The organism is Virgibacillus sp. Bac330, from assembly GCF_003667845.1.
Lineage (GTDB): Bacteria > Bacillota > Bacilli > Bacillales > Amphibacillaceae > Virgibacillus > Virgibacillus chiguensis.
Genome location: NZ_CP033048.1, coordinates 1,268,770 through 1,384,112, shown reverse-complemented (window position 1 = coordinate 1,384,112; position 115,343 = coordinate 1,268,770). Strand labels below are relative to the sequence as shown.

At 36.0% G+C, this 115,343-nt stretch carries 115 protein-coding genes, 2 tRNA genes, 5 pseudogenes and 2 other annotated features (2 of these 124 only partly in view); of the genes and pseudogenes, 23 read left to right on the top strand and 99 right to left on the bottom strand.

The features are described 5' to 3' along the window. The 25 genes from tgt to D9780_RS06210 form a co-directional block, all read right to left on the bottom strand. Positions 1-774 carry the 5' portion of a tRNA guanosine(34) transglycosylase Tgt gene (gene tgt, locus D9780_RS06330; protein ID WP_121639642.1) on the bottom strand. Its footprint begins 366 nt before the window's first position, so 774 of the gene's 1,140 nt are visible here — the first part of the coding sequence; it begins with the start codon at positions 772-774; its stop codon lies beyond the left edge, outside the window. A 118-nt stretch (positions 775-892) separates the two neighbouring features. Then, positions 893-1,924, bottom strand: coding sequence for a tRNA preQ1(34) S-adenosylmethionine ribosyltransferase-isomerase QueA (gene queA, locus D9780_RS06325; RefSeq protein WP_073004635.1), 1,032 nt, complete (start codon positions 1,922-1,924; stop codon positions 893-895). Between the two features lie 17 nt (positions 1,925-1,941). Beyond that, positions 1,942-2,139, bottom strand: coding sequence for a DUF2905 domain-containing protein (locus D9780_RS06320; RefSeq protein WP_073004636.1), 198 nt, complete (start codon positions 2,137-2,139; stop codon positions 1,942-1,944). Beyond that, positions 2,126-3,139, bottom strand: coding sequence for a Holliday junction branch migration DNA helicase RuvB (gene ruvB / locus D9780_RS06315; RefSeq protein ID WP_073004638.1), 1,014 nt, complete (start codon positions 3,137-3,139; stop codon positions 2,126-2,128). Before ruvB ends, D9780_RS06320 begins: the two co-directional genes overlap by 14 nt. An 18-nt stretch (positions 3,140-3,157) precedes the next feature. Further along, a complete protein-coding gene (gene ruvA / locus D9780_RS06310; protein WP_116278402.1) occupies positions 3,158-3,757 on the bottom strand; it encodes a Holliday junction branch migration protein RuvA in 600 nt (199 codons plus the stop codon). Between the two features lie 113 nt (positions 3,758-3,870). Beyond that, positions 3,871-4,602: a YebC/PmpR family DNA-binding transcriptional regulator gene (locus D9780_RS06305; protein WP_116278403.1), complete on the bottom strand. Its 732-nt coding sequence runs from the start codon at positions 4,600-4,602 to the stop codon at positions 3,871-3,873. Positions 4,603-4,926: 324 nt separating this feature from the next. Beyond that, on the bottom strand, positions 4,927-5,484 hold the full coding sequence (locus D9780_RS06300) for a YhcN/YlaJ family sporulation lipoprotein (protein WP_116278404.1): 558 nt from the start codon (positions 5,482-5,484) through the stop codon (positions 4,927-4,929). Positions 5,485-5,551: 67 nt separating this feature from the next. After that, positions 5,552-6,295 carry an NAD(+) synthase gene (nadE, locus tag D9780_RS06295; protein ID WP_116278405.1) on the bottom strand — a complete coding sequence of 248 codons (744 nt, stop codon included), beginning with the start codon at positions 6,293-6,295 and terminating at the stop codon, positions 5,552-5,554. Between the two features lie 326 nt (positions 6,296-6,621). Next, on the bottom strand, positions 6,622-7,590 hold the full coding sequence (safA, locus tag D9780_RS06290; RefSeq protein ID WP_121639641.1) for a SafA/ExsA family spore coat assembly protein: 969 nt from the start codon (positions 7,588-7,590) through the stop codon (positions 6,622-6,624). A gap of 147 nt (positions 7,591-7,737) precedes the next feature. Next, complete coding sequence (pheA, locus tag D9780_RS06285; protein WP_073004649.1) at positions 7,738-8,598, bottom strand: prephenate dehydratase; 861 nt, start codon at positions 8,596-8,598, stop codon at positions 7,738-7,740. Between the two features lie 158 nt (positions 8,599-8,756). Further along, positions 8,757-10,043 (bottom strand): GTPase ObgE, encoded by a 1,287-nt coding sequence (gene obgE / locus D9780_RS06280; RefSeq protein ID WP_121639640.1) that lies wholly within the window; start codon positions 10,041-10,043, stop codon positions 8,757-8,759. Between the two features lie 13 nt (positions 10,044-10,056). Then, entirely contained in the window at positions 10,057-10,587 is a 531-nt protein-coding gene (locus D9780_RS06275) for a Spo0B domain-containing protein (RefSeq protein WP_162985813.1), read from the bottom strand. Positions 10,588-10,773: 186 nt separating this feature from the next. Then, entirely contained in the window at positions 10,774-11,064 is a 291-nt protein-coding gene (rpmA, locus tag D9780_RS06270; protein WP_077703434.1) for a 50S ribosomal protein L27, read from the bottom strand. Between the two features lie 13 nt (positions 11,065-11,077). After that, positions 11,078-11,407, bottom strand: coding sequence for a ribosomal-processing cysteine protease Prp (locus D9780_RS06265; RefSeq protein ID WP_121639638.1), 330 nt, complete (start codon positions 11,405-11,407; stop codon positions 11,078-11,080). Positions 11,408-11,416: 9 nt separating this feature from the next. Further along, positions 11,417-11,725 (bottom strand): 50S ribosomal protein L21, encoded by a 309-nt coding sequence (gene rplU / locus D9780_RS06260; RefSeq protein WP_073004659.1) that lies wholly within the window; start codon positions 11,723-11,725, stop codon positions 11,417-11,419. 14 nt (positions 11,726-11,739) lie between these two features. Then, positions 11,740-11,812 (bottom strand) — a sequence feature (ribosomal protein L21 leader region). Between the two features lie 200 nt (positions 11,813-12,012). Next, the gene (locus D9780_RS06255; protein ID WP_121639637.1) at positions 12,013-12,885 is read right to left on the bottom strand and encodes a M50 family metallopeptidase; all 873 of its coding nucleotides are present in this window, start codon (positions 12,883-12,885) and stop codon (positions 12,013-12,015) included. Beyond that, positions 12,875-13,645, bottom strand: coding sequence for a M23 family metallopeptidase (locus tag D9780_RS06250; RefSeq protein ID WP_121639636.1), 771 nt, complete (start codon positions 13,643-13,645; stop codon positions 12,875-12,877). The genes D9780_RS06255 and D9780_RS06250 overlap by 11 nt, the downstream gene beginning before the upstream one ends. 491 nt (positions 13,646-14,136) lie before the next feature. Next, positions 14,137-14,937 carry a septum site-determining protein MinD gene (gene minD / locus D9780_RS06245; RefSeq protein WP_121639635.1) on the bottom strand — a complete coding sequence of 267 codons (801 nt, stop codon included), beginning with the start codon at positions 14,935-14,937 and terminating at the stop codon, positions 14,137-14,139. Next, entirely contained in the window at positions 14,930-15,619 is a 690-nt protein-coding gene (gene minC, locus D9780_RS06240; protein ID WP_116278410.1) for a septum site-determining protein MinC, read from the bottom strand. Before minC ends, minD begins: the two co-directional genes overlap by 8 nt. A gap of 358 nt (positions 15,620-15,977) precedes the next feature. Next, positions 15,978-16,517, bottom strand: a complete 540-nt coding sequence (gene mreD / locus D9780_RS06235; protein WP_121639634.1) for a rod shape-determining protein MreD — start codon at positions 16,515-16,517, stop codon at positions 15,978-15,980. After that, positions 16,517-17,404 (bottom strand): rod shape-determining protein MreC, encoded by an 888-nt coding sequence (gene mreC, locus D9780_RS06230; protein WP_121639633.1) that lies wholly within the window; start codon positions 17,402-17,404, stop codon positions 16,517-16,519. Before mreC ends, mreD begins: the two co-directional genes overlap by 1 nt. A 12-nt stretch (positions 17,405-17,416) precedes the next feature. Continuing rightward, the gene (locus tag D9780_RS06225; RefSeq protein WP_073004669.1) at positions 17,417-18,457 is read right to left on the bottom strand and encodes a rod shape-determining protein; all 1,041 of its coding nucleotides are present in this window, start codon (positions 18,455-18,457) and stop codon (positions 17,417-17,419) included. A 652-nt stretch (positions 18,458-19,109) separates the two neighbouring features. Beyond that, a complete protein-coding gene (gene radC / locus D9780_RS06220; protein ID WP_073004858.1) occupies positions 19,110-19,790 on the bottom strand; it encodes a RadC family protein in 681 nt (226 codons plus the stop codon). Positions 19,791-20,134: 344 nt separating this feature from the next. Next, positions 20,135-21,025, bottom strand: coding sequence for a hypothetical protein (locus D9780_RS06215; RefSeq protein WP_121639632.1), 891 nt, complete (start codon positions 21,023-21,025; stop codon positions 20,135-20,137). Positions 21,026-21,164: 139 nt separating this feature from the next. Further along, positions 21,165-22,430, bottom strand: a complete 1,266-nt coding sequence (locus D9780_RS06210) for a bifunctional folylpolyglutamate synthase/dihydrofolate synthase (protein WP_121641444.1) — start codon at positions 22,428-22,430, stop codon at positions 21,165-21,167. Positions 22,431-22,961: 531 nt separating this feature from the next. Here D9780_RS06210 and D9780_RS06205 point away from each other — a divergent pair. Further along, entirely contained in the window at positions 22,962-23,870 is a 909-nt protein-coding gene (locus D9780_RS06205) for an ATP-grasp domain-containing protein (RefSeq protein ID WP_121639631.1), read from the top strand. After that, on the top strand, positions 23,863-24,720 hold the full coding sequence (locus D9780_RS06200) for an ATP-grasp domain-containing protein (RefSeq protein ID WP_121639630.1): 858 nt from the start codon (positions 23,863-23,865) through the stop codon (positions 24,718-24,720). Before D9780_RS06205 ends, D9780_RS06200 begins: the two co-directional genes overlap by 8 nt. An 81-nt stretch (positions 24,721-24,801) precedes the next feature. Here the strand turns inward: D9780_RS06200 and D9780_RS06195 are convergent, their stop codons facing one another. Continuing rightward, on the bottom strand, positions 24,802-27,450 hold the full coding sequence (locus tag D9780_RS06195) for a valine--tRNA ligase (protein ID WP_121639629.1): 2,649 nt from the start codon (positions 27,448-27,450) through the stop codon (positions 24,802-24,804). A gap of 98 nt (positions 27,451-27,548) precedes the next feature. Then, positions 27,549-27,819: a binding site (T-box leader), on the bottom strand. Between the two features lie 278 nt (positions 27,820-28,097). Between D9780_RS06195 and D9780_RS06190 the strand changes: the two genes are divergently transcribed. Beyond that, positions 28,098-28,286, top strand: a complete 189-nt coding sequence (locus D9780_RS06190; protein ID WP_073004679.1) for a hypothetical protein — start codon at positions 28,098-28,100, stop codon at positions 28,284-28,286. Here the strand turns inward: D9780_RS06190 and D9780_RS06185 are convergent. From D9780_RS06185 to hemA, 8 genes are all read right to left on the bottom strand, one after another. Next, positions 28,283-29,311: a phosphotransferase gene (locus tag D9780_RS06185; protein ID WP_121639628.1), complete on the bottom strand. Its 1,029-nt coding sequence runs from the start codon at positions 29,309-29,311 to the stop codon at positions 28,283-28,285. The genes D9780_RS06190 and D9780_RS06185 overlap by 4 nt on opposite strands. A 450-nt stretch (positions 29,312-29,761) precedes the next feature. Further along, positions 29,762-31,156 carry a LysM peptidoglycan-binding domain-containing protein gene (locus D9780_RS06180; RefSeq protein WP_162985812.1) on the bottom strand — a complete coding sequence of 465 codons (1,395 nt, stop codon included), beginning with the start codon at positions 31,154-31,156 and terminating at the stop codon, positions 29,762-29,764. Positions 31,157-31,606: 450 nt separating this feature from the next. Further along, complete coding sequence (gene hemL, locus D9780_RS06175; protein WP_121639626.1) at positions 31,607-32,890, bottom strand: glutamate-1-semialdehyde 2,1-aminomutase; 1,284 nt, start codon at positions 32,888-32,890, stop codon at positions 31,607-31,609. 14 nt (positions 32,891-32,904) lie between these two features. Next, entirely contained in the window at positions 32,905-33,894 is a 990-nt protein-coding gene (hemB, locus tag D9780_RS06170) for a porphobilinogen synthase (RefSeq protein ID WP_121639625.1), read from the bottom strand. Then, positions 33,872-34,666, bottom strand: coding sequence for a uroporphyrinogen-III synthase (locus D9780_RS06165; protein ID WP_121639624.1), 795 nt, complete (start codon positions 34,664-34,666; stop codon positions 33,872-33,874). The genes hemB and D9780_RS06165 overlap by 23 nt, the downstream gene beginning before the upstream one ends. Continuing rightward, a complete protein-coding gene (gene hemC / locus D9780_RS06160) occupies positions 34,666-35,595 on the bottom strand; it encodes a hydroxymethylbilane synthase (RefSeq protein WP_121639623.1) in 930 nt (309 codons plus the stop codon). The genes D9780_RS06165 and hemC overlap by 1 nt, the downstream gene beginning before the upstream one ends. A 19-nt stretch (positions 35,596-35,614) precedes the next feature. Then, a complete protein-coding gene (gene ccsA / locus D9780_RS06155) occupies positions 35,615-36,433 on the bottom strand; it encodes a cytochrome c biogenesis protein CcsA (RefSeq protein WP_121639622.1) in 819 nt (272 codons plus the stop codon). A 16-nt stretch (positions 36,434-36,449) separates the two neighbouring features. Further along, complete coding sequence (gene hemA, locus D9780_RS06150; RefSeq protein WP_121641443.1) at positions 36,450-37,820, bottom strand: glutamyl-tRNA reductase; 1,371 nt, start codon at positions 37,818-37,820, stop codon at positions 36,450-36,452. 323 nt (positions 37,821-38,143) lie between these two features. On the opposite strand from hemA, the gene D9780_RS06145 reads away from it, so the two are divergent. Beyond that, positions 38,144-38,626 carry a LiaI-LiaF-like domain-containing protein gene (locus D9780_RS06145; RefSeq protein ID WP_121639621.1) on the top strand — a complete coding sequence of 161 codons (483 nt, stop codon included), beginning with the start codon at positions 38,144-38,146 and terminating at the stop codon, positions 38,624-38,626. Between the two features lie 69 nt (positions 38,627-38,695). Here D9780_RS06145 and yihA read toward each other — a convergent pair whose 3' ends face one another. The 5 genes from yihA to D9780_RS06120 all read right to left on the bottom strand — a co-directional run bounded on the left by yihA (position 38,696) and on the right by D9780_RS06120 (position 46,449). Beyond that, positions 38,696-39,283 (bottom strand): ribosome biogenesis GTP-binding protein YihA/YsxC, encoded by a 588-nt coding sequence (yihA, locus tag D9780_RS06140; RefSeq protein ID WP_073004697.1) that lies wholly within the window; start codon positions 39,281-39,283, stop codon positions 38,696-38,698. Beyond that, positions 39,264-41,600, bottom strand: a complete 2,337-nt coding sequence (gene lon / locus D9780_RS06135; protein WP_121639620.1) for an endopeptidase La — start codon at positions 41,598-41,600, stop codon at positions 39,264-39,266. Before lon ends, yihA begins: the two co-directional genes overlap by 20 nt. Before the next feature lie 555 nt (positions 41,601-42,155). Further along, complete coding sequence (gene clpX, locus D9780_RS06130; protein WP_073004700.1) at positions 42,156-43,433, bottom strand: ATP-dependent protease ATP-binding subunit ClpX; 1,278 nt, start codon at positions 43,431-43,433, stop codon at positions 42,156-42,158. A 624-nt stretch (positions 43,434-44,057) separates the two neighbouring features. Next, complete coding sequence (tig, locus tag D9780_RS06125) at positions 44,058-45,344, bottom strand: trigger factor (RefSeq protein WP_121639619.1); 1,287 nt, start codon at positions 45,342-45,344, stop codon at positions 44,058-44,060. A 127-nt stretch (positions 45,345-45,471) separates the two neighbouring features. After that, on the bottom strand, positions 45,472-46,449 hold the full coding sequence (locus D9780_RS06120) for a tetratricopeptide repeat protein (protein ID WP_073004704.1): 978 nt from the start codon (positions 46,447-46,449) through the stop codon (positions 45,472-45,474). 225 nt (positions 46,450-46,674) lie between these two features. On the opposite strand from D9780_RS06120, the gene D9780_RS06115 reads away from it, so the two are divergent. The 3 genes from D9780_RS06115 (at position 46,675) to D9780_RS06105 (ending at position 47,992) form a co-directional block, all read left to right on the top strand. Further along, the gene (locus D9780_RS06115; RefSeq protein WP_116278424.1) at positions 46,675-47,280 is read left to right on the top strand and encodes an HD domain-containing protein; all 606 of its coding nucleotides are present in this window, start codon (positions 46,675-46,677) and stop codon (positions 47,278-47,280) included. 554 nt (positions 47,281-47,834) lie between these two features. Then, a tRNA-Gly gene (locus D9780_RS06110) sits at positions 47,835-47,908 on the top strand. A 10-nt stretch (positions 47,909-47,918) separates the two neighbouring features. After that, a tRNA-Arg gene (locus D9780_RS06105) sits at positions 47,919-47,992 on the top strand. Between the two features lie 147 nt (positions 47,993-48,139). On the opposite strand, the gene D9780_RS06100 is transcribed toward D9780_RS06105, so the two are convergent. From D9780_RS06100 to D9780_RS06070, 7 genes are all read right to left on the bottom strand, one after another. Beyond that, positions 48,140-48,649 carry a metallophosphoesterase family protein gene (locus D9780_RS06100; protein WP_073004708.1) on the bottom strand — a complete coding sequence of 170 codons (510 nt, stop codon included), beginning with the start codon at positions 48,647-48,649 and terminating at the stop codon, positions 48,140-48,142. Between the two features lie 10 nt (positions 48,650-48,659). Next, positions 48,660-49,268 (bottom strand): XTP/dITP diphosphatase, encoded by a 609-nt coding sequence (locus D9780_RS06095; RefSeq protein WP_121639618.1) that lies wholly within the window; start codon positions 49,266-49,268, stop codon positions 48,660-48,662. A gap of 4 nt (positions 49,269-49,272) precedes the next feature. Next, the gene (gene rph, locus D9780_RS06090) at positions 49,273-50,037 is read right to left on the bottom strand and encodes a ribonuclease PH (protein ID WP_073004712.1); all 765 of its coding nucleotides are present in this window, start codon (positions 50,035-50,037) and stop codon (positions 49,273-49,275) included. A gap of 281 nt (positions 50,038-50,318) precedes the next feature. Beyond that, the gene (locus D9780_RS06085; protein ID WP_121639617.1) at positions 50,319-51,383 is read right to left on the bottom strand and encodes a GerMN domain-containing protein; all 1,065 of its coding nucleotides are present in this window, start codon (positions 51,381-51,383) and stop codon (positions 50,319-50,321) included. Between the two features lie 88 nt (positions 51,384-51,471). Continuing rightward, complete coding sequence (racE, locus tag D9780_RS06080) at positions 51,472-52,299, bottom strand: glutamate racemase (protein ID WP_073004716.1); 828 nt, start codon at positions 52,297-52,299, stop codon at positions 51,472-51,474. A 21-nt stretch (positions 52,300-52,320) separates the two neighbouring features. Beyond that, complete coding sequence (locus D9780_RS06075) at positions 52,321-52,725, bottom strand: MarR family winged helix-turn-helix transcriptional regulator (protein WP_116278433.1); 405 nt, start codon at positions 52,723-52,725, stop codon at positions 52,321-52,323. An 886-nt stretch (positions 52,726-53,611) separates the two neighbouring features. Beyond that, the gene (locus D9780_RS06070; protein WP_073004720.1) at positions 53,612-53,848 is read right to left on the bottom strand and encodes a glutaredoxin family protein; all 237 of its coding nucleotides are present in this window, start codon (positions 53,846-53,848) and stop codon (positions 53,612-53,614) included. 351 nt (positions 53,849-54,199) lie between these two features. On the opposite strand from D9780_RS06070, the gene D9780_RS06065 reads away from it, so the two are divergent. The 3 genes from D9780_RS06065 (at position 54,200) to D9780_RS06055 (ending at position 56,965) form a co-directional block, all read left to right on the top strand. After that, a complete protein-coding gene (locus D9780_RS06065; RefSeq protein WP_240458789.1) occupies positions 54,200-55,588 on the top strand; it encodes a metallophosphoesterase family protein in 1,389 nt (462 codons plus the stop codon). Positions 55,589-55,695: 107 nt separating this feature from the next. Further along, positions 55,696-55,875 carry a twin-arginine translocase TatA/TatE family subunit gene (locus D9780_RS06060; RefSeq protein ID WP_121639615.1) on the top strand — a complete coding sequence of 60 codons (180 nt, stop codon included), beginning with the start codon at positions 55,696-55,698 and terminating at the stop codon, positions 55,873-55,875. A 259-nt stretch (positions 55,876-56,134) separates the two neighbouring features. After that, the gene (locus D9780_RS06055) at positions 56,135-56,965 is read left to right on the top strand and encodes a YitT family protein (protein WP_121639614.1); all 831 of its coding nucleotides are present in this window, start codon (positions 56,135-56,137) and stop codon (positions 56,963-56,965) included. 220 nt (positions 56,966-57,185) lie between these two features. On the opposite strand, the gene catA is transcribed toward D9780_RS06055, so the two are convergent. The 6 genes from catA to D9780_RS06025 all read right to left on the bottom strand — a co-directional run bounded on the left by catA (position 57,186) and on the right by D9780_RS06025 (position 61,886). Next, the gene (gene catA / locus D9780_RS06050; protein WP_116278429.1) at positions 57,186-57,839 is read right to left on the bottom strand and encodes a type A chloramphenicol O-acetyltransferase; all 654 of its coding nucleotides are present in this window, start codon (positions 57,837-57,839) and stop codon (positions 57,186-57,188) included. Between the two features lie 217 nt (positions 57,840-58,056). Then, positions 58,057-58,494: a Dps family protein gene (locus tag D9780_RS06045; protein WP_073004731.1), complete on the bottom strand. Its 438-nt coding sequence runs from the start codon at positions 58,492-58,494 to the stop codon at positions 58,057-58,059. A gap of 147 nt (positions 58,495-58,641) precedes the next feature. Then, entirely contained in the window at positions 58,642-59,079 is a 438-nt protein-coding gene (locus D9780_RS06040; protein WP_121639613.1) for a molybdenum cofactor biosynthesis protein MoaE, read from the bottom strand. After that, complete coding sequence (mobB, locus tag D9780_RS06035) at positions 59,073-59,585, bottom strand: molybdopterin-guanine dinucleotide biosynthesis protein B (protein ID WP_121639612.1); 513 nt, start codon at positions 59,583-59,585, stop codon at positions 59,073-59,075. Before mobB ends, D9780_RS06040 begins: the two co-directional genes overlap by 7 nt. After that, on the bottom strand, positions 59,582-60,838 hold the full coding sequence (gene glp, locus D9780_RS06030; protein WP_121639611.1) for a molybdopterin molybdotransferase MoeA: 1,257 nt from the start codon (positions 60,836-60,838) through the stop codon (positions 59,582-59,584). The genes mobB and glp overlap by 4 nt, the downstream gene beginning before the upstream one ends. Positions 60,839-60,866: 28 nt before the next feature. Next, the gene (locus tag D9780_RS06025) at positions 60,867-61,886 is read right to left on the bottom strand and encodes a ThiF family adenylyltransferase (RefSeq protein WP_073004748.1); all 1,020 of its coding nucleotides are present in this window, start codon (positions 61,884-61,886) and stop codon (positions 60,867-60,869) included. A gap of 571 nt (positions 61,887-62,457) precedes the next feature. Here D9780_RS06025 and D9780_RS06020 point away from each other — a divergent pair. After that, positions 62,458-63,162, top strand: a complete 705-nt coding sequence (locus tag D9780_RS06020; protein WP_121639610.1) for a Crp/Fnr family transcriptional regulator — start codon at positions 62,458-62,460, stop codon at positions 63,160-63,162. Positions 63,163-63,403: 241 nt separating this feature from the next. On the opposite strand, the gene D9780_RS06015 is transcribed toward D9780_RS06020, so the two are convergent. The 18 genes from D9780_RS06015 to D9780_RS05935 form a co-directional block, all read right to left on the bottom strand. Beyond that, positions 63,404-63,583, bottom strand: coding sequence for a twin-arginine translocase TatA/TatE family subunit (locus D9780_RS06015; RefSeq protein WP_121639609.1), 180 nt, complete (start codon positions 63,581-63,583; stop codon positions 63,404-63,406). A gap of 65 nt (positions 63,584-63,648) precedes the next feature. Then, positions 63,649-64,239, bottom strand: coding sequence for a molecular chaperone TorD family protein (locus D9780_RS06010; protein ID WP_162985811.1), 591 nt, complete (start codon positions 64,237-64,239; stop codon positions 63,649-63,651). Between the two features lie 25 nt (positions 64,240-64,264). Then, positions 64,265-67,366, bottom strand: a complete 3,102-nt coding sequence (locus D9780_RS06005) for a molybdopterin-dependent oxidoreductase (protein ID WP_121639607.1) — start codon at positions 67,364-67,366, stop codon at positions 64,265-64,267. Beyond that, positions 67,356-68,648, bottom strand: a complete 1,293-nt coding sequence (nrfD, locus tag D9780_RS06000) for an NrfD/PsrC family molybdoenzyme membrane anchor subunit (RefSeq protein ID WP_121639606.1) — start codon at positions 68,646-68,648, stop codon at positions 67,356-67,358. The genes D9780_RS06005 and nrfD overlap by 11 nt, the downstream gene beginning before the upstream one ends. A 12-nt stretch (positions 68,649-68,660) precedes the next feature. After that, positions 68,661-69,542: a sulfate reduction electron transfer complex DsrMKJOP subunit DsrO gene (gene dsrO, locus D9780_RS05995; protein WP_121639605.1), complete on the bottom strand. Its 882-nt coding sequence runs from the start codon at positions 69,540-69,542 to the stop codon at positions 68,661-68,663. A 632-nt stretch (positions 69,543-70,174) separates the two neighbouring features. Continuing rightward, complete coding sequence (locus D9780_RS05990; RefSeq protein WP_116279453.1) at positions 70,175-70,756, bottom strand: hypothetical protein; 582 nt, start codon at positions 70,754-70,756, stop codon at positions 70,175-70,177. A gap of 78 nt (positions 70,757-70,834) precedes the next feature. Next, complete coding sequence (locus D9780_RS05985; RefSeq protein WP_121639604.1) at positions 70,835-71,242, bottom strand: MarR family winged helix-turn-helix transcriptional regulator; 408 nt, start codon at positions 71,240-71,242, stop codon at positions 70,835-70,837. A gap of 153 nt (positions 71,243-71,395) precedes the next feature. Then, positions 71,396-71,953, bottom strand: a complete 558-nt coding sequence (locus D9780_RS05980) for an apurinic/apyrimidinic endonuclease family protein (protein WP_240458788.1) — start codon at positions 71,951-71,953, stop codon at positions 71,396-71,398. Positions 71,954-71,958: 5 nt separating this feature from the next. After that, on the bottom strand, positions 71,959-72,225 hold the full coding sequence (locus tag D9780_RS21385; protein ID WP_240458787.1) for a hypothetical protein: 267 nt from the start codon (positions 72,223-72,225) through the stop codon (positions 71,959-71,961). A 146-nt stretch (positions 72,226-72,371) separates the two neighbouring features. Beyond that, the gene (locus D9780_RS05975) at positions 72,372-72,785 is read right to left on the bottom strand and encodes a DUF4064 domain-containing protein (RefSeq protein WP_073004765.1); all 414 of its coding nucleotides are present in this window, start codon (positions 72,783-72,785) and stop codon (positions 72,372-72,374) included. 299 nt (positions 72,786-73,084) lie between these two features. Continuing rightward, positions 73,085-73,423 (bottom strand): ABC-2 transporter permease, encoded by a 339-nt coding sequence (locus D9780_RS05970; RefSeq protein WP_162985810.1) that lies wholly within the window; start codon positions 73,421-73,423, stop codon positions 73,085-73,087. Positions 73,424-73,713: 290 nt separating this feature from the next. After that, the gene (adhP, locus tag D9780_RS05965) at positions 73,714-74,736 is read right to left on the bottom strand and encodes an alcohol dehydrogenase AdhP (protein ID WP_073004769.1); all 1,023 of its coding nucleotides are present in this window, start codon (positions 74,734-74,736) and stop codon (positions 73,714-73,716) included. A gap of 870 nt (positions 74,737-75,606) precedes the next feature. Then, positions 75,607-76,167, bottom strand: coding sequence for a hypothetical protein (locus D9780_RS05960; RefSeq protein ID WP_162985809.1), 561 nt, complete (start codon positions 76,165-76,167; stop codon positions 75,607-75,609). 296 nt (positions 76,168-76,463) lie between these two features. Next, complete coding sequence (locus D9780_RS05955) at positions 76,464-77,213, bottom strand: ABC transporter ATP-binding protein (RefSeq protein ID WP_121639601.1); 750 nt, start codon at positions 77,211-77,213, stop codon at positions 76,464-76,466. Continuing rightward, the gene (locus D9780_RS05950; protein WP_121639600.1) at positions 77,194-78,018 is read right to left on the bottom strand and encodes an ATP-binding cassette domain-containing protein; all 825 of its coding nucleotides are present in this window, start codon (positions 78,016-78,018) and stop codon (positions 77,194-77,196) included. The genes D9780_RS05955 and D9780_RS05950 overlap by 20 nt, the downstream gene beginning before the upstream one ends. Then, a complete protein-coding gene (locus tag D9780_RS05945; protein ID WP_121639599.1) occupies positions 78,011-78,799 on the bottom strand; it encodes an ABC transporter permease in 789 nt (262 codons plus the stop codon). Before D9780_RS05945 ends, D9780_RS05950 begins: the two co-directional genes overlap by 8 nt. Continuing rightward, positions 78,793-79,740 (bottom strand): ABC transporter permease, encoded by a 948-nt coding sequence (locus D9780_RS05940; RefSeq protein WP_073004778.1) that lies wholly within the window; start codon positions 79,738-79,740, stop codon positions 78,793-78,795. Before D9780_RS05940 ends, D9780_RS05945 begins: the two co-directional genes overlap by 7 nt. A gap of 3 nt (positions 79,741-79,743) precedes the next feature. Then, on the bottom strand, positions 79,744-81,318 hold the full coding sequence (locus tag D9780_RS05935; RefSeq protein WP_121639598.1) for an ABC transporter substrate-binding protein: 1,575 nt from the start codon (positions 81,316-81,318) through the stop codon (positions 79,744-79,746). Between the two features lie 878 nt (positions 81,319-82,196). Here D9780_RS05935 and D9780_RS21625 point away from each other — a divergent pair. Further along, positions 82,197-82,538, top strand: a complete 342-nt coding sequence (locus D9780_RS21625) for an IclR family transcriptional regulator domain-containing protein (protein WP_121639597.1) — start codon at positions 82,197-82,199, stop codon at positions 82,536-82,538. Between the two features lie 694 nt (positions 82,539-83,232). Here the strand turns inward: D9780_RS21625 and D9780_RS05925 are convergent. Next, positions 83,233-84,426 (bottom strand): IS256 family transposase, encoded by a 1,194-nt coding sequence (locus D9780_RS05925; RefSeq protein ID WP_121639596.1) that lies wholly within the window; start codon positions 84,424-84,426, stop codon positions 83,233-83,235. A 411-nt stretch (positions 84,427-84,837) separates the two neighbouring features. Here D9780_RS05925 and D9780_RS05920 point away from each other — a divergent pair, with 411 nt between their 5' ends. Beyond that, positions 84,838-85,047, top strand: a complete 210-nt coding sequence (locus D9780_RS05920) for a DUF3955 domain-containing protein (protein ID WP_121639595.1) — start codon at positions 84,838-84,840, stop codon at positions 85,045-85,047. Between the two features lie 330 nt (positions 85,048-85,377). Here D9780_RS05920 and D9780_RS21620 read toward each other — a convergent pair. From D9780_RS21620 to D9780_RS05870, 8 genes and pseudogenes are all read right to left on the bottom strand, one after another. Next, positions 85,378-85,671, bottom strand: a pseudogene (locus tag D9780_RS21620) (restriction endonuclease); the annotation flags it as partial. 848 nt (positions 85,672-86,519) lie between these two features. Next, on the bottom strand, positions 86,520-86,918 hold the full coding sequence (gene mobL, locus D9780_RS05900; RefSeq protein WP_256359890.1) for a relaxase MobL: 399 nt from the start codon (positions 86,916-86,918) through the stop codon (positions 86,520-86,522). A 243-nt stretch (positions 86,919-87,161) separates the two neighbouring features. Then, a pseudogene (locus tag D9780_RS05895) lies at positions 87,162-87,251 on the bottom strand (helix-turn-helix transcriptional regulator); the annotation flags it as partial. 429 nt (positions 87,252-87,680) lie between these two features. Then, positions 87,681-87,899: an integrase core domain-containing protein gene (locus D9780_RS05890; RefSeq protein WP_162985808.1), complete on the bottom strand. Its 219-nt coding sequence runs from the start codon at positions 87,897-87,899 to the stop codon at positions 87,681-87,683. Between the two features lie 32 nt (positions 87,900-87,931). After that, on the bottom strand, positions 87,932-88,555 hold the full coding sequence (locus D9780_RS05885; RefSeq protein WP_162985807.1) for an IS3 family transposase: 624 nt from the start codon (positions 88,553-88,555) through the stop codon (positions 87,932-87,934). Positions 88,556-88,590: 35 nt separating this feature from the next. After that, positions 88,591-88,902 carry a transposase gene (locus tag D9780_RS05880; protein ID WP_077299814.1) on the bottom strand — a complete coding sequence of 104 codons (312 nt, stop codon included), beginning with the start codon at positions 88,900-88,902 and terminating at the stop codon, positions 88,591-88,593. Positions 88,903-89,139: 237 nt separating this feature from the next. Further along, positions 89,140-89,418, bottom strand: coding sequence for a rhodanese-like domain-containing protein (locus D9780_RS05875; protein WP_205601120.1), 279 nt, complete (start codon positions 89,416-89,418; stop codon positions 89,140-89,142). Between the two features lie 64 nt (positions 89,419-89,482). Then, complete coding sequence (locus D9780_RS05870; protein ID WP_121639589.1) at positions 89,483-90,454, bottom strand: IS30 family transposase; 972 nt, start codon at positions 90,452-90,454, stop codon at positions 89,483-89,485. Positions 90,455-90,889: 435 nt separating this feature from the next. Between D9780_RS05870 and D9780_RS05865 the strand changes: the two genes are divergently transcribed. Continuing rightward, positions 90,890-91,747: a transposase gene (locus D9780_RS05865; protein ID WP_121639588.1), complete on the top strand. Its 858-nt coding sequence runs from the start codon at positions 90,890-90,892 to the stop codon at positions 91,745-91,747. Here the strand turns inward: D9780_RS05865 and D9780_RS05860 are convergent. The 7 genes and pseudogenes from D9780_RS05860 to D9780_RS05830 all read right to left on the bottom strand — a co-directional run. After that, positions 91,740-92,651 (bottom strand): annotated as a pseudogene (locus tag D9780_RS05860) (IS66 family transposase); the annotation flags it as partial. The gene D9780_RS05865 and the pseudogene D9780_RS05860 overlap by 8 nt on opposite strands. Positions 92,652-92,704: 53 nt before the next feature. After that, entirely contained in the window at positions 92,705-94,282 is a 1,578-nt protein-coding gene (locus D9780_RS05855) for an IS66 family transposase (RefSeq protein WP_121639575.1), read from the bottom strand. Positions 94,283-94,349: 67 nt separating this feature from the next. Further along, complete coding sequence (gene tnpB, locus D9780_RS05850; RefSeq protein ID WP_162985804.1) at positions 94,350-94,700, bottom strand: IS66 family insertion sequence element accessory protein TnpB; 351 nt, start codon at positions 94,698-94,700, stop codon at positions 94,350-94,352. 8 nt (positions 94,701-94,708) lie between these two features. Continuing rightward, the gene (locus D9780_RS05845) at positions 94,709-95,044 is read right to left on the bottom strand and encodes an IS66 family insertion sequence element accessory protein TnpA (protein ID WP_121639576.1); all 336 of its coding nucleotides are present in this window, start codon (positions 95,042-95,044) and stop codon (positions 94,709-94,711) included. A gap of 82 nt (positions 95,045-95,126) precedes the next feature. Continuing rightward, positions 95,127-95,801, bottom strand: a pseudogene (locus D9780_RS05840) (IS66 family transposase zinc-finger binding domain-containing protein); the annotation flags it as partial. Between the two features lie 67 nt (positions 95,802-95,868). Next, complete coding sequence (tnpB, locus tag D9780_RS05835) at positions 95,869-96,219, bottom strand: IS66 family insertion sequence element accessory protein TnpB (protein ID WP_162985804.1); 351 nt, start codon at positions 96,217-96,219, stop codon at positions 95,869-95,871. Positions 96,220-96,227: 8 nt separating this feature from the next. Continuing rightward, on the bottom strand, positions 96,228-96,563 hold the full coding sequence (locus D9780_RS05830; RefSeq protein WP_121639576.1) for an IS66 family insertion sequence element accessory protein TnpA: 336 nt from the start codon (positions 96,561-96,563) through the stop codon (positions 96,228-96,230). Between the two features lie 43 nt (positions 96,564-96,606). On the opposite strand from D9780_RS05830, the gene D9780_RS21615 reads away from it, so the two are divergent. Further along, positions 96,607-96,795, top strand: coding sequence for a transposase (locus D9780_RS21615; RefSeq protein WP_121639587.1), 189 nt, complete (start codon positions 96,607-96,609; stop codon positions 96,793-96,795). Positions 96,796-96,866: 71 nt separating this feature from the next. Here D9780_RS21615 and D9780_RS05820 read toward each other — a convergent pair whose 3' ends face one another. From D9780_RS05820 to D9780_RS05795, 6 genes are read right to left on the bottom strand one after another with little or no spacing between them, the layout of a single operon-like run. After that, positions 96,867-98,444: an NHL repeat-containing protein gene (locus tag D9780_RS05820; protein WP_121639586.1), complete on the bottom strand. Its 1,578-nt coding sequence runs from the start codon at positions 98,442-98,444 to the stop codon at positions 96,867-96,869. Between the two features lies 1 nt (position 98,445). Beyond that, positions 98,446-99,063 carry a nucleoside/nucleotide kinase family protein gene (locus tag D9780_RS05815; protein WP_121639585.1) on the bottom strand — a complete coding sequence of 206 codons (618 nt, stop codon included), beginning with the start codon at positions 99,061-99,063 and terminating at the stop codon, positions 98,446-98,448. Beyond that, on the bottom strand, positions 99,060-100,034 hold the full coding sequence (locus D9780_RS05810; RefSeq protein ID WP_121639584.1) for a polysaccharide biosynthesis protein: 975 nt from the start codon (positions 100,032-100,034) through the stop codon (positions 99,060-99,062). Before D9780_RS05810 ends, D9780_RS05815 begins: the two co-directional genes overlap by 4 nt. Before the next feature lie 26 nt (positions 100,035-100,060). Further along, positions 100,061-100,771, bottom strand: coding sequence for an SDR family oxidoreductase (locus tag D9780_RS05805; RefSeq protein ID WP_121639583.1), 711 nt, complete (start codon positions 100,769-100,771; stop codon positions 100,061-100,063). A gap of 22 nt (positions 100,772-100,793) precedes the next feature. Continuing rightward, positions 100,794-101,408: an NUDIX hydrolase N-terminal domain-containing protein gene (locus tag D9780_RS05800; protein WP_121639582.1), complete on the bottom strand. Its 615-nt coding sequence runs from the start codon at positions 101,406-101,408 to the stop codon at positions 100,794-100,796. A gap of 6 nt (positions 101,409-101,414) precedes the next feature. Next, the gene (locus D9780_RS05795; RefSeq protein ID WP_121639581.1) at positions 101,415-102,437 is read right to left on the bottom strand and encodes a phosphotransferase enzyme family protein; all 1,023 of its coding nucleotides are present in this window, start codon (positions 102,435-102,437) and stop codon (positions 101,415-101,417) included. A 177-nt stretch (positions 102,438-102,614) separates the two neighbouring features. Here D9780_RS05795 and D9780_RS05790 point away from each other — a divergent pair, with 177 nt between their 5' ends. The 4 genes from D9780_RS05790 (at position 102,615) to D9780_RS05780 (ending at position 105,887) form a co-directional block, all read left to right on the top strand. Continuing rightward, complete coding sequence (locus tag D9780_RS05790; RefSeq protein WP_240458821.1) at positions 102,615-103,862, top strand: MFS transporter; 1,248 nt, start codon at positions 102,615-102,617, stop codon at positions 103,860-103,862. Between the two features lie 366 nt (positions 103,863-104,228). Next, a complete protein-coding gene (locus D9780_RS05785; protein ID WP_121639579.1) occupies positions 104,229-105,179 on the top strand; it encodes a nucleotidyltransferase family protein in 951 nt (316 codons plus the stop codon). Positions 105,180-105,240: 61 nt separating this feature from the next. Continuing rightward, a complete protein-coding gene (locus D9780_RS21610; protein ID WP_371413708.1) occupies positions 105,241-105,450 on the top strand; it encodes an HAD hydrolase-like protein in 210 nt (69 codons plus the stop codon). Continuing rightward, positions 105,447-105,887 (top strand): HAD family hydrolase, encoded by a 441-nt coding sequence (locus D9780_RS05780; protein ID WP_371413733.1) that lies wholly within the window; start codon positions 105,447-105,449, stop codon positions 105,885-105,887. The genes D9780_RS21610 and D9780_RS05780 overlap by 4 nt, the downstream gene beginning before the upstream one ends. Positions 105,888-106,826: 939 nt before the next feature. Here D9780_RS05780 and D9780_RS21605 read toward each other — a convergent pair. From D9780_RS21605 to D9780_RS05760, 6 genes are all read right to left on the bottom strand, one after another. Beyond that, positions 106,827-106,982: an IS66 family transposase gene (locus D9780_RS21605; RefSeq protein WP_371413707.1), complete on the bottom strand. Its 156-nt coding sequence runs from the start codon at positions 106,980-106,982 to the stop codon at positions 106,827-106,829. Between the two features lie 81 nt (positions 106,983-107,063). Next, positions 107,064-107,237, bottom strand: a complete 174-nt coding sequence (locus D9780_RS21040) for a hypothetical protein (RefSeq protein WP_162985805.1) — start codon at positions 107,235-107,237, stop codon at positions 107,064-107,066. 74 nt (positions 107,238-107,311) lie between these two features. After that, positions 107,312-108,889 (bottom strand): IS66 family transposase, encoded by a 1,578-nt coding sequence (locus D9780_RS05775; RefSeq protein ID WP_121639575.1) that lies wholly within the window; start codon positions 108,887-108,889, stop codon positions 107,312-107,314. A 67-nt stretch (positions 108,890-108,956) separates the two neighbouring features. After that, positions 108,957-109,307, bottom strand: coding sequence for an IS66 family insertion sequence element accessory protein TnpB (gene tnpB, locus D9780_RS05770; RefSeq protein WP_162985804.1), 351 nt, complete (start codon positions 109,305-109,307; stop codon positions 108,957-108,959). A gap of 8 nt (positions 109,308-109,315) precedes the next feature. Then, positions 109,316-109,651: an IS66 family insertion sequence element accessory protein TnpA gene (locus D9780_RS05765; RefSeq protein ID WP_121639576.1), complete on the bottom strand. Its 336-nt coding sequence runs from the start codon at positions 109,649-109,651 to the stop codon at positions 109,316-109,318. A 322-nt stretch (positions 109,652-109,973) separates the two neighbouring features. Continuing rightward, the gene (locus D9780_RS05760; protein ID WP_121639578.1) at positions 109,974-111,497 is read right to left on the bottom strand and encodes a recombinase family protein; all 1,524 of its coding nucleotides are present in this window, start codon (positions 111,495-111,497) and stop codon (positions 109,974-109,976) included. A gap of 574 nt (positions 111,498-112,071) precedes the next feature. Between D9780_RS05760 and D9780_RS05755 the strand changes: the two genes are divergently transcribed. After that, positions 112,072-112,596 carry a tubby C-terminal domain-like protein gene (locus tag D9780_RS05755; RefSeq protein ID WP_121639577.1) on the top strand — a complete coding sequence of 175 codons (525 nt, stop codon included), beginning with the start codon at positions 112,072-112,074 and terminating at the stop codon, positions 112,594-112,596. A 197-nt stretch (positions 112,597-112,793) separates the two neighbouring features. Here D9780_RS05755 and D9780_RS21375 read toward each other — a convergent pair. Continuing rightward, positions 112,794-112,982, bottom strand: a pseudogene (locus D9780_RS21375) (hypothetical protein); the annotation flags it as partial. 82 nt (positions 112,983-113,064) lie between these two features. Between D9780_RS21375 and D9780_RS05745 the strand changes: the two are divergent. The 3 genes from D9780_RS05745 to D9780_RS05735 all read left to right on the top strand — a co-directional run. Further along, positions 113,065-113,400 carry an IS66 family insertion sequence element accessory protein TnpA gene (locus D9780_RS05745; protein ID WP_121639576.1) on the top strand — a complete coding sequence of 112 codons (336 nt, stop codon included), beginning with the start codon at positions 113,065-113,067 and terminating at the stop codon, positions 113,398-113,400. 8 nt (positions 113,401-113,408) lie between these two features. Next, positions 113,409-113,759, top strand: a complete 351-nt coding sequence (gene tnpB, locus D9780_RS05740; RefSeq protein ID WP_162985804.1) for an IS66 family insertion sequence element accessory protein TnpB — start codon at positions 113,409-113,411, stop codon at positions 113,757-113,759. Positions 113,760-113,826: 67 nt separating this feature from the next. Further along, a protein-coding gene (locus D9780_RS05735; protein WP_121639575.1) for an IS66 family transposase crosses the window boundary here: on the top strand, positions 113,827-115,343 show its 5' portion. It continues 61 nt past the right edge of the window; only the first 1,517 of its 1,578 coding nucleotides appear in the window; it begins with the start codon at positions 113,827-113,829; the stop codon falls past the right edge of the window.

The following is a 115,343-nucleotide window of genomic DNA, read 5'->3' as shown; positions in this document are numbered from 1 at the left end:
ATCGATCAAAGAATCTGGCGAACCGACGCCCATTAAGTATCTCGGTTTATTGCTAGGCATGAGAGGTGTCGTAAATTCAAGTACACGGTTCATGACGTCTTTTGGTTCCCCAACAGATAATCCGCCAATAGCATAACCAGGAAAGTCAAGAGAAATTAAATTACGCGCGCTTTGCTTTCTTAATGCTTCATATTCACCACCTTGGATAATGCCAAACAATCCTTGCTCATCCGTTCGTTCATGTGCTTTTAAGCATCTTTCAGCCCAACGTGATGTTCGTTCTACAGAGCTTTTCATATAGTCATACTCTGCAGGATATGGCGGGCATTCATCTAACGCCATCATAATGTCAGAGCCTAAAGCATTTTGTATCTGAATAGCTTTCTCCGGAGATAAAAATAGCTTTTCTCCGTTTAAATGACTACGAAAATGAACGCCTTCTTCCGTAATATGCCTATTTTCACTCAAACTGAACACTTGAAATCCTCCCGAATCGGTCAAGATTGCTCCATCCCAATTCATAAACTGATGTAAACCTCCAGCTTCTTTAATAATATCTTCACCCGGTCGCAACCATAAATGATAGGTGTTGGATAAAATAATATTGGCATTGATCTCTGTTAATTCTTCTGGGCTCATTGTCTTTACGGTTGCTAATGTTCCCACTGGCATAAAGGTTGGGGTATCAAACGAGCCGTGCGGAGTATGTACACGCCCTAATCTAGCGCCAGTTTGTTTACATGTTTTCTTTAATTCATAAGTAATTGGTGTCATGATTTACTCTTCCTTTATCAATAAAGTCGTTCTCTTCATAGTCGAGTGATTCCAGTCTGTTAAGGCAAGTACATTAAAAGATTTTGCAAATTCCAAGTACTACTGGTTATGTGTATATTTAAGCATATATAAACATGGCATCTCCAAAACTAAAGAAACGATATTGCTCTTGTACAGCTTCACGGTATGCTTCCATTACAGCATCTTTACCAGCAAATGCGCTAATTAACATCAATAAGGTAGATTTAGGTAAATGAAAGTTAGTAATTAAGCCATCAACTGCTTGAAACTGATAAGGGGGGTAAATAAAAATATCTGTCCAACCACTAGCTTGCTTAAAAGCCCCTTGATTATCCCTAGCAATAGTCTCTAAAGTACGTGTAGATGTAGTACCTACTGAAATAATTCGACCGTCAGATTGTTTAACGGCATTAAGCAAATCCGCTGTATCTTGATCCATGTGATAAAATTCTGCATGCATCTCATGCTCTTCCACTGTCTCTACACTTACCGGGCGAAAAGTACCTAGTCCTACATGTAATGTGATAAAAGCAATGCGTACCCCCATTTGCTCTAATTCATTTAATAGTTTCTTGGTAAAATGAAGTCCAGCAGTAGGAGCTGCCGCAGATCCTTCTTCTTTTGCATAGACGGTTTGATAACGCTCCTTTTCAGGGAGTTGTTCTTTAATATAAGGCGGTAATGGCATCTCACCTAATTGATCTAGTACCTCATAAAAGATTCCTGTATAAGCGAAATCCACCACTCGACCGCCGTGCTCTTTCACTTGCGTAACTGTTGCAGTTAAGAGACCATCTCCAAAACGGATTACCGTTCCAAGCTTTACTTTTTTTGCCGGCTTTGCAAGTATTTCCCACGAATCCCCATCTACTTGATGTAACAATAAGATTTCAACATTTGCTCCCGTGTCCTCTTTTATACCATGGAGCCTTGCTGGTAATACTCGGGTATTATTTAAAACAAGACAATCCCCCGGTTTTAAAAATTGCTTTACATCAGAAAAGTGGTGATGAGAAATAACTTTCGTTTGTTTATTTAAAACAAGCAGCCTTGAAGCCGTACGTTCTTTTAACGGCGTCTGAGCAATTAATTCTTTTGGTAAATCAAAGTCAAATTCTTCAATATTCATGATGAAACTCCTTACTTTTATCGAAACTTGCCAAAAATATAAAACAACAAGGTTAGAATCAAGCTAACCACAATAGATGTAACAATAGGAAAATGAAAAACAACATTTCCTTTTTTCCACGTGATATCCCCTGGTAACTTACCAATGAAATTCCAAATAACTCCCATTAGCAAGAAGATAATTCCTAGTACAATAAAGACTTTACCGAGGTTCATTATCTGCTCTACCCTTCCATCCAAAGTGTTCATAGGCCACTGGAGTCACTATTCTTCCCCGTGGTGTTCGCTGAATAAACCCAATCTGCAATAAAAACGGCTCATATACATCTTCAATTGTTTGCGGTTCTTCACCGATCGTTGCTGCGATCGTATCTAAGCCAACAGGACCACCTTGAAAATGATTCATCATTCCCTTTAAAAGTTTGTGATCGATATGATCTAAACCATGTTTATCTACCTGTAGCATTTCTAATGCTTGACCAGTAGTAGATAAACTAATTTTCTGTTCTCCTTTTACTTGGGAAATATCGCGAATTCGTTTTAACAGACGGTTCGCAATTCTTGGCGTACCTCTAGATCGCTCAGCAACCTCCAAAGCTGCCTCTTTTGTAATACTTGTATTAAAAATGTCGGCAGTACGTTCAATAATCATGCATAAATCTTTTGGATCATAAAAATCAAGCCTGCTCAACACCCCGAATCGGTCACGTAATGGAGCAGATAACAAACCAGCTCTTGTTGTTGCCCCAACTAATGTAAACGGTGGTAAGTCTATTCTGACAGATCTTGCACTCGGTCCTGAACCGATCACAATATCAAGAAAAAAATCTTCCATAGCAGGATAAAGAACTTCTTCAACGGTTCTAGGCAGCCGGTGGATTTCATCAATAAATAATACATCCCCTGCTTCTAAAGAAGAAAGAATCGCTGCCAAGTCACCTGCCCGCTCAATAGCAGGGCCTGATGTAGATCGAAATTGAACACCCATTTCATTGGCAATAATAGCTGCTAACGTTGTTTTACCAAGCCCTGGAGGGCCATATAAAAGAACGTGATCTAAAGGCTCCTCACGCATTTTAGCAGCCTGAATAAAGATGCGTAGGTTTTCTTTCACCTTATGCTGTCCAATATATTGTGACAACATCGTCGGGCGCAAACTTAATTCAACAGTTGCATCCTCTTCTTGCAGTTCACCAGTGACCATACGATCTTCCATTTACCTGCCCCTCCTCTATTAATTTTTCATAAGTAATGCTAATGCTTTACGAACTATCATATCCGTTGTTTCAGACCCTGTATATGATAATTTAGATAAAGTAGCTTTTATTTCGTTTTCTGAGTAGCCTAAAGCTTTTAACGCTTCTTTAGCATCTTGAATAGCGGTATTATCAAATGGCTCATCTGTTTTCTGTTGTCCTTCATTTACAGTAGTTGAAATAGTTAATTTTCCTTTTAAATCAAGAATGATTTGCCTTGCTGTCTTTTTCCCGATACCTGGAAAATGAGTTAGAAAAGCTTCATCTTCTCGTTCAATTGCTGCAGCAAACTCTCCTACATGAACGGAACCCATAATAGCGATCGCACCTTTAGGGCCGATGCCTGAGACAGATATAAGCTTTGTAAACAAATATTTTTCATCAAGGTTCTCAAAGCCATATAACAGTTGTGCATCCTCGCGAACATGATGATATGTATATACTTTTATATCTTTATTTTCTAAATCTTGAAAAGCAAATGGATTGGCACAAATAATTTCATAACCAACCCCATGTACATCAACAATAATCGCTTCTTCGTGTATATATGTAAGCTTCCCTTGTATATATGCAATCATTTCTCTACTCCTTTTACCTTATCCATTCATTTTATCATAAGTTGATGGAAATGAATAAACTTCTATTTCTAGCTTGGAGAAATAGAAGTTTAACGTCAAAGTGTGTACAGCGATTATTCCGTTACTTCCAAATTATGATAAATATCTTGTACATCTTCGTTGTCTTCTAATGTTTCAATTAAATTCATCATTTGTGTAGCGGCTTCTTCTGATAAAGTAGTAGTTGTTTGCGGGATAAGTGTTATTTCCGAATCAGCAATGGCGTAACCAGATTCCATCAAGTGATCCACGACTTCTGGAAAGTTCTCTGGATCTGTAAATATTTCAAACGTCCCTTCCTCTACTTGTATATCCTCAGCCCCAGCTTCCAAGGCTTCTAAAGTTAATTCGTCTTCATCTATTTCACCTTGTTCATCGGTAATAACAATGTAACCTTTACGGTCAAACATAAACGACACGCTACCATTTTCACCTAGGTTACCATTGTTTTTTTTGAATGCATGGCGTATGTCTGCTGCCGTTCTATTTTTATTGTCTGTTAGAACATGCACAATGACAGCTACCCCTCCAGGACCATACCCTTCATATGTTAACTCTTCAAAATTGGCACCGTCTAATGACCCGGTTGCTTTTTTGATTGCACGATCTATATTATCGTTTGGCATATTATCAGCTTTTGCTTTATCAACAGCAAGGCGTAGACTCGGGTTTAACGCCATATCACCACCACCTTGCTTAGCAGCTGTATATATATCTTTGGCATGCCGCATGAAGATTTTTCCTTTTTTTGCATCTTGCGCGTTTTTTCTTCGTTGTATATTTTTCCATTTAGAATGACCAGCCATGAGGACATTCTCCTCTCTAGAAATTTCCTTTCTTACTATATCAAAAATAAGCCAATTCTTAAAGAGATACCCATAATACCACTTACTCCAATTTATAAGCCTTTGAGATAGTATGTACTGTTAACCGTGAGCCTCATGTTAACAGAAGTAAAATACGAACGTTATGTACATCTCCTCTACATTCTAGCAGATCTAATCTAAATTAGAATAATAAGGTTGTGGCTTTTTTTAACCCTCAAACCATTCGTCGGGAATAAGAGAGGCTGCAACTTCGTCTCCAATCGAGTGGAAGCGGAAGTTAAAATCACCTTCCACTTCTTTTTCTCATTTTACAAATTGGTTAATAAACTCTGCCATTTCCTTACCATTATCCTTTGCTTCTATCCTTGCTTCTATATTTTTCATTTTCTCCCAATGCGCATCGTCTGTATAAATAATGATTTCTTTATTTGCTTGAGGTAGTAACTGCTTTACTTCTTTTTTAATGTCTTCTCCAACATCATCCGTCACATGCGTATTTAATTTTACTCCTATTAAAATACGGTCTGCTGTAGAAGCCACTTGGGCTTGACTAATTTGTTTATGATCTCGTAATGCTTCTGCGATTAATTTTGATTCTTCATTGGTAAAAGGATCAGAATAACCACTTTTAAAATCGGATCGATTTATGTTGTCTTGCTTGCTTTGTGAATAACCACCTTCTTCTCCAATTGTCTCTTCTCGAATATTTAAACGATCTGCCCTCTCCTTATCTGTTTCATAATGAATAGGCTGCGTACTGTCTTTTTCATGATCTTGATAATCATTTTCGGCTTCTTCATTCGTACAACCTAGTACAATAAAAGCCAAACTGAGTAGTATAATACTTATTTTAAACCACATAAAAAACACCTCCTTACCAATAGTTTGGTTTATGAAGGTGTTTTTACACAGTTAATAATAGGTAAGTCTATTTTTTTCGAGAAAAGAAGGGTAAACTTTCACGCTTATGTGCCGTTCTTTTGTGCATTGTTTCAATTTTTTTACGGTCTGCTTGAGGAATATCTTCGCCTTTGAGATATGCGTCTATCAAGGCATAACGTATGCCCATTTCTTCTTCATCACTCTGTCCTTCCCACAAATCTGCACTAGGCTGTTTGTTTACAACAGCATTAGGAATTCCTAAGTAAACTGCTAATTCCTTCACTTCTCCTTTTGTAAATTCAACAATAGGAAGAATGTCCACTCCCCCATCACCATACTTCGTGAAGTAGCCTGTGTGCCATTCCGCAGCATTATCTGTACCGACAACGAGATAATTATGATTAGTTGCTATCGTATATAGTGTACTCATTCGTAATCGTGCACTTAAATTAGCTTTCGCCAGTTTTTCATTATTGGTATTATACATTTGATTTGCTTGTAGTTCTGATTGAATAGAGTTATACATATTATCCCTCACCTTAGCTAAATCAATTGTTACATGATCTATACCTAATTTATCCACTACAGCTTTCGCATCTCTTACAGAAGTATCACTTGAATGGATTGGCATAATTACCCCTATAGAATTATCTGGACAAGCTTTTTTAATTAATGCTGCCACTACAGCAGAATCAATACCTCCACTAACACCTACAGCTAGTCCCTTAACCCCTGTTTTTTCCACTTGTAATTGTAACCAACTTACAATTTCATCTACTTCTTTTTTCAACTTAAGCCCTCCTTATTTATATTAACAACCATAAAACTGGTTGTCTATTTCCCTTTTTCCTCCCAATTAGACATTTTAATCATATATGTATGTTTTACTTTTCACAAAAACAATTCCTCTATAGCATGTGATTCAATCTCTTACAATCACGTTACACGTAAGGCTACATAGGGAAACTGTATATGGAAACGTACTCTAATTATAATACCATTAATAATAATTTTTTACACTATAGGAATTCACAGAGTTTTGCTCGACACTTTCCAGCACAACTTTCCTATAGAGTATAAAAAAAGAGACGATGGAAATGTCGTCCCTTTTAACGATTATTTATCTTCCTTCTTTTCCCTTTGTTCTTTTTGTGATAATTCATAATACCCAGGAGGCATCGGAAATGGCATTTGATTCATGTTATTTTGAAACGGGGGATACAACGGCACATGTACATCTGATGTATGTTGATCAGGATTTTCTTCTCCCACTTGGCCGCGATACATACCCTGAGACTCATATTGCATTTGATTGTTCCAAGCCGGTTGAGCTCCTCCCCCCATATTTGCCTGCATCTGTGGCATCATTTCATTTCCCATAGTTGGCATATATCCTTGGCTTCCCATTCCCATCATGCTAGCGTGTTGTCCGTGCTCATAAGGCATCGGCATTGATGGCATCGCCATACCATGACAAGCCCAAGGGTTCGGTCCTACCGTCTGAAAAGGTATTTGTGGATAGCACGGATCCATAACGTAACAGCATAGTGGAGCCATTGGAACTTGTGGTTGCATCATTGGCATTGGCTGCTGTTGTGCTTTCACCTGTTTTGGCTCCTCTTTCGGCTTTTCCTTTTTAACAGGCTTTACTTCTTGCTTCGGTTGTGCTGTCATATGTGGAAAGTTAATAGTTGTATAATTTTGAAACTCTTGTTCCATTACTGGCATTTGCATCATTGGTTGGGTATACATTTGTTGCATTGGTGGCATTGGTGGCATAGACGGCATTGGCGGCATTTCCGGCTTCACCATTTTCGGTTTTTCCTTATCATCTTCCTTAATTACAGGGGTTGGCTTTTTCTGTATTTCTTTATATGGTTGCTCTGTCGGAGGTTGCTGCATTTCCTTTATTTGCTTTTGTTTTACTGATTTGGAGTTTCCAGGAATTTTTATTTTCATCCCAGGCATAATCATGTCTGGACTGGAAATTTGACTATTCAATTGCTTTAATTCTTCAAAATCCACACCATATTGTTGAGCTATCTCCCACATCGTATCACCTTTTTGTACAATGTGTATTTTCAAATTCATCAAACTCCTCTCTGTCATATCTGGGCTAATTACTCTATATCAACATATGCAAAGAAAGATTAAATGTTGATAAATTTAAATATAGAATTATCTCTACATAATGGTGTGGATTGGTTGTTGAAAAGAAAGGTTTTCTTATGTTTATAAATGATCCAATTGATATACTGGGTATGTCCCTAAAACGGTCACTTGACAGCCTAATGCTTCTAATTCTGCTTTTACACCTGGGAAGAGAACTTCATCATAAGGTTGATTAACATCAATAATAAAAAAATAATTACCTAGTCCTGTTTTCATAGGACGAGATTCAATTTTAGACAAATTCATTTTTCTCCATGCAAAAGCAGATAATACTTGATGTAATGCTCCTGCAAAATCGCTTGGAAGTGTAATTAATAGCGTTGTTTTCTCTGATTGAACGGGATGTGCTATTTTTACCAATTCCCGTTGTTTACTTAACACAATAAACCTCGTATGATTATTCGGAAAATCATGAATGTTTTTCTGAATTGTATAGAGTCGATATATATTAGCAGCTAATTGATTACCAATTGCAGCTAATGGTTCTCCTTTTCTTTCACTTATTAGTTCAGCTGCTTTACCTGTGGATGAAGTAAAATGAAGCGTTGCATTTGGTAAGTGTTGATGAATATACTGATGACATTGTGCAATAGCATGACTATGAGAGTGCACTTCCTTTATATCAGCCATTTTTCCGGTGAAACTAGCGTGCACCAAAAGATGTTGCTGTATAGGAACAACAATTTCTGCCATAATCGGCAAACGTACTTGATGCACTAAATAGTCAACGGTCAATTGAACTGTGCCTTCTATTGCATTTTCTAATGGTACAACACCTATATTAATCTCCCCATTATTTACTGCATCAATACATGCTGGTATTGTAGAATAACTATGTTTTACCTCGCCATTAAATGTCTTGTCCACTGCTAGTTTTGTAAACGTACCTTTAGGTCCCAAATAGCCAATAGTTGCTGTCACTACGTTATCCCCCTATATTTTCTAATATAAAAATGATTTCTGTTGAAAATAAAGCGAAACTACATTCAATAGAAGCTTTTGCCCCGCCTCTACGAATGTAGCTAGAATGACCATCTTTAACCTTTATGCTTTTTTCGTTTCATAGACGGCACATGTTCTTATTCCATAAATTCAAACTCAAATTCTAATATACGAACCGTATCTCCGTCCTCTGCACCTCGTTTTCTTAAAGCATCATCAACTCCCATTTTTCTTAGCTGACGTGCAAACCGCTGTACAGCTTGATCGTGGTTAAAATCAGTCATTTTAAATAACTTTTCAATGCGATATCCAGATAGTACATAAGCACCATCATCATCTCTCGAAATTTTAAACGGATCTTCTTCTTTGTGATAACGGTAGATAACTTTCTCTTCTTTTGGAACAGCTTCTTCATCCATAGCACTTTTTGGTATCTCTTCTAATTTATCAGCAATCGCAAATAATATATCCCGAACGCCATCTTTTGTAAGTGCAGATATTTCATAAATAGGATGTTTATTTTGTAGTTTCCCCTTAAATACTTCCAAATTTTCTTTGGAACCCGGCATATCCATCTTGTTTGCCGCTATAATTTGTGGTCGTGTCATCAATTTAGAATCATACTGCTCTAGTTCTTGATTAATTTTAACATAGTCATCATAAGGGTCCCGACCTTCTGTTGCAGCCATATCAATGACATGAACAAGTACTCTCGTCCTTTCTACATGACGCAGAAATTGGTAACCTAATCCCACTCCTTCATGTGCTCCTTCAATTAAACCTGGAAGATCAGCCATAACAAAGCTTCTCTGGTCATTTGTATCAACGACACCTAAATTGGGGGCCAATGTAGTAAAATGATAATCTGCAATTTTAGGTCTTGCAGCACTTACTACAGATAAGAAAGTAGATTTTCCGACACTAGGAAAACCGATTAATCCGACATCAGCGATTAGCTTTAGTTCCACCTTTATTTGCCTTTCCTGTCCTGGCTCCCCATTCTCTGCTATATCTGGCGCTGGATTTCTTGGAGTTGCAAAGCGTGAATTCCCTCTACCGCCACGACCTCCTTTTGCAATCACAGCTTCTTGATTATGTTCCGTCAAATCAGCAATTATTTCTCCGGTGCTTTCATCTATCACCGTTGTTCCAGGCGGTACTGGAACAATTAAATGAGGCGCATTTTTTCCATGTTGGTTTTTGCTCATTCCATTTTCGCCACGTTTTCCTTTAAAATGGCGATTATATCGAAAATCCATTAAAGTATTTAATCCTTCATCCACTTTAAATTTAACATCAGCTCCATTACCGCCATCGCCTCCTGCAGGGCCTCCTTTAGGTACATACTTTTCCCTACGATATGCGACAAGACCGTTACCACCATCACCAGCTTTAACATAAACACTTACCTGATCTACAAACATGTCCTCACCTCTTTCAATTACACGGAACAGAAAAAGAGCATTCTACAGTGTCACTATTGTCCATTACAGTTAAAGGAAAATGCGTTTCCAACTGGTGCAGCTGTTCTTTTAACTGTGCATGATTAAAAAATTCACTTACTGAGAAATGCATTGCTATCCTATCCTTCTGTTCCTGCTTAACAACTAAATGAACCGTTATAAATTCATCTTTGAGCTTCAGCCTCTTTATCACAGCGAAAAATTGCTCACATTGCTCCGTTAATATTTGGTCTATACTTTCAATCCGCTTTCCTTCCGTATGTATATCGTACTCTAATTTTACATCCACATACATATAAGCGTGCTTCATCACCCATAAACAAAACTCATTTGCTTGTAAGTGCATTAATTTTCGTTCCATATTATAACAATGAATGATATCAACTATCTTTTCTTCTATCTTTTTAACATTGCCCATTGAAGCATAACCGTGAATTATTTGTAAATGATTCATTAAGTCATGCCGATAATGCTGCATGAAACGAACAGCTTCTTCTGCATTCATATAACATCCTCCCACATGTCCAAAAGTATAGCAGAAAATGCAAAAAAGGTCATTCATTCTCCTAAGTCATTTTTCAATCCTTGTGGGTTCTTTCATTTTCCACGTTTTGTTTTGTCCTTTTTTCTATAGAAAAAAATAATGTTAAACGTTAAAAACTCCAGCCAATTTATTGGCTGGAGTTTTGTATTATGCTTCTTTAGCTACAGGGTATACACTTACTTTTTTACGATTACGCCCATAACGTTCAAACTTTACAACACCATCGATTTTTGAAAAAAGTGTATCATCTCCACCGCGACCAACGTTCTCACCAGGATAAACCTTCGTTCCACGTTGACGGTAAAGAATAGATCCACCTGTTACAAATTGGCCATCAGCACTCTTAGAACCAAGTCGCTTGGATTCGGAATCACGACCGTTTTTTGTACTACCAGCACCTTTTTTCTGTGCGAAAAACTGCAAATCTAGACGTAGCATAAGATACACCTCCTTATTTATCTTGAATAGTAATAAATTGTCCATAATCCTGTTCTATGGACGAAAGTGATACAAGCATACCTTCAAATAATAATTGAACTCGACGCATTTCTTCAGAAGAAATGGAGTCTGGTATTGTTACATGAAGATAACCGCCATTATCACTTTGGTTTATATCAAGATCCACTTCACATAAAGCCAGAACTGCGTTTATAGAACCAACAGATACTGCAGAAACTCCTGCACACACTAAATCATATCCATAAGGACCGCTTTCAGCATGTCCGGAAATTTCAAATGCTCTTATTTGTTCATCTTCACGAAAAACTATTACTTGTATCATAAGTAACCTCTAAGCGTTGATTTTATCAATCACTAATTTAGTGTAAGGTTGACGATGACCTTGCTTACGATGATAATTCTTTTTTGGCTTATATTTAAACACAGTAATTTTCTTTTGACGACCATGTTTAGCAACTTTAGCAGTTACTGATGCACCATTTACATATGGAGCACCAACTTTTACATCATCTCCACCAACAAAAAGAACTTTGTCAAATGTAACCGTCTCGTCTTGATCAGCAGCAACTTTTTCAATGAAGATTTCTTGGCCTTCTTCTACTTTCATTTGCTTGCCGCCAGTTTCAATAATAGCGTACATATACTTTGCACCTCCCATAAACTAAGACTCGCCATACAGGTACTACACATTGAGTTTACAACCTGTTCTGAGCGGTTGTAGCACTGGTGCTACGATGAATAACGTATTAATGTTACCATTACAACACCTTCATTGTCAATGAGTTTATGATGACTTCTTGAAAAAACAACGCTTTCCATCATTTATTACGTTGCCTCTTATCCGCAATTGTAGAAAATCTTGTACTATAAAACCGCTTTACATTATATAATTCAAGGTAATTATTGAACAGCTATAAAATGACAATACTACTTCGTGTTATTAGTCAAATCACCTAAGTCACCAACAGTATCTTTGTACCGTTTAGCCTCAAAATACCAATATAAGCAATCATATTCATTCATAAGCTTTATGGAGCCATTTGGATATATAATGTGAATATTGTGACTCCGCCCACGGTAAAAATGAGAAAAAACTTCTAGTAACGATTTTTCTGCTTTCACTCTAATAGATCTTGTCCGACCAATTGGATTATGTCTTGTTTCAAAACGCTTAAGTAGGAACCTTGTAAATACATAATATCGTTTTTTCCATTCATTTTTATTTTCAAACAGTAAGAAAAGGCACAACAAAAAAGTACTTAATGTGAATGGTTGGACAACTAAAGAAGTGCCAAGCAAAAAGAGACATGCAATCAATGAGAAATAAATCGATCGATAGTATGCCATTTTGTATGGCCATTTTGTTGACATAAGAAGCTGAAGTAATTTCCCTCCATCTAAAGGTAATACAGGTAATAAATTAAAAATAAATATAGTCGTATTATAGTACATAAAAGTATCAAATATGGATGAGGATATGACCCCTGTATCAACTGCCACCAGCGCAATAACGTATAATATAATATGCTGAAATGGTCCGGCGCAAATGACCAGAACCTCTTCTCTCACAGGTCTGGTTCCATGTTCTTCTGTATCCATGACACCGCCAAATACCCAGAGCATAATTTTCTTTATACGCCACTTAAATTGTAATGCCATTATGTAGTGACCTAATTCATGAAAAAACACAATAAACAATAAAATAGCCAATTGCATAAATGTACCCGTAAAAAAAGAGATCAGGAGAAAAAGCAGTAAAATGGGATGGAAGTGAACTTTTGGCAATAAATTATTCCACATCGTCAACTTTTATCACCTGAACGGGGTCTATATACTGATTATCCTTCTCAATAGAAAAATAAACAGCTTGGTTATTTTCAGCTGGAACAAACTGGCCAATAGGTTGATTTTTAGCAACATGTTCGTATAAGTGAACATCAATATTGCTTAATTCACCGTACGTGGTAATACGATCATCTGGATGTTGGATGACAATTGTTTTATTTGTTTGCCGATCGTTTCCAGCAAAAATGACAATGCCCTGTTCCAACGCCATTATATCTGATTTTTCATTAGGGGAAATTTTTACTCCTGTACCGTTCGTTTGAAAAGATTCAGAAACATTACCGGCGACTGGAATTACTGGAGCATTATCGTTTTCAACCTGATCTTTTGAAGCTCCGTCCGGCATGAAAGCAAGTGGACTACCAAATGTTTCTTGATACCATAGATTTACTTTAGCAAATGGGAATTCCTCTATAAGGGCAGTGCTTATAATGGATTTAGCTGTTTGTAGTCGAGTTGATTCCATTTGCCAAATAATTGCAACCGTCAAAAATAAGATAGCGGAAAGAATTGCTTTCCATAAAAGACCTGTTACTATTTTTCCTTGTCGCCCATTACTTGATGTTGCAGTATAGACCGGTTCAAATCCATGCTTTTCCTCCTCTTGCACAAATGGTGTAACGACAGATTTTGATGCACTATTCTGTGAAGTAATGTTACGTGTTTTTTTTCTTTGCTCAATAGATTGACGTACTTGCTTAACCCCTCTACTCATAGTTTCTCATTCCTTCTAATCACATTTGTACAAGTATATGAGGTAAGTTGCAAATATATGTTAGTAAGAGGAAGAGCAAAACATACATTCAAAATTACACAATTGAATACTGCTACCATATTAGAAAACTTGGCTTGTCGCTAAGTCGTATGACGAAAGCTATCATTTATTTTATACTTTCTAGCTTTTCTATAGTGGAACAAAGGCTCGGGGCGCCCGGTTAGCAACGTAACGAGTGGAACGAGTCAACGAAAGTTTTAAGGAATCATGCTCCTGCAACAGGAGTATGCCGGCGCCCTCCGTCAAGCCCGTCTTTAGTCGGCCTTCCTATTTAGAACGAATCGATGATGACTTAACTTAGGGCAATGGAGTGAAGTCGCCTAGTTGCTCGGTGCTGAAGCCGGAAGTGGCTATTTCGTATGCTTTCATATACAAAAAAAGCAGGAAAAGCCTGCTTTTTTTGTATGACTGTATTATATCAATTGCTGCCTTTAAGAACGCATGCCTAAAAATTGCTTAAGCTTTTGCATCATACCTTTTTCTGTATCTAACGATTGCAAAGGGACTGTTTCGCCTAAGATTCTTCTAGCAATATTCCGATAAGCAATAGAGGCTTTAGAACTTGGCTTAAACGCAACTGGTTCACCTTTATTTGAAGCTTTAATCACTTCATCGTCATCTATCACAATACCAATTAGATCTACAGATAAAATTTGTAAAACTTCATCAATATCAAGCATATCTCCATTTTTCATCATATGATTTCGAATGCGGTTAATAATTAAACGTGGGGGGTCAACCATTTCCTCTTTTTCTAATAATCCGATTATACGATCAGCATCTCGCACGCTCGATTTTTCTGGAGTAGTAACCACAATTGCTTTATCAGCACCTGCAATCGCATTTTGAAAGCCTTGCTCGATTCCTGCTGGGCAATCTATAATAATGTAATCATATTCTTGTTTTAGCTCATAAATAATCTGTTGCATTCCTTCACTTGTCACGGAAGTCTTATCACTTGTTTGCGCAGCTGGCAGCAAAGTTAAATAATCAAAGCGTTTGTCTTTAATTAATGCTTGTTTCAGCTTACATCTTCCCTCGATTACATCTACAATGTCATAAATGATACGATTTTCTAATCCCATAATGACATCCAGATTTCTAAGCCCAATATCCGTGTCTATTAAACAAACTTTCTTATCTATTAAAGCTAAAGCTGTACCGATATTTGCAGTAGTTGTCGTTTTTCCGACCCCGCCTTTTCCAGAAGTAATAACTATTGCTTCACCCATTCAGCATTCTCCTTTCGAACCTGTTTATCTCTCTTCGCTTCTGTGAAAGAACTTGGAGTCGATCAATGATTATTTTATCTTTTTCTTCATCGACCAGTCCACACTCCATATACACACCGTCAGATTCATAATCTGGAGCACGACTTATATAATGTGCAATCCTTAGTTGCATCGGATTCATATAAGATGCAACTATAAATGCTTGTTTATCTCCATCAATACCCGCATGTGCAATTCCGCGCAAGTTTCCCATTACAAAGATATTGCCTGTAGCCGTTACCTTTCCACCCGGATTTACATCTCCAATTAATAATAAATCGCCAGTTATATGTAAGACTTGTCCAGAACGAACTATTTGATTCATCGTTTTTATTTCACTATTTTCCTGCCATTTACGAACTTCTTCACGAGGAACAACATCAGATTCGATGATTTGAATGGTAAAGCGATTTTCAGCTGTTATAATTTCTTTTATTCGATTCATCTGATCATGCTTTAAGTATCGATAGCCTAATTTAACTCTTACAGCTACAACCGGCTCCACATGTGCAGGTTTGCTCTCTTTCATTTTATACTGCAATTCCTGCATGGCTTCTTCAAACGAACAGGTATCGTCAATAAATAATGTGAGCCCATCTTTTGTACCTTTCATGGTAATTAATTGCGTTTTGTCCTGTGTCACACGTTCACCTCATTCTATACATTCGGAAACTCGGAAGAATGCTTCAAATCAACAATATTCAAATCATATTTTTCCTTATCTACTTTGGTATGTCAACCTTCATTGAATAGGAGCCTAACAAATATAATTTGTTTGTAATACCAATGTCCCCCACTAGAACAGTATTCGTTTATTTTATAGTTAGAGAGTTGGGGGGGAGAAAACTTAGCCTATCGCCAAAACTTTATGCAACACAGCATCTGCTTATACAATTAACTCTATCTTATTAGCGTAAGACGATGTGGTGAGTCGATAAAACATGTCGGTTACAACTTCATTTTAAATTCATTCAGCAACTCCCCTGCTACCAAATAGTCTCTCAAAATGAGTTTCCTTTCGTTATTTGATCTTTCCCCCAATTTGTCAGTTTTTTTGCAAACAGCGGGTATAAAACGAATAAGAAAATTAAATTTGACCCTATTGTAGGCAATAATCGGTTGGTTAAATACATACTCCACGGTATGTCTGTTAATCCAACTACAGAGTAGATGAGATAAATAATTCCGTCACTCACTATTAATCCAACAGTGCCTAACAAAGCTACGACAAGAATGTTTCCGTGCAGTAATTTTTTTAGACCATAAATCATGTAAATGGTAGAAGCGTACGAAAACATATAAACGCCTAGTGTACTTGTATAAACTATGTCAATTAGCAAACCAAAGATTAACGCGTATAGAACAGAATAGTGGGTACTTTCATTGTCATAGAATACAGCAATAAACACAAGAAATATAAAAACCCAATGGGAAACAATGAGCCAATCTGATCTCAATAAGTTTCCAGGCAGTAAATCCAAAGAAACTCCTTGTAAAACAAGAATAAGTAGAAGGATGAGAGGTAAATAGGCACGCTTCATTACTCCTCCTCCTCTTCTTCACTTTCCTGACCTTCATCAGTCTGTACAGAACGATCGACTACAATTACTTGGTTTAATTCGTACATGTCAGCAGATGGTTTTACTAAAGCAGTTTTCGTTAATCCATATTTGTCAGGAACTACTTCTTGAACTTTTCCAATCGGAAGCCCCGCTGGAAAAACGCCTCCCATTCCAGAGGAAACAATTAATTCATCCTTCTTCACATCTTTTTGAGACTCTTCAATAATTCGGAATATGAGGTGCTTACTTTTTTTATCATACCCTTCAATCATCCCAAAAATATTATCGCCCTTGTCTCGAGAGATTCCCCCAGAAATCCGGTTAAATTGGTCAAAGCCTGTAAGTAGTTGAACGGTAGAAGTATGCTTTGATGGCGTCATTACCTTTCCAACCATTCCTTCTGGTGTAATCACTGCCATGTTCTTTTTAACTCCATTATCTTTTCCTTTATTGATCGTAACTTGTTCTAGCCACCTTTCAGGCGATCTAGAAATTACTGTTGCTTGTATAGGATTATAATTACGTATTGCATCCGATTCTGTCAGTTCAAGGTTTTTTCTTAAATCTTCATTTTCTTCTTTCAATTCTTGAACTTCATAAATAAGTCCTTTATATTCAGCAAGTTTTTGTTTTAGTAATTTATTTTCTTCATACGTATCCTTGAAATCTCCAATATTACGAGTAACGTTTGTTACCCAATTGACTGGAGCATGAACCACGCTTTGTGCCCAACCGACCGTATCATTGACGATTTCTTCTATTATTGTTAGGTCTTCTCGATCCCTTAAAGAGAAACCTATTAAAGCTACAAGCAGTATAAAACCAATTAATAGAATGAACAATCGCTTTTTGCGTAAAAAAGACATCTAAACACCCGCTTAATCTACAGTATGACGTGATGACACATGTGGTTGGGATCGAAAGTGGTGCATGTATTCCAATGATTTACCCGTACCAATCGCTACACTTTCCAGTGGATTTTCCGTAATAAACACAGGCATTTTGGTTTCATCACTTATAACCTGATCAATATTTTTCAGTAAAGCTCCTCCACCAGATAAAACGACTCCCCGATCCATAATATCTGCTGCAAGTTCTGGTGGAGTTTTTTCTAATGTGTTTTTCACAGCTTCCACAATGGAATCTACGGTATCCTTTAACGCTACAGAAATCTCTTCTGCAGTAACAGTAATTGTCTTTGGTAAACCAGTTAAAAGGTCTCTTCCTCGTATATCAATTTCTTCATTCACATCCACTTTCCCTGCTGTACCAATTTCCAACTTAACGGATTCTGCTGTTCGTTCGCCAATCATTAAACTGTAGTGCTTACGAATATATTGAGTAATAGCTTCATCCATGTTATCACCAGCTGTTCGAACAGAACGGCTAGTTACGACACCACCTAATGAGATGACTGCCACTTCCGTTGTGCCACCACCAATATCTATAATCATACTCCCCGTCGGTTCCCAAACAGGAAGGTCTGCTCCAATAGCAGCTGCAAAAGGCTCAGAAATAGGATAAGCTTCCTTTGCGCCCGCTTGTTTCGTTGCATCAATAACTGCTCTTTCTTCAACCATCGTAATGCCAGAAGGAACACATACCATTACATTTGGTTTTTTTGCAAAATAAGATCTATTTTTCATAGCTTTATTAATATAATATTTCATCATGGTAGCTGTTGTATCATAATCAGCAATTACTCCGTCTTTCATTGGTCGAATGACAACAATATTTCCTGGAGTTCGTCCAATCATATTACGCGCTGCGCTTCCTACAGCTTCAATCTCTCCCGTGTTTTTGTTTTTGGCTACCACAGTAGGCTCACTAACAACAACATCTTTGCCCTTAACAAATACAAGCGTGTTGGCTGTACCTAAATCTATTCCTAAATCCTGAGAAAAATTAAATAATCCCAAAAAAATCTCCCTTTCCAGTTTGCATACATATATTTTTATGTAGCTCGTATTATGTTATTTTCAATTATCTCGTTTTCCCGTTAAAAAGTAAAACAATTATCTAGTATAACATGTGCTTAGTATACGTAAATATAAGCGTAACAAGCGCCACTTTCCCCAGTTTTGCTGAAAAATGGCGCTTCCTTCATTCTTTTCTATATAATTATACGAAAAAAAATAAAAAATAGATAGTGTTAATACAAGTTTTTTGTCAAGCATGATCTACATCTATGTTTAAATAGGTTTCATTTTCACAAAACAACTTTATGTTTCAGCTTAGCAGGCGAATGGTTTAACAAGAAGTAATAGGTAGTGCTAAGCGCAGCGTATTTTAAAAATAGGAGCATAAGGATAGCGTCCACTACCGTTATACTAGCATACAACAAATAAATGTCACATGAAGCAATAGGGATTGGGAACTTATAGTTATTGCTGGTCAGGATTTTAATAAAAACATGTTTTCTCACTTCATGTAGATCATTCAAATTATCACAAGGAACGACAACTTTTGAGGTGAAAAGAATAAATAACGCTACAGTGTCATTTTTATAGCACACACTTTAAAATAATTTCTTAACGCATATTTTTAGCCAGACCATTAGATTACACTATATTACAAGTAACCTTTTTCTTTTAAAGAAACAAATTTACGATTGCCTATAATTATATGATCGATCAGTTCAATCCCAATCATTTTTCCAGATTCAACTAATCTCCTTGTTACATGAATATCCTCCTGAGAAGGTGTTGGGTCGCCAGAAGGATGGTTATGGGCAACAATTATGGAAGCGGCAGAACGTTTAACAGCTTCACGAAATACTTCCCTAGGATGAACAATGGAGGCGTTTAGGCTGCCAATAAAGATCGTTTGCCGGTGAATAACTTGATTTTTGGTGTTTAAAAATAGTGCTACAAAATGTTCTTGGTTTAATATTCGCATATCTTCCATGATGTAATCTGCGCCATCTTCCGGAGAGCGAATGACATAACGATCACCTGATTGAAAACCGTTCATTCGCTTTCCCAACTCAATGGCAGCTAAAACAAGGACACCTTTAGCTCTGCCGATTCCTTTTATGGCTATTAACTCTTCTATCGTTGCATCATTTAAAAGTTTTAAACCTTCAAAATGCATCAACAGGCGATTAGATAAAGAAAGTACAGATTCTGATTTTGTCCCACTTCCAAGAATGATAGCCAATAATTCTGCATTTGACACCTGTCCAGGGCCAACCTTTAGTAACCTTTCTCTGGGGCGGTCATCTTTAGGTACATCTTTAATCATAATAGGCATTGAAGTCATTTTCATCCCCCTTTAACTAAGATACTTGTATCTTACAGAGGATTACTTGTTTAAACAAATCAGCAATTCTAAAAAAACAGCTAATTATCTGAGACAAAAAAAGGTTTATATAGGAGAAAAACGGACATATGAATAACTGTTTCTTCTTATAAATTCTATTCTAAGTAGATAAGCAAGTTAAAAACTTGAAGGATAATAAACTGTAAAACAGCATGGGAAATTTTATTCCAACCCATTTGTAGAAGGGTTCAACCCTATTTAAACCAATAAACTTTATACGATATTGTTTTCTTACATTATCCTACTTAGTAGTATAGTATTCTTTTATTCATTCACTATTTTTCACGCTTAAGCTCATGTATTAATTCATACCATAAAGTTAGTAAACTTGCTCCTAAGTCTACAGCCTCATCATTTCGCTCTTCAATCACATGTTGATTTATTGCATTACCTAAACTTTGGAAACGTTTAGGGATAGTTTTTTTGGTTGATTCCCATTGTTCTTTAGATATTTTTTGTTGTTGCATATCTTTCCACCATACATCCGCAAATGTCTGCATCCAGCTTCTTTCTTCTTTCTTTAATCCCTCTTCGTCCACATGAATCCGCCACTTCTTTATATAAATATCCAATTTTGAAGTAATATCCTTTTTTAACTGCTCCGCTTTTTCCTTTGAGGCAACCGCAGATATTAATAAAAAATATTGTTTCTCTTTTTCCCAAATCATTGCAGGTAGCCCTTCCTCTTGAAACTTCTTTTGCCAAGTCTGTGCATTTCCTGCTTCAGAAAAAACGCCTCCCTGCAATACAAAAATATCAAAGCCTTGTAAATTTGCGTGACCATCTAGTTCTTTCCTTTCTTGTTCACGGCTAGTTTCGGTCACGCCAGCGTTGTTTAGTTCACTATTTGCTTGGCGATCTTCATCAATGGTAACAAACATTCGAATCAATGTAATGCCCAGCAATGTCCCTATAATAAAAGCGGAAGCAATGGCAATAATTAAAGGTTTCATAGGCTTTATTTTTTTAAAAAATAGGTGATAAACAGAAAATTTCTTATTAGATAGTCTGCCATATGATGGAACTTCTTCCTCTGTATCTGTTAGTGTTGCAGCTTCTTCATTCTCTGTCTCCCCAGTTGTATCATTATTTTTTGATAAATACATGGACAGCTTCACCTGCTGGCCGTTTTTCCAGACTGTTATTTTACGCTTGTCCTTTTTCACAGTTTTGCCTCCTGTTAGAAGAGTTCTATTTTACTCTAGCAAAAAACATGTGAAAAGTAAGACGAAGTTTGTCCGCTTTTTAAGAAATTGTTCAACATAATGTGATATCTTTTTCGATTACATGGTGCCACTAAAACTATTATTTATCCTTATTGAGTAAAGACGACCTTACCATAGAAATGAAATGAAGCGAACCTGTAATACAATATACAGTGTTTGGGTCACTCATTCTACTGATCGCATTTTTCCACGAATCAATGGTTTCCATTGAAGCTAACGAGTTTTTTTTCATTTCAGATATACTTGCAGCTCTCGGGTGATCAAAAGTGGTTAAGTAAATTGCACTAAATTTATCTCCTAGAGGAATCATCATCTCATCAATCGCTTTATCTTTAAAAGCTGCAAATAATAACTGTCTTTCTTGATATGGAAAGACTTTCTCCAGTGTGTCTATAAATGCACGAATTCCAGCTGGATTATGAGCTCCATCAAGAATTATAGTAGGGTGTTGGGACACCAATTCAAATCTACCTTCTAATTGTACGTCAAAAAAAGCAGTTGGTAGTTTCGCAAACTGGATAATATATCCTTTTTGCTGTATTAAATGTAAAGCCATTAACGCTAATGATGCGTTCGCTAATTGATGTTCTCCATACAATTTAAGTTTAAAAGCAATTCCTTTCGTAAAAGGTAGGCTCCATTCCATATAATTCCATTCTTTAGAAGGTAAACTTTGATAATGGAAATGCAACCCTAATTGATAAGCTGGAGCTTCCTTAGCCTTCGCTTCTTGTATAATCACCTCTTTAGCAGCTGATTGTAATTGTCCAAAAACAACTGGAACCCCTTGTTTAATAATTCCTGCTTTATGCAAAGCAATCTCAGGTATTGTCTGACCAAGAAAAGCCATATGATCTTTACTAACACTAGTAATTATAGATACTAAAGGGATTATACAGTTTGTGGTATCTTCTCTTCCTCCCATTCCAGCTTCTATAACAGCAATGTCAACATTAGTAGCAAAATAAAGGAACGCAACAGCTGTCATTATTTCAAACTCTGTTGGAGATTGATTTTTTTGATCTAATTCCTGAACCACGGGATAAACTTTTTCCCACACTTTTAAAAATGCTTGTTCAGAAATTGGCTCTTCCTCTACATAAATATACCCGCGAATTCCGTGTAAGCTTGGTGAAGTAAACACTCCTACTTGATAGCCACTTTCTTGCAAACCTTGTTTCACAAAAGCGGCAGTAGATCCTTTTCCATTAGTGCCGGCAATATGAACAGCATTTAATCGTTTTTCAGGATGACCAAGTAAAGCAAGTAATTGTTGCATACGTTCCAAACCAGGTTTCACACCTAACTGATGCCGATGATGAAAAAATGCTTCTATTTGCTTCATTGTATGCAATTATGTACAATCCTTTCATGAGTAGTATTTAATTTACAACATAAGGTGAATCTTCAATCCGTGGGTTCTTTCATCCCTGACGGATTGTTAGTAGCCTAAGGGTATGACCTAATAGCCTCTCGGCACAAAGGCGCAAGCGCCCGTTTAGCAACGTAGCGACTGGAACGAATCGACTGAGATAAAGGAATCACGGTGAGGCACGAACCGATGATGACTTATTGTAAGGCGATTCGTGAAGTCGCCTAGTTGCTGGGCGCTGAATCCAGACGTGACTAAATTACTTAGTAAGTTTAGCCACAGCTGCAAAATTTTATAATTTCCTAGACAGCGAAAAAGGAGATGTAGGTGTTGTTATCTCCCATTTAGGCTGGCTCGCTCACATCTTTCATTCTTGAAGCGGGATTTATACAGCACCTTATATCTAGGATACATCTTTTGGTCAAAATTCTAATTAAAAGTGCTTACTTTTAAAATCAAAAAATTATATGAACGATTATTAGTATAGCAGAAAGGAAAGAACCGATGCACGTAACTGGATGGATGATTTATAACGATAGTTTACCAGGTAATAAATTTATTGATTTTGCACAATGGCTAGAAAAAGCAGCCACGCAAAGAGGTAGCAACGTAAAAGTCATATCAAATAGCGAACTTTTATCTTTTTTATCTCAAAACGAATTATCTGTATTAGCCGAAAAGCAACCTAGCGCTTTACCGGACTTTGTCGTGTTTACAGATAAAGATATTTACCTAGCTAAGCAACTCGAATTATTAGGTATAAGCGTGTTTAATTCTTCGGAAGCAATTCGTATTAGTGATGACAAAATATTAACGTATCAACAGCTAGCAACAGCTAAGCTCCCAATACCTAAAACGATTATTTATCCGAAGACATTTACTTCCCAACAGCTAAAACATGGCGTAATGCAATCTGCAATTCACCGTTTGGGTTTTCCGATGATTGTAAAAGAAGCGTTCGGCTCTTTTGGCGAACAAGTGTATCTTATCCATAATAAAGCGGACTTAATTCAGCGAATTAAACATTTGGCAACAAAGCCCTTTGTTTTACAAGCATTTATTTCTACTAGCTATGGAAAAGATTTACGGCTGCATGTTGTAGGTAATAAAGTTGTTGCGGCCATGAAACGACAGTCAGCACATGATTTCAGAGCAAATATTACTGCTGGTGGTACCATGCAGGCGTATGAACCATCGGAAGAAGAACAAAAACTGGCGATTCTAGCTACACAATCCATTGGAGCTGATTTCGCAGGTGTTGATCTATTAATTGGCGAAAATGATTCTCCTATAATTTGCGAGATCAACTCCAATGCTCACATCCGCAATTTGTTTGATGCCACGGGAATAAATGTTGCTACCTTTATAATTGACTATATTTTTAAGAAGATCGAAGGGAACACAAATGCATAACGGCTGGCTTATCTATAGTGATAAAGATATAGAAGTAAATAAAGCTTATATTCATTGGTTTATGGAAGAAGCAGCACTTCAATCCATCCATCTGCAACTTGTACGCAGGGAAGACCTAATGATTGGAATTCAGAAAAATCGGCACGTCCTATTAAATAACCATCAGATAGAGCCTTTACCTGAATTTGCCGTTGTTCGTACCATTGATCCTATGCTTAGTATTCATCTGGAAAGTTGTGGAATTATTGTTTTTAACAACTCTCGTATAGCAACTATTTGCAATAACAAAGCGTTAACGCATCATTATGTACATCAACTTGACGTTCCAATGGTAGACACATATTTCCATAAAGCTTCTTTTTTAAAAGAGTCCCCTCCGCTTTCTTTTCCATTTGTAGTAAAAACAGTTGCAGGGAGAGGTGGAAAAGAGGTTTATATGGTCACTAATGAGTTGGAGTATTTAGCATGTAGGAAGAAAATAAAAGGCAATGACATCATTATGCAAAGTTGTCATGTGCAACAAGGCAAAGACTTGCGCGTTTTCGTTGTAGGGAAAAAAATTATCGCAGCTGTACTTAGAGAAAGTAATTCCGATTTTAGAGCCAACTACAAGCTTGGTGGTAGTGCAATACGGTATACTTTATCCAAAAAAGAAGCAACAAGAATTCAAACGATTATCAATTATTTCGATTTTGGAATGGTAGGAATTGATTTCTTACTAAGTATGGATGGAGAACTATTATTTAATGAAATTGAAGATGTTGTCGGTTCTCGCATACTAAGTGCCGTTAGCAATACAAATATACTACGGTTATATGTGGAGCATATCAAAAAACACATCCAGTCGTAATCTTTTTTATTATGCAATCATGTAAATAAAGGTTACCTACTTCGTACATTTAGTTCGAAGTAGGTAACCCTTAAATTTGTGTTAGTTTTTTAATTCATGTAATCTTGCTTGAACCTTCGCTTGTTTATCCAAGTACTCTTTTTCTTTTTGTTTTTCTGCTTCAATTACTGCCTGAGGTGCTTTATTAATAAACCCTTCGTTTGCGAGTTTTTTCTGTACACGCTCTACTTCTTTTGTCCATTTAGCTAGATCTTTTTCTAAACGAGCAATTTCTTTGTCAAAATCAATTAACCCTTCTAATGGTAAAAATAGTTCTGCTCCTGTCACTACTGCTGACATTGCTTTTTCAGGGACATCGATCTCTTCCATAATGGTTAATTCACTTGTGTTACAAAAACGTTCTAAATAGTGACGCTCTTCTTCTAATTCCTTCACAATAGATTCACTCTCCGCTTGGATGAGTAGTTTAACTTGTTTTGACATTGGTGTATCTACTTCTGCACGAATATTACGGACAGCTTTGATAATCGCCACTAGTCGCTTCATTTCATTTGCTGCCTGTTCATCATGGAATGCACCTCTTGGCTCCGGCCAAGCGGCAACTGTGATAGAATCTCCTTGATGTGGTAACTGTTGCCAAATTTCTTCTGTAATAAACGGCATAAATGGATGCAACATACGCATCGTTTGATCTAAAACATAAACGAGCACAGAACGTGTTGTTTGTTTTTGAGTTTCGTCATCTCCATATAATGGTATTTTTGCCATTTCAATATACCAATCACATAGTTCATCCCAAATAAAGTTGTATAATTGACGACCAGCTTCGCCAAATTCATATTTATTGTTATTTCTAGTTACATGTTCAATTGTTTCATTTAAACGGGTTAATATCCACTTATCTGCCAAAGATTTTTCGCCTGTTAAATCAATATCTTCATACGAAAAATCGGCTAAATTCATTAAAGAAAAACGAGAAGCATTCCACACCTTATTCGCAAAGTTCCATGTTGCTTCTACCTTTTCCCAATGAAAGCGTAAATCTTGACCAGGGGTAGAGCCAGTCAATAGGAAATAGCGTAATGAATCTGCACCATATTTATCAATGACATCCATTGGGTCGACACCGTTGCCTAACGATTTACTCATTTTTCTTCCTTCAGCATCTCGAATCAATCCGTGGATCAAAACATCATCAAACGGCTTTTGATTCGTAAAATGCTTCGATTGAAAAATCATTCGTGAAACCCAGAAGAAAATAATATCATAACCTGTTACGAGAACCCCAGTTGGAAAATATCGCTTGTAATCTTCTGCTTCTACATCCGGCCACCCCATGGTTGAAAAAGGCCATAAAGCAGATGAAAACCAAGTGTCTAATACATCTTCATCTTGTTCCCAATTTTCTATATCGTCGGGAGCTTCCTTGCCGACATAAATTTCTTTTGTTTCTTTATGATGCCAAGCTGGTATGCGGTGCCCCCACCATAGTTGGCGAGAAATACACCAATCACGAATATTTTCCATCCAATTTAAATAAGTTCTTTCAAAACGCTGTGGAACAAAATTAACTTTGTCACTTCCTGCTTGTAGCTCGATTGCAGCATCTGCTAATGGTTTCATTTTTACAAACCATTGCGTAGATAAATATGGCTCTACGACAGCGCCACTTCGTTCGGAGTGACCAACTTGGTGTACATGGTCTTCAATCTTAAACAGTACACCTTGTTCTTTCAAATCATGAACAATTTGTTTTCTGCACACAAATCGGTCCATTCCTTCATAAATACCAGCATTTTCGTTCATCGTTCCATCTTCATGCATAACTAATACTCGTTCTAAATCATGTCTATTCCCAACTTCGAAATCGTTTGGATCGTGAGCAGGCGTAATTTTCACTGCACCAGAACCAAATTCCATATCTACATACTCATCTGCAACAATTGGTATTTCCCGACCGACGATGGGCAAAATAGCTTTTTTGCCAATTAAATGGCTATATCGTTTATCATCAGGGTGAACAGCAATCGCAGTATCACCTAACATCGTCTCTGGACGTGTGGTAGCAATTTCGATTTTCTCATCACTATCTTTTAACGGATAGCGCATATGATAAAATTTGCCCTGCACTTCTTCATAAATCACTTCAATATCGGATAAAGCCGTTTTTGTATCTGGATCCCAGTTTATAATATATTCTCCACGATAAATTAAACCTTGTTCGTATAACTTTACAAATACTTCTCTAACTGCGTCTGACAAACCTTCATCAAGCGTAAACCGTTCACGTGAATAGTCTAAACTAAGCCCTAACTTTTCCCATTGTGAACGAATAAACGCAGCGTACTCTTCCTTCCATTCCCAAGCCTTTTCGAGAAATTTTTCTCTACCTAGCTCATAACGATTCGTATCTTGTTCTTTTAGCTTTTCTTCCACTTTTGCTTGTGTAGCAATCCCAGCATGATCCATACCAGGGAGCCATAATACATCATATCCTTGCATACGTTTCATTCTAGAAATGGTGTCTTGCATTGTCGTATCCCAAGCGTGTCCCAAATGCAATCGTCCTGTAACATTTGGTGGGGGAATAACAATAGAATAGGGTTCTTTCTCCATATCGTTCTTTGCTTTAAAATAGTTTCCTTCTAGCCAAAATTGATAGCGACCTTTTTCTACTTCCTGCGGATTGTATTTAGCAGAAAGTGAAGGTTTTGATTCTTGTTCGTACATAACATGCTCCTCCTTACAATATCTTTTTTAGCAAGCTGTAGTTTCACTTATACGTTTTTGACACTTACTAAAGTGTATAAAAAAACCCTTTTGTCCTATAAAAGGACGAAAAGGGTTTGCTCTCCGTGGTACCACCTTTATTTGTATACTTCTAGTGTAGTAAAGAAACAAAGTATACACACTTCATTTGTTGATAACGGTACATAGACCGGCTTCCTTCTACTTAAAAAAGGCAGCATCTTAGCCTTATTTGTTCAAAGGAGCTGTTCCTGGGCGACATTCCAGCATAATTTTCAAGGAAACTTTCAGCCAATGATTTCCATCTCTACATGATAATTATCCTGTACTCTTCCCATTCTTTACATTTTCATTGTTTACATGCATATTATTAGAATAGCTTTATTTTATATATAATTCCTCTTTACGTCAACTGTTTCCTCACTAAAATGAAATAGCGCATTCTTTTCCCAGCTCTGGAATGTTTACGACAAAAAGCAGCTTAAAGAATGTAGCTCTTCACTGTTATTGTAAGTGTTTGTTATCTCTTAAATAATAACCCGTTACATAGTAAGGTTTGCACCAAAAAGATCAATTTATACATATAGTATAGTAACATAAAAATTTCTGATGTAAAGGAGAGAGTCTCATTGGCAAGATATTACCGTTACCGACTACCACCATGGGCCAGAAATTGTATTATCGTAATTGAAAGATGTACACTGCCTATATTAATTTTTCAATTGATTCGTACTTTATTTTTCCCAACCACCTTTGATGTATTTCTTCTTGGTATTATCGTTGGCATTTTTATAGCTTTTTATTTGGAATGGATTTAATCTGTTTCATCCAAATCATCTAGGTCGTCCAGATCATCTAGATCGATCGTATCAAACGTTTTTTCCACATGTGCAGAAAGGTGCAACCCAAACAGTATACGTCGAAATGTATGCTGTAAATGAATTATTTGTTTCATCATGGATGTGTTTGCTTGTTTATGATTTTTGACACAACTTAGATAAGCTTGTGGGTCTAATAATTGAATGACTAACAAATAAAGTTCTTTCTTGGTCAGTTCGTTCTCATTCATATACTTGTCAAATCCGCGCAGTAGCATATTAGTCGGAGTATCATAATGCTTTGTTTCTTCTTGAAAAAAAGCAACTAAATCAAAAATGGGATAGTCAAACCCTGCATTCTCCCAATTTATAAAATAGAGCTGACCTTGATCAACTAAAGTATGTGAAGTTTTGATGTTCTTATGGCACAAACTATAATACCAAGTCTCTTCCTGTTCTTCCAACAGCTGATCAATTCTTCGTATCGTTTCATTCAGACTATAATTAACATCTTTAAATTGCGTACAAACAAGTAACTCAAACGGGGACATAAAGCGATGTTGTTCGTACTCCTCTACAAATGCAAGTAATTGTTGCTGTAAGGTCAAGCAATGCTGTTTATACTGTTGAAAAGCTTGCTTAAACTGTTGGACTTCAACCAAATGTCGCCGTTTTGTTTTCATGTGAATCAATCCAAAACTTTGAAAGATTTTATCAATCGTGGATTGATCTAATTCTGTTTCTCGGCTTTCTTTCCAAGGTGTCACATAATAAATAAATTCTCCTTTTTTTTCATATAACTTTCCTAGCTTCGTTAAGTAAACTGGTAAAATAGGAAAAAGATATTCTTCATATGCCAATTTATAAACTTGTTCCCACATAACGATTGTTTCTTCCGTTAGCCGGCTATGTTTCAACGCATATTGCTGGTTGTAGTCTTGCACCATGTAGAGCCGCTCTGTTTGTTTTTCTATGTAAAAAGGTCGAATAGAATAAGCATGCAACACTTCTTGTAAGGTATCCATTTTCTTCACCACCCTAGTTTCAAAGCAAACAAAAATTAGGCTCACGCCTTTACACTCTTATTATTTAGTGGGGTTTTCTTTCATAACCTGCTGGTTGTTCAGCAGCCCAAGAATACGATTTTAAAGGGTTTTTACAAAAAAGGGAATAAGGTGGTGTATCTCCCACTTAGACTTGTTCCGCTCACATCTTCCAATCTTGAAGTAGAAGTCTTACAGCACCTTTATCCGCGATAAATTAAAGAATTCAATTATATCTGGCCTTAGAAAAACTTGGCTTGTCGCCAAATCTTATGACGAAAGCCTTTGTTTTTCTTATATTATAAACCAAAAAATCTCATACTTTGCTATAGCGTAAAATAATTATATACCTTTGTTAATGAAAAATGAGATGCCACTACTAGCTTTTAAGGAAGCTGCAGGCAACCTTACCTCTATAATGGAGAGAGAGCATCATTTGTTTTTCTTTTCTGGAATATACAGTAATTGACCTTGCGTAACATCGTAATCATCATCCAATTGATTCTGTTTAATTAATTGTAATGCAGAAACTTGATATCTTTCCGCAATAGAATCGATCGTATCATCTTCCTGTACGATACATAACCTCATGCTAGTATAATTATTTTCAGCTTTATTACTAAAAATATCTGCTAAGTAGCTGACATCCTGGACTTCATCTTGGATGTGTCGATCACCACTCGTCTGATTAATTTCCGGTGAGACAGATAACGCTTCATGGTCATTCTCATCGCCATTTTGCTTCACCTTCATCTCATTAATATTGTTAGGTTCTTCCGTAACTTCAGCTTCTGTAGCTTTTTTCCCTTGGTCATCCACGTTTAGATTATTTTGTTCTTTATTTGTTTCTACTTCTCTTTCTTGTTCATCATCTGTTACACTGCTTTTTGCTTCAGTGACTCGTCCTTCGCTTTCTAGATTTGTTTCATGAGTAGAGTCATAATCTACTTGTTCGTATTGTTCTGTCTCCTCATCTTCACCCAATTCTTCTTCATGAACATCACTAGTATCCTCTTGTTCAGAATCAAAAAATTCCTTTAGCGTTTTCGTCTCTTTATACTTCCATCTTCCTACTTCATCAGTTTGCTCACCTTTCTTATCTAGGTGCTCTGTTATTTTCTCTGAATATTCATCAGATAGTATTGTTTCTTCTTGCTCCATTTCCTTTAACCTGCTTTTTTCATCTGAACTATCTTGCTCTGGTACCGTTAGAAATGGTAAAGATGGGTTCATCTCCTCATCTTCTGTTTTATAATCTTGCTCTGATTGTTTCATTTCAAACTGAAAATAATCAGCTTCTTGCTCTCCTCGATTAGACTTATCTTCTTCTGGGGATGCATAGTTCAACTGTTCTTGCGATTCTTTTTCTCGTGCATCAGATGCTGTTATTTCTTCTTGTTGAATGCCATGAATTTCAATTGTTGAATAAAGTCGGAATAAGGTTGGATTGGGGATTTCATAATCAAATGTCTGAATATACACGCTTATATCGTTTAAGTTTGCAATGCGGTTTGCAGGTACAGAAATTTCTACTGGGAAGTGATGAGAAAATATAGATACTCCTTCTTCATCTTGCTCCACGGCTTCAACATAGCGTTTAGAACCCATCACATCTTCTTCTAAATCATCTTGAAAAACGGTGTGTCTACTTTTTTCATACTCTCCTTTTAATTCAATAACTCCTCTGATTGAAATATAGTCGTGAAATGAATGAATAGAGATGTCTGGCTCCAATGAAACCCCTCTCATTTCATTTACTTCCTGTCCTTTTTCAAAATAGAGTGTTTCATTCAATTCAAACTGAAATACGGACGCTTCATTTGTCACGGCTCTCCTCCTCTCCACCATATAGTTCATATATGATGATATGCCTTATATTCAACTATATGAATATTTTCATTAGGATATTACAAACGGTAAAGTTGATTTCCATGAAGTTAAAAACAGCTTCTTTACTACGACTTTACCAAAAATGAACCTATTTGCTTTAGCTAGTGAAGGAAATCCGAAGACTAAGTTAGGAAAAAGCGAACTACTTTTTTCAAAGAGGTTGAGCAGTTGATCCAGTAGAAAGTTTTGCAACGTTAAATAACTTAGTAAGTTTATCCACAGCTGCAAAATTTTATATTCCTAGACAACAGAAAAAGACCTCACTAGCAGCATGTATATCAAAAATTACATGCTATTAGTAAAGGTCTTTAAATAAATTCTATTCTCTGGCATAGGTTGATTAAACTAAATACACACTATGAAGGCGCAACTTAGTAATAAGCTTCGTTACTCTATGGAAGCAAAAGCTGTGTCAATTGCTTTTACCGTATGTTCAATATCTTCATCTGTATGCGCAGTAGATAAAAACAGGCCTTCAAATTGTGATGGTGGAAGGAACACGCCATTTTCAATCATAGAGCGATAATATTGAGAAAAATAATCAAGATTAGCAGATTGAGCAGTTTCAAAGTTAATTACTTTTTCATTAGTAAAAAAGACGCCAACCATTGAACCCGCTCGATTAATATGCAATGGTATATGATGCTTATTGGAAGCCGCTGTAAACCCTTCTATCAATCGGTCTACTTTTTTATTTATCGCTTCATAAGATGACTCATCTAACGCTTTTAATGTCTCAAGCCCCGCGGTCATCGCTAACGGATTACCAGATAATGTACCAGCTTGATAGATAGATCCAGTTGGAGCAACTTTCTCAATAATCCCCCGTTTGCCTCCATATGCACCAACTGGTAATCCACCTCCGATTACCTTCCCGAGACATGTCATATCGGGTGTCACTCCAAAATGACCTTGCGCACATTGGTAACCTACCCGAAAGCCAGTCATTACTTCATCAAAAATAAGCACGGTGCCGTTTTGCTCCGTAATTTCTCTTAATCCTTGTAAAAAACCTTCTATTGGTGGGACCACTCCCATATTGCCGCTAACAGGTTCTACAATAACTGCAGCAATATCATCACCATATGTCTCAAAAGCATATCGCACACTTTCTAAGTCATTATATGGAACCGTGATCGTATTTTGAGCAATCGTTTTAGGAACACCTGGACTATCAGGAAGTCCAAGTGTAGCCACACCTGACCCTGCTTTAATTAACAGTGAATCACCATGACCATGGTAATTCCCTTCAAATTTTAGTATTTTATCTCTTCCTGTGTAGCCTCTTGCTACACGCAACGCGCTCATTGTTGCTTCCGTACCTGAATTTACCATCCTAACCATTTCTATGGATGGAACGCGGTCAATAACTAGCTGTGCAAGCTCATTTTCTAATACTGTCGGCGCTCCAAAGCTGGTACCTTTTTCCGCTGTTTCCTTTAATTTTGTTACGACCCGTTCATCAGCATGTCCTAAAATGAGTGGACCCCAGCTTAAAACGTAATCAATGTATTCATGACCATCAATATCTCTTATCTTAGCTCCCTTACCAGATTCCATAAAAATTGGTGACATACCTACTGATTTAAATGCACGAACAGGTGAATTAACACCGCCAGGCATTAAATCAACTGCTTCTTCATAAGCAGCTTTGGATTTATTAAAATTCATAACCAGATATCCTCCTATCTATTTTTTTCTGCTAACCATTTTGCAACATCTTTTGCAAAATAAGTTATAATTAGATCTGCTCCAGCTCGTTTCATAGATAATAGTTTTTCCATAACCAGCGCCTGTTCATCAATCCAGCCATTTTGCGCTGCAGCTTTCACCATCGCATATTCGCCGCTTACATTATAGGCAACAATCGGCAAATCAAAGTTATTCTTCATTTCTCTCACAATATCTAAGTAGCTTAAAGCTGGTTTTACAATTAAAAAGTCAGCACCTTCATGAACGTCTGATTTCGCCTCACGAAGCGCTTCTAATCGATTCGCGGGATCCATCTGGTATGTTTTTCGATCTCCAAATTGTGGTGTACTATCTGCCGCATCTCGGAATGGACCATAAAAAGAAGAAGCGTATTTAACCGCGTAAGACATAATAGGAATCTGTGTAAAACCAGCTTGATCTAACGCTTGACGAATAACTGCTACAAACCCATCCATCATGTTTGACGGTGCAATAATGTCAGCCCCTGCTTTTGCTTGGGATACTGCTGTTTTAGCAAGTAACTCTAATGACGCATCATTATCTACATCATGGTCATGAATGACTCCACAATGTCCATGAGACGTATATTCACACAAACAAGTATCTGCAATTACGAGCATTGATGGTACTTTTGTTTTAATTTTTCGTGTAGCTTGTTGGACGATCCCTTCATCAATAAAAGCGCCCGTCCCTTGTTCATCTTTTTCATTTGGCACCCCAAACAAAATAACAGCTTGAATACCAAGTTCTTCTAGTTCATCTATTTCTTCCGTAAGTAAATCCAGCGATAACTGGTATACTCCTGGCATAGAAGGAACCTCTTTTCTCACCTTTTCACCTTCAACAATAAACATGGGATAGACAAGATCGGTTTTATGCAAATGTGTTTCTCTTACTAAGTCTCTCATACCAGCCGTACGTCTTAATCTACGGTGTCTATCAAAAGTCGGTATGTTCGTCATTTTTTTCATCCTTTCTTTTCATCACATCTTGCTTTATACAATCAATCATACCATTAATTGTAAAATCTTTTGCTGTTAAAACTTTAGTAAATCCTAATTCCTTCGCCCGTTGTTCTGTCGTCGTACCAATACATACACATGGTGCGACGTTTCTCACCCCTATCAAATCGACAAATGCCTCCACTGTAGACGGGCTTGTAAATGTAATATAATGAATCTGAGTATTCGTTATCGCACATTGCAACAACGGTTTTACTTTGACATTCTTATGGGTTTCATACACTTCAAGCATTGTAAAAGTTTTATTGCTTTGTTTAAAGCGTTCCGGCAAAACATGTCGAGAGAGATTTCCTCTTACTAACAAAAAATGATCGTCGGTAGGATATTGGCTTAAAAACTCCTCTGCCATCGTCTCAGCATCAAAAGAGCTTGGGACAAAATCAGCAGAGCGACCTGTTATTTCTTTTAACTTATGATCTGTTTTATTTCCCACAACAGCAATTTTAGTTTGCACCACATTCTCTAAAGCGACAGCGTCGTGCTTTACGAACTGAAAAAAGCAGCTTACCCCATTCCCACTTGTGAAAAATATCCAATTACAATTCGACAATTGTTGTGCGAAATCCCCATTTATTGGGCGTTTACAAGTAATATTAATAAGTGGGACTTGTACTGGTTCTCCGCCTAAATCAGTAATTTTTTTCGCAAAGTCTGTTGCTTTGTCTTGCTCGCGAGTGACTAAGATTCGCTTCCCATCTAACGGTAAGCTCATTACTCATTTAACTCCTCTTTTACCTTTTCAATAATTTCCTTAGCACCGCGATTTTGTAATAACGTAGCTGCTTTCCTGCCAACTGCTTCTGGATCACTACCTTGTACCACTTCCTTTAAGACTGTTTTCCCATCAGGTGTGCCTACAAAAGCTGTCAGTACAATGGATTCTCCTTGTAAATATGCATAGCCTCCGATTGGTACTTGACAGCCGCCTTCCAACAAATGCAAAAAGGTTCGTTCCGCAGTAACCGTTCGAGCGGTATCTTCATCATGAATGGTTGCTAACAGTTTTTTCAATTCATCATCTTCCGACCGGCATTCAATAGCTAAAGCGCCTTGCCCAACTGCAGGAACACAAACATTAGGCTCTAAATACTCCGTAATTAATGTTTCACTTAAACCTACACGTTTTAAACCAGAAACAGCCAACACAATCGCATCATAATCTTCTTCCTTTAATTTTCTTATCCTTGTTTCAATATTACCACGTATCCACTTTATCGTGACATCTGGTCTGACAGCTTGTATTTGCGCAGCTCTTCGTAAACTGCTCGTTCCAACAATAGCGCCTTTAGGCAGATCTTTTAAACGTATATTTCCTTTAGAAAGAAACGCATCTCGATGGTCTTCACGCTCTGGAATAGTCGTTATAATCAACCCTTCTGGCATCGCAGAAGGCATATCTTTCATACTATGTACAGCTAAATCAATTTCTTTATTATACATAGCCTCCTCAATCTCTTTAATAAACAGACCCTTTCCGCCTACTTTTGATAAAGTAACATCTAAAATACGATCCCCCTTTGTAACGATTTTCTTTACTTCAAAATCATTTTCAACCCCAGCTTGTTTTAATTGATTAATTACCCAATTTGTTTGTGTTAATGCAAGATTACTTTTTCGTGAACCAACAACTAATTTACGCAAGTTTATTCTCTCCCTATGTTTAAAAATGAAATTTCGATAACGTACTGAATAACAAGAAATTGACTAGCAACAATAGAAAAGCAACTGTATTATACATTGCAATCGTTCTCCCTTTATACTTTTTCCATAAACGGATGACTAAGTAAATGACGTAAATAGCCAATACAAAGAAAGAACCAATTGTCTTTAAATCTACCCAGTAAAATAGAGCATCAGATACATAAGCCCACACAATTCCTAGTATAATAGCGATTAATAATAAAGGAACACCAATGGTTACTGTTTTAAATGCATAACTATCCAATTGGTTCAAGTCAGCAAAACGCCACATCCACTTAAAACCTTTTTTTTGCTTCAATAATTTGTACTGAATTAAATACATAATGGATAATAAAAAGGATAGTGTGAAAAATCCATAGGAAGTAATGGCAATCGTTATATGTGCAATAACTATTTCATGGACAAATTGGACGGCATGCTCCTGCCAATTTTTTTGCGCGTCCGTCAACAAAAAAAGCAATAGAATGAAGAAACTAAATACATTTGTAAAAAAAACAATAAAATGAATAGGAAATAGTTTATTCGCTAGTAATGATATCGTCACAAGAATCCACGAATAAAAAAACAGACTATCATTTAAGGTTACAACCGGAAAACTTTTTTCAAAGATTATTACATAGAATAAAAAAAAGGTTTGAATGATCCAAACCAAACTAAGCAACCAGAAGGCTATTCGATTTACCCTCCGGTTGTCTTGAACAAAATCGATAAAGTATCCGAACAGGCTTAATCCATAAATGATTAATATAAATTCATAAAGCCATTTTAATTCTACCATATGAGTATTCCTTTCATTATATGGTCGGCATCTTATTTAAAAGTGGGAAGGATACTTGTTTATTTTTCATTGCTTTATTTGTTTCATTTTTTTTTGCCTGCTTATCAAGCTCTGCTTGTACTTCTGCCTCGATACCGAATATGTCAATAAACAATTGAAGTGATTCCTTTGATCGGTCACCTACCGCCATTTCTTTTGCTTGTGTAATTGGCTCTTTTAGCAACTGATTGACGATACTTTTCGTATGTTTGTTAATGATCTTTTTCTCTCTTTCTGTGAGATCAGGCATTTTTCTTTCAATACTTTTCACTGTTTCCATTTGTATGGAAAGTGCTTTCTGCCGTAGAGCTGAAATAATTGGTACAACACCTAATGTCTTTAACCATTCTTTAAATGCCACAATTTCACTTTCAAACATCAGCTCAATTTGCTCTGCTGCTTCTTTTCTTGCTTCTAAATTTTCATCCACAATATGTTGCAGATCATCGATATCATACAAGAAAGTATTTTCTAATTCACTTACAAAAGGGTCAATGTCCCGCGGAACTGCAATGTCTACTAAAAATAAAGGGTTCCCCTTGCGCTCTTTTTGCACTGCTTCCACCAATTCTTTTGATAAGATGATCGATGTAGAACCGGTAGAAGTAATCAGAATATCAGCTTCTTGTAATACGATAGGTAACCTGTCGATTGTTTCAGCGCGTGCTGCAAACTTTTTAGCCAACGCATCTGCTTTTTCTCTTGTGCGATTTACCACTGTAATGTCGTTCGTTCCGGAACCTTGTAAATTTTTAACAGCAAGTTCTCCCATTTTTCCCGCGCCTAGTATAACAACACGTTTTTTCTTTAAGTCACCAAAAATTTTCTTTGCTAGCTCAACAGCTGCATAACTAACAGAAACTGCTTGTTTACCAATTGCCGTATCTTTCTGTACACGCTTACCAAACGTAATAGCCTGTTTGAATAATTCATTCAACACAGTACCAGTTGTACCCATTTTTTGTGCAGTTAAAAACGCTTGCTTCACTTGACCCAAGATTTGTGTTTCCCCTAATACCATAGAATCCAATCCTGTAATTACACGAAATAAATGCTCCATCGCCCCGTCATTTTCAACAATTTGTAAAAATGAAGAAAAACTAGCTTTCTCTTCATCAAACCAATCAGCTAAAAACTGCTTTATATAGTATCGCCCTGTATGCAATTGGTCTACTACTGCAAAAATTTCTGTACGATTACAAGTGGAAACAATAACATTTTCTAAAATACTTTTTTGCCCATTCAAAGCGACCATGGCCTCGTGAACATGATCTTCCGAAAAGGCAAGCTTTTCCCTAATTTCTACAGGGGCTGTTTTATAATTAAAACCCACCTTTAAAATATGCACAACCATCTACCCCCAAATAAAATGAAACTTCCATAACTGTTCTAAAATTAGGTGTTATCCGTATAGTTTGAACTGATTTTAATAATCAAGCATAACAGGATAAAGGACCAATTCATTTACTAATTAATAATAAATATAAAATAACATTATTTCTAAACACTATTATAACATGTATATTCCGTTACAATTTAATAAAATGTGAACATAATCTGAAACATTATGATAGCATATAACGTATAAGCATTAGTGCATAACACGTCTGTACTTTATCACAACAAAAGTAAAGAAGCAAGCATTCGAACTACATATCATGAGGTGATTACTTGAAAAAACAAAACACGCTTACCGCGTATCTTCTTATCGGTATAGGTTTGTTTTTTTTACTTAAACAATTAAATATTCCTATCTTGAACAACTTTTATTCATGGCAAACAATAATCATTATAATTGGACTTGTTTTGTTAATCCATAGTTATATTACAAAAAATTACCAGAATTTGTTTAGCGGTACTATTTTGTTAGGATTAGGCATTCATTTTTACGGTCTAACTTACTATTCTTTTTGGATTGATCATTGGGCTATGTATGTACTTATTGTAGGCGTCGCATTTATAGTTCGTTTTTTACAAACGAAAGAAGGCTTGATACCAGGAATATTGTTGACAGCTTTTTCTTTGGTCATGATGTTTTCAGTACAACTTCCTAGCTGGTTTAATTGGATCTATACAATTGTAGATGTAATGGAACGTTTTTGGCCTGTTTTGTTAATTATTTTTGGCTTGTTTTTATTAACGAAACGGAAATAAACATAGATAAATGATGAAATGGAAGGGCGCTCGTATAAAAAGAGCCCCCTTTACATCATTTATGGAAAATTACACCTCCATATATTGGCGGATCATGGACCATGCTTCTTCTTTTCCTTCACCCGTTTCAGCAGAAAAAGGTAATACCAGATCTCCTGCCTCCACTTGAAAAGCTTTTTCCGTTCGTTTTACATGCTGTGATCGTTTGTTTTTAGACACTTTATCCAATTTAGTCGCTATAATTAAAACCGGAAGTTCATAATACTTTAAAAAATCATACATCTGTAAATCATCAACAGTGGGCTCATGTCGGATATCTGTAATTAAAAGCACCGCTTTTAACGAATGGCGCTTCTCAAAGTACTCTTCCATCATTTTGCCCCATTTTTGCCTTTCTTTTTTTGACACTTTTGCATAACCATAACCAGGGACATCAACAAAATAAAAGGCATCATTGATAAGATAAAAATTTAGCGTTTGTGTTTTTCCTGGTTTTGATGACGTTCGTGCTAAATTCTTGCGGTTAATTAACGTATTAATAAACGAAGACTTTCCTACATTTGATCGTCCTGCTAAAGCTATTTCTGGTAACTGATCGTTTGGATATTGTTTTTCACTGACAGCACTTATTACAATTTCAGCTTTTGTTACTTTCATTTTGCTCCCCCACTAACGCATGTTGTAATACTTGATCCAGATGACGAACAGCGATAAATGTGATATCTTTTCTTACACTTTCAGGAATAGATTCAATATCTTTTTTATTGTCTTCTGGAATAATAACGGTAGAAATACCAGCACGATGTGCGCTTAGCGTTTTTTCCTTTAGACCACCAATCGGAAGTACCCGACCTCTTAAGGTTATTTCTCCAGTCATTGCTACCTCTTTCTTTACGGGACGACCTGTCAATGAAGAAACTAAAGCTGTAGCCATCGTTATTCCTGCGGAGGGCCCGTCCTTTGGAGTGGCTCCCTCAGGAACATGAATATGAATATCACAATTCTCATGAAAAGATGGATCTATATTCAGTTCAGTTGCTCGAGAACGAATATAGCTAAAAGCTGCTTGTGCTGACTCTTGCATGACATTACCGAGTTTCCCTGTAAGGGTCAATTTCCCCTTTCCAGGATAGTGGGAAACCTCAATAGATAATGTATCGCCTCCAACAGCTGTGTATGCTAGCCCAGTGGCAGTACCTACCTGGTTCTCTTTTTCTACTAAGCCATAACGGTATAACGGTTTTCCTAGCATTTCCTCTAAACTATTTTCAGTTACGATGACACGTTTCTTTTTTTGAGAGACAACAAGCTTAGCTGCTTTTCGGCACAAGGAAGCTAATTGTCTTTCAAGATTACGAACACCCGCTTCTCTTGTATACATTCGAATTAATTTTCGAAGAGCCTCATCTCGTAATTGCAATTGTCCTTTTGTTAAACCATTTTCTTTCAATTGTTTAGGCAGTAAATGGCGCCTTGCAATATGCTGCTTTTCAATTTCTGTATATCCAGCAATAGAAATAATTTCCATTCGATCGAGCAAAGGTGCTGGGATGTTGTTTATGTAATTTGCAGTAGCGACGAACAGCACATTGGATAAATCGTACGTTTCTTCAATAAAATGATCACTAAATTGCGCGTTTTGTTCTGGATCAAGAACTTCTAATAAAGCGGAAGATGGGTCTCCGCGAAAGTCATGAGCCATTTTATCAATTTCATCTAATAAAAATACCGGGTTGTTCGTCTTTGCTTTTTTCATTCCTTGAATAATTCTTCCTGGCATAGCCCCAATATAAGTACGCCTGTGGCCTCGAATTTCGGCTTCATCACGGATCCCCCCTAAGGAAATACGGATGAAATTTCGGTTTACAGCATGAGCGATCGACTTCGCTAAAGATGTTTTCCCCACTCCAGGTGGACCCGCCAAGCATAAAATAGGTCCTTTAATAGATGAAGTGAGTTTTTGTACAGCTAAATATTCTAAAATTCGCTCTTTTACCTTCTCCAGACCGTAATGTTCCCTATTTAAAATATTTTCTGCCAAGTCCACATCAATCCGATCTTCCGTCTTCTCATTCCAAGGTAACGCTAACAACCATTCTATGTAATTTCTAATTACTGAACTTTCCGCAGAGCTTTGAGGGATTTTTTCATAACGGTCTAATTCTTTAAGCGCTGCTGTTTGAATTCGCTCAGGCATGGTGGAGGTATGGATTTTTTCCCGCAACTCATCTACCTCACCTATTTTCCCGTCTTTTTCTCCCAACTCTTTTTGAATTGCCTTTAATTGTTCACGTAAATAATATTCTTTTTGTGTTTTTTCCATGGATGTTTTGACACGTTGACCGATTTTCTTTTCCAGGTCAAGCACCTTTTGTTCGTTAGATATGTATTGGATTAACATCTGTAGCCGTGTTTTAATCTCTTGTGTTTCCAATAATGCTTGCTTTTCCTTTATTTTCAAAGACAAATGAGAGGTAATTATATCTGCTAATCGCCCGGGTTCATCTATGTCAGCAACCGTCTCAAATGTTTCATGTGTGATTTTTTGCGAGAGTGTCGTATACTTCTCAAATTGGGTCAATAGTGAACGCATAAGCGCTTCTTGTTCATGCTGATCCGTTTCTATATCAGATATCTTTTGTACTTCTACAATAAATTCTTGCTCTTGTTCAACGTATCTTATTACTTCTGCTCGGTATACACCTTCAACTAAAACCCGCATCGTTCCATTCGGGAGTTTAATCATTTGCTTAACCATAGAAACCGTCCCAATAGAGTAGATGTCCCTTGGTTCCGGTTCTTTTAAACGAATTTTCTTTTGTGCTGCTAAAAATATGTATTCATTATCCATCATCGCTTTTTCAATAGCTGCTATAGATTTTTCTCTTCCTACATCCAAATGTAAAACCACGGACGGGAAAACAAGCAATCCTCTTAATGGTAGGAGGGGAATTTGTTTTTTATCATTTGTCATCATATGTACCTCCATATATAGGTAGTGATGTATTTATACATTCTTAAATTCTATAGAAAAGTGGGTGGTTTGTAAATAATTTATAAAAAGCACTTCTAATCCATAGATGTTTTTTTTCGTACAGATTCTTAAAGTGTAAAGAAATGATCTGGTTCGAAAGCATTTGAATAGCCTGGGGAAGAAATTAAGTGCTGTTTTCTTTTTCACAATTGGAAAAGGAAGATTTTATGGCGGTTATATGTTTTAAAAAGCTTTACCTACGCAAGCTACAGTTTTTCTAAGGCTATAGATTTACAATATGATACATTTTGTATAAAGAAACACCTTCAAATGCTTTTGTGGCTTGCGCTCTTCGGTGAGCCATGATGGTTTCCTATAGTATAAAAAAAGAGACTGACTAGTTGTATAATAAACGTCCAAAAAAGTCAGCCTCTTTTACATATTGCTAAGTTCATCACTAGCAAGGAAGTCTGTCAAGGTGCGTAAGTTTATTCGTATCACTACTTTTACTTACCAAACAACCAAAATCATGAAATCCTAGGTTTTGGTGCCCCTTTAAGCACTTTCTTTAGGAAGTTTTTTAGCTCCTTCTGTTACTGTCCCATCTCGGTATACAAGTTTTGGAACACCCTCTTCTTCTACAGTTCTTTTCGTAATAATACACTTCTCAATATCATCTCTAGATGGGAGTTCAAACATAACATCAAGTGTTATACCCTCAATAATGGAGCGTAACCCCCTAGCTCCCGTCTTACGTTCAATTGCCTTAGCAGCAATTTCTCTTAAAGCTTCCTCTTCAAATTCTAATTCAATATTATCCAACTCAAATAATTTTTCATATTGTTTCACTAAAGCGTTTTTCGGCTTCGTTAAAATCTCAACGAGCGCTTCTTCATCTAATGGCGTTAAACTACCTATAACTGGAATTCTACCAATAAACTCTGGAATAAGCCCATAACGTAATAAGTCTTCTGGTAAAACCTTTTCTAACAGCTCACCCATGTCTAAATCTTGCTGCTTTTCATTGGCTCCAAACCCAATTACTTTTTTACCAAGACGGCGTTTAATAACCTGATCAATTCCATCGAATGCCCCACCAACGATAAACAAAATATTCGTTGTATCAATCTGAATAAATTCCTGATGAGGGTGTTTTCTGCCACCTTGAGGAGGAACGCTAGCTACCGTTCCTTCTAATATTTTAAGTAAAGCCTGCTGCACGCCTTCTCCAGAGACATCTCGTGTAATAGAAGGATTTTCTGACTTACGAGCTACTTTGTCTATTTCATCAATGTAAATAATGCCTTTTTCTGCTTTTTCTACATCGTAATCGGCTGCTTGAATGAGCTTCAGTAATATGTTCTCCACATCCTCGCCAACATAGCCAGCTTCAGTAAGTGACGTTGCATCAGCCATTGCGAAAGGTACATTAATTATTCGCGCTAAAGTTTGCGCTAACAATGTTTTCCCGCTACCAGTCGGACCAATCATAGCTATGTTACTTTTGGCTAGCTCTACATCGTCAGAAGAAGATTTCGGTGTATTGATCCGCTTATAATGGTTATATACAGCAACAGATAAGTTCTTTTTTGCCTTATCTTGACCAATAACATAATCATCCAATATATCACATATTTCACGTGGCTTCGGAATTTCTTTTAATTCTGTTTCCTCTTCCGTTCCGAGCTCTTCTTCCACTATTTCCGTACACAATTCAATACATTCATCACATATATAAACGCCCGGTCCAGCCACTAATTTCCGAACTTGATCTTGGCCTTTACCACAGAACGAACATTTTAATTGTCCTTTTTCTTCATTGAATTTAAACACTTATTATTCACCCCTAAAAGTTAAATCTCTTTCCTTGCAAATGGCTCTTTAGGTTTCAACTTATAGCCATCATATCAGATCAAAATTAAAATACAAAATGATATACTTTTTTTCGCCGCTATTTTCAGCATAATTACTAACACCGCCACATTTGGTTCGATACACTACTTGTTAGCATTCCCATCATTCACGCTTTTCATAATATTGTTTTCAAGTTAACTCCCTTTTAAGAAAGCTTTATATTTAAGTATATTATGCAACACTCTTTGTATTACTTTATAAGAGAATCATTAGAAAGTCGAATGAAAAGGACAGTGTAACTACAATTTTTTTCATGCTACTTCCATTGGCTGTATGATCTTTTATCAGGGAACACAATTCTTTCGCTCGTAACTGATATAAGGTGCTGTAACAATTCCACTTCAAGCATTGGAAGTTATGAACTTACCAAGCCCTTAATCCCTTTTTTCGTTTTCATGCCCTTGGGCAACTAAACAATTCGCCTCGGGTAAAAGGGCCCATCACGGATTGAAGTTTCACTTTATACGGAAAAAACAAGGTGTGATAGAATCACACCTTGTTTTGCATCATTCCCTGTTTTCTAAATAACTATACGTAAATAAGTTATACAGCTTTACTTTGTTCCACAAGGAAGTCAATTGCTTTACGCTTTTTCAAATCGCTCTTTAATGCTTCTGCATTACCACCGAGCATTTGTCTAATCTGTTCTTTTTCAGCACCGTACATTTCTGCCATTTTATCAAGTTCTGCTTCGACATCTTCATCCGTTGCTTCCAATTCCTCTGTTTCAGCAATAGCGTCTAACGTAAGATTTGTTTTCACACGCTTCTTAGCATCTTCTCGCATTTGCTCTTTTAAAGCATCCTTATCTTGTCCAGAGAATTGGGAGTACATTTCTAGCGTCATACCTTGCATTTGCAGGCGCTGTTCAAATTCTTGTACCATTTGGTCTAGTTCTGATTCTACCATTGCATCAGGAATAGCGATTTCACTATTTTCGCTAGCTTTTTCAATCAATGTCTCCCGCTTTTTGTTATCAGCTTCTTCTGTTCTTTTTTCTAAAAGTTGTTCTTTTTTCTTAGCCTTTAACTCTTCAAGCGTATCAACTTCATCGTCCAAATCTTTCGCAAACTCATCGTCAAGTTGTGGCAACTCTTTATATTTCACTTCATGAATCGTTACTTTAAAGGTAGCTTCTTTTCCTGCAAGCTCCTCTGCATGGTAATCTTCAGGGAAAGTTACCTCAACTTCCACTTCTTCTCCAGGCTTTTTACCAATAAGCTGCTCTTCAAATCCCGGAATAAATTGACCAGAGCCGATTTCTAAAGAATGGTTTTCAGCTTTCCCACCATCAAATGGTTCTCCATCAACGAAACCTTCAAAATCGATAACAACTGTATCACCATTTTCTACTTCACCATCTTCTTTAACAACTAATTCAGCATGGTGCTCACGTTGATGCTCCAAGTCATGCATAACATCTTCATCAGTTACCTCTACTTCTTCATCTTCTACTTCGAGACCTTTATATTCACCAAGTTTAACCTCTGGCTTTACAGTAACCTTAGCAGTGAATACTAAAGGTTCGCCTTTACCGATGGATTCTATATCAATATCTGGTTGATCTACTGGTTCAATTTCAGCTTCAGCTACAGCTTGCATATATGCACTAGGCAATACAATGTCAACAGCGTCTTGGTAAAGTGCTTCTACACCAAAACGCTTTTCAAATAAACCACGTGGAATTTTACCTTTACGAAAACCTGGAATTTGTACATCCTTTTTGACTTTATTAAATGCTTGATCTAATGCTTTGTCAAACTCTTCAGCACTCACTTCAAATGTAAGTACACCTTCATTTCCTTCTTGTTTTTCCCATTTTACTGACATATAATTCCCTCCAAAATCTATTGTGTCCTTCATTTTTCAAACATTCATTTATTGTTTAAAAGACCGAGATTTACAACCATTTCATTATAACATAATTGCTTTCCCTTTCAAGCATTTCGATATATTTCTAGTTATCCTCAATGATACTAGAATACAAGGCTTCGCAACGTTCAATATCTTCTATGTACTCATTCAAATCTAATTGCTTCCCTTGCTCATCCAACTTTATGTTTAAATAATTTGCACCAATTGCTTTTAAGGCCAGCGCGATATGTTCCGCTTCCTCTTTAACAGGGAGCATCGGGTATTTGACATACATGTAATGATATAACAATTTCACTAACAAATCATATAAAGTTGGGTTTTTTTGTTCAAGCTCATTTATAATCGAATTGATTCGTTTCACTGAAGCATGGTTCCAAATGGCTTCTATCTCTAAAGGGTGTACTTGTATGCTTCTCCCCCATTTTTTTATATGGACAAGCTGATTATAATCTATTTCTTGTAACCAAATTAACATAGCTGTTTTTACAACAGGGTGTATGTCTTCTTTTACTAATAAATGTAACATTTTACGATTAGGTTCGCTTTTCATTGCACGTAATTTTTCGATGATTAACCATTGTTTTTGATAATCACGTGTAGTAATAGCGTCCTCCCATTCTTCCATAAACACAGATTGGCGATCTACTAACATGTCTACTTTTAATTTACGACTCATTTCGTATAACTGATGAAATTGTTCTTTTAACACTTCTGGTACTTGATGGAATTTAAACTCTTCTTCCACCTGCTCCATTAACATCTCATATTGATTTGTTTGAAACAAAATGGTTAAATAAATATGTAGGTAATGGTAATAGTGTTCATCCTGTCGCTGTAACACATCTTCACAAATATCCTGAGCTTCCTTATGCCGACCTAATTCAATTAGACAGATTAGCTTTCCGCTTACAATTTCAAAACTATTGACTTGATAGTTTAATAATTCATCGAGCTTTTCTAATGCCTCTGCAAATCTTTTTTCTTTTAAGGCAAGTAAGCTCTCCTCCTCTAAAGCCGTTCTCCATTTTGGGAACAATATAATATTTTCGCGTTGCTTCATTCTCTCCCTCCTTCCTGCTAATTTTGTTCAAAAAGGAGGTTCAAATCCATACCATAGAGTGTAGTAATTTGGTTTATCAACCAGCTTCTTGAACTTTACTTTAACTATAACATACTAAACATTCTTTCCCGGAGCAATGAATTTTGAAACCTTTTTCTTATCATTTCTGTATAATTTATTATAAAAATAACTTTATTTATTACTATATACGTAGAGGTGAAAATCATGCAAGAACCATTACATCGGATTTACCAAATTATCAAACTTGGAGAAAATCTAAAAACAGAGTTACGTCACAGTTGGCTATCCAACGGAAGAAGAGAAAGCGTCGCAGAGCATACATGGAGAATGTCACTAATGGCCGTATTATTACAACCTTATTTAAATAAGAAAGTAGACATGGAAAAATTATTAAAAATGATTATCATTCACGATCTAGTAGAAGCTGAAGCGAAAGATATTCCTGTTTTTGAAATCATGGGCAATGAAGAAGCGAAGCAGCAAAAACAAATGAATGAATTAAAAGCGATAACAAATATAAAAAATACTTTACCAGAGGAAGTCGGCGGAAGTCTATACAATATGTGGGTGGAATTTGAAGCCAAACAAACATATGAAGCAAAAGTCGCAAACGCTTTGGATAAACTCGAGGTGCAAATCCAACATAATGAAGCCGATATTAGTACTTGGAAGCCGATAGAATATGAGTTATGCTTGCAACTTGGCGACCATACAGATTTTAGTGCTATTTTAAATCAATTAAAGAATATAGTTGAACAGGAAGCGAAAGAAAAAATCGAGCAATCTGAAAAGCAGACAGTGACTGATTGAGTCCGTACTATAAATAGCAAGGAAGGAAGGACGCTACCCCTATGTATCCATTTTCGAGCACAGGTTTTTATGGGGCATACATATTCATGAAACTTTCAATGGAACAATTAACTGAGATTGCTCAAGTAGTTCAAAGTTAAGAAATTGCAATAGAAGGATTTCCTCAAATGACGAGGAGTGGAATGAAATGACGAATAAATGAAAAAGCCACATTGAGATCTTAATAAATGAAGTAAGTGGTTCACACTTTTAAAAAATATATAAAAAAAGCAATCAACTCTGCAAACTAAAAACGGACAAGCCGAACATGGCTAATTCCTTTTTTCTAAATGTATTCGCCAAAGGAAAAGCGTTTGGAATTCAACCTATGAAGAATAATTTTCCAAACGCCGGCGGATTAAAAATTACGAAGTGATAAAGACACACAACGGCGAAAATATTTTTTCTGAATATAATAACTTTAAGAGAATACATAAAAACCATTGACTTTCCCAGAATAAATTTATATAATGAATCTTGTCGTTAAAAACATCATATTATTAAAAACTCTATTTGCGGGTGTAGTTTAATGGTAAAACCTCAGCCTTCCAAGCTGATGACGAGGGTTCGATTCCCTTCACCCGCTCCATACATATCTTGTCCCAGTAGCTCAGCTGGATAGAGCAACAGCCTTCTAAGCTGTGGGTCGCAGGTTCGAATCCTGCCTGGGACGTATTTAAAAACCCTTATGAACATTACGTTTTTGAGGGTTTTTTGTTTGTGCTATAGGTAATTCACGTTTTTTTAATGTCCTTGTCCTATCACATGTAGTGTAAAAAGACTCACCACAACACGTGGTGAGTCTTTTTACACTTTACAGCTATAATGTTGCTACATAACGCAATGCTTCTAATTCAGCTCCGTCTACCGAATAAAAACGCACGGTTATCTCTTCTTTAACTTGCCATTCCATGATCGCATAGGTCTTCTCTTTGCGAACACGTGGCAAGCGTATACTACCAGGATTAAGTAGCAGTTGGTTTCCTTTTTGTTCCACGCCAGCAATATGTGTATGACCAAAACAAATCACTTGTGCTCCAAGTTCTTCTGCACGATAAGCCACATGTAATAAATTACTCTTTACTTGATGCAGATGACCATGAACAATGAGAAATTTCACTCCACTAACTTGGATTGTTTGTTCCTCTGGATAGCGCGTATCAATATCACAATTTCCCATTACAGAATAAAATCCAGCCATTTCCTTGTCGTCCATACCTAATTCCGAATCTCCACAGTGAATCAGAGCATCTACACGGTGTCGTTGTTTAATTATTTCCAGCTCTTTCGTTAATCCGTGACTATCACTCACAATCAGCACTTTTGTCATAAGAACCATCCTATCTATCTAAAAGTATATCTTGTTTGTTTAAACTGGCTTCTAGTTCTTTCAAAGCATTTCGTCTGTGACTAATGGCATTTTTTTCTTCTGGGGATAACTGAGCCATTGTTTGTTGAAAGCCTTTTGGAATAAAAATAGGATCATATCCAAAACCGTTCTTTCCAATTGGTGAATGAGCAATTCTGCCGTGACAATATCCAATATAATATGTAGTAACTGAACCAGGTACAGCAACCGCAAGTACACAGATAAAATGTGCTGTTCTTTTCGTTTCCGGTACGTTATGTAATTCGGTGAGCACCTTATCGATGTTGGCCTGATCACTTTTATCCTCTCCAGCATATCGCGCGGAGTACACCCCAGGTTTCCCATCTAATGCATCAATCATTAAGCCAGAATCATCAGCGATGACAGGGAGCGATAACATAGAAGCGATTTGTTCTGCTTTTAATGCTGCATTTTCTTTAAATGTTGACCCTGTTTCTTCAACATCTGGTATACCGTCTAATTCATTTAAGGATATAGCGTCAAGCTCATATGCAGCAAATAGTTCTTTAAACTCTTTCGCTTTCCCTTTATTCTTTGTAGCAATAATTATTTTTTTCATTTTGTTATTCTTCTCCTTGCGCACTTGTAGCCTTAACAATCTTTTCAGCAATGGAACCTAATGCTTCCCGCTGCTTTTCAAATAGTGTTAACAACCCTTCTTCAGCAAGCTGGAGCATCGTTTGCAATTGTTTACTTGAAAAAGTCGCTTCTTCCCCTGTACCTTGTATTTCAACAAACTCACCTGAACCTGTCATTACGATATTCATATCAACATGTGCACTGGAATCTTCTTGATAATTCAAATCTAGAATTTCGTTTCCATCTGGTAATACGCCAACCGAAGTTGCTGCCAACAAATCTGTAACAGGCATTTTAGAAATAACTTTATTTTTCACTAACTTATTAAATGCTAATGCAACAGCAACAAACGCGCCTGTAATCGAAGCTGTCCGCGTGCCGCCGTCAGCTTGAATGACATCACAATCTACCCAAACCGTTCGTTCGCCTATGTTATCTAAATCGACGACGGATCGAAGGGATCGTCCAATTAATCGTTGAATTTCCATCGTTCTTCCACTTACTTTACCTTTAGAAGATTCACGTATATTTCTTTGCTCAGTAGCGCGAGGGAGCATTGCATATTCCGCTGTAATCCATCCCTTTCCTTGCCCACGCATAAATGGAGGAACTCTGTCTTCAATACTTGCATTACATATTACTTTTGTATTTCCTATCTGAATCAGCACAGAGCCTTCCGGATGCTGAAGAAAATCCGTAATAATTGTGATAGGTCGTAAACTACTTTCATTACGCTGATCGCTTCTCATGTAAAACTCCTCCTTATTTCAACACTAGCTTAACATATTTTCAAGCAAAAGGACTATTTAAATACATGGCAATTTCAATTACTATTCCTATCTTCCTTGTTATAAGAAACGCAATAACCATTTGTTACCAAATCTTATGCGAAAGACTTTTAAGCACATAAAAACGATAAAAAAACTTAACTTATCGCCTCGTTTTTATGGAGGAATCTGCCGTTTTTCTTATACTATAAGCCAAAAAACATAGCACAAATAAAAAGAGGCTAAATAGGCAGCCTCTCCCTCTACAGTTCTTCTGCTTCTGTAAATTGCTGTATAGTAACAGGTTCCGTATATGCTTTACCTTCTTCATTTACTATCTGTTCTATATTATCTATACTAACTTGCACGGATTCAATCCCTTCTACTCCCGTCATTGTCCGAACAATGCTTTCCATGACTTGATCAGATATGACTGCCTTATCTTCCTCTTTTAAAACTTCCTGATTAAATTGCAAATGCAATGTCCCTCCCTTTATTGAAGGAGGTTTTGTTAGAGTCGTTTTCGGATTAAACACTTGCATCACATTCTGCTCCACTCCTGGCCCATCTATTAATGCATTTACAATGGCCATCAACTCGTCATCCTCTTTCTCTTGATCTACATATTGGGTGACAGGAATATAATAAGCATTATCATTATGTTCGGCAGGGTAGAACATCGTTACGGTTTTACTATCCACGAGATCACTTGCACCGGTATCACTAATATTTATACCATCAGCGCGTGAAAAGCCATTTCCTATCGGCGTACCATCAACAGGCATTTCCGTTATGGCGTTACCTTCCATCTGCAACTGCACCTGTTCCACATTGTCAAATTGCGTTAAAGAATACGTAACAGCTTCTAGTATTTTTCGTTCATTTTCGGCTTCATAATTAGCAAACTCTTTTGATAGATTAACAATGATCGTACCGTCTTCTTGAAGATTAACCCCTAAAACTTCCGTGCCTGCAGGTATGACTCCCTGAAATCCATTTGGCAACACTTGAGATACCGGACCATCTTTTACTAAATATTCCATTACTTGCTTGGCAACAGTATGCGATTCTGTCGTTGGCATTTCTATCGTTTGTGAAGCTACCATGCCATTAGCATCTAATAAATATAAGTCACGCGCAACGGTACTCGCTTGCGTCTCATCATCCGTTTCTCCTTCACCACCTTGCGTTTCCCCTTGATTATTAACGGGTTCTGCATTTTGTGGGGCATCCATTTCCTCATTTAAAGACTGTTCTCCTTGAAAACACCCACTTAAAATGATGGAAAGTATCATTACCCACGCGATAAGCATGACGCGTTTTTGCATTTTTTCCCCTCCTACCATAGTTTGTACTAAGATATATACGAGCATAGGAAGCGAAATAGACCAAGCTATATAAAAAAATGCAAGATTCTTATTTAGAATCTTGCATTTGATGTAACACAGCTTTTTCTATGGTTATCATTTGTAAATTTTGTTCTTTAAAAATTCGCTTAGAGATTTGCATGAACATATTTAAATCACCAGTCGTATAAAATTGATGGATGGGAGTTATTCCATTATGATTTAACAAATGTTGCATTTCTAATATAGTACTCGTTTCTCTGGCTGTTTCTTCACTAGAAGATATTAATGTTACATCTTCCCCCACTACTGATTGGATAGTGGATTTAAGGAGAGGATAATGGGTACATCCTAAAATAAGTGTATCCATTTGTGTTTGCTCCACCATCGGTCGCAATGCTTCTTCAACAACTTGTATTGCTTTTGAGCCTTCCATAACTCCTTGCTCTACCATGGGGACAAACATAGGACAAGCATTTGCATAGATGTCCAATTCACCTTTAATACTTTTAAGTGCATTCGTATAAGCTTCACTTCTGATAGTTCCGTCAGTTCCAATGACGCCTATACTATTATTTTTTGTAAATTTAATTGCCGCTCTAGCACCTGGTTGAATAACTCCTATAACAGGTATGGCTAAATGTTTCTTTAAAGAATCTAATGTAAAAGCTGTCGCAGTATTGCACGCAACGACTAACATTTTAATATCTCTAGCTAACAAAAAGTCAACCATTTCCCATGTGAATTGCTGCACTTCTTCTTTTGATCTTGGTCCATAAGGACAGCGCGCTGTATCACCAACGTAAATTAATTTCTCTTTAGGGAGCTGTCGCATTAATTCATAAGCTACTGTCAACCCACCAACTCCTGAGTCAATAACGCCTATCGCTTGTTTCACTATATCGCCTCAACTTAAACTTTATTTCTGTTCTTTTTCTTTCATTTGCTCATGCAAATATGCAAGCAATTCATGCAATTGATCGATTTGATCTTCTGAGAATTCCTCCAAAACTTGGCCTAAATATTCTTGCCGTTTTTCTACAACCTCATGAATAATCGTTTTTCCTCTCTCCAATACATGGATACGTACTACTCTTCGATCTTTAGCATCACGAACTCTTTCAACAAGCCCGCTCTTTTCCATCCTATCCACTAAATCAGTAGTAGTACTAAAGGCTAGACTAATACGATTAGACAGTTCCCCAATTGTTAAATCTCCTTCTTCCAAAAGCCATTGTAATGCAATAAACTGTGGAGAGGTGATTGGATAATTGTGCAGGATTTTTCGACCATTTTTCTTAATGATTCCAGATATATAACGCATTCGCTTCTCAATCCGGTTTATCGTTTCTTCAGTTTCATACGATTTCAACGACCGTTACCTCCTACTCCCCTATGTATCATATCTATTTTACATAATGAAACGCCTTTACGTAAAGCAATCATCTTTGACAAGTATAATTTTATTATCCTATGTGTACATCCACATTTTGCTTCAAATAAAGAAACACATTTTGTTTCACGTTGTAACCGCATAAAAACTATCATTAAAAAATCGCTTGAAAAAAATGGTTAAAAGATGCATGAGCTAAAATTTTATTTTTGTTAAGACAACCTTAAAGACACACCCCAGTTACAAAAAAACAACACCGACATCCATTGACGATTCACTTTATATAAAGAACTTTTTTCATTATACAATTAAAATGGAAAGCTTGCATCCGCTATTTCTTTTACTATCTAGCAGACATTGCGGTGTTAGTGAAGCTTTCTATCTAATATCTTTTCGTTTCCCCTGTTCAGACCATTCATGTATTTACCTCCATTAGATGTTTGATTATAGCTCTATCCTACACCTAGATGTATTACTTGAATGTAAGCTCCCTTACAATGCAGCATCTTTTTTATCCAAAGTTGTTGGCGCTCATTTTTAAAAATACTTAGTAAGTTCATCCACAGCTGCTAAAATTTATAAATTCCTAGACCAAAAGTAAAAAAACCTGTCATATGGCTCTTTTACATACGACAGGTTCATTCATCATACTTGTTTCCTCACCGCATAAATTGCATAATTAAAATAGCAATTGCTGTAACTAAAAGCCCGAGGTTTCCTGGGCAAATAGAAAAAAGCGATTTTCTATTCTGCTTTTCATAAGGAACGGAGCAACTATTGCATGTCCATTTTTGTTTGCATAATTTTTTTAACATATTTAGCTTTTTAAGGCTTCTTGAACTTTATCTGGATCAAAGCCAATGATCCACTTTCCGTTCATTTTCGTTTGCGGTACACCCATTTGTCCAGTTGTTTCCACTAAACGTTGCCCTGCCTCACGATCTGTTTGTACATTTATCGTCTTATAAGGAACGTTATTTTCCTTTAAATAATTTGTCATCATTGTACAATATGGACATGTCGATGTAACATATACTTCTGCTGTAGCTTTCATTATAAAATTCTCCTTTCATTCATTTTAATTATCTTCATTTTATACCCCCGCATGTATATAGTCAACAAAGTTGCTTCGGGTTGTTTTTCTATATTACATAAAATTTTTGTTCCAAAAAATTTACTTTCCCGTCATTTTTATTTAACAAATAATCTGTAAACTAATTTATGAAAGGCGGAAAAAATACAGTACGATGTTACATTCATAAAACTATACGCATTGGGACAATACATACATCACATTGTATTTAAAAAATCCAACGATTAAAAGTTCAAGTTCAATGTGGTAAGTTACTGATTTTAAATATTGGTCTACCTTGAGCTTGAGTCTGCACGCTAACTTAAAGGGGGAATGATGATGACAAATAAGCCATTTAAAGACGAAAATAACATGAATAAAAGAATGGATCGCCGAACTTTTTTAACACAATCTTCCAAGGTTACCGGAACAGTTGTCGGATTAACGTTATTAGGATCATTTGGTGCCATTCCTGTTAGCGCTGTATCAAAATCACCTGTGAAACACGCAAAAGGAAGAAAAGCTGATTTAGTTTTTCCAGTCATTAGCGATGTTCATATCAAATATAATGATGAAGCTAATATGAACAAATTTACAACTACTTTAAATCAACTGAACCAAGTAGTTCCTCAACAGGATGCGTTAGTCGTGATTGGCGACCTTACAGAGTATGGTTACGAAACGGAATATGATATATTCATGGAGGTTTATGAAAAAAATAAGAATCCAGATGCAACCCCCATGTTTGCAATTGGAAATCACGATTATTGGAATGGTTTATCCCCAATAGATTCACAAAAACGTTTTTGTCAAAAAACCGGGATGAAATCTCATTACTATCATCAAATAATTAAAGGCTACCATTTTATCATCCTTGGGACTGAAGACGGAAAGACAGAAGGAACATTTTCCACTAATCAAATAAAATGGCTAGAGAACAAATTACTGATTGCAAGTAATGACGACTGGAAAAAACCTATATTTGTTTTCCATCATCAACCTATTAAAGAAACAGTCTATGGAAGTGAATGGGGGTTTTCTGAAAATAGAGACCTTTTTTATAATACATTAAAGAAATTCCCACAAGTCATTACATTTTCTGGTCATACCCATTACCCGCTAGACGATCCGAAAATTATTCATCAGAAAGATTTTACAACCATCGGTACTTCTACAGGTGCTTATGCATGGCTTGAAGGAGGAAGAATACAAGGTGCAGTTCCTGATGGTGCAAACATGATAAACCAAGCTCTTATTGTTGAAGTGTACAATAACAAATTGATCATTAAACGCCGTGACATCCATAATAATGATTGGTCTGGCGAAGAATTTGAAATTAATTACCCGATAAACAAACGAAATTTCAAGTACACGGAAAACCGTGACAAAAAACCACCTTACTTCACTAAGGATGCAATGGTTTCTATCCTAAATGAAGCAACCACAGCTTCTAGTTTAACCATATTGCTAACACAAGCTGAAGATGACCTTTTAGTACATGATTACGAACTAAAATTAAAAAATATACAAACTGGAAAAATCGAAAAAGAATACCTAGCTTTTTCAGAATTTTATAAAGACCCAATGCCAAATCCTCTTCGTTTAAGTATTGATCGCTTACAAGCAAATACTACTTACGACATAGAAATTCACGCTTTAGATGCATTTGGAAATAAAAGCAAAAAAGCTTTAAAACTAATTGGAAGAACACAAAATAATTAACCGTCTTTTTCTCACTATAGAAAAGTATAAAAGTTTACAGGTCAATAATATTAGAATAACTATGTCTTCCACCGCAAAAATTTCAAATAGATGAAATAAGGAATTATATGTTACAAAGTGCTGGCATCCCTGAATTGATATGTATACTATTTATTGCATTAATTGTAGTCGGATCATCCAAATTACCTGAATTAGGTAAAGTTGTTGGTATAATGTTAAAAGAATTTAAAAAGTCAACAAGGGAATTAGTTTCTGAAGATGAAGCAAAAGAAGATAAAAATGATTAACTGTCCATTTAGCACGTTGTCTGAACCCCTTTCAATCTTTATGACAGGGGGTTTTTTAATCCAGTATTTTTTTTATTTCTCCAAGATTTTTCCCGCGAATCACTTGATTGAATTAACGAAATATTACTATTTAAGTTACATTTCCAATTCTCATTGACTAGTTTGTGAAAGCTTACTATAATCAATACCATTGTATTGTTAAATACCTTAAGTCATCCTTGTCAATTCAAACACATTTTGCAGTTCGGGAGGTTATTATATGAAAGCTATTATAAAGGATATTCTCCTTATTACTATTGGTTCATTTCTCATCGCAGCCTCTGTTGAATTTTTTGTTATTCCTAATAAACTTGGCGATGGTAGTACTATTGGAATGTCTTTAATTTTATATTATTTATTTGAAGTTCCTGCTAGTATTAGTTCTTTAATCATAAATTTAATTTTCATTGCAATTGCCTATAAGTTTTTAATGAAAAAGACAATCGTTTATACTGTCATTGGTGCATTTATGACATCTGTAGGACTAAGTGTTATGAATCTCATACCTTTTGCAGTTGACGACATGATTTTAGGAGTAATTTTCGGAGCACTATTAATGGGGGCAGGTTTAGCACTAATTTTCATTGCTGATGCATCAAACGGGGGCACAACTCTACTCGCATATTTATTGAATTATACGAAGGGGTATAGTTTTTCCAAAAGCCTCTTTTATATGGATAGTTTGATCATTGTAGGATCCATTGTAGCAATTGGAGTGTATCATACATTGTATAGTTTTATTTTTGTCTATTTATGTACAAAAATAGCTAACCAATTTATTGAAGGTTTTCATAACAAAAAAGCAATGACAATCATGTCGGAACAATATGAGGAAATCTCAAAGCGTATTACGCACAAATTCGGCAACGCCGCTACCATCTTTTATGGATATGGTTACTATGTTAATGAAGATAAGCGAATTATCTATATTGTAATCAAAAAAAATGAATTGTTAAAAATAAAAAAAGAAGTGCAATTATTAGATCCTCAATCTTTTATTGTCATTCATGAAGTAAAAGAGGTTGTTGGCGGGAAATTTGGTTTTGTTTAGAAGCCTTGGTTTATATATACTACAGTTAGCATAAAATAATAGAACTACAATTATTTACTTGAGGTAGAGAATTTTTCACAAATAGATGGTAATTAGCACCATTACCCCATGACGATATGCTATAGATAAAAACAAACACTTGCTTTTCTTTCGGGTAAAACGAAAAAGCAAGTGTTTGCCCTTACGCGGGTAAAATGATGTAGGGTAAAAACAAGATCTTCTACTCTTTATCTAACCAATCCATACATCGATCTGCTAACGCTTGAATTTCATTTAATAATAAGCTAGCATGGTAGCCATCACAAACTGCATGATGAACTTGTACAGATAAAGGAATAAAAACAGATTCTGCTTCTTTAAAATACTTCCCCCATGTAATGATAGGCAATAAAAAATCGCCTTCGTTATTAATATTTAAATTAAATCCTGTAAAACTCGTCCATGGAATAATAGATATTGGATGAATATTCGTAGGCGGATTTCCCTTTGCTTGCAAAGTAAGATGATCACCATAGTCTACACTATCTTGCATAAAACGGTTGTAAAACTCCACGAATATATTAGAAAAGTTCGTCCAAACATTAGAGAATAGTTCTTCTTCCTTATGAAAAATACTGTAACTTGGATGAAGCACCTCCCAATAACCAAGTTCCCCTTTATCATTATAAGACATTCTAAATTCAGAATGTTGATTTACAACTTTTGATCCCATATATACTAATGCTGGGTAAAGCTTCATTTTTCTTTCTCTCGTCTGCTTTAGCAATTCTGTAATATTTATATTCGCAGTCATACTAAAAGTACAACGCAATTGAGAAAAATGGTTAAAATATGCTTCTCTTTTCCATTCCTTTCGATTAACTATATGAAACATTAACTTACCTCCAGTATTATATTACCACATAAATTATTAGTGGTTTCGAAAGCATAAGCTTACCTTTTTGTAAGGAAACAGAAACAAAAATAGAACTACCTCTCATTATATAGAGATAGTTCTATGGTATAAAGTATAGTCTTAATGCACTATAGATTTATTTCTTTCATTATAGATAGTATAAGGCTTTTTGATTTATAGTAAAAGACAATTTTTTCTAAGCATTAAAGGCTTCTAACATCCAAATATGTTTTTCTAAAGATGCTTTTATCCCAATAAATAAGTCGCTTGTTGGTTGATCTTCTGTTTCTTCTGCAACTTCAATAATTTCATTCGACTCATTTACAATTTGTTGAAAATCAAGTATCAACTGGGCAACCATTTCATGATCAGATTCATTTCCAGTTGCTTCCTTAATTGTAGCTGTTTCGAGATAAGCTTTTAATGATGATAGTGGTTTCCCTTTAATGGTTAACACGCGTTCTGCGATTTCATCAATGTAACTTGCTGCTTCATCATAGTACTCTTCAAACTTTTCATGTAATGTAAAGAAATTAACCCCGTTCACATACCAATGATAATGGTGTAACTTTGTGTAAAGAACATTCCAGTTGGCTAATTGTTTGTTTAATGCGTCTACTAATTGTTGATTCATTTAATATCTCTCCTTCTGTCTTTGTTCAATTTGTATTATACACTTTTTCATTATTTTTATCAAATAATATTATCATTTAATAACTATTATAATTTAATGGCAGTATATTCTTTTTTACAGTTTTCCCAACGAAGTCTTGTTCTATTACTATCCTTTTTCTGGATATTTTTTCTGCGCACCTACCCATTGCTCCCCGTTTTCCCAGATCTCTTTTTTCCAAATGGGAACAACTTGTTTAATGCGTTCAATAGCATATTCATTTGCTTCATACGCAGCTTTTCGATGCGGTGAAGAAACAGCAATTAAAACAGCAATATCTGAAATGTGTAACTCCCCAATTCGGTGAACAATTGTTACTCTGATATCGGGCCATTTCTCTTCCATTTCTGCTCCAACTTCTGCTAATTTTTTTTCTGCCATAGGAATATAAGCTTGATATGATAAATAAAGGGTTCGAACACCATGTGTCCATTCTCTAACATTCCCTGTGAATACTGTAACTGCTCCAGCATGGGGGTGAAGCACATAATCCATGTAAGGTTTAACTTCAATAGGTTCTGATACAATAGCAAACGGCTTTAACATGATGCTCTTCCTCCACACCATTCCCATAACCACTTATCTAATGCAGACACGTTCTCTCGTGATCTAATTTGGGGGAAAGAAATAGATTTATTTTCTACACCTACCACTAATACGATATTATTCAATCGGTTTAATTCATCCCATTCTACTTCATTTCTCACTAACACAACTTTTGATCCAGCCTCTTCTTTAAACCCTTCTATAAGTAATATATCGGGTTGATCCATGGAAGCTAGTTTTTTTAAGCGTTCAAAACTTGGAGTTTCATTTAACATTATTTGTACCGTACCACCGCCAGACACAATGGACAAATCAGCACCACTTCGAAAAAATTGCATGGAGTCAGTATTTTCATCTGGCATTTTCAAACTTCCATGCTTTCCATGATGGCCATGTTGTTTTATAACCGAAACAGAAAATCCTTTCGTTTTTAGAAATTGTACCCAGCGAGAAACTAAGGTAGTTTTTCCGCTATTTTTAAAACCTACTATATGCAAAATTTTCATAAACGCCACACAGCCTCCCCTTGTTCCATGCCTAAAAGCAAAATATCGACCCGCATTCCTTTTTCATATCCACTAGAACCGCTAGGCAAAACAATCAAACAATTTCCGCGTGCTATGGAAGATACTGCATTCGATTTATTGAAACCGGCTGGCTTAGCTACTACACCTTGTTCCGTCATCTCCCACACTCCACGAATAAATCGAGTAAATGGATTTTTCTTGATATAGTCCTCTCCTAATTGAGCTTCTATAGAGGGCAAATACGGCTCGTTACTACCCATCATTGTTAAAATAGCTGGTCTAGTAAACAATTCAAACCCTGTAAAACAAGCAGAAGGGTTTCCCGATAAACCAAACAAAAGCTTATCGCCTTTAGTTGCAACGGTTGTAACACTTCCAGGACGCATCATTATTTTATCAAACAACACTTCTGCGCCTAATCGATCGTAAATCGCCGGTAAATAATCATAATCACCAACAGATACCCCACCAGTTGTAATAAGTATATCTGTTTCTTGTAAAGCTTGTGCCATTACTTCGGTACATTTTTGTAAATTATCTGACATAACACCATAATAATGACTTTCAATTCCTAATCTATGTAGTTGTGCTTGAATCATTGGCCCGTTAGAGTTTCGTATTTTTCCAAGCTGTAATTGCTCTGTTACATCCAACAATTCTGTTCCCGTTGCAAGCAATCCTACAACTGGCTTTGTAGATACATCCACTTCTGCATAGCCAAAGGTCGCAAGCAAAGCAATTGTACCTGGGTGAATTTTCGTACCAGACTTTATAAGCACTTCCCCTCTTTCAGCATCTTCTCCTTTAAACGAGACGTGATCGCCAGCTTGAAGTGGCTCTTGTAATATAAATCCGTCTATCATCTTCGTCGTCTTTTCTAACATAACAATAGCATCTGCTTGTTCTGGTAAGATGGCGCCCGTCATAATTCGATATGCTTCGTGCTTACCAACGGGTACATTTGGCACTGTCCCAGCTCCAATTTCTCCGATAACTCGAAAAGAAATGGGATGGTGAACTGACGCACCTTTCGTATCTTTTGATCGGATAGCATACCCGTCGTATGCAGAACGATTAAAAGGTGGCACAGCATGACTCGCAACAATGGGTTCCCTTAGAATTCGACCATTCGCTTTACTTAAGTTTGTTTTTTCTATTGGTAACAGTTTAATTTGATCCATTACATACTGTATTGCTTGTGAAACGGGTATTGGGCTTCTTCTCTCTATCACTAGTCCTCCTCCTCTTTCCTACGCATTTTCAACCAAATAACTGATGATACAACTTCCGACCTTTAGATATTTCTTTTAACCCATGAATAAATAACCTGCCATTTTCAAATAAAATACAACGATAGGATGCAATGTAGAATTCAATAAAAAAGTCCGTGATGCGATACTCGATACCTAGCCTTTTCACTACTTGCTCACCATCGGATATAGTAAGCTTTCGTTTTTCATTAGGAATAACTTGTACCGTATCTCTACCACATAAAACTGCAAAATTCGTTTGTTGCTGTTTTTCCAATGCTGGATAGGTAGCTTGTGAAGAGCATGTTAAACAATCATCTTTTTTCAATCGAGATATTCCCGCCTCCACAAAGGTATTATCCCACAGATCAAAATGAAATAATTGGCTTCGCAGTTTCTCTTTATTTCCAGTCAACCATTTTAAAGCTTCTGCACTTTGATTCGCGGCTACCATACTTACGACTGGAGCAATGATTCCTGTAGTATCACATGTTTGTGTTACAGTTGGTAGTATAGGAAGTAAACACCGAAAACAAGCTGTCGTTTGCGGTACAAATGGAAACATTACCCCAGTACTTCCCACACAAGCACCATATATCCAAGGTATTCCGTGCTTCCAAGCAGCATCATTCATTAAAAGACGTGTTTCAAAATTATCTGTTGCATCCATAATAATATCTGCGTCTGAAATGAGTTGTTCTAATAAAGGTCCATCTACGTGATCAAGAACAGTTAAAATGGTTGCGTCTTCTCTAACTTTTTGCAAGCTCTTTTTAGCAGCAACTACCTTCGGAACGCCCTCTCGAGCATCCCGTTCTGTAAACAATTGCTGTCGTTGCAAGTTTGACATTTCTACGTAATCACGATCAGCTATTGTTAGCGTTCCCACACCAGCACGTATTAACGTCTCTGCTATATGTGTACCTAATGCCCCACACCCAATTATAACAACATGCGCAGATGCTAACATGGCTTGCCCGTGTTCTCCAATTGGTGAAAACAAAATCTGCCGTGCATATCTTTCTTTCATTGTACCCCTCCTCACTAGATCAGCTAGCAAGACAAACCATCCATTCATACAACACCTTTGTTTTTTATCATATGCCCTTTCTTGACCTTTTTACAACGAAGCAAAGCACAAAAGCGCAAGCCCCGTTTAGCAACGTAAAGAGTGGAACGAATCAACGAAAGTTTTAGGAATCACGCTCCTGCAACAGGAGGATGTCGGCACCCTCCAGCAAGCCCGTCTTTAGTCGGCCTTCCTATTTAGAAAGAACCAATGATGACTTAGCTTAAGGCAATGAAGCGTGACGTGGCTATTCGGTTATTTCCTTGTCCACTAGTATCTCTCTTTATACTTTAAACCAAAAAAATCTTATATTTTCCTATAGTGTAAAAGTAAGCAAATAAATTGCTATCTACTTTTTCGTGTGATACTTTTGCATAACATGGTGCAAAAATATGTACAATTAAAAGTGGTTTAACATGTATGACACTTAAAACAACAACGATGATAACGCCATTTAGTTATACTCATATTCTACGTGAAGAATAAAATAGTTAGCAAGGTATTTTATTCTTTATACAGTGGGAGGTATGTTATGCGTAAATTAAATTATTACTCTCCGTCATCTCAAGAAAAGCTAACCGTGTTACAAAAGTATGCAAACATAGAAAAGGATCTAGAAAAAAATGAAACCCTTTTCATTTCTGGTGATATCGTCCATTCTTTTTACATTGTTCTACTTGGTAAAATTATGCTTCATAAACCAACAGCAGATGGACGAGAATTTACAATTCGAATATGTAAACAAGGGGATATAATTGGAGAGCCTCATTTTTTAACCACCCCTACCAAACACTTACTACATGCAACAGCCGTAGAAAGAAGTAAAATTTTCACTATATCTATAGAAAAATTACCTGAACTTTTTTCAAATGAGAGCAAATTCATGCTATACCTACTTCAAAATGTATCCAAAAACGCCATTCGTGACCAAATGAAATTACGTGATTTAGTAATGTATGGAAAAAAAGGGGCGCTTTATGCTACGTTAATTCGTCTCGCTAACAGTTATGGGCAGACCAAAGAAACTGGCATCCTAATTAATACGTCGCTTACGAATCAAGACTTAGCCAACTTTTGTGGAACTTCACGAGAAAGTATTAATCGATTATTAAGTGATTTGCGCAAAAATAACATTATTTCTATTGAAAATAGTAAGATACTCATTCATCAGTTAGCATACTTAAAAGAAACCATCCATTGTGAAGAATGCCCCATTGATATTTGCACAATTCATTAATATGGAATACCTTTTTTATTACTTCACACTTCTATAAGTATTCTATTGTAGCTATAAAAGACGCACCTAAACTCATCCCGGAAACAGGGAACATGTTTCCGGGATATATCCCACTAATCCGTCAAGACATATATTACTTTTGAGACCATTCTGCCGATAGGAAAATTGAAAACATAAGGTTTATAAGATAAACTGTAGTTTTTGCCATAGGAACTCAGTATTAATCTACGTTGTTGTAACATTATTCTTTTTCCTTTTTCTCCGAATCGTCATCTGCCATTAAATCGTTGGTTGCATTTTTAAATTCCTTTAAGGTGCTTCCAGCAGCTTTTCCTAATTCAGGTAGCTTTGAAGGTCCAAATATAATTAACGCAATAACTAATATTAAAATCAACCCTGGGATACCAATACTTGAAAACATACAAATCACTCCTTTTAAATTTCTTACTTTAAATGAATATTTTCATTAAACCTGTACAACAGAAATTATTTATGCGCGATACCCTTGATCTCTTCCATATAAAAGGGAATAAACATGTTGAAAAATGAATCCGAGAACTTATGTTGATGTTGCTTACATATGACACCCAAACAAGGCGCTAAATATTTATCATACATTTCCTTACGTGCGTCCGCTAATTCGATAACAAGTTCATGATCCCCTTTTTCAAGTGCAACTGCTTCTTCCTTTAATGTAGCTGTAATAAAGGCGGTTAAACTACCAATATGATCAGGGAAAGCTTCACGCTCTAATGGATAATAAAACCCCAGCTTCTCATATGCTCCAATTAAACAAAGTAAATCTTGTTTCGTATCCAATTCTGCTGTTTCTGATTTTTCACGGTAACTGGACATATATGGAGGAACAAAATATATACCAGGAATAGAAAAATAATTATCATGCCAGATTTTTGTTTCTTTTCGGTCATAACAAGCATGAAATGGAAATTCATTTACAAGACGCTCCGGCAACTGATTCATTGTCTGTTCATAATTATCCCAATCACCATACCAAATATGGGTAAATATTTGCGCTAGAATGAGTTTCCCGTAAGTTTCTTCTTGTGCTGTTAGCAATACTTCCACCCCCCTCATCATAAAATTAGGTTTTTTTCACAATGTCTACATACATATCTAACTGAGCCGGAGAACCCCCTACTTCATCAAACAGAACACCATGAGCAAAATTGGGGTCAACTTCCGTTAATTTATTTACGACAAAGCCCTCAGCACGACCTCCTGGAAAACCCGATTCTTCATGCATGACGGTATTAAACCTAAATGGCGTATGATTATACGTTGGTAAGTTTGCTTCTCTTTTCTGATCAATCGTTTGCGGTGTGGCACCATATCCAGTTTGCCCCATATTATATGCTGCACCAATAACGCCTGGAGCAATACCGCCTGTAACATAAACCGTCCCCTCTAGCGATACATTCCCATTCTTAATCACTACGGCGTCTCCTGATCTAATGTTCCGTTTTTTTGCATCAACTGGATTTATCCAAATGTAATTATCTGAACGAATTTCTCGCAACCAAGCACTGCTAATATTTCGATACGTACCCATATTTCTTGCTTTCCAATTAATAAATTGTAATGGTTGCTTCACATCTACATCTTTTTGATTATATGCTTGAATATTTCTATACATCGGCATTCCTTCAAAATACTTACCATCAAACGAATTTTTACCAGCTGCGACTCCCTCATCATAAAAATGTACTTGGCCACCAAAACTATACTTCAAATGACTACCATCATATTCACTACCAGCCTCTTCAAATCGACCACCACGATTCAAAACGTACACTACCTTTGCCCACTCTTCTGGCTTCACTGCTCGCTGCCACTTTTTCAAGTCAAAAAACTTCCCTAAAGCTTTGTTTCTCGCATTTTCAAAAATGGTCATTTCTCTTTTCACTGCATCAGGTACAGGTTTCCCATCATAGGCAATGTTTGCAACTCTCTTCAAATAATAATCCTCTTCACTATGCAGTGAGCTGCCATCAGGAAATGCTTCATCCCCATAACCAGGCAACTCCATCCGTTTAGCTAGTTCAATGACACTATTTTCAAATGAACGAACTTCCGGGAAAACACGCGTTACGGGTTGATAAACGCTTGCCAATTTTGTCGTTATATTTGGATAAATAGCTTCTCTACCCCATCGCTCTAAATAAACCGTATCTGGTAAAATAAAATCAGCATATTTGGATGTGTCACCAATTTGTACATCGGAGGCTACATATAAAGGTAAAATCTCTGGATCTTTTAATGCCTGCTCTTGAATTTGCCCATTAGGCGCCGATAATACGGGTGACATACGATGCGTGACTAACGCCTTCAATGGATATGGGTACTGATCTAATGCGCTTGGTAATACATCTCCAACCGTTTGTGGGCTAAAAGGAAACCAAGGCCGTTTTGCCGGATAGCCATCTTTTTCAAATAAGGTAGAATCTTCGTATTTGAATTGATTTCTTGCAATTCTCACTCCCCATGGCACACGTCCATTTGGGACAGTTAATAAGTCATATTTCCCTTCAAACTCCTTATAAAATGCTCCAGTAGTAATGTTCCCACCTTTCCAATCATATGAGCCAATCAAATGGTTTAAAATAGCAATTAAACGTTGGTTGTAATACCCATTTTCATGCATCGCCGGCCCTCTGTAAGCCATAATTGCTGAACGCTTACCGTATGATGTAAACGAACGAGCAAGTTTAACCATTTGTTCTTTTGGAATTGTAGTAATGGATACGTATTCCTCTATTGTTTTTTCCTTAACTCTCTCTTTGTATAGTTGAAAAGCTGATTTAACCTTTATACCATTAATGGTAGTATCCACTTCCAATTTGCCAGTTTTAGCTTCAATATGTGAAACTGGCTCTCCATTCTCCATTACAACAAACTGTTCTTCTGTTCCTATGTTAATATCACTGGCACGTAATTTAGGACGCTTTGGATCAGACATGTTTACCAAATGTGTGGCATCACTCCAAGTCGGTTCTTCATCCCTCGCTGCAGTTTCTTTATTTGGATTTGTTAAGTAGTCCTCATCATACCATTGTCGTTCAATAATAATTCGACCTAGTGCTAATGCTAATGCGGCGTCTGTACCTGGTTTAATCGGAAGCCACATTTGCGCTTTTTCAGCTGTTTTACTAAATCGCGGATCAACAACAGCCATTTGCATTCCATTCTCAATGGCATTGGTCAACTTGGGAGCGAGCCAAGTAGGTCCTTTATTCGCAACCATCGGATTCGTTCCCCATACTAACAGAAACAACGAATGATCCACATCGGCATACTGACGTTTTTTTGCCTTTTCTCCTGCATACGAACGTGTATTTCCTACTACCGAACTTATACCACAGATTCCACCGTGATGATAATAGTTATTACTTCCTAGACTACGCAAGATAAAACGCTCCATAAAATCACGTCGATCACCAATCATAAAAGCTATTTGGTTTACTTTTGGCCCAAAATCAGGATGTTCCGTATCAATTAACACGTCTTTATATTTTTGATCAAAATCATTAAAGGTCATTTCTTCTTGTTTTACTTTTTCCCAATCTTGCATCACTTCTTCTTGTGGAGCATGTGCAGCTAATTCCTTTAATCCTGGCGTACTTAAAGTTTTGCTGCCATTTACAATTTCGTCATATGCTTCTTCCCAAGAAACCGTTTGCCACTTCCCACTACCACGAGCCCCTACTCGTCGTAATGGTTGTTTCACTCGATAGGAATCGTAAGCCGTTTGCATACCAGCTTGCCCTTTTAAACAAATACGACCACCCCGAGCTCCACGACCCCCTTTTTTAACATCACCTGTCCCTTTAATCGCATCATCTACAGACGTCTGATAAGCAATAGCTCCATAGGGTACCATATTTAGAGGACTGTATTGGTTTCCAGCTATTTTTCGAATCATGGAAGTGTAAGGTCCCGCTTGATTTCCTTCTGTTATATAAGCTTTAATTGTACAAAATGTATTACACTGTTCACATGTTGTAAAAATAACATTTTCAGCACCATAATCCTGGTAATCTGTACCGTACCCATGCCCCTCATTAAACCAAACGCCATTCACTACTTGTTTCACTGGTCCAATGAAAGAAGGACCAATTACAGCAACTGCACCAAATGCCCCCATTGCTTTTAAAAATTTCCGTCGATCCATGCGCTTATCTTCCATTTTGATCCCCCATTTCACTTACATCATCTGCTTGGTCAAGCGGAAGTAATCGATCAGCAATCGTAAAAATAAGCAATCCCATTGCTACAATTCCAACACTTACAAGCCATTCATTATAGGTTGGATAATAGTCACCTGCTGGCATTCCCTCCATAATCGGAACTATTTGCGATGGGACAACAATATTGAATCGAACACCAATGATTCCAATTACGACAAGTATAGCAGCGATAAGTAGCGCATTTATATTTTTAGCTGTCTTTTTATAATAAACGAGAAATATAGGAACAACAGAGCCAAGAAACACTTGTATCCCCCAAAACGACCAGCTATAGGAACTTCGCATCATCGTTTGTAATGATAATAAATGAGAATCTGCTAAACTGTATAGAGCTACTAAATAATCATAGAATTGAAGTAATAAATCAATAAACAAGAAAGCGATCATTACTTTTGCTAGCCCAATTACCATGCCTTGATCAATAGGCTGTTTCAATGCTTTACTCCTAATGATATATATGGCAAGTAGTAGCGCTGTTCCTGAAACCATTGCAGACACAACAAAGATAATTGGAAAAATACCGCTGTTCCAAGAAGACCGAGCACTAACAACTGCAAATATAGCTCCAGTCCCTCCGTGTACACCTAAAATAGCTAAAGGGATGCCGATTGTACCTAATATTTTCATCCATCTGTGATCACGCTTTTTTGTATAGTCATTAATAGTGCTATTTTTAAACGTTAAGAGCCGAGCTATCTTTCCTTTTAAACTATTATAAGCGGCTAAACGAACAAAATCTGCTCGCATAGCAACATATAATTCTACCGTTAGTAACGTAATATAAATGACATAAAATCGCATCTCCCAGGCAAGGATACTCGTTACATTCCAGTGAATCAAGGCACTAAACGCACGCTCTGGCCTTCCTAAATCCATTAATACAAAAGTTAATGCTACAATCATACAAACAATAGCGGTAAATAGAGCCATCTTTCCTACTTTTTCATAACGCTCCATTCCAAAAACAAAAATCATTGTTGAGAGCAAAAACGAACCTGCACTTAAACCCACAAAAAAAATATAGAATGCAATCCAAGCTCCCCATGGAGTTATAGAAGAAAGATTTGTCGTCGTTAAACCAAGCCATAATCGTTCAACAATAAAATAAGCTCCTATAGCAAATAATACACATAAAATTCCGACCCACCATTTAAACCATATTGATTGCGCTTTCTTTGATTTATAACGGGATTGCTTCGCTTCATTTGCAACCGTTGACATTTTAATCCCTCCTTACTTTAGATAAATTACATTTGGACCTGCTCCCAAATCGCTCTTTAAACGAAAAGCTCTTGGATTATTAGCAAGTTTTGCTACTGTGCTATTTGGATCATTTAAGTCTCCGAAAAAACGCGCATCTCCAATACATGTTTCTACACATGCAGGCTCTTCGCCTCTTTCTAAACGATGCAAACAAAAATTACATTTCCGTACAGTGCCAATTGGCGTCTTCTTTGGTTCCCGTTTGCCACGTTCAATTCCGTATTCTGGGCTAGTTACATCATTAAATCCTAACATCTCATCTTCATAACTTTCACCAAAATCATATGATCTTGCACCGTACGGACAAGCAACAATACAATACCTGCAGCCAATGCAACGGTCATTATCAATTGTTACAATTCCGTTATCCAATTTAAACGTTGCTCGAACTGGACAAACCTGAACACATGGAGGATTATCACAATGCATACAAGGCATTGGTAAGTTTACTTTCGATAAATGCGGAAATTCTCCGACTTCTCTTTCTAAAACAACATTATACGAAATTCCAGGAGGGGTTCTATTCTCTGCCTTACATGCAACCGTACAAGAATCACAACCAACACATTTCTGAAGGTCAATAACCATGCCCCATTTTACACCTCTATTCCCCTTTGTATGAGGTGCTTCTTGCGCAACATGTTCGCCAAACTCTTTCATCAAAGAAGCATGATATTTTTTATGAAACGATTGAATATCCAACTGACCTGCAACGACTTTTCTAGCATCGTCTGCCATATTTAACCCAAGTTTCGTATTATAAGGAGAATTCGCTAATTCTTCGCTGGCATCTGACAACCGTTCATCCACAATTTGATTAAAGTCATCTTCCAGCAGTTGTTTTAAAAACATCTCTCCCACCCCTTTCACTTGTCTTTCTTCGATTGTAAAGCACTTGTAGGTAATGGTGGTGTAACATTTATCACACTTTTTCCAATTGTGATAAATCCGTCAAATTAAAGTAAATTTATGGTGTATCCAAATCAACTGTAGAAAAAATTATGGTTGTGCAAATGTGGCAATATGCAAAGTACGCCATAAAAGCTTGGAATAGATTACTTTGGAAAACAAAAGAAGAGCGAAACCTGTAAGCCATGCTTTATTTTCAAATGACATGTTAACATCATAATTTTGAAATGGTATGACCTTGCTCACGCTCATCTGCATATTGTTAACTATTCGTCCTATCTTAGGATAGTTTCGTCTCTATACGATTGAAAAGGAAGGAACAAAAAACGAATTATTTGTTTTACATATTTGGAAATAATCAGCAAGATGGTTACAAACATGAACATGATCGGTATACTTAGGATATACTGGAAGTGATATATCAGGTGGAAAAATGATTTCAATTTGAGTTAGACCCCTATAGTGCGCAGAACACTACCACTGATTCCAATAATGACACGTACAATTAAACCAATGTATAACACATTAAAAACAAGTAAAGCTAACACGGCGAAAAAGCGGTAGAAGAAGATCATTTAAAGAACTTCCTTTACAATTCTTATTGCACTCGAGCTTTTAGCAATCGTATACTGTTCAGTATAATACAATGTATTAATTTCACAGTTTTCCCCCAAAACAACATGCTCGCCACGAACTGTATTAGCTTGTGTGTGTGTTAGTTGAATATACTTTCCAGTGATCGACTCACTTACAAGCCGACTAGAAAATGAAAAGCCTTTTTTTATAAGCAGTTTTTCTACATTCATTTTCCCAATATGACACGTACATTTCATAATGATCTCTCCATGCTCTGCTTCTAAATGATCCACTCTAATTTTGCCACGAACAAATATATCTTTCGTTTGTATATGTTTTGCGCTTAACGTTCCTGTAACAATTAACTCCTCAAGCTTTGCTCGATTTATTGTTAAATGACCACCACTTTTTAATTTTTTCATTTGCACAACATCATCAATAATACAGCTGCCTACTATAGTTGCTTCTTGCGCTTTTATAGCTTCACAAAAGCGGTGATGACCTTGTGCAGTAATAGTACGTGCAAAAATTGGTTCTAATTGTTTACTTTGACCAATGAAACGAATGTTTTGATTCACCAATTCATTCAACTCCTATATATTTTAATAAATAAACTATATAACATGTAAACTAATATTACAATAAAAAAAAAGAGCCCTTTAAGAGCTCTTGGATACTATTTTATTCATTAATTGATTTACTTCATGTAGAATCGTCGCCAGTTCTTTCAGTTGATGAGGGGGATACTTTGCAAAGGTTTTTTGCACATATCTATCCCCTTCAGATGTTAGCTGCATCCTAACGACACGCCGATCCGTCGTATCCCGTACGCGCGTAATTAACCCCGTCTTTTCCAACTTGTCGCACATGGATGTTACTGCTCCGGGCGTGACGCCAGCAAATGATGCAATTTCCGCTGCTTTTAATCCCCCACTCGTTTTTAATTTAATCAGCAAAATAATTTGTGACGGTGGCAATTCTCCATTAGTTGCTAACACATCCATAAACTGCTTCGATTTATATTGAATGTCTACAATCTCATGCATGATTGTTTCTATATCGCTCATTCGATCACTGCCTATTAGTTAATTTAATAGCTAAATTATATTATATGTAAACATAAAAAGCCAATAACAAAAAACTTATAATCTAGTGATTAGTTAATAACAACAGTTCTTTTCCATTTTATTAAGTACCTGTTTATAACAGGGACGCCAGTTCTATCTATGATTTGGTTTTTCCAAAAGGCTATGGAGCCAAGCAATGCCTTCTTGCACAAATTGTTTAGAAGGGGTGAAATGAGGTGTATGCTCTAATATGAAATAGATGCCATTCATACCGGCGAGCTCTTTTATAACATGATGGACTTTAAGGTATTTTTGACCTTCCTCCTGTGTCGGATGGATGGGCAGCCAAAAATACTTTTTGTCTTTACATGCAACATGATGGAGATGTACTACTTTAATATGTTCCTTCCATTTAGAGATATAAGATAGCGCTTTTTCTTTTGCTCCCAGTAAATAATCCCCAATATCGATACATAGCTTTATGTCGTACTTGGACCATCTTTCAACGGAAAAATGATGGAGCAATTCGATATTTGCAGGAGAACGATTAAACCCTAGCTTTGGTTCACAAACAATCGGGATATCATACTTCAATTGTAAATGTTGTAACCGCCTTAAACCGCTTTCCATTTTTACCATCATTTGTTCTTCAACCTTAGATTTAAAATAAGGAAAATGAACCAATACATATTTTGCTCCTAACTTAGACATCCAATTTATTTCCTCTTCAAACTGTGACCAGCAACTTCCGGCTCTATGTTAACATACTGCAAAAGATCATACTTGCTTCCAGTTCGATATAACGGAGAATGTAAGCCAAAGCTGAACCCGTGTCTATCCTTTAAAGACTTAAATTTTTCAAAAGCTGTTTGGTCAGAAAATTCTCCTATCTCTATATGATCAACGAAGTCATATGTAAACAATTCATTTAACTTCGAAGAATTTGTGAGTATCGTACTACCAGAAATTCCGTAGTGATACATCTAAAAACCCCCTTTTTTATTGCTTATCTATTATTCTGAATCATAAAATAAAAGACTGTTCTGCAATGGATTAATCATTTTAAACTTCTTATAATCAATTAAAGGCAATAACCAATACAGGAAGGTTATTGCCTTTATGAAACGATTTATGCAATCATTTTCTTCTCTTTACGTACTAGTGCCATGATTCCAGCAACTAAATAAACAACTCCTCCAAAAATCCCAAAAAACATCGTCAGAAAGGTTCCCCCTATTGCAGTAATAAGCAAGATAACACCTGCTATCTTTGGTTTTTTATTTCCGACAAGCAAGAAGATGGAAATCAACCCCAAAATAACACTAACGATAGAAACAATTAACATGGTTGTAGCAGCAGACTCAAATGTCTGGGATAGATCTTCTGCACTTACCTCATTAGTTCCTTCTTCTTGTAACACTTCTTCAAACAGCTGTTGTATTTCGCCGCTATCTGCTGACAAATACATTGCAGATCCAAAAATTAAAATTCCAAAAAGTAAAATTCCGATAACCGTAAAAACTATTTCTCCTGTTCGTTTCATAGTGAAGCCTCCAATAATTTTTTGTGAAAAACAAATACAGTCATATAGACATATGTATAGGAATCCATATAACCAACAATTTGTAGTTTAAAAAGCTATCTACATGTCCAGTTGATAGCAAAGCAATGAATCATCCCCCCTTTATGATAGTGAATATCGATTTAATTCTTATACGAATAGGCGATGTATTTAGTTTCAAAAAACCCAAAAAATTTTACTTTATGTTGCTAGATTTATTTAACATATTTCTATAGCTTTAACGCCAGATAAATGTAACAACTTTTTTGTTGAAAATCGTTTTAGTATTGCTTTTTATTCATGATTACAACAGAGAAACTATAGCCAAGGGTAAGCCAAATAATAACGACGACGGGAAGCATCATGAGCGTTTGATTCAACATCTTCTCTGTAAGGACAACACCTAATTCATTTAGTTTGCCCATCATAAAAATGATCAGTGCTCCAGGAATAACATAGCCTAAAATTAAAAACATCCGCGCTTTTTCAGCCCCAAATTTCAAGAGTAATAAGATAGAGTTCGTTCCAAATATTAAAGCTACAGAGGCACTTAAAATTATCATTTGCCCCATTTCTTTTATAACCATTTTACTAGACAATAATTCATAATATTTTATCACTTCACAAATGTGACCAAAATATAACGCAAGGAAAAGGAAGTAATCGGTTTCTTGTTTATTTATTACTGGAAAGTGGTCATATTTTTAATTGTCCTACAACCCCATTAAATCCCTTATCATTATAACTTGGAAAGACACATTTTATTACAATCTATGACTTATAAATATAATAATTGACAGATTTATCAAATAAATGAACATAAAACTTATCTCTGATCCATAGGATATAAGTCAACACAAAAAAATGGAGCAACTGTTATAAGCAGAAACTCCATTTTTATCCATTATGCTTATTTTAAGTGCATATCAATAACCATTCTACCTTGAATCGTTCCATCTTCCATTTCTTGAAAAATATCATTAACTTCTTCTAACTTACGAGGTTGAACAACTGGTACTACTTTTCCTTCTGCTCCGAACATAAATGCCTCTTCTAAATCTTTTCGAGTTCCGACCAACGAGCCGATAATTTCAATGCCGTCTAGCACACTCTTGATAATGTCTAAATCCATTTTCTCAGGAGGCAAGCCAACATTAACGACTTTGGAGGTTGGACGTACAGCATTAACGGCTTGATTAAATGCCGCTTTCGATACAGCTGTCACAACTGCTGCATGAGCTCCACCGATTTCATTTTGAATCACTTCGTCAACATTAGCAACGTTTTTCACGTTGTATGTTACGTCAGCGCCAACCTCTTTTGCCAGCTGTAATTTATCGTCATTAATATCAACAGCGATAACTTTCGCATTAAAAACCCGTTTTGCGTATTGGATAGCGAGGTTTCCAAGCCCTCCAGCTCCAAAGATAACGATCCATTCACCAGGGCTTACATTAGATACTTTTATTGCTTTATAAGTAGTTACACCTGCACATGTTATACTTGTCGCTTGCTGTGGATCTAGACCTTCTGGTACCTTCACTGCATAATCGGCTGCAACAATACATTGTTCAGCCATGGCTCCATCAACACTGTAACCAGCATTTTTTACATCCCGACAGAATGTTTCTCGACCAGTCACACAATATTCACAAGAGCCACATCCTTCAAAAAACCACGCTACACTGACACGATCTCCTACGTTTAAAGATGTTACATCATCTGCAATTTCTTTTACGATACCTACACCTTCATGCCCTAAAACACGTCCAGGAACTTCCCCGAAATCACCTTTAGCAACATGTAAATCAGTATGGCACACACCACAATATTCAATGTCTACAAGCGCTTCACCAGTTTCTAACGGACGCAACGTAACATCTTTCACATCAACAAGCTTGGTTTTTTCAGAACTTACAACTGCTGCTTTCATATTTAACCCCTCCATCACACTAATATGATAACCTTTTCACAAAGATTAGGATTCTATTATATGATGGTGTTTCCTTAATTTCAAGTTTTACCCAAAAACATTTTAGTTTATTAATTATTTATTCATTAATGTTCCCATCTATAAGCGAATATGCTGTTGTGTCCGTCAATTGTTTCTTGTTCTGCTAATTCCATTGTAAGATAGTTTAAAGAGAACGAACCTAACCATAAGGTGGTTTTCCTTTACCTAATTTTTCAAGTGAAACATGTGCATGGATGAAATACTAATACGAACGAATAAAATTAGTCTATTTAACTTTTACATTAAATATAAACGTTGTTTCTTTGCTTGCACTTCATAAATACAGACACCCATTTCTGCTGGAACAGTAATTTTGTTGTCTTTTATAGTACCTTCATTTGTTTCCGTCTTCAGTCCATTCAAAAACGGTTAAAGAAGGATTTTCTTCTATGAGGATTTCTACAGTACTTTTTTATCAACCGCAAGCGTTTTAAACTCTTATACAAACTCCATTACCGAAGGGGTGTTTACAGATCGAATCTTTGGATTTCCTTCACAAACATAATGACCCGTGATCATTTCATATGTATGTAATTCCACGATAACTTCACCAGATCTCAGAACTTGTTTTCAGTTTCTGAAAGTAAAGGGATGCAACCAAACAATATCACATACCATAGCATACCAACGGCAACAACATACTTCTTCAAATAAATCACCCCTTAAAGCCGGAACATACCAATAACATTCATAATATTATTGGTATTATATCGGTCCCCAAATACATAGCAAACAAAGGCTGAGACTATTGGTAAAGTGTTTAAAAGATAATTTAGCACATGGTATTTATTACTTATCAAAAATCAACCGTAAATATTCTAAATTTTGATACAAATAATAATTGGTGATAACTGAAAATCCTTGTGCATCGTGTTCGGTTACCAAAATAATAGATTCATCGTTCAATTCAATAGTTGCGAATTTATTTTTATAGTATACATTTGCTTCTTGTGATATCAACCACATATTATTTTCCATTGCCAAATGAAACCACTGGGAAAATACATTTTCTAATGTTTCCTGATTGGTGATAGTAACCGTAAAAGCCGGTACCTCCGCCCGATAAATCTTCAATCCACACATCGTAAGAACCATTTTCCCTGATGGTTGATAATAAATATCTAATGTATCCTGATGGGATAATACCGACTCCACTTCGTCTTCATACCCTTCAAAATGAACATAAAATGGAAATGTAAAACATGTAATTGCCATCTTTTGCATGAGCAACTTAGTATCCTCCACATAATCTTCATTATCACCACACACATAAAACTGCTCATAATCCCCTTTGACTTCTAGCCAGTCTTGGTCTTTTTCTACATCATGCGTAATATGTACACCCATCAACTTCTCGCCTCCTAGTCGTTTAAATGCCATTGAACAACAAATAAATATTCTCTCACACATTTTTTAATAACATCTGAACTATTGTTCACACTATTTACGATTGACTTAAGTAAACGTTTCGTATTTTATTTAGAAATCCAATACTGAATCCTATAAAATTATTAAAAAAGTGTTCATTTATAGCAGAAAATATTTTATTTGGACAACAGTTACACCTCATCGATCAATAGACAGTATTCATGTACATATTTCACACATAGTTAAAGCTGATAATTCATGAAACTTCCAGAAACGGTTCAAACAATTCTAATGGACTCCATCAATTTTTTTGTATAACCGTTTCTATTTTCATTTTGCCATTCTCCTACTTTAAAATAATCAACTACTCTTCCATCTCTAATTACTAATACTTCATCGCAAAACTTTAAAACATGTGAAATGTCATGAGAAACAAAAATAATTGATATTTGCTTTTCATTTCCAAATCGTTCTAATAACTTTAATATTTGTATTTGTGTTACCATATCAAGGCTTGTAATTGGTTCATCACAGATAAGAATTTCTGGATTAGCTAATAGCGATCGAGCAATACATATTCGTTGCGCCTGTCCACCACTTATGGAATCACTATACCTTCTTAAAATACTAGGATGTAAGTTTACGTCTTCTATAATATTTAAAATTCTTTGTTTTCGTTCTTCCTTGCTAAAAGTAGTGAAATTAAGCAAGGGCTCTTCTAAGGCCTGCTGCATAGTCTGTCTTGGATTTAAGGAAGAAAGAGGGTCTTGAAAAATCATTTGTAATTTCCTGCTTATCCACTTGCGGTCTTTAAGCGTCGCTTTAATAAGTTTATTTTGTATGGTCACTTTGCCATTTTTATATGATTGAAAGCCAGCTAAAGTTCTTATAAGTGTACTTTTTCCACCACCAGATTCTCCTACAATTCCTAATTTCTGACCTTTTTGGAGTTTCAATGATACATGATCAAGTACTTTTTTTTCAGGATAGTGAAATACGACTGAAAGATTATTTACTTCTAATAGCATAAGACTCCTCCCTCATCATTATATTCAAGGCATCAGGCATCATATTCCATAGTTCTTTTGTATAATATTGTTGTGGGTTATTCTTAATAGTGGAAAGTGGAGCAACTTCTATAATTTCTCCATTCTTCATCACTGCCACAGTATCCGCAATCTGGTTTACCAAACGTAAATCATGTGTAATTAACAAAATGGACATTTTATATTTTTCTTGAAACTTTATTAGCTGACGAATTACTATTTGCTGATTTATTGTATCTAAACCAGTTGTTGGCTCATCAGCAATTAACAAACGAGGCTTACGCAACAGTGACATGCCAATCATAATTCGTTGATTCATGCCTCCACTTAACTGCCAAGGATAGGCAGAAGCAATAACTTCAGGATTAGAGAAGTTCATTTCTAATAATTGTTGATGCACTTCTTCCCTTGCTTCCTTTCGTTTTATAAATTTTTCATTTTTCAAAACACCCAACATTTGGTTGCCAATTGTTAACATAGGATGTAAAGCCAGTGAAGGTTGTTGATAAATGAATCCTATTTTCTTCCCTCTAATTTTACGCCATTCTTTTTCAGTTAACTCTATTAAATTATTGGAATCATTATCTAATAAGATTGTTCCATGAACATCCATTTTTCTTTCTAATAAACCTATGATGGCACGGGAAGTAATCGTCTTACCGCAGCCAGTTTCTCCAACTAAACAAAAAAATTCATTTCTACAAATATGGAAGGAGAGATTATTTACAATTAATTGATCATCTAATCTAATTGAGAGGTGGTCAACGTCAAGTATTGCATCATCCATTTCTCTGTACCCTCCTTCCCATAAAGTAAAATAACATAACAAAAATTGTAATAAATACAGAAGGAATTAATGCGACCCATGGTGCAATTTGGAAATAACTTTTCCCATCAAGTATCATACCACCCCAATCAGGTATTGGAGGCTGAGCTCCTAAACCAAGAAAAGAAAGGCTAGATATCATCAAGATAATAGTCCCCATATCTAAAAATATTAGTTCTCGAACAATTGGTAATGCATTTGGAAAAATATGTTTTCTAATTAACTTAACTCCAAAAGTACCACTCAACTGAGCAGATAGAATAAAAGGTTGATTTTGTATTATCATGGAGGTATTACGTACAATCCTTGCATAATGAACCCACCAAGATACTAGAATGGCAAATAATGTACTAACCATTCCAGGACCAAGAAGACCAGCAAAAATAATAGCTACAAGGAAACTTGGTATGGAACTAAATGAATCCATAATAGCAGTCGTCAATAAGTCTACCTTTCTTCCAATAGTGCTTATAAGCCCAATAACTACACCTAAAAGGGAAGATAGTAATAAAACTATCGCAGGAAAGAGTAGCGTATACGATGCTCCAAAAACAATTCTAGTCAATACGTCTCTTCCTAAATGGTCGGTTCCAAACCAATGTTCTGAACTTGGTGGGGTTAATTCCTTTTGTGTATTCACCTCGTATGGATCATATGGAGTAAACAAAATGCCCATAATAATTGTAAAAACAAGAAATCCCAAACAAATTATTGGAAAAAAACATGCTATTCTTCTCACCATTTTATTTGCCCATCCTTCTGAGTTTGACGTGGATCTATATAACGTAAAAGTAAATCAATTAAAAAATATATAAGCATTAAAAATAGTGCCATTATTAATGTAAAACCAATAACAACGGGATAATCTCTAGCTGTTACTGCATGAATAATATAACTACCTAATCCCGGCCAAGCATATATAGTTTCTATCACAATGATTGTTCCCCATAGACTTCCAAAATGGGAAGCTATTACTGTTAAAAAGCTATGGATACATGGTAAAAAAAGGAATTTAGTATATAATACACGCTTCTTTAATCCCATTGCTCGCGCTGCTTCAAAATATAGGTTTTTTATTACTTCTGTAATAATTTGACGAAATAACTGAACAAAAGATGCACAAAGAGGTAGACTGGCAGTAATAACAGGTAAAATATAATGTAGCCATGTACCATCACCATAGACAGGAGTAACTTTCCAATGTATAGAAAAAAATAAAACCAACAGTAGTCCTATCAAATAGTTTGGTAATGATGATAAAAAAATGGAGATATTACCAATCCATTTTTCACGCATTGTTCCTTTATAAATACAAGCATAAAAAGAAATAATGACGCTAAGTATAATTGAAATAGCCAAAGATAGTATTACTAATATTAAAGTGTCACTAACACGTGAGAGTAATTCATCTAACACTGGAAGGTTCGATTGGTAAGAAACACCAAAATCGAACCTTATCATTCTCTTTGACCAATTTACATATTGATTATATAAAGATGTATCATGACCAAGTTCTGTTTTTATATCAACAACCTCTTCGCCACCTATCTCTCCTCCTCTATTTAACAATATAACCATTTCAGGCGTGCCAGGAGTTACACGAACAAGAAAAAATATAAATATGCTAAGAAAAAATAAAGTTAAGATGATGTTTAAAAGCCTTTTTAAAGTAAAGCGCCACATTCCTTATTCTTCCTTTTCTAAATTATTCCAAATAACTGGATTATCAACAATTGGTCCCCAGGTAAAACCTTTCACATCTGATTGATGGACAAAAATGTTATCGGGATAGAATAGAGGCACAGTCACTGCGTTATTATGCATATAAGAGAATATTTTATCATAAGCCTCCTGCCTTTCCTCGTTCGTTATAGCTTTCCCAGCAGTTGTAATATACTCCGATAGATGTTCATCTGCATAAGCTATACCTTTTCCATCACCATTAATTGCAAAGAGCGAATTAAGAAATCCTTGAGGATTGAGACCATCTGCATAGGTTCTATATAGCAATAAATCATAATCTTGCTTTTCCCATAAACTATGATAATAAGATGTAGATTCCATATTATTCAGTTCAACTTCAATGCCTACTTCATGCAGATTATTTTGAATTATTTCTGAAATTTCCTTCCATTCCGGAAATTCTTCGGTTTGAAACACAAGATTCAGCTTTAATTCTTTACCTTTTGCGCCATACCCAGCCTCTTCTAACAATTTTTTTGCTTTATTTAAGTTATAAGCATAACCTGGGCTGTTTTCTTTTGTTACAAAAGGTACTGTCTTAGCAAACAAGCCTGTAGCTGGTGAACCGTTATCGTCCAAGACTTGATTTGCTAGATTTTCTTTGTTAATAGCATAGTTTAATGCTTGGCGAACCTTTACATCTTGCAAGCTCTTTTTTTGATTATTAATTGCTAGAAAATAGCTCGTTGTCCCACGCTCGGATTCAACTTTATATTTATCATTATTCCTAAACATCTTTAAATCTTGATATGATATTTTTCCCATCTCTCCTCCTGCTATTTGAATACTACCTTCTTGCAAGGCTAAAGAGCGGGTTTGTGCGTTTGGAATAACTTTCCAAATCATCTTTTTATCATTCAATTTACCTTTCCAATAATGTTGATTTGGAGTAAGTACGGTTTCATTGTCTTTTTCATAAGAAACTATTCTCCAAGGACCTGTACCAATTGCTTCTTCAAATTCACCATTAGGATCACCTGCAGGTTTTACAGAATTCGGGCTCATAATCCGGAATGGGCGAGCTGTTGTTAATTCATTTAAAATTAAAGCATTTGGTTCCGAGAAAAACATTTTCACCGTATAGTTATCTATCTTTTTGACCTTTTTCAAAGTTTCTGCTGTTTTTAACCAAGCATGCTCTTTTTTATTCTTCCATCTATGAATAGAAAACAAAAGAGCATCAGCATTGAAATCAGATCCATCAGAAAACTTGACATCTTTACGCAAATGAAAAACATATTCTTTTCCATCCTTTGAAATTTCCCAAGATTCCGCTAATCCTGGTTTTATCTTTCCGTTTTCACCATATTTCACCAATGGATCGTATACCGCAGTATATAATTGCATTGATCCTTCGTAAGAAGTTGCATCCAACTTATTCGCGCCACTATCCGATGTTACTGCAACTTGAATCGTGTTGTTCTGTTCTGTTGTGGGATCCTGACTTCCTTCGTTGCACCCTGTTAATATAATAAATATAAGAACAGATAATATAGAAATAATTGTTTTTTTGGACATTTTATACCCCTTCTCAATTTTTTAATTGCAAATCGTAATGATTACGATTAATATAATAAAGGGAAACAGGTAATTCGTCAATAAATTTTATAAGGAGAATTTAAATGACCAACAATATTAGGTACCAAAAATACTGGAACAAAAGCGCTGAGATATATGATCAGTTTATACAATACGGCAAAAATTTCAACATCTGATTTATACAGAAGCTGAACAAGTTGCCTATAATTCCACACCACTTTTTTCTATTACAGCTATTAAATGAAAGTATCCTTCTACAATGTATTGAGTTTTGTATTAGCATACATCTGTAAAGTATGATTTTTTAAAATCTATAAAATAAGACAAATAGCAACATAAATTATATAATCCGTTAAAGAAAATCTACTGCTTTTTTACTATTACCATACAAAATGTGCGCTTTATGACAATTTATTTCGATAGCACATATTTGAAATAACCAATTACAGAAAGGGTAGCTTATATTACAAAATCGGTATACAAAAAAAGAAATTTTAGAGAAAAGGGGAAGTGTATGAATACGTACTAACAGCTGATTTTATAAACACAAAGAAGCACGAAAAAACGTGCTTCTTTGCCTTGTTTTGTCTAAATTAAATAATTCTGTTGATTTCAAAATCTCATTTAGATAAGAAAATTATCGGAACATATTTATCCATTTTTTAACAGTGCTTGTTCAAACCTAAATTTGGTGTATAAAGAGAAATAACCAGTGCAGTAGTACCCCAAAAAATAATAATAGGTGTTAACCAAAAGACATAAAAATGTCATGTTCATCTAACAGCCTACGCTAAAGGTGCTCTTCAAAATAATAAATTGTCTATGCTTGTGGAGACCTATATGAAAAAATAAGAGAAATGACGGGTGAAAGTGTAAATCTAGGAATTCGATATGAAGATGAAGTTATCATTGTAAATACTATTAATGGCGAGTTTTACCAATTACAAACTACTTTATTACCTGTTAGCCCTCTTTATTGTTCTGGAATAGGGAAACTGTTTTTGAGATGTGATGATAAGTATTTAGAGTACTATTTCTCGGAATTGCCAGCCAGAACAATGAACACTATTACAGACTTCTCAACTATCAAGGAACACCAAAGAAAAATATTAAATTCTGGCATTTCCATAGACAACGAGGAATACGAGTATGGTTTGTCTTGTTATGCCGTACCAATATATAATAAAAAAAGGAACTAATCTGCGCTTTAAGTATCTCGGGCCCTACAAGTCGTTTGAAGCATAGAGGAATTGATTTTTTAGTCAACATACTAAAAGAACAAGCATTTTTAATACAACATGACTTGTCCCATTCTTTAGAATTGATAGTTCAATGGTAATAATCCGTGTTAAATCATTGTCCATTTAATAGTTATTATCGCAAATTCAAATTCATCCATGCAGATGAGTAATGCCCTTTAAGTCATATAAACTTACAATGCCCCTGACATCTAAGTTAGTCAGGGGCATTGTAAGTTGCACGTACTTAACTAATTACTTATGTCATTCTTTAAACATCCATACTACTATTCTTTACTTAATTAAATGCATTAACCAAAGATATAATTACTTTTATACTCACCTGATGTTTCACTTATTTAGACACAAACAAGGGTGTGTCAATAATTTTGTGTAAATCCCCTTTTGTAGATGTTAGCTCTGAATAAATAATCAGGAAATCTCTATAGCCACAGCGTTAGCTGCTTGTCCTTGACCTTGTGCCTCTTCTTTGTGATTCGCTGTGTTGGGTATAGGGGACCCTGCCAGCGAGAGCAATAGAAGAGTACGGTCGTGGTACCATAAAAAAGCGGGTGGAGCCTTATGTGGCTATATTTTCTGCACCCGCCAGTAGATATACACCACGACCGTAAAACAAGGTCAAGGATGGCGGATTCTAAGTACCATTCTCCAGAGATTCGAACATGGCAACTAATTCAGGTTTCGCCTGATCAAAACCTCGATGGCAGCGCATGCTGAATTTATGGTTATACTCTAGAAATCGCGTGACAAGAAAACGTTCTAAAGCCTCCTCGTTTGGAAACTGCTCCTTTCGTTTGACGTATCTCTTTATTTCTTTGTTAAAAGCTTCTATTAAATTTGTGGAATAGATACTCCGTCGAATAGAGGCAGGGAACTCATAAAATGTTAATAATTGTTCATTTTTTACGACTGCGTCAATGACACGTGGATATGTCTTTTCCCATTTGCTTTGAAACTGTTCTAACGCTTGTAGGGCTTCTTTTTTGTCTATGGCGTGATAAACAGTTTTAAAGTCACCAAGTATCTCTGAACGGTCTTTGACACGAACCTTCTTAGCAATATTGCGGGCAACATGGACGCAGCACACTTGATGCTTTGCTTTAGGATAGACACGGTGAATGGCATCTGTCATGCCAGTTAGACCGTCTGAGATGAAGAGCAGAACGTCTTCAACACCGCGCTGATATAGTTCCTGCATCAATTCTTCCCATACGTGTGCGGATTCTGTTGGTGCAATAGTAAAATCTAATACTTCTTTTATGCCGTCTTCCGTGATCCCAATTGCAATATATACAGACTCTTTCTCTACCGTGTTACGACGAATAGGGATTTGAGTAGCATCTAAGTAAATGCATGCGTAACGCTTTTCTAATTTACGTTCATGAAATGCTTGTACATCTTCTGCTACCAATTTTGTTAAGTTAGACACGGTCTGTTTGGTGTAATGATGTCCGTACATTCGTTCGATTAGATGTGCGATTTCATCTGTTGTAATTCCCTTTTCATAAAGATGAATAACAAACTGTTCCAGCGTGTCGTTGGAACGCTTATATGGAGCCACTGTTTGTTGTTGAAATTCGCCGTTCCTATCCCTTGGTATACGAAGTTGTAGCTCACCGTACTCCGTCTTAAAAGTACGGTCATAAAATCCATTACGAGAGTTACCTGAATGAACTCCCTTGCGTTCATACGGTTCGTAATCCAGAAATACAGTTAATTCATGCTTTAGTAATTGGTTAATAGCTTCTTCTAAATGACGGCGAAAAACTTCTTCAATATCTTGTTTTTTTGCTAGTGCTTCAATTAAATCTGTAGTAAGATGGTTTATAGGGAAGACCTCTTTTCTGTGAATTTTGTGTGCTAACTTTATTCTACAAAAAGGGTCTTCCTTTTTCTATGAACTTGTTTAATTGATATTTCTATTTACACAAAATATTTTACACTCTCACAAACAAATCAACCCAATTAACAATAATCATTTATTGTAAAGCGATAAATAAAGATTGACATTCACCATTTTATTACATTATAATTAGTATGTCATTTAAAAAGAGTGATTAATTGTGACACAAAGGAAATTATCCTATTGCAATAGAATTATGATAAACAGCAGAAATTACAACAGTTATTGTTTCTAGAGTTGGAAAATTCGGACAGCGCGCGTGGCGTTTTGTATTGTTATTCATCTGGTGATATTTTAGTATACCAAAGAGAGTTCAAATAAAGGAGTAGATAATTGATGAAAAAGAAAATGATATTAGCAAGCAGCCCAATATTGTTGGGCGTGATTTGTTTAATGAGTTATTATATTATTGGAGCAAGAGTTACAGAAGACGGTGTATTAAAAGAGCCATTTTTCTTAATTCCATTAAGTTTTCTTTTTATATTTAGTGGTATAACTTTACTATGTTTAATGGCTTTAGTTGCGGTTATAAAAAATCGCAACTAAAGCCAGCAATAAATATTTTATAGTTTTATTTCTTTATTGATAATTGGAGCATAACTCCTAATTAAAACCACCAGTGTGGAATGAACTGCCCCCCCACTGGTGGTTTTATATGTATCGACATATATCAATTTGTTAGGAACAGATTCTTTTTGGCTATCTTTATCACTAGAAACACGCGTGTAAATTAAATATCTGTAGTCATTATATTTAGTTATTTCTACATCGGACTGTTTAAACATAATTCCCTTCCCCAACATCAAAATATGCGTACTTCGTTTATAAAATTACGGGAAGAGTTATGATTACGGTTGCAGAAACAGGTTTGTTATTTCACAAAACTTCTCTACTTCTCTGAATTTCTAATAACTTTTTCCACTCCATACCAATTTCAATACTTGTAATTAATAAGACTATCCATATAACAACATTATTAAAAGATAGACCATTAGCTGATTGACCGTTGTAAATAAACCCATTAGTATAAAAATGTAAATAATCAGAAAACATTCTCTTGATAATAAACTGTTCTAGTTCGTATCTATTCAATAGTTTTACTCCACACGCTTCAGCAAGCTCTATCGCTTGCTTTGTGAAAAAGGAATTGGTTATCACCCAAGCCTTATCTAAAGATCTGAACAAGAAACCCCTTGCTCAAAGCTTTCAGGAGATATTTTAAAAATATCTGTTAGGAGTCAATTTCAATAATTATTTATTTTGATCTTTTAGAAAGATTGCTTTAGCTAGTAAATTGGCATATATTAAACCAATAAGGTATGGGAAAAATATAATATTAGATGAAGTATAGTGAATGTATATTCCTACAGCAACTAATACAGCAGTTAAAAAATTAATGACTTGCTTTCCCATTTAAAAACCTTTCACAATTATAAGGATGTTTGCCAATATAATAAACAAACCAAGTATAATAAATAATATCATTTCCCTTTTTTCTTTATAACGGTACGAGTTATAAACTAATCTAATTGCTAAAACTAAAAATACAGTGTTGAATGTAATAGCCCACAAAGTATTGTCATTATCTAGATAATTATAAATTGATACATAACTTAGGACATATACTGTAGCAAAAATCCATAAAAAAATAATCATTCGGTTTCTCTCCATTTAAAGTCGTAAGTTGACAAATCCATAATTGTCATTGTTTTCACTATGATGATCTTATATCCTAGATGAAAATAAAAGAAATATTGGTTATCTACACTAAAATCCTAACAAAGATGAAGAGATTTAAGCAATAAGTGATTAAATTTTTATAATTTTTTCACTAGAAAGAATACCACAATTAACTATAGTTACAATCAACATGTTGTTTCCCCCCTTAGTTATTTTTCTTCCATCATTCGGTCAAATTTTTCAATGTTTCGTTCACGTTTATAGTCATGATAAGTTTTCCTTAGACTGTTGTTTAACCTTATCAAAGAATAGTTAATATTTAACTTCCGTTCCCAATATTACGGGGCATACGTAAAATTAGAATGTTTACGACCTTGCTTTTGTTGATTAATACGCTTAGCACGATCTTCTCTTATCTGTTCTCTCATTTCTGTTAAAACAGCATTTCCCATACGCTTTTTTAAATCGTTTAATTTTGTCTGTTTATATGCTCCATGTTTGCTATCTTCTCCGTATAGTTGCTTAGAGATTTCCACTTGCTCATCTAATAGTTGGTTCAATTCCTGCATTTCTGTTGCATGATTCGTTTCTAAATAAATGAAAACCATCTCATCAATGTATGGCCTTGCATCATTAACAGACTCATAGCAATTAAAAAATGAGAATGGTAGGTAATATACACAGAAGGAAATGCAACCTTCATTCAAACAAAAGTTTTTTATTACATTGAATACCATACTGACAGGAATTAGCTAACAAATGGTATATCATTGTAGATAATACACAACATGATTTACGATATATAATGTATTGTGAGAAGTTCTATTGACGTAATATTACTATTTTTGAGAATCTCAATTTTATCTAACAGAATTGCTCTTTACACAGCTTAGCCAGTCCTTTTTTCACACATTCCTTCGTCTACATATAAAGTCCCTAAACACGAAAACCCGGCTTCCCATTACGGAAAGCCGAGCCGATTAGAGCTTTAATTCCCCCATACGAAGGAGCTCTACAACAGCCTGTGATCGCCCCTTGACACCTAGCTTCTGCATAGCATTTGCTATGTGTACCAATTGCAAATAGAGGTAGTTACTGATCATCACTTAGGTTCATGAGCTAATTTTAGGTGAATTTTTTAACAATAGAAAGTGATAATCCCCCCAAAAATGGTTCCAATCATTAAAACCGACGATTGGAACCATTTCTAAGTTATTATTGACTAGTTATGTCTCAGCCTCTATTTTACGCTTAAGAATCCTTCCTTGCTTTCCGGATTAACCCCCTAATTTTGGACAAAAACACTCTTAAACTAACTTTTACTTAGAAATTCGCTATTTTTCATGAATTACCTTCACTTTTGTCCTTCTAAGATCATAGCCAATGCTATCATTCCATCAAGGGTAAAGACTTTGCCCTTCGCTCCGCTTCGCCCTTGATTCCATGCCAGCATTGGCATGTTGAAAGGCAGGACAAAAGGAAGAAAAAATGGAAGGGGGCTACACTCGTATTTCCTTTATGATTACCTTCTTTTCCTTGTATAACTCATAAAATTCATATGGTGCTAAGTCACCAATGCTTGAATGAATGCGTCGATGATTGTAAAAGTCCATAAAATCTGTAATCGCTTCATATGCTTCTCCATAGGTTGCAAACTCGAAACGGGACATACAATCATCCTCCATAATCCGATGGAATGATTCGATATGCGCATTCATATTTGGCGTTTTTGGCGGTATTCTTTCATGTTCTATAGCTCGATTTTTGCAATAATCTTCAAATGAGTTAGAAATGAACTGTGGGCCATTATCTGTGCGTATAATGGGTTTACTTCAAATAGTTGCCGTTTCATCAAAACCCTATTCAAGGTCTGTACGGCTTCTTTAGCCCCACAATTCAGTCCTATATGATAATCAATGATGGATCTATCGCATATGTCGATAATGGAAAAGATAAATAGAAATCGATCTTCACCATGAATATATCCGTATTTTATATCCGCCTCCCAAAGTTGGTTGGATTCCGTAATGGTATTATTTCGCGCCAATTTTCTAGGATGTGAAACTTTTTTCCTTCTTTGAGGACGCAAGATATCTAGTTCTTTACAGAGACGATACACCTTCTTTTTATTGATGATTAACTTGTACTGACGGCGAAGGACAACAGTTAATTTGCGGTAGCCATAACTATGACACTCGCCAGATATAAGCTCTAATAAAAATTCTTTAATCTGTTCATCAGCTATCTTCTTTCCGTCCTCAGTGATGGAATAGCCTGGTGCTGGACGCCCCTCACTCACTTGCTTCTCGTTCACACGATAATTTTTTCGATAATAATAAGTGGAACGAGGAATTTTCAATATTTTTAATACCAATGTGATGGCATATCCTTTTCGAATCCATGTATCGGCTACTTCCATTTTTTCAGTAAGTGAGGGTTTTGTTTTTTTATAAGGTCTCGTAATATAGCTATTTCAAGATCTTTTTCACCTAATATTTTTTTCAAATGATCATTTTCATTCGCAAGATGTTTAGAATCGAGGTCTGGAATAGTAGCTACATCTATGTCACCATATTTGCCATCTTTGTACTCCCGAACCCATCTTGTAACCATATTTGGATTGAGTTCATATCGACGTGCAACAACTGATGTTTTCCCAGTCTCCATTGCTTCTTTAATTACTTGTATTTTAAATTCTTTAGAATGTCTTGTTCGTTTCATATTGATAGCCTCCCTGACACTTTGTATTATTATATTAAATTGCACTCTTAGTGTCCAAGTTCATTTGGGGGCTTATGAGTTTCCTCTTCAATATGAAAAGCTAAAATTAAACAATTAAACTGAACTAAGAGTTCAGTAATTATTTATCAAATCCATCTACTTTCTCAGTATTGAAACGCATTGTATTCCAAGCTGCAATACCGCCTGCAAGCTCTCTAACCTCGAACCCCTCACTTATTAAAAAAACTGTGCCTTAGCTGCTGTGTTACACCAAACATCCCAACAATATAACGCTAATGTTTTATCTTTCGGCAGTTCGGATACTCTATTTTCTAACTCCCCTTGAGGAATTTCTACTGCTCCCTCAATTTTTTCTTTTTTCAAATGAGCTGGACCATTTCGTACATCTACTAAATAATACCTTTCTGGAGTTTTGTTCACTACTTGTAAATAATCCATTGGACTGAAAGTCGCATTAATCTTTTCTTCAAAAAATTCATTTGCTTTATGAGTCAACACCAAAATAAATAGTTGATATATAAAGGAAAATATGGTAGAGGTTCTAAATAAATTTGATTTGTCAAATTAAGCGAGACAACATGTTTTGATCAAATTCTTTATCGACATGGGACATGAAACACTCCATCGGTGTTTTGTAACCTAATGATTTTCTTGGAATATTGTTTCTTCTAAGTGCTACTTCAGAAATATACGTTTGGGTTATGGGGTTGAAATCCATATCCTTTGGTAGCCCATTTCTTCGAAGCAGACCGTTGGAATGTTCATTCAATCCTCTTTGTGAAGGGGTTCCAGGATCTGCAAAATAAATATCAATATCTTGCTTATTACTGATAGATTTCCAATTAGAAAACTCTTTACCACAGTCGAAAATAATCGATTTAAACAAGTGTTTCGGCAGTGGAGCGAGCCAGTCATTAAGCGATGATTCAACATTAGCAGCTCTTCTTCCCTCTGGCTTAATGGCAATGATACATTTTGTTAATCGCTCAACCAATGTGATGACAGCACTTTTATGGTGGCGACCAACAATCGTGTCTCCTTCTAGGTGACCAAATTCTTTCTTGTAATTCGGATGGTCATTGTCTCGATCTTGAATGCCGCGTCTAAAGCTTTGTTTCCCTCTTTTTTCCTTATAACCATTTGGTTTGCGCTTGCCTTGCATAGGCAAAGTATTTATATCAAATTCGCCTTTTTTAAACTTACGGTAAAGCGTGCGCATGCTACAGGAAATAGGTCTTTCATTCCGACCGATGATAACATCAGGCGTCCAACCGTCACGGGCTTTTTCTTCAATGTAGGCCCTTTCTTCATCTGTTAACTGCGTTATTTTTCGACCGCATTTAGCTTTGTTCGCTTTATAGTTCAAATGAATGTCTAGTGCAGTTAGACCTTTTTTCAGTGCGCGAATAACACGATATATAGTTTCATGACCACGCTTTAATTTTTCAGCAATTTTTCGACCCGATAGACCAAATTCAAGATATTCCTCTATGAATATGAGCTCTGTTTTGGTAAGATGGGTATAGGACATGTCAGATACACTCTCCTTAACTTTGGTAGGTTTTGATTGAGTATATCATGGCATGTCTTTTTTGTATTGCATCTCTTTGAAGTCACAATATCACACTAACCACAGCTTTAGCTGCCTGCCCTTGACCGCCGTGCCCATTCTTAGTAATCGCTGGAAGGGGTCGGGGCCCCACCAGCGGAGCTTAGAATGGATTGTCCGTGGTACGCTATTCATGCGGATGCTGCCTTAAGGCATTTTTTCAACCATCCGCCGCTTACATCTCACCACGGACACAAACAAGGTCAAGGGTGGTGGTAGGGTGACTTCACTTAAAGCACCTAATCTGATGACAATATTTTATGTGTCTCGCTTAATTTTACAATCTAGGAAATAAAAAACATCCGCCTACCTGTTATGCTTTAAGTTACCAGACAAAAAGCAAAGAAGGTTAGACAGATGCCCTATAAGTATATCAATGAACTCTTAAATTTACCAGAAATACAAATTGTAAACATAGAAACAAAAGAGAACCATGCCATTATTGAAGTAACTCCAATCGATCATACGCAAGATTGTCCATATTGTGATTCCGCATCTGTTCACCTAAATGGCATTCCTTGTAAGCGAAATGTTCGCCATCTAGCTGCTTTTGGCAGGACGGTTAACTTACGTGTGCCTGCCATTTGTTTAGCTTGTAAAAATTGTGGTTCTACTTTCACATGGGAGCATTCGTTTCTTGAGCCAAAGAAGCGTTATACAAAAGCAGTCTCTTCCTATCTTGCAAGCCGAACTTATGGAACCACAGTTATTCATACATCGGCGGAAGAACAAGTTCCTTATTCTACCATGGAGCGCATTTTCAAAGGTGATCTACATGAGAAAAGTCAGGAAGTGCATGAGAAAGCATATCAAGAAACTGTTGAACGGGAAAATTTAGTGCTTGGAATAGATGATTTTGCCATACGTAAAGGCCATATCTATAATACAGGGCTTCACGACCTGAAAGGCAGACGTTTCCTTGATATTATTTCTGGTCGTACTGGCGAAGAACTGCAAAATCACGCTGCAAACCACACGATGTTCAAATTGCTAAATCCCGTTGCTGTTGTGATGGATTTAGCCAAAGCATACCATACCTTTTGTAAAGAGTGGTTCCCTGGGGCCATTCGAATTGCCGACAGATTTCATGTGAATCGCTATGTGACAGAAGCTCTTCAAGATGTTCGTCGGTTGGTTCAAAAGGATTTATCTTCCCAAGCTAGGAAGAAATTAAACGACCACCTGCTATGTGGGCCTATGTTAAGATTTACTTAGATTTCGTAGGAACGCGACACTCTTGAGGCAGCGTGGTTGACCACGGTAAGAGTTGGGCTAGTTGTTCCCTGTCTGTTGTATCTATATTGGGAAGTCGTTCAAATAAGTAGCTAAGATAATGGAATGGATTTAATCCGTTTTCCTTGGCTGTTTCCACTATGCTATAAACAATGGCACTGGATGTAGCTCCTTTGGCGGTATTACTAAACAGCCAAGCTTTTCTTCCGATCACAAAAGGCTTGATCGACCGCTCTGCGCAGTTGTTGTCTATCTCCAATCTTCCATCCTTTAAAAATCCTTCTAAGCGATCCCATTGTTTACGGCAATAGGTAACAGCTTTGCCTAGTTTACTCTTCGGAAGAACACGCGGTGTTTGCTGTTTTAGCCATGCTGAAAAAGCATCCAGCACGGGCTGACTGCGCTCCAAACGTTGTTCATAACGTTCCTTTGGGCTAACGCTCTTTAGGTCGCGTTCGATATCGAATAATTGATTACAAAAGTCTAAGCCTTCTTTCGCTTTTACCGCTGTAGTGGTCGAAGATTCGGGAAGCGATTGTAATGCTTCTGTGAATTTACGACGTGCATGCGCCCAGCAACCAATCAGTACGACATTCTTTATTCCATTATAACCAGGGTAACCGTCTACTGTTAAGTAGCCCTGATATCCCTGTAGGAATCGTCGTGGATGTTTGGATGCTCTTGTTTGCTGGTACTCATACAAAATGATTGGCACATCCGTATGGCCAGAGCGATACAGCCACATATACGAATTGGAAGTAGCTTTTCTACCTGGTTCAGATAAAACTTGTACAACTGTTTCATCTGCATGTATGGTATCCAATTCTAATAGGGCGGTATGCATCTCTTTGTAAATGAGAGTAAGCCAAGTGGTCGCACCATATATGTAAGCGTAAAACAGCCCACACCTATTATGTAGATGTGGGCCTATGTTAAGATTTACTTAGATTTCGTAGGAACGCGACACTCTTGAGGCAGCGTGGTTGACCACGGTAAGAGTTGGGCTAGTTGTTCCCTATCTGTTGTATCTATATTGGGAAGTCGTTCAAATAAGTAGCTAAGATAATGGAATGGATTTAATCCGTTTTCCTTGGCTGTTTCCACTATGCTATAAACAATGGCACTGGATGTAGCTCCTTTGGCGGTATTACTAAACAGCCAAGCTTTTCTTCCGATCACAAAAGGCTTGATCGACCGCTCTGCGCAGTTGTTGTCTATCTCCAATCTTCCATCCTTTAAAAATCCTTCTAAGCGATCCCATTGTTTACGGCAATAGGTAACAGCTTTGCCTAGTTTACTCTTCGGAAGAACACGCGGTGTTTGCTGTTTTAGCCATGCTGAAAAAGCATCCAGCACGGGCTGACTGCGCTCCAAACGTTGTTCATAACGTTCCTTTGGGCTAACGCTCTTTAGGTCGCGTTCGATATCGAATAATTGATTACAAAAGTCTAAGCCTTCTTTCGCTTTTACCGCTGTAGTGGTCGAAGATTCGGGAAGCGATTGTAATGCTTCTGTGAATTTACGACGTGCATGCGCCCAGCAACCAATCAGTACGACATTCTTTATTCCATTATAACCAGGGTAACCGTCTACTGTTAAGTAGCCCTGATATCCCTGTAGGAATCGTCGTGGATGTTTGGATGCTCTTGTTTGCTGGTACTCATACAAAATGATTGGCACATCCGTATGGCCAGAGCGATACAGCCACATATACGAATTGGAAGTAGCTTTTCTACCTGGTTCAGATAAAACTTGTACAACTGTTTCATCTGCATGTATGGTATCCAATTCTAATAGGGCGGTATGCATCTCTTTGTAAATGAGAGTAAGCCAAGTGGTCGCACCATATATGACCCAATTAGCTAGTGTTTGACGTGGAATAAAGACGCCAAATCGTTCGAATTGCTTCTCTTGGCGATACAACGGCATTCCTTCCACGTATTTTTGCGACATCGTATAGGCCATGGCGGAAGGAGAGGCTAAACTCCCCGGAAACACAGGCGCCGGCATTTTAGCTGTTTGAATAGGCGTTTGTATCTCATGTTGTTCACAATGGCGACAGCTATAGACGTACTGGACATGTTCCACCACTTTCACCTGCGCAGGAATAACCTTTAATTCTTTACGCACTTGCGTGCTCATTTCATGCAGTTCACCAGCGCAACACGAACACACCTGTTCCTCAGCAGGTAAACGGTATTCTACCGTTTCCGTAGGCAGGTTGTCTAATTGCTCCTTGCGTTGCCCTTTTTGCTTCTTGCGTTTATATGTAATCGCCTCCACCGTAGGCTCTTCATGGTTGGAATCCGAAGTGTCCTCTACCTCGTTAAAAAGAGACAGTTGGTCAGAATTGGTCTTCTCGCTAGAAGAGCCGAATTTTTGTTGTTGAAGCAATCTAAATTGTTCTTCATACCATTTTAATTTTGCTTCTAACTCTTCTTTTTCCAACTCTAGCTTTTCGTTGAGCTCTTGATAATATTCCATTGTTTTCTTGTTTGTTTGCGCTGTTTTATCCATAAAATTAGTATACGAAAAAGAACCCGACTTGCCTAGTCGAATTCCCGTATTTCTATATTTCAATTTTTTATAGAATCGTGCGCGCTAGTACTTCTCTGTGTGCTTGGTGCTGGTTCATCGACATACCATCCAACAACCAGCGAAATTGACGTGGGCTAATAGATATAGGCGTTGTGTCTTTATCGGATGGCCATTGAAATGTTCCTTTTTCAAGCCGACGATAATACAGCCAAAATCCGTTGACTTCCCATTGCAGTATTTTTAACTTATCACGCTTTCGGTTACAAAATACAAACAGGCAAGGAGAAAAAGGGTCTAAATCGAAGCATTCTATCACAATGGCAGCAAGTCCATCAATCGATTTACGCATATCTGTGCTACCGCAAGCTAAATACACTTTTTCAAATGGCATATTCATGAACGTGATTACTTCCCTAAAACATGAATAATATCCGAGAGTAAGTTCATATCCGTTCCTGATCGCACTTCAATGGAGGTGGAACCAACGTGAATAAAGATTGGTTCTTTCTCGTGAGGTGGTACAAGTGGAGAATCACCCATTTGAACGGTTAGCCATTGTGTTTCCCTGGATGCGCTTTTCTTGATGGAAGTTTTGCCGTGCTCACGAAATTGTTGCACCCAATAATACATCTGATGCGTTTTAATTTCTTTCCCTCGGCACCATTCAGATATACTTTGTCCGCTTTTTTTCCAGGCATCATACCGCGCTTTCCATTCTATTCGCTTGTCTTTTAGGGTCATCGCATAACCTCCTAATTTATTTTCTAAGAAGATTATCACATAGATGCCCTGTGATTGTTATGTGTATTTTATTTTACGCTTACCCATATATGACCCAATTAGCTAGTGTTTGACGTGGAATAAAGACGCCAAATCGTTCGAATTGCTTCTCTTGGCGATACAACGGCATTCCTTCCACGTATTTTTGCGACATCGTATAGGCCATGGCGGAAGGAGAGGCTAAACTCCCCGGAAACACAGGCGCCGGCATTTTAGCTGTTTGAATAGGCGTTTGTATCTCATGTTGTTCACAATGGCGACAGCTATAGACGTACTGGACATGTTCCACCACTTTCACCTGCGCAGGAATAACCTTTAATTCTTTACGCACTTGCGTGCTCATTTCATGCAGTTCACCAGCGCAACACGAACACACCTGTTCCTCAGCAGGTAAACGGTATTCTACCGTTTCCGTAGGCAGGTTGTCTAATTGCTCCTTGCGTTGCCCTTTTTGCTTCTTGCGTTTATATGTAATCGCCTCCACCGTAGGCTCTTCATGGTTGGAATCCGAAGTGTCCTCTACCTCGTTAAAAAGAGACAGTTGGTCAGAATTGGTCTTCTCGCTAGAAGAGCCGAATTTTTGTTGTTGAAGCAATCTAAATTGTTCTTCATACCATTTTAATTTTGCTTCTAACTCTTCTTTTTCCAACTCTAGCTTTTCGTTGAGCTCTTGATAATATTCCATTGTTTTCTTGTTTGTTTGCGCTGTTTTATCCATAAAATTAGTATACGAAAAAGAACCCGACTTGCCTAGTCGAATTCCCGTATTTCTATATTTCAATTTTTTATAGAATCGTGCGCGCTAGTACTTCTCTGTGTGCTTGGTGCTGGTTCATCGACATACCATCCAACAACCAGCGAAATTGACGTGGGCTAATAGATATAGGCGTTGTGTCTTTATCGGATGGCCATTGAAATGTTCCTTTTTCAAGCCGACGATAATACAGCCAAAATCCGTTGACTTCCCATTGCAGTATTTTTAACTTATCACGCTTTCGGTTACAAAATACAAACAGGCAAGGAGAAAAAGGGTCTAAATCGAAGCATTCTATCACAATGGCAGCAAGTCCATCAATCGATTTACGCATATCTGTGCTACCGCAAGCTAAATACACTTTTTCAAATGGCATATTCATGAACGTGATTACTTCCCTAAAACATGAATAATATCCGAGAGTAAGTTCATATCCGTTCCTGATCGCACTTCAATGGAGGTGGAACCAACGTGAATAAAGATTGGTTCTTTCTCGTGAGGTGGTACAAGTGGAGAATCACCCATTTGAACGGTTAGCCATTGTGTTTCCCTGGATGCGCTTTTCTTGATGGAAGTTTTGCCGTGCTCACGAAATTGTTGCACCCAATAATACATCTGATGCGTTTTAATTTCTTTCCCTCGGCACCATTCAGATATACTTTGTCCGCTTTTTTTCCAGGCATCATACCGCGCTTTCCATTCTATTCGCTTGTCTTTTAGGGTCATCGCATAACCTCCTAATTTATTTTCTAAGAAGATTATCACATAGATGCCCTGTGATTGTTATGTGTATTTTATTTTACGCTTACTCAACTACCATCGTCTACGCTATACAAATGCAGCTGTAGAAGGGCGGAATAACCGACTTCAAGCACTTCAACGGAGACTTTATTTTACACGTAATCAAGCTATATATAAAGAGCGCATTATTGTGGAGTGCAACCGTAAACTAGCATAGTTGCACTCGGGTTGTCAATCAAGGGTTTTGATGAAAGCCAAAAAACTTAATTAATATTTATACCGATTATTTTATTCTAAAATCTCACATTTTATTATTCTGCAGTTTTCAGTATCTGTAATAAATAGGTGATTTTTGTCTTTTTCTATCCACCTTGGATAACTTAAATCTTCTATAGTCCTCATATTTGAATATCTAATAGCAACACTATTTCCATACCATTTGTTTTTGATTTGGTTTACAACTAAAATTCTATGGTTTCCTGTATCAGCTATTAAAAATCCATTTGTTTTATACGGTAAAACAAACCTCGGTCTATTTAGAATAAGTTTTTCCTCGTTTAAATATGACAATATACTTAAAACCTTAGGATTGCTATCTTTTTCAATAATCAATATCCTTGAATTCCCTGAGTCAGAAATAACTATTTTATTATCATAATATCGTGCATTATGAGGATCATTTAGTTTATCCCATTTGTTTATGAGGTTACCTTGTCTATTAATTTCTATTACCTCGTTCGAACCTGTACTCGTTATTAAAAAATTTTTATTTATTATATTAAAATCTATGTCATGAGGATCTTTAATATTATAATCAATTGTCGAAGTGAAAACTTTTTTAATTTCCAATGACTTATCATCTATAACAAGTATCCTGTTATTTAATCCATCAGCAATCACTAGTTCTGAGAATTCTTTAATATATTTAATACACCTAGGCCAGTGTAAATCTAAATGAGATGTGTTAATTATGATGTCTAAATCCCTATTACTGGTATCAAAAACCCTTATTTCATTCTTATGGGTATTAGCTACTAATATCTTTTTGTTGCTTACTTTTTGTACTGACCGTGGATATGTAAGAGAAAACCTTTCTACTATGGGTTCTCCATATTGCTTTAATATTTCCTTATTTTTTGATACGACGATTATTCTATCATTTTTCGAGTCTGCTATTGCATAATTTTCATTTAATAAAGGTTTTACACATATAGGATACCATAGCCTTTCTAAATACGACCCTAAGTCTCCCTCCTTCCCATAACTCCAAACAATCTCTTCCTTCTCATTAACTTGTATCACTCGTGAATTTAATGTATCAGAAATAAAAATAGTGCCTGTACTTTCATCAAACAAAGCAAACATTGGTACGTTTAAATAGTAACCACTCCCTGGTCTATTTTTAGTACCGAAAGACCACAGAATTTCCCCCAACGGGCTTATAATAAGAACTATTTGTTTCTTAGGCAATGTCAGAAGAAGATTTTCTTCTATAAACTGTAGATTAGAAGGTTCAGTCTGAGGATTAAAATTATAATCATGTACCTGATTCTTTCTATAAATTTTTATCCCATTTTCCCATTCTACTTTTATAACATCAGTTCCATACCTAAGAGCATCCCCATTGTCATTTAAAATGATTGGTTTTCCCTGTAATCTTGGTTTACCAATATCCATATTATTCTTTTGCTCGTAAACATTATTATTAATTATCTTGTATTGATTATCCTTATCCATTATCTCAGATATGTTGCACTTATTATCGTCTAATTCAAAGTAAAATGGTTCAGTAAAGTAACTCTCACCTCTTTCTTTATACTCTCCTACGTATTCAGGTCCGTAATCATTAATAAATTTTAATAGCATTTTAAATTTTCTCTCCCAAGCTTAAATATGAACGGATAATCTTAAATGCATGTTGAACGTTTTGTTCAAATTTCCCCTCAGCATTTAAATAATGATATGACCACTTACTATTCTTTTCTGCTATTTTATAGTTTTTTTGTAATCTTTTTAACTCATTAAGTGACTCTAATTTATGTTGTTCTGGGTAACTTCTTTTTTTTATTCTATTCTCTGCATTTTCTGGTTTAATATCTAAATAAAAGCTTATCAAAGGTTTTGGTAAAGCTTCAAATAAGGGGGAAACCACCTCAGGATTAGCATTATACTGTAAAGATTGTGTATACACATCTATAATATAACGGTCACAAAAATATAACGTGTTCTCTTCTATCGTACTGTTATACCACCAATTCAACCAATCCATTGTTAACGATGATAGGTATAAATCAGAGTTTAGATTGGGATAATACGCATGCTCATCATTATACTTATTAAAGCAGTATTTCTTAATTATTTCATTATTGTCGTAGTTTGGCCTCATATATCTAGACTTAATACCTATCTCATTAAAGTATTTCGCCAATCTTTTACTCATAGACGTTTTTCCACTTCCATCTATTCCTGAAAATGAAACTATCATATATCCATACCCCTTATAATATTCCTAACTATCTCGTGCACTTCTTTCGAATCGTTTCTATTACTATATGAATATTTAGGTTCAGACTGTCCTAAGTTTTTTTTAAAAGGATTAATAATTATTGTATCATCATTTTCTAAAGCGAATTTCTTTTCACTTTCCCCGATTAATTCCTCGTGCTTTTTTTCTCCAGATCTTCGACCAATTTTGTGTATAATTATCGAATTCTTATCAATCCCCCACATATCACTGGCTTCGTTAATAACAATTTGACATAAATCATTTAACTTAATCTCAGGTGATTTAGGTATAAATATTTCTCCTCCTTTCGCCTCCTTACAAGCATTTAACACAAGTTGTACCGCCTTGTCCTTAAGCATTACATATCTCGTCATATTTGGACAAGTTATTGTAACTGGACTTTTCTTTTTTATTTGATTTAACCAAACCTCTACAACCGACCCCCTTGACTCTATAATATTAGTAAACCTAACTGTTGCAAATATTGGGGAAGAAGTTGCCAACGCTTTTGATAAAATAAGCCTTTCTCCTAGCATCTTAGTAGCCCCCATAACATTAATAGGATTTACAGCTTTATCACTACTAGCATGTATAACTTTTTTCACGTTAAGTTCAAAAGCACATTCTATTATATTTTGTAATCCAATTAAATTTGTTTTTATAGCCTCAAAAGGATTATTTTCACAATATTCCACATGTTTTAAAGCAGCAAAATTAAATACATAATCAACTTCCCGCATTACAGAGCGAAGACTCTCCTTGTCTCTTATATCCCCGATTACGTTTTTTAATCCATCATATGTAATGCTTTGTTGAATTTTAAAATGATGATATTCATTTCTTCCGAAAAGAAGAATACATTTAGGTCTTTCTTTTATTATTTTTTTAACTATTTCATATCCAACGGTTCCTGTTGCTCCAATAACTAAAATCACTTTATTTTTAAACATCTTTCAACCCCCATCAGTTATTCAGTCTATTTTAAGTCATAAGGATATGACTTAATACCTATTTCATCAAATATTATATAGTTAGGAGTCTTCGATACATACTCAACAAGTAAGGCTATATCCCGTGGACTTATTAATTTTTCTTTAATATGAGGATCAACTTGCCTAGACATTTCTGAATCGACACTTCCTGGAGAAATTAAAATAAAACGAAATCCAGTTTTATGAAATTCCTTTTGTAATGATTTAACAAAACCTCGGAGTCCTGATTTGGCAGCACTATAAGCAGGTGCATTTTCTGCTCCCCCTCGTCCCCATCTAGAACCAAATATTATAAATAGAGTATTTCCTGATTTTCTTACTGATTTAAGGAAACTAGAAACTAAATTAAATGTACTACTTAAGTTAGTTGCAAGAATCTTATCCCAATCCTTCCTACTATGATCATCCATATTACCCATTTTAAGGACTCCAGCAGAATGTATAATAAGACTAACAGTCTTTTCTTCAAACAAATTATGAGTAAATATACTTTCGAAACTGTTTTCATTAGTGATATCTGATATAAAAATGTAGCAATACTCACAACCAAGAAACTTTCTTATACTATCTGCTTTTTCGCTATCTCTAGTTATTCCTACTATAAAATATCCTTCTTTCTTCAATTTAATTGCAATTTCTTTCCCGATATCTCCTGTAATTCCTGTAATTAGAGCAATCTTTTTCTTTTTTTTCATAATATTAACACCTTTTTACCTGTTATTTGATCAATGGTATAGAAGTTACATTGTTCTCAAGATAATTTAAAATCTTCTCATGTCCACTATGCCAAAAAGAATCACTTACATTCTCTGATATATCTATCCACCTATAATGAATGTGCTCATGGCTCAATGATATCTTTGAATTTTCTTTAACTTTATTAGTTTCAACCACTACATTTAATTGGTAGTGAGTTATATCATCATATGTATCTGGCCCCTTAAAGGTTAGTCCATTTATTCCTCTAGGAGTAATATTTAATCCAGTTTCCTCTTTAACTTCTTTTATGGAGGTAGAATATATATCTTCCCTTACATCAACAAAACCGCATGGGAAACACCACTTGAAATCATCACTTCTTTGTAGAATAAGATAGTTACCATCTTCGCTTACAATAGGCACTACAACTCCAATCTTAGGAGTTATAATACCGGAATCTTTAAGAAAATTTGTCATTAATATTTTTTTGTCGACATTTAACGTTGATGAAATAACCTCAGCTGTTAAATCAAGTAATTTTTTATACCTTAAATCGTCATAAGGATCTCTTGCATAATAAACCCCCTCTGTAGCAATCGCCCTTACTTTTTCTGTAAATTCTAGTATGTTCATTACTTTTTACGCCTCCTTCAGAAACATATCCAACAAATATTTTTCACTTATACTATTAATCTGATTATATAAATCCCATTGCCCTATAGCTATTAATCTATTATTTTCCTTTCTCGATGAATATTTTTCTTTGTCCCAAGCAAAGTAGTAATCCTCCACATAATCAATTACAAAACGCATACATAACTCTAAAGTAATCTGTTTAAATCCTGCCAAAGTACTTTTAACAAAATCAACCTTTCCCATTTTCTCTTTCATACAATTATAATACCCATTAATCACCTTTTTAATGTTATCAACTGAAATACTGGGTCTAATCTGCTCTTCATCACATGATATCGATCTTAACAAATCACCAATATCGATAAATATGGAACCGTTCATAAAAGTATCAAGATCAATAAATGTAAATGGTATTCCGTTTTTATCGTATATAATATTTTGAAATCTACAATCTCCATGTATTAATTGAACATTTTTAGTAGAAATTATTTCTATCTCTTTGATCGTTAAAATGTCTTCTGCTATGGAATATAGCTTTTTATCTAAAATAAATTTTTTAAGTCTTTCTATCTTTTTTAAATAATATGAAAAATTATGGAAATTCGAAATTGGAGATTTAGGTATAAAATTAATTTTATACAAATCACTATGAAACTTACTTAACAGTGATCCCATCATATATAAATCTATTTTATTGATATCTTTAATGTTTTCACCTAATATATAATTATATAACCTCCAGATTGTCCCATCCTTTGTCTGATGATATAACGTCCCTGACCTTGTTCGTATAATATTTGGCATTTCCCATCCCAATTTACTCATTCTTTCTGTAATATGTTCAATATTATAAAACACATTTTCCTTTAATATTGAATTTACCTTTTGCAATATATAATAAATTCCCGAATCCTGTACTATAAATGTTTTATTAAATAAACCTTCTTCACTTTTCGGAATTTGCGAAGCAATCAAATTATTTATATTTATAAAATAATTTGATAATATTTGAGATAGAGATTCCATTTACCACTTCCCCCCTATATATGAATATTACTAGGATAAATACGTATTCTTTTTTAATGGTACAATAACATTTACGTATTTTCAAATAATTCTACCTAATGTACAATAAAATTAAAAATCAATTTGTTATGTATTTGTATCTTTTTATTTTTTTTAAAAGGAATGATTATATTGAGAGTGCTACTTCAAAATAAGTACCTAATGTATATTTGGTTTGCACAAACAGCCTCAGGACTAGGTAATACATTTTCTGTTTTTATTCTGTCATGGTTATTATATGACTTAACTGAATCTACTATTTCCATGTCTACACTATGGTTTGTCTACATGACTTTTACCACTTTAAGTATTTTGATTTCGGGTCCCTACTTAGACAAAGTTGATAAAAAGAAAATTATGATATTTTCAGAATGGGTAAGATCCATTGCTTTTCTAACTATTTTTTTTCTAGTTTTATTTGGTAATTTATCCTCGGAAAGTATTTATTTTGTCACATCTATAGTCGGAATCGTAGAACCCTTATTCCGTCCTGCAAGTAATATATATATCAAACAAGTTGTTCCTGAAAAAAATTTATTGCAGGCAAATTCACTCCTAGAATCTACTTTGCAAACTATGATGCTCATAGGTCCAACCCTAGGGGGATTACTCATAGGTTTAACAAATCCAATCTTTCTAATATCATTATTAATTTTCACTTTATTTATATCCGGTTTTATACTCTTATTTTTGCCAAATTATATAAAAGATACTTCTACTAATACTCAAAATTCATCAACCTGGTTAAATGATTTCAAAAAAGGAGTTAATTATTACAAAAATAATAAATTATTTTTGTGGATAAGCCTATTAGTGGTAATAGTTAATTTTAGTGCTGGTTCTATACAACCGTTGCTACTCCCATATGTATTGGACTATTTGGATGGTTCCTCTTTTCACTATGGATTGTTCAGTTCCTCAGTTGCTTGCGGAATGTTATTAGGTTCGATTTTATTAACCACCAAAAGGGAGTTTAAAAATTTAAAACAAATAATGTTAGGATCAATTTTATTGGCAGGACTTTCAATATGTTTACTAAGTACTACAACTCACTACTTAATAGGATTATTCGGTATGATAATGTTTGGATTCTTCACCTCTATTTTTAACATCAATAACACAACATTATTTCAAAAAAGAGTCCCGAAACTACTATTAGGTAGAGTACTTAGCATACGTAGTTTATTCGCAAGACTAGGGATCCCCTTTGGTACTATTTTGGGAGGTATTCTTGCCGAAACTATCGGTTTCAACTATCTATTTTATATATTAGGTTTGCTTATAATTATCCCTTGTGTAATAGCCTGGTTTTTACCTAGCCTTCAACAATTAAATACGGGAAATAACCATAACTCAAAAAAGGTAAATATAAAAAGCATTAAATAATTCGTATAAACGCTATTTGCTCCCTTCCATCCCAAAATTAAAAAGATTCTGTTTGAGCAAAAGCACTGTCCGTATACACCTTTAAAAGGGATCTAATTAAAATTTATTTCATGATTAACTAAATAAAATAAAAATTCATAACTACTAAATTTACTTGACTATTCGGTTTTTTTATTTTATTGTTTCAATTATAGGGAGAGGGTCTATTTACATTTAGTTTATTTACCTTTTTACTAGAAAGGAGGGTGATTTTAATGAAAGGAAATATCTTTTCCGCACCTATTCGTTGGAGATAGTTTAAGTATTTAATATAAATTTTATTTCTACAGACCCTCTCCTTTAACATTTAGATCGGAGGACTACGCATTGTTAAATAAAGATTTTATAAGATTTCTATTAATAGGAGAAAAAATAAGTCAAAAACCATTTCATTTATCACAAAAAGACTTCATACCACTTATAAAAACAAAACTATTCGGATTTGTATCAGAGTTTGTAAATACACAAGAGGTGACCTTTGATGACAAACTAATTAATCTATTTGAAGATTCTATTATGATTAATAAAATTAGAAATATAAATTTAATTAATACTTCTATAGACCTCGATAACACACTAGAAACAAACAACATAAATCGTTTATGGATTAAGGGTATATCGGATTTATATAACACTCCTGATTATATAAATTTAAGAAAGCTTTCTGACGTTGATATTTTGGTTGAAAAAAATCAATGTTCCTTTGTTAGGGAAATTCTATTACAAAATGGTTTTCAGCATGGAGCATACTCTAATCAAGGTGAGTGGGTTACAGCAAAAGAAGAAGAAATATTAGAAATGGAAAAAAAACACTATGAGTTATTCCCTTTATCAAAAATGGTTCATATACCTAACCTTGACGCATTTAATTTTAATAAAAACCTACTAACCACTTTTAGAATTCGTTCAAAGGACAATATTTTTTTTACAGATTATTGTATAGATGTTCATCATGGTTTAACATTTGATTTAGATACAAGTTGGATGTTAGGAAAAGGGCGTTTTCCTCGGATGGAAAGAATTGATGAAATATGGTACTTTATTAATAAGGTTTACCATGAAATAATTATAGGTGAGTCTATTAACCTTCAGCTTTTCCTTATCACCCTAAAAATTATACGGGAGTCAGGTATTGAAAAAAGGGATATTATAAACAGACTTTATAAAACTGGTTATACGAATACTACCCCCATTGAACTTATTTACTCTATCGCATATAAAGAAATTACTTCTGAAGAAATAGACACTATTGTAGAAAAGATTGAAAGTAAAATTTAAAGATATTAAATAATTGTTACTAACACATTAATAACAGATACTATTTCTAGGGGTGTGACTTGTGAAAAAAGAACAGATTAATACAATTATTTTTGATTTTGATGGAACATTAGCCGATACTTTAAATCTCTGCTACCATTCTTTACAGAAAGTTTTTTATGTTTTTGATAACAAGAATTTTTCCGTTAAACAAATTAAAAAAATGTTTGGTCCTACAGAACCAAACATAATTAAGTCTAATCTTATAAATAGTAAAAAAAAAAAGCTATAGAATTATATTTAAGTACTTATGAAGAAAAACATAAAGATTTTGTTAAACCGAATCTTGAAATTAATAATATGTTACGTTATCTTAAAAAAAATGGTTTTAACTTGGGTATTGTAACTGGAAAATCTGAAACAAGTTTACATATTTCTCTAAAATATCTTCAAATGAATAATATATTTGACTATATAATAACTGGAGATGATGTGATTAAACCCAAACCTGATCCTGAAGGAATAAATAAAGTGTTATCCTTTTTTAATATCAAAAATGATGATGCGATATTTATAGGTGATAGCGATGCTGATATCCTAGCTGGGAAAAAGGCAAATATCTATACTGTGGGTGTCCAATGGTTACCTACTTACCAAACATCTATTTTCAATATTCAACCTAATAAAATCTATACAAACATAAATGAATTCATTAGTTCCTTTCATTAAAGACCTTTTTAGTAATAAATCCAAAATTTCTTATAAATTATATTTTAAATGTTAACACCTTTTTAGAAGTTATTATAAATGAAATAACTAATCAAGAGTAATTTTTAAAATGTTCTGATCACCGTTCTTCTACGATTAGAACTTTTTTTAGTTGGTATGTGGTAATTAATCCTCGATACTAGAAAATATAGGAGTTAGATGTTGTTGCGTATTGCGGACAGTTTGGGTCAGTAATAGCGGAAGGAAGATACACCTCCAATGTTTTACCATAATTAGCGCAATTACTACTATCCGCCACCATTGAATTAACTTGTCATATTGAGGGAACAATCGGTCTTTTATAAATAAATAAATGCCAAATAGGCACACCCGCTCAAGGATGATAAAACGGACAATCCTATTCTAAGCATTCGCTGGCGGAGCCCCTCTTCCAGCAAATGTAAAGAAACGAGCGTTACAGTCAATAGCAAACAGCCACAATGTGGCTCAGTCTTTATACTTTAAAGAATGATTTCACTATTAGTGGCTCTCTTTTCCGCATTCGGTGGCTCCAAACTACTTATTAGTGGTTCAATTCATCGGCAGGACAGTTAGTGTCATATATTGTTTGGATAGGTTACACTTGACTAGACAAAAAATTAAGGTGAAGTAGACTAAACAGAACATATAATGATTCATATTATAAAAGTAAGTTTGTTCAACAAAGTGCCTTTATGCGGAGAAGCGGGCATGATACCCTGTTTCAAGAGCCAAGTGTTTTAATAACAATGCTTTGAGGGCATCTGTAAATTTATGACTTGGACGTTCACTCGTTCTGCTGGTAACCATACAGAACAATAGGAGGTCCTTTGTTTCCTGTACGATAAAGCCACATGTAGGATGGTTGATGTGGCGGGACGTTCCAAGCTACAGCGTCGTTTCACATGCATGGAGGCTATCTTAGTCTAAAAGATGCGCGTGCAAATGGTCATAAATAAGGGAGAGACAAGTATTAGCTTCATAAGTAATTCCGTTGACAAACATTTGCGGAATAGAAATGCCAAAGCGTTTCAAATGCCTCTCCTGACGATATAGAGGCAAAACTCCTCTCCGCATACTTTTGGTGCATGATATAAGCGATGGTCGAAGGAGATGCCAGACTTCCTGGAAATACAGACTCTGGCACTTGCTTCAAGGTTATTTGCTTGATTTTCGACCAAGCGTAATCCATAAATAAATAGCCACAGCAACAAGTACAATTAATGCAATAATATTTATTATTGTTGAAATAGAGTCATTGTCTACGAAAATATTTATAAGAAATGAACCTGCAACTATCACTAAAACAATGAAATATAAATTTTTATTCATGATATCCCTCTCCATTAAAACGTAAGCGTAAAACAGCCCACACCTATTATGTAGATGTGGGCCTATGTTAAGATTTACTTAGATTTCGTAGGAACGCGACACTCTTGAGGCAGCGTGGTTGACCACGGTAAGAGTTGGGCTAGTTGTTCCCTATCTGTTGTATCTATATTGGGAAGTCGTTCAAATAAGTAGCTAAGATAATGGAATGGATTTAATCCGTTTTCCTTGGCTGTTTCCACTATGCTATAAACAATGGCACTGGATGTAGCTCCTTTGGCGGTATTACTAAACAGCCAAGCTTTTCTTCCGATCACAAAAGGCTTGATCGACCGCTCTGCGCAGTTGTTGTCTATCTCCAATCTTCCATCCTTTAAAAATCCTTCTAAGCGATCCCATTGTTTACGGCAATAGGTAACAGCTTTGCCTAGTTTACTCTTCGGAAGAACACGCGGTGTTTGCTGTTTTAGCCATGCTGAAAAAGCATCCAGCACGGGCTGACTGCGCTCCAAACGTTGTTCATAACGTTCCTTTGGGCTAACGCTCTTTAGGTCGCGTTCGATATCGAATAATTGATTACAAAAGTCTAAGCCTTCTTTCGCTTTTACCGCTGTAGTGGTCGAAGATTCGGGAAGCGATTGTAATGCTTCTGTGAATTTACGACGTGCATGCGCCCAGCAACCAATCAGTACGACATTCTTTATTCCATTATAACCAGGGTAACCGTCTACTGTTAAGTAGCCCTGATATCCCTGTAGGAATCGTCGTGGATGTTTGGATGCTCTTGTTTGCTGGTACTCATACAAAATGATTGGCACATCCGTATGGCCAGAGCGATACAGCCACATATACGAATTGGAAGTAGCTTTTCTACCTGGTTCAGATAAAACTTGTACAACTGTTTCATCTGCATGTATGGTATCCAATTCTAATAGGGCGGTATGCATCTCTTTGTAAATGAGAGTAAGCCAAGTGGTCGCACCATATATGACCCAATTAGCTAGTGTTTGACGTGGAATAAAGACGCCAAATCGTTCGAATTGCTTCTCTTGGCGATACAACGGCATTCCTTCCACGTATTTTTGCGACATCGTATAGGCCATGGCGGAAGGAGAGGCTAAACTCCCCGGAAACACAGGCGCCGGCATTTTAGCTGTTTGAATAGGCGTTTGTATCTCATGTTGTTCACAATGGCGACAGCTATAGACGTACTGGACATGTTCCACCACTTTCACCTGCGCAGGAATAACCTTTAATTCTTTACGCACTTGCGTGCTCATTTCATGCAGTTCACCAGCGCAACACGAACACACCTGTTCCTCAGCAGGTAAACGGTATTCTACCGTTTCCGTAGGCAGGTTGTCTAATTGCTCCTTGCGTTGCCCTTTTTGCTTCTTGCGTTTATATGTAATCGCCTCCACCGTAGGCTCTTCATGGTTGGAATCCGAAGTGTCCTCTACCTCGTTAAAAAGAGACAGTTGGTCAGAATTGGTCTTCTCGCTAGAAGAGCCGAATTTTTGTTGTTGAAGCAATCTAAATTGTTCTTCATACCATTTTAATTTTGCTTCTAACTCTTCTTTTTCCAACTCTAGCTTTTCGTTGAGCTCTTGATAATATTCCATTGTTTTCTTGTTTGTTTGCGCTGTTTTATCCATAAAATTAGTATACGAAAAAGAACCCGACTTGCCTAGTCGAATTCCCGTATTTCTATATTTCAATTTTTTATAGAATCGTGCGCGCTAGTACTTCTCTGTGTGCTTGGTGCTGGTTCATCGACATACCATCCAACAACCAGCGAAATTGACGTGGGCTAATAGATATAGGCGTTGTGTCTTTATCGGATGGCCATTGAAATGTTCCTTTTTCAAGCCGACGATAATACAGCCAAAATCCGTTGACTTCCCATTGCAGTATTTTTAACTTATCACGCTTTCGGTTACAAAATACAAACAGGCAAGGAGAAAAAGGGTCTAAATCGAAGCATTCTATCACAATGGCAGCAAGTCCATCAATCGATTTACGCATATCTGTGCTACCGCAAGCTAAATACACTTTTTCAAATGGCATATTCATGAACGTGATTACTTCCCTAAAACATGAATAATATCCGAGAGTAAGTTCATATCCGTTCCTGATCGCACTTCAATGGAGGTGGAACCAACGTGAATAAAGATTGGTTCTTTCTCGTGAGGTGGTACAAGTGGAGAATCACCCATTTGAACGGTTAGCCATTGTGTTTCCCTGGATGCGCTTTTCTTGATGGAAGTTTTGCCGTGCTCACGAAATTGTTGCACCCAATAATACATCTGATGCGTTTTAATTTCTTTCCCTCGGCACCATTCAGATATACTTTGTCCGCTTTTTTTCCAGGCATCATACCGCGCTTTCCATTCTATTCGCTTGTCTTTTAGGGTCATCGCATAACCTCCTAATTTATTTTCTAAGAAGATTATCACATAGATGCCCTGTGATTGTTATGTGTATTTTATTTTACGCTTACATTAAAACGTATAACATCGCCGAAACGACAATTATTTTTTATGGGTGCCTTTCTCTATAAGCCATATTAATAAGCCTCCCTGTAATTAGTATGATGGCTAAACTTAAAAATATTTGAAGAAGACTATCGTCAGGCAACAGATTAAATAACAAAACGTCAACTATTAAATATAAACCATTCTTCATCCCTTCTCACTTCTGAACCTCTTACATGCAGTGATTTTTTCATGTTCCACTAATCTACTTATTCAAATCAAAATTATATTTGATATCCACGCTGCCATCTATATTTACTGTTATATAATCAATGATTACTTTTAAAGCATGGTATAAATCCTGATCCTTTTTTTCGATCGTTTTAAAAGCTTGTTGGATGTTTTTCACAGATACTTCCTGTACTTCTTCATTTTTATACAAGAACAGTTTATCCTGGGCTTCTTTTATCTGTTGTTCAAATTCTTTTCTTCTAACTTGAAATTCTACTTTATCAATCAATTTATCAAGGTAAAGATCAACAAGGCCTTCGTTTTTTTCTTGATATTTGGCAATACTATTTTCCAATTGCTTCACTTGCTGCTTAGAGTGATTATTTAAAGTATTGTTAAAATCAAGCGAAACTTTTTGTCCAGTTTCTAATAGGCGCTCAACTATAAAACGGCGAAATTCTTCATAGCGAATAGGTACATGATTGTCGCATCCACTCTTCCCACTTCTCCTATAAGCACTACATTTTAAATATCGCCAATGGGTTTTCGTTCCATCTAGTTTTTGGTTCCAAGATTGAATAATCACTATATTAGATCCACATTTCCCACATTTGAGAAGACCACGAAATTCATTCCATGGCGTGATTTTCGTTTTAATGTTGACCTTCTTTTTATTATTTGCTAGTTTCCAATCTTCTTTACTAACAATTGCAGGGTGATGATCTTCAAAAACAATCCATTTTTCTTCTGGGTTGCGTATCTGTTTTTTACGGCCATCTACTTTAATTGTGGTATATTGATTGAGTATGAAAGTTCCACAAAACGTTGGATTTTTAATAATTCGTTGAATAGACGTAATCTGCCATGCTTTTCCACTTCTCGGCGGAAGAATCTCCCCTTGTTGAACACCCTTGTTCAACAAGTGTGTGATTTTTTTAAAGCCAAATCCTTCTTCGTTATACCATTTATAGATTTGCCGAATGACATTTGCCTCATCTTCTTTAATAACTAACTTCTGATCAATACGGTCATAACCGTATGGGATTTTCCCTATATGCTCCCCTCTCCGTACTTTAGCTGCAAGAGCAGAGCTAATGGAAACAGATAAAGACTTTGGATATTGTGCAGCAAACATCGAAAACATTTCAAATTTCATGTCGTTTTTTCCTTCTACATAGCTATCATAGCCTTCTTCGATGGTTACTACTCTTACACCATGACCAAGCAACACTTCTTTAATTTCCAAAGCATCCTTTAAATCACGAGCTAATCTATGTATAGATTTAAAAAGAACCATCTTTATTTCACGATTTCTAGCTTTTTGGAGAATTAATTGCATGGCCGTTCTTTCCAGAAATAGTGTCCCTGATTTATCTTCATCAACTAATACAGCGTTCTCATTAAATTCATAATGGTTCTGTTCCAGCCAGTATCGACATATATCAATTTGGTTGGGAACAGATTCTTTTTGGCTATCCTTATCACTGGAAACACGAGTGTAAATTAAATATTTGTAGTCATTATATTTAGTTATTTCTACATCGGACTGTTTAAACATAATGCCCCTCCCCAATACCAAAATATGCGTACTTCCATTATAACATTACGGGAAGAGTTATGATTGCAGTTGCGGAAACAGGTTTATTATTTCACAAAACTTCTCTACTTCTCTGAATTTCTAACTTTTTTCCACTCCATACCAATTTCAATAATTGCAATCAATAAGACTATCCATATAACAGCATTACTAAAAGATAAACCACTAGTTGATTGACCCCACTGTCTGGTTCTCGGTATTTCTTAAATATAACACTGCATAAAATAAGTCCTATGAATAGAATTGAAACAACAGTTTTGGGAATAGCTTCTTCGAGTAAAAATTCAAAAAATAGTCGTAAGTGAACAAAAGTGTAAAAGCCAGCCAAAAAAAGACGTCTAATGGTTTTATAAATTTAATAATAATTACCTCCCTCTATATAATCCCCCCATAATTCTAGACACGAAATAAGGAGATGTTAGAGTAGATTTATAGGTCAATTATACCTTTTCTAAAGAAAAATATGCTTAATATCCAAAATATATTAATTAATGTTAACACTTATTTTGATTAGTAACTAGGAAGGATGTTTTAAGTGGTTTATATTCATTACAAATTGGGGTTAAAAAGTTCTAGACAACCACAATCAATTTACCAGGGAGCAATTAAAATTGGAGAAATCGAGAGAACCTATAAAAATTCCTTTATATATTGGCTTGATACTATCGCTCTTAAAGGAAATTGGTTTATATCATATGCAATTAGGGATACTGAGGGAAACACCGTTATTAATGCTAAGGATACGTCCACTTTATTGAGTAGGCAATTTAATATTCATTACCAAGATGCAGGTCTTATTAATCATCGTATTTCTTTAAAACACCAAAGAGAAATCAATCTATCATATACTATATACAATTTTACTTTTAAAGGAGAAACTTATTGCATTAAAAAAGAAAAATTTAAACCTGCTAATCTATTATGGAATGATATAGTAATAGCTGAATGGAACATAGCCATTTTTAACAGAACTGTAAAACTTCAAATATTTGAAAAGTTACTTGATGAGCCATTACTTGTTTTAGTATTATTTCATTCAGCATTTGGTAATCAAAGATAAGCAAGGCATTATAACAGGAAGGTGACTTTTGGCTTAATATGTAGAAAATCGCTTTTTGATAAATGGAGAAACTATTTTTTCTGTATTCTATTTAGGCTACAAACGAATGTTCCAATACTTATAAAGAGAATTTATGAAAAAGAAAAACCTTGAAAGGATTGGCCAATCAAGGTTCTATGTTAAATACGTTATTATTTTCAGCTATCTCTTTTCCACACAAATTGTCCGTTGGTTAAATAAACAGCACTTGGTGGGTCATCGTAGAGAGAGATTTCAACCAAGGAACTTTTCTCTTGTCTTAACCAATTATATACACTACCTTCATTAGTAGAAGGGTGTGATAAAATACGATTAACTTGAAATGCAACCGCATGATACTCTGTATGTAAGCGTAAAATAAAATACACATAACAATCACAGGGCATCTATGTGATAATCTTCTTAGAAAATAAATTAGGAGGTTATGCGATGACCCTAAAAGACAAGCGAATAGAATGGAAAGCGCGGTATGATGCCTGGAAAAAAAGCGGACAAAGTATATCTGAATGGTGCCGAGGGAAAGAAATTAAAACGCATCAGATGTATTATTGGGTGCAACAATTTCGTGAGCACGGCAAAACTTCCATCAAGAAAAGCGCATCCAGGGAAACACAATGGCTAACCGTTCAAATGGGTGATTCTCCACTTGTACCACCTCACGAGAAAGAACCAATCTTTATTCACGTTGGTTCCACCTCCATTGAAGTGCGATCAGGAACGGATATGAACTTACTCTCGGATATTATTCATGTTTTAGGGAAGTAATCACGTTCATGAATATGCCATTTGAAAAAGTGTATTTAGCTTGCGGTAGCACAGATATGCGTAAATCGATTGATGGACTTGCTGCCATTGTGATAGAATGCTTCGATTTAGACCCTTTTTCTCCTTGCCTGTTTGTATTTTGTAACCGAAAGCGTGATAAGTTAAAAATACTGCAATGGGAAGTCAACGGATTTTGGCTGTATTATCGTCGGCTTGAAAAAGGAACATTTCAATGGCCATCCGATAAAGACACAACGCCTATATCTATTAGCCCACGTCAATTTCGCTGGTTGTTGGATGGTATGTCGATGAACCAGCACCAAGCACACAGAGAAGTACTAGCGCGCACGATTCTATAAAAAATTGAAATATAGAAATACGGGAATTCGACTAGGCAAGTCGGGTTCTTTTTCGTATACTAATTTTATGGATAAAACAGCGCAAACAAACAAGAAAACAATGGAATATTATCAAGAGCTCAACGAAAAGCTAGAGTTGGAAAAAGAAGAGTTAGAAGCAAAATTAAAATGGTATGAAGAACAATTTAGATTGCTTCAACAACAAAAATTCGGCTCTTCTAGCGAGAAGACCAATTCTGACCAACTGTCTCTTTTTAACGAGGTAGAGGACACTTCGGATTCCAACCATGAAGAGCCTACGGTGGAGGCGATTACATATAAACGCAAGAAGCAAAAAGGGCAACGCAAGGAGCAATTAGACAACCTGCCTACGGAAACGGTAGAATACCGTTTACCTGCTGAGGAACAGGTGTGTTCGTGTTGCGCTGGTGAACTGCATGAAATGAGCACGCAAGTGCGTAAAGAATTAAAGGTTATTCCTGCGCAGGTGAAAGTGGTGGAACATGTCCAGTACGTCTATAGCTGTCGCCATTGTGAACAACATGAGATACAAACGCCTATTCAAACAGCTAAAATGCCGGCGCCTGTGTTTCCGGGGAGTTTAGCCTCTCCTTCCGCCATGGCCTATACGATGTCGCAAAAATACGTGGAAGGAATGCCGTTGTATCGCCAAGAGAAGCAATTCGAACGATTTGGCGTCTTTATTCCACGTCAAACACTAGCTAATTGGGTCATATATGGTGCGACCACTTGGCTTACTCTCATTTACAAAGAGATGCATACCGCCCTATTAGAATTGGATACCATACATGCAGATGAAACAGTTGTACAAGTTTTATCTGAACCAGGTAGAAAAGCTACTTCCAATTCGTATATGTGGCTGTATCGCTCTGGCCATACGGATGTGCCAATCATTTTGTATGAGTACCAGCAAACAAGAGCATCCAAACATCCACGACGATTCCTACAGGGATATCAGGGCTACTTAACAGTAGACGGTTACCCTGGTTATAATGGAATAAAGAATGTCGTACTGATTGGTTGCTGGGCGCATGCACGTCGTAAATTCACAGAAGCATTACAATCGCTTCCCGAATCTTCGACCACTACAGCGGTAAAAGCGAAAGAAGGCTTAGACTTTTGTAATCAATTATTCGATATCGAACGCGACCTAAAGAGCGTTAGCCCAAAGGAACGTTATGAACAACGTTTGGAGCGCAGTCAGCCCGTGCTGGATGCTTTTTCAGCATGGCTAAAACAGCAAACACCGCGTGTTCTTCCGAAGAGTAAACTAGGCAAAGCTGTTACCTATTGCCGTAAACAATGGGATCGCTTAGAAGGATTTTTAAAGGATGGAAGATTGGAGATAGACAACAACTGCGCAGAGCGGTCGATCAAGCCTTTTGTGATCGGAAGAAAAGCTTGGCTGTTTAGTAATACCGCCAAAGGAGCTACATCCAGTGCCATTGTTTATAGCATAGTGGAAACAGCCAAGGAAAACGGATTAAATCCATTCCATTATCTTAGCTACTTATTTGAACGACTTCCCAATATAGATACAACAGATAGGGAACAACTAGCCCA

Coding starts and splice junctions, on each gene's coding strand:
- minD (WP_121639635.1), bottom strand. CDS start 14,937: ATGGGTGAAGCAATAGTTATTACTTCTGGAAAAGGCGGGGTCGGAAAA.
- D9780_RS05830 (WP_121639576.1), bottom strand. CDS start 96,563: ATGACCCTAAAAGACAAGCGAATAGAATGGAAAGCGCGGTATGATGCC.
- D9780_RS05865 (WP_121639588.1), top strand. CDS start 90,890: ATGCCCTATAAGTATATCAATGAACTCTTAAATTTACCAGAAATACAA.
- D9780_RS05845 (WP_121639576.1), bottom strand. CDS start 95,044: ATGACCCTAAAAGACAAGCGAATAGAATGGAAAGCGCGGTATGATGCC.
- D9780_RS06250 (WP_121639636.1), bottom strand. CDS start 13,645: ATGAGTAGAGGGGTTAAGCAAGTACGTCAATCTATTGAGCAAAGAAAA.
- lon (WP_121639620.1), bottom strand. CDS start 41,600: ATGACAAATGATAAAAAACAAATTCCCCTCCTACCATTAAGAGGATTG.
- D9780_RS06055 (WP_121639614.1), top strand. CDS start 56,135: ATGAAAGCTATTATAAAGGATATTCTCCTTATTACTATTGGTTCATTT.
- tnpB (WP_162985804.1), bottom strand. CDS start 94,700: ATGAATATGCCATTTGAAAAAGTGTATTTAGCTTGCGGTAGCACAGAT.
- D9780_RS06120 (WP_073004704.1), bottom strand. CDS start 46,449: ATGAAGCAACGCGAAAATATTATATTGTTCCCAAAATGGAGAACGGCT.
- hemB (WP_121639625.1), bottom strand. CDS start 33,894: ATGACGAACATACCGACTTTTGATAGACACCGTAGATTAAGACGTACG.
- catA (WP_116278429.1), bottom strand. CDS start 57,839: ATGTTTCATATAGTTAATCGAAAGGAATGGAAAAGAGAAGCATATTTT.
- D9780_RS06115 (WP_116278424.1), top strand. CDS start 46,675: ATGCAAGAACCATTACATCGGATTTACCAAATTATCAAACTTGGAGAA.
- mobL (WP_256359890.1), bottom strand. CDS start 86,918: ATGGTATTCAATGTAATAAAAAACTTTTGTTTGAATGAAGGTTGCATT.
- D9780_RS06020 (WP_121639610.1), top strand. CDS start 62,458: ATGCGTAAATTAAATTATTACTCTCCGTCATCTCAAGAAAAGCTAACC.
- D9780_RS06185 (WP_121639628.1), bottom strand. CDS start 29,311: ATGGATACCTTACAAGAAGTGTTGCATGCTTATTCTATTCGACCTTTT.
- D9780_RS05935 (WP_121639598.1), bottom strand. CDS start 81,318: ATGTCCAAAAAAACAATTATTTCTATATTATCTGTTCTTATATTTATT.
- mreC (WP_121639633.1), bottom strand. CDS start 17,404: ATGTCTTTTTTACGCAAAAAGCGATTGTTCATTCTATTAATTGGTTTT.
- D9780_RS06015 (WP_121639609.1), bottom strand. CDS start 63,583: ATGTTTTCAAGTATTGGTATCCCAGGGTTGATTTTAATATTAGTTATT.
- D9780_RS05940 (WP_073004778.1), bottom strand. CDS start 79,740: ATGTGGCGCTTTACTTTAAAAAGGCTTTTAAACATCATCTTAACTTTA.
- obgE (WP_121639640.1), bottom strand. CDS start 10,043: ATGTTTGTAGATCAGGTAAGTGTTTATGTTAAAGCTGGTGATGGTGGT.
- rph (WP_073004712.1), bottom strand. CDS start 50,037: ATGAGAAGCGATCAGCGTAATGAAAGTAGTTTACGACCTATCACAATT.
- D9780_RS06065 (WP_240458789.1), top strand. CDS start 54,200: ATGATGATGACAAATAAGCCATTTAAAGACGAAAATAACATGAATAAA.
- D9780_RS06275 (WP_162985813.1), bottom strand. CDS start 10,587: ATGAATGCAGAAGAAGCTGTTCGTTTCATGCAGCATTATCGGCATGAC.
- tnpB (WP_162985804.1), top strand. CDS start 113,409: ATGAATATGCCATTTGAAAAAGTGTATTTAGCTTGCGGTAGCACAGAT.
- D9780_RS05820 (WP_121639586.1), bottom strand. CDS start 98,444: ATGCTATTAAAATTTATTAATGATTACGGACCTGAATACGTAGGAGAG.
- D9780_RS06045 (WP_073004731.1), bottom strand. CDS start 58,494: ATGAATCAACAATTAGTAGACGCATTAAACAAACAATTAGCCAACTGG.
- ruvB (WP_073004638.1), bottom strand. CDS start 3,139: ATGGAAGATCGTATGGTCACTGGTGAACTGCAAGAAGAGGATGCAACT.
- D9780_RS06060 (WP_121639615.1), top strand. CDS start 55,696: ATGTTACAAAGTGCTGGCATCCCTGAATTGATATGTATACTATTTATT.
- rplU (WP_073004659.1), bottom strand. CDS start 11,725: ATGTACGCTATTATTGAAACTGGCGGCAAGCAAATGAAAGTAGAAGAA.
- D9780_RS06085 (WP_121639617.1), bottom strand. CDS start 51,383: ATGCAAAAACGCGTCATGCTTATCGCGTGGGTAATGATACTTTCCATC.
- D9780_RS05945 (WP_121639599.1), bottom strand. CDS start 78,799: ATGGTGAGAAGAATAGCATGTTTTTTTCCAATAATTTGTTTGGGATTT.
- D9780_RS05980 (WP_240458788.1), bottom strand. CDS start 71,953: ATGTCTAAGTTAGGAGCAAAATATGTATTGGTTCATTTTCCTTATTTT.
- D9780_RS06210 (WP_121641444.1), bottom strand. CDS start 22,430: ATGAAGCAAATAGAAGCATTTTTTCATCATCGGCATCAGTTAGGTGTG.
- D9780_RS06195 (WP_121639629.1), bottom strand. CDS start 27,450: ATGTACGAACAAGAATCAAAACCTTCACTTTCTGCTAAATACAATCCG.
- D9780_RS06305 (WP_116278403.1), bottom strand. CDS start 4,602: ATGGCTGGTCATTCTAAATGGAAAAATATACAACGAAGAAAAAACGCG.
- D9780_RS06205 (WP_121639631.1), top strand. CDS start 22,962: ATGCACGTAACTGGATGGATGATTTATAACGATAGTTTACCAGGTAAT.
- D9780_RS05870 (WP_121639589.1), bottom strand. CDS start 90,454: ATGTCCTATACCCATCTTACCAAAACAGAGCTCATATTCATAGAGGAA.
- ruvA (WP_116278402.1), bottom strand. CDS start 3,757: ATGATTGCATATATACAAGGGAAGCTTACATATATACACGAAGAAGCG.
- D9780_RS21605 (WP_371413707.1), bottom strand. CDS start 106,982: ATGCGGAGAGGAGTTTTGCCTCTATATCGTCAGGAGAGGCATTTGAAA.
- D9780_RS05795 (WP_121639581.1), bottom strand. CDS start 102,437: ATGGAATCTCTATCTCAAATATTATCAAATTATTTTATAAATATAAAT.
- D9780_RS05810 (WP_121639584.1), bottom strand. CDS start 100,034: ATGTTTAAAAATAAAGTGATTTTAGTTATTGGAGCAACAGGAACCGTT.
- D9780_RS05855 (WP_121639575.1), bottom strand. CDS start 94,282: ATGGATAAAACAGCGCAAACAAACAAGAAAACAATGGAATATTATCAA.
- D9780_RS06100 (WP_073004708.1), bottom strand. CDS start 48,649: ATGACAAAAGTGCTGATTGTGAGTGATAGTCACGGATTAACGAAAGAG.
- D9780_RS06300 (WP_116278404.1), bottom strand. CDS start 5,484: ATGTGGTTTAAAATAAGTATTATACTACTCAGTTTGGCTTTTATTGTA.
- D9780_RS06320 (WP_073004636.1), bottom strand. CDS start 2,139: ATGAACCTCGGTAAAGTCTTTATTGTACTAGGAATTATCTTCTTGCTA.
- tnpB (WP_162985804.1), bottom strand. CDS start 96,219: ATGAATATGCCATTTGAAAAAGTGTATTTAGCTTGCGGTAGCACAGAT.
- D9780_RS05985 (WP_121639604.1), bottom strand. CDS start 71,242: ATGAGCGATATAGAAACAATCATGCATGAGATTGTAGACATTCAATAT.
- D9780_RS05765 (WP_121639576.1), bottom strand. CDS start 109,651: ATGACCCTAAAAGACAAGCGAATAGAATGGAAAGCGCGGTATGATGCC.
- rpmA (WP_077703434.1), bottom strand. CDS start 11,064: ATGCTACGTCTAGATTTGCAGTTTTTCGCACAGAAAAAAGGTGCTGGT.
- queA (WP_073004635.1), bottom strand. CDS start 1,924: ATGAATATTGAAGAATTTGACTTTGATTTACCAAAAGAATTAATTGCT.
- D9780_RS05950 (WP_121639600.1), bottom strand. CDS start 78,018: ATGGATGATGCAATACTTGACGTTGACCACCTCTCAATTAGATTAGAT.
- D9780_RS05920 (WP_121639595.1), top strand. CDS start 84,838: ATGAAAAAGAAAATGATATTAGCAAGCAGCCCAATATTGTTGGGCGTG.
- tig (WP_121639619.1), bottom strand. CDS start 45,344: ATGTCAGTAAAATGGGAAAAACAAGAAGGAAATGAAGGTGTACTTACA.
- D9780_RS06265 (WP_121639638.1), bottom strand. CDS start 11,407: ATGATACAAGTAATAGTTTTTCGTGAAGATGAACAAATAAGAGCATTT.
- D9780_RS06165 (WP_121639624.1), bottom strand. CDS start 34,666: ATGAGCTTACCGTTAGATGGGAAGCGAATCTTAGTCACTCGCGAGCAA.
- D9780_RS21385 (WP_240458787.1), bottom strand. CDS start 72,225: ATGTATCACTACGGAATTTCTGGTAGTACGATACTCACAAATTCTTCG.
- D9780_RS21625 (WP_121639597.1), top strand. CDS start 82,197: ATGACGGGTGAAAGTGTAAATCTAGGAATTCGATATGAAGATGAAGTT.
- D9780_RS05760 (WP_121639578.1), bottom strand. CDS start 111,497: ATGTTTAAACAGTCCGATGTAGAAATAACTAAATATAATGACTACAAA.
- D9780_RS05890 (WP_162985808.1), bottom strand. CDS start 87,899: ATGAATGCGCATATCGAATCATTCCATCGGATTATGGAGGATGATTGT.
- D9780_RS05805 (WP_121639583.1), bottom strand. CDS start 100,771: ATGAAAAAAAAGAAAAAGATTGCTCTAATTACAGGAATTACAGGAGAT.
- D9780_RS05775 (WP_121639575.1), bottom strand. CDS start 108,889: ATGGATAAAACAGCGCAAACAAACAAGAAAACAATGGAATATTATCAA.
- mreD (WP_121639634.1), bottom strand. CDS start 16,517: ATGAAGCGTGCCTATTTACCTCTCATCCTTCTACTTATTCTTGTTTTA.
- D9780_RS06255 (WP_121639637.1), bottom strand. CDS start 12,885: ATGTGGAATAATTTATTGCCAAAAGTTCACTTCCATCCCATTTTACTG.
- radC (WP_073004858.1), bottom strand. CDS start 19,790: ATGCCTATTATGATTAAAGATGTACCTAAAGATGACCGCCCCAGAGAA.
- D9780_RS05815 (WP_121639585.1), bottom strand. CDS start 99,063: ATGATAGTTTCATTTTCAGGAATAGATGGAAGTGGAAAAACGTCTATG.
- nrfD (WP_121639606.1), bottom strand. CDS start 68,648: ATGTCAACGGTTGCAAATGAAGCGAAGCAATCCCGTTATAAATCAAAG.
- tnpB (WP_162985804.1), bottom strand. CDS start 109,307: ATGAATATGCCATTTGAAAAAGTGTATTTAGCTTGCGGTAGCACAGAT.
- D9780_RS05800 (WP_121639582.1), bottom strand. CDS start 101,408: ATGAACATACTAGAATTTACAGAAAAAGTAAGGGCGATTGCTACAGAG.
- hemL (WP_121639626.1), bottom strand. CDS start 32,890: ATGAATTTTAATAAATCCAAAGCTGCTTATGAAGAAGCAGTTGATTTA.
- D9780_RS06200 (WP_121639630.1), top strand. CDS start 23,863: ATGCATAACGGCTGGCTTATCTATAGTGATAAAGATATAGAAGTAAAT.
- D9780_RS05880 (WP_077299814.1), bottom strand. CDS start 88,902: ATGAAACGAACAAGACATTCTAAAGAATTTAAAATACAAGTAATTAAA.
- D9780_RS06025 (WP_073004748.1), bottom strand. CDS start 61,886: ATGAAAGAAAGATATGCACGGCAGATTTTGTTTTCACCAATTGGAGAA.
- D9780_RS21615 (WP_121639587.1), top strand. CDS start 96,607: ATGCCCTGTGATTGTTATGTGTATTTTATTTTACGCTTACTCAACTAC.
- D9780_RS21040 (WP_162985805.1), bottom strand. CDS start 107,237: ATGAATAAAAATTTATATTTCATTGTTTTAGTGATAGTTGCAGGTTCA.
- D9780_RS06070 (WP_073004720.1), bottom strand. CDS start 53,848: ATGAAAGCTACAGCAGAAGTATATGTTACATCGACATGTCCATATTGT.
- yihA (WP_073004697.1), bottom strand. CDS start 39,283: ATGAAAGTAACAAAAGCTGAAATTGTAATAAGTGCTGTCAGTGAAAAA.
- D9780_RS05955 (WP_121639601.1), bottom strand. CDS start 77,213: ATGCTATTAGAAGTAAATAATCTTTCAGTCGTATTTCACTATCCTGAA.
- D9780_RS05745 (WP_121639576.1), top strand. CDS start 113,065: ATGACCCTAAAAGACAAGCGAATAGAATGGAAAGCGCGGTATGATGCC.
- D9780_RS06095 (WP_121639618.1), bottom strand. CDS start 49,268: ATGAAAAAAATAATTATTGCTACAAAGAATAAAGGGAAAGCGAAAGAG.
- D9780_RS05975 (WP_073004765.1), bottom strand. CDS start 72,785: ATGAAACGAACAGGAGAAATAGTTTTTACGGTTATCGGAATTTTACTT.
- adhP (WP_073004769.1), bottom strand. CDS start 74,736: ATGAAAGCAGCAGTTGTAAGTTCTGAAAAAACCAAGCTTGTTGATGTG.
- ccsA (WP_121639622.1), bottom strand. CDS start 36,433: ATGGTAGAATTAAAATGGCTTTATGAATTTATATTAATCATTTATGGA.
- D9780_RS06005 (WP_121639607.1), bottom strand. CDS start 67,366: ATGGAAGATAAGCGCATGGATCGACGGAAATTTTTAAAAGCAATGGGG.
- D9780_RS06075 (WP_116278433.1), bottom strand. CDS start 52,725: ATGCGTTATATATCTGGAATCATTAAGAAAAATGGTCGAAAAATCCTG.
- mobB (WP_121639612.1), bottom strand. CDS start 59,585: ATGAAAATTTTGCATATAGTAGGTTTTAAAAATAGCGGAAAAACTACC.
- dsrO (WP_121639605.1), bottom strand. CDS start 69,542: ATGTTTTTAAAACAACTGCTGGAAGATGACTTTAATCAAATTGTGGAT.
- D9780_RS06040 (WP_121639613.1), bottom strand. CDS start 59,079: ATGTTAAAGCCGTTTGCTATTGTATCAGAACCTATTGAAGTTAAACCT.